The organism is Salinisphaera sp. LB1 (assembly GCF_003177035.1).
Lineage (GTDB): Bacteria > Pseudomonadota > Gammaproteobacteria > Nevskiales > Salinisphaeraceae > Salinisphaera.
Genome location: NZ_CP029488.1, coordinates 1,604,277 through 1,717,583, shown reverse-complemented (window position 1 = coordinate 1,717,583; position 113,307 = coordinate 1,604,277). Strand labels below are relative to the sequence as shown.

At 63.2% G+C, this 113,307-nt stretch carries 108 protein-coding genes and 3 pseudogenes (2 of these 111 running past the window's edge); 44 read left to right on the top strand and 67 right to left on the bottom strand.

The window, feature by feature from the left end:
- A protein-coding gene (locus SALB1_RS19865) for a helix-turn-helix domain-containing protein (protein WP_109993341.1) crosses the window boundary here: on the top strand, positions 1-183 show its 3' portion. The gene continues 189 nt to the left of window position 1, outside the view; the window shows 183 of its 372 coding nt (coding positions 190-372); its start codon lies off the left edge, out of view; its stop codon occupies positions 181-183.
- A gap of 52 nt (positions 184-235) precedes the next feature.
- Here SALB1_RS19865 and SALB1_RS19860 read toward each other — a convergent pair.
- Both SALB1_RS19860 and SALB1_RS07740 read right to left on the bottom strand, forming a co-directional pair.
- A pseudogene (locus SALB1_RS19860) lies at positions 236-295 on the bottom strand (hypothetical protein); the annotation flags it as partial.
- A gap of 628 nt (positions 296-923) precedes the next feature.
- A complete protein-coding gene (locus SALB1_RS07740) occupies positions 924-1,670 on the bottom strand; it encodes an SDR family NAD(P)-dependent oxidoreductase (RefSeq protein WP_109993340.1) in 747 nt (248 codons plus the stop codon).
- Between the two features lie 101 nt (positions 1,671-1,771).
- Here SALB1_RS07740 and SALB1_RS07735 point away from each other — a divergent pair, with 101 nt between their 5' ends.
- Complete coding sequence (locus SALB1_RS07735; RefSeq protein ID WP_109993339.1) at positions 1,772-2,155, top strand: helix-turn-helix domain-containing protein; 384 nt, start codon at positions 1,772-1,774, stop codon at positions 2,153-2,155.
- 75 nt (positions 2,156-2,230) lie between these two features.
- Here the strand turns inward: SALB1_RS07735 and SALB1_RS07730 are convergent, their stop codons facing one another.
- Entirely contained in the window at positions 2,231-3,100 is an 870-nt protein-coding gene (locus SALB1_RS07730) for an SDR family oxidoreductase (RefSeq protein ID WP_109995334.1), read from the bottom strand.
- 452 nt (positions 3,101-3,552) lie between these two features.
- On the bottom strand, positions 3,553-4,572 hold the full coding sequence (locus SALB1_RS07725; protein WP_109995333.1) for an NADP-dependent oxidoreductase: 1,020 nt from the start codon (positions 4,570-4,572) through the stop codon (positions 3,553-3,555).
- A gap of 88 nt (positions 4,573-4,660) precedes the next feature.
- Between SALB1_RS07725 and SALB1_RS07720 the strand changes: the two genes are divergently transcribed.
- Positions 4,661-5,266, top strand: coding sequence for a TetR/AcrR family transcriptional regulator (locus SALB1_RS07720; RefSeq protein WP_109993338.1), 606 nt, complete (start codon positions 4,661-4,663; stop codon positions 5,264-5,266).
- Between the two features lie 274 nt (positions 5,267-5,540).
- Here the strand turns inward: SALB1_RS07720 and SALB1_RS07710 are convergent, their stop codons facing one another.
- Positions 5,541-6,038 (bottom strand): hypothetical protein, encoded by a 498-nt coding sequence (locus tag SALB1_RS07710; RefSeq protein ID WP_179950718.1) that lies wholly within the window; start codon positions 6,036-6,038, stop codon positions 5,541-5,543.
- 124 nt (positions 6,039-6,162) lie between these two features.
- Here SALB1_RS07710 and SALB1_RS07705 point away from each other — a divergent pair, with 124 nt between their 5' ends.
- Positions 6,163-7,401: an ISL3 family transposase gene (locus SALB1_RS07705; protein ID WP_199678594.1), complete on the top strand. Its 1,239-nt coding sequence runs from the start codon at positions 6,163-6,165 to the stop codon at positions 7,399-7,401.
- Between the two features lie 15 nt (positions 7,402-7,416).
- Here SALB1_RS07705 and SALB1_RS07700 read toward each other — a convergent pair whose 3' ends face one another.
- From SALB1_RS07700 to SALB1_RS07640, 13 genes are all read right to left on the bottom strand, one after another.
- Positions 7,417-8,202: a hypothetical protein gene (locus SALB1_RS07700; RefSeq protein ID WP_179950717.1), complete on the bottom strand. Its 786-nt coding sequence runs from the start codon at positions 8,200-8,202 to the stop codon at positions 7,417-7,419.
- 79 nt (positions 8,203-8,281) lie between these two features.
- On the bottom strand, positions 8,282-8,830 hold the full coding sequence (locus SALB1_RS07695) for an HNH endonuclease (RefSeq protein ID WP_109993337.1): 549 nt from the start codon (positions 8,828-8,830) through the stop codon (positions 8,282-8,284).
- A gap of 84 nt (positions 8,831-8,914) precedes the next feature.
- Positions 8,915-9,973 (bottom strand): TIR domain-containing protein, encoded by a 1,059-nt coding sequence (locus SALB1_RS07690; RefSeq protein ID WP_109993336.1) that lies wholly within the window; start codon positions 9,971-9,973, stop codon positions 8,915-8,917.
- A 282-nt stretch (positions 9,974-10,255) separates the two neighbouring features.
- Positions 10,256-10,414: a hypothetical protein gene (locus SALB1_RS19015; RefSeq protein ID WP_158590670.1), complete on the bottom strand. Its 159-nt coding sequence runs from the start codon at positions 10,412-10,414 to the stop codon at positions 10,256-10,258.
- Positions 10,415-10,648: 234 nt separating this feature from the next.
- Positions 10,649-11,011, bottom strand: coding sequence for a gamma-butyrobetaine hydroxylase-like domain-containing protein (locus SALB1_RS07685; RefSeq protein ID WP_109993335.1), 363 nt, complete (start codon positions 11,009-11,011; stop codon positions 10,649-10,651).
- Positions 11,012-11,857: 846 nt separating this feature from the next.
- A complete protein-coding gene (hslU, locus tag SALB1_RS07675; protein WP_109995331.1) occupies positions 11,858-13,195 on the bottom strand; it encodes an ATP-dependent protease ATPase subunit HslU in 1,338 nt (445 codons plus the stop codon).
- Positions 13,196-13,253: 58 nt separating this feature from the next.
- Entirely contained in the window at positions 13,254-13,796 is a 543-nt protein-coding gene (gene hslV, locus SALB1_RS07670; RefSeq protein WP_109995332.1) for an ATP-dependent protease subunit HslV, read from the bottom strand.
- Between the two features lie 138 nt (positions 13,797-13,934).
- Positions 13,935-15,047, bottom strand: a complete 1,113-nt coding sequence (locus tag SALB1_RS07665; RefSeq protein ID WP_109993333.1) for an ABC transporter ATP-binding protein — start codon at positions 15,045-15,047, stop codon at positions 13,935-13,937.
- Between the two features lie 324 nt (positions 15,048-15,371).
- Positions 15,372-16,139, bottom strand: coding sequence for an SDR family NAD(P)-dependent oxidoreductase (locus SALB1_RS07660; protein ID WP_109993332.1), 768 nt, complete (start codon positions 16,137-16,139; stop codon positions 15,372-15,374).
- 333 nt (positions 16,140-16,472) lie between these two features.
- Positions 16,473-17,303, bottom strand: coding sequence for a carbohydrate ABC transporter permease (locus SALB1_RS07655; protein ID WP_109993331.1), 831 nt, complete (start codon positions 17,301-17,303; stop codon positions 16,473-16,475).
- The gene (locus SALB1_RS07650; RefSeq protein WP_199678725.1) at positions 17,300-18,187 is read right to left on the bottom strand and encodes a carbohydrate ABC transporter permease; all 888 of its coding nucleotides are present in this window, start codon (positions 18,185-18,187) and stop codon (positions 17,300-17,302) included. The genes SALB1_RS07655 and SALB1_RS07650 overlap by 4 nt, the downstream gene beginning before the upstream one ends.
- A 5-nt stretch (positions 18,188-18,192) precedes the next feature.
- Positions 18,193-19,629, bottom strand: a complete 1,437-nt coding sequence (locus tag SALB1_RS07645) for a substrate-binding domain-containing protein (RefSeq protein ID WP_109993330.1) — start codon at positions 19,627-19,629, stop codon at positions 18,193-18,195.
- A gap of 21 nt (positions 19,630-19,650) precedes the next feature.
- Positions 19,651-20,697 (bottom strand): NAD(P)-dependent alcohol dehydrogenase, encoded by a 1,047-nt coding sequence (locus SALB1_RS07640; protein WP_109993329.1) that lies wholly within the window; start codon positions 20,695-20,697, stop codon positions 19,651-19,653.
- A 297-nt stretch (positions 20,698-20,994) separates the two neighbouring features.
- On the opposite strand from SALB1_RS07640, the gene SALB1_RS07635 reads away from it, so the two are divergent.
- The gene (locus tag SALB1_RS07635; RefSeq protein ID WP_109993328.1) at positions 20,995-21,954 is read left to right on the top strand and encodes an AraC family transcriptional regulator; all 960 of its coding nucleotides are present in this window, start codon (positions 20,995-20,997) and stop codon (positions 21,952-21,954) included.
- A 142-nt stretch (positions 21,955-22,096) separates the two neighbouring features.
- Here the strand turns inward: SALB1_RS07635 and xerC are convergent, their stop codons facing one another.
- The 4 genes from xerC to SALB1_RS07615 all read right to left on the bottom strand — a co-directional run bounded on the left by xerC (position 22,097) and on the right by SALB1_RS07615 (position 25,292).
- Entirely contained in the window at positions 22,097-23,035 is a 939-nt protein-coding gene (gene xerC / locus SALB1_RS07630) for a tyrosine recombinase XerC (protein WP_109993327.1), read from the bottom strand.
- A 14-nt stretch (positions 23,036-23,049) separates the two neighbouring features.
- The gene (locus tag SALB1_RS07625) at positions 23,050-23,760 is read right to left on the bottom strand and encodes a DUF484 family protein (RefSeq protein ID WP_109993326.1); all 711 of its coding nucleotides are present in this window, start codon (positions 23,758-23,760) and stop codon (positions 23,050-23,052) included.
- 74 nt (positions 23,761-23,834) lie between these two features.
- Entirely contained in the window at positions 23,835-24,683 is an 849-nt protein-coding gene (gene dapF, locus SALB1_RS07620; protein ID WP_109995329.1) for a diaminopimelate epimerase, read from the bottom strand.
- Positions 24,684-24,701: 18 nt separating this feature from the next.
- Positions 24,702-25,292: a copper chaperone PCu(A)C gene (locus SALB1_RS07615; RefSeq protein ID WP_109993325.1), complete on the bottom strand. Its 591-nt coding sequence runs from the start codon at positions 25,290-25,292 to the stop codon at positions 24,702-24,704.
- Positions 25,293-25,763: 471 nt separating this feature from the next.
- On the opposite strand from SALB1_RS07615, the gene SALB1_RS07610 reads away from it, so the two are divergent.
- The gene (locus SALB1_RS07610) at positions 25,764-26,255 is read left to right on the top strand and encodes a Fur family transcriptional regulator (protein WP_109993324.1); all 492 of its coding nucleotides are present in this window, start codon (positions 25,764-25,766) and stop codon (positions 26,253-26,255) included.
- A gap of 122 nt (positions 26,256-26,377) precedes the next feature.
- Here SALB1_RS07610 and SALB1_RS07605 read toward each other — a convergent pair whose 3' ends face one another.
- The 4 genes from SALB1_RS07605 to SALB1_RS07590 all read right to left on the bottom strand — a co-directional run bounded on the left by SALB1_RS07605 (position 26,378) and on the right by SALB1_RS07590 (position 31,394).
- Positions 26,378-27,475 carry a HoxN/HupN/NixA family nickel/cobalt transporter gene (locus SALB1_RS07605; RefSeq protein ID WP_109993323.1) on the bottom strand — a complete coding sequence of 366 codons (1,098 nt, stop codon included), beginning with the start codon at positions 27,473-27,475 and terminating at the stop codon, positions 26,378-26,380.
- Positions 27,476-27,526: 51 nt separating this feature from the next.
- Entirely contained in the window at positions 27,527-28,888 is a 1,362-nt protein-coding gene (locus SALB1_RS07600) for an N-acetylmuramoyl-L-alanine amidase (protein ID WP_145961275.1), read from the bottom strand.
- A gap of 167 nt (positions 28,889-29,055) precedes the next feature.
- Positions 29,056-30,777, bottom strand: a complete 1,722-nt coding sequence (locus tag SALB1_RS07595; RefSeq protein WP_158590668.1) for a nickel/cobalt transporter — start codon at positions 30,775-30,777, stop codon at positions 29,056-29,058.
- Between the two features lie 26 nt (positions 30,778-30,803).
- On the bottom strand, positions 30,804-31,394 hold the full coding sequence (locus tag SALB1_RS07590; RefSeq protein ID WP_109993320.1) for a hypothetical protein: 591 nt from the start codon (positions 31,392-31,394) through the stop codon (positions 30,804-30,806).
- A 361-nt stretch (positions 31,395-31,755) separates the two neighbouring features.
- On the opposite strand from SALB1_RS07590, the gene SALB1_RS07585 reads away from it, so the two are divergent.
- From SALB1_RS07585 to SALB1_RS07575, 3 genes are read left to right on the top strand one after another with little or no spacing between them, the layout of a single operon-like run.
- Positions 31,756-32,661 carry a metal ABC transporter solute-binding protein, Zn/Mn family gene (locus SALB1_RS07585; RefSeq protein ID WP_109993319.1) on the top strand — a complete coding sequence of 302 codons (906 nt, stop codon included), beginning with the start codon at positions 31,756-31,758 and terminating at the stop codon, positions 32,659-32,661.
- Positions 32,658-33,518, top strand: a complete 861-nt coding sequence (locus SALB1_RS07580; RefSeq protein WP_109993318.1) for a metal ABC transporter ATP-binding protein — start codon at positions 32,658-32,660, stop codon at positions 33,516-33,518. The genes SALB1_RS07585 and SALB1_RS07580 overlap by 4 nt, the downstream gene beginning before the upstream one ends.
- On the top strand, positions 33,515-34,384 hold the full coding sequence (locus SALB1_RS07575; RefSeq protein ID WP_109993317.1) for a metal ABC transporter permease: 870 nt from the start codon (positions 33,515-33,517) through the stop codon (positions 34,382-34,384). Before SALB1_RS07580 ends, SALB1_RS07575 begins: the two co-directional genes overlap by 4 nt.
- Positions 34,385-34,461: 77 nt before the next feature.
- On the opposite strand, the gene SALB1_RS07570 is transcribed toward SALB1_RS07575, so the two are convergent.
- Positions 34,462-35,070: a TetR/AcrR family transcriptional regulator gene (locus SALB1_RS07570; RefSeq protein WP_145961274.1), complete on the bottom strand. Its 609-nt coding sequence runs from the start codon at positions 35,068-35,070 to the stop codon at positions 34,462-34,464.
- A 385-nt stretch (positions 35,071-35,455) separates the two neighbouring features.
- Here SALB1_RS07570 and SALB1_RS07565 point away from each other — a divergent pair, with 385 nt between their 5' ends.
- The 10 genes from SALB1_RS07565 to SALB1_RS07520 all read left to right on the top strand — a co-directional run bounded on the left by SALB1_RS07565 (position 35,456) and on the right by SALB1_RS07520 (position 43,284).
- On the top strand, positions 35,456-35,782 hold the full coding sequence (locus SALB1_RS07565) for a multidrug efflux SMR transporter (protein WP_109993315.1): 327 nt from the start codon (positions 35,456-35,458) through the stop codon (positions 35,780-35,782).
- 1 nt (position 35,783) lies between these two features.
- Complete coding sequence (locus SALB1_RS07560) at positions 35,784-36,098, top strand: multidrug efflux SMR transporter (RefSeq protein ID WP_109993314.1); 315 nt, start codon at positions 35,784-35,786, stop codon at positions 36,096-36,098.
- A gap of 84 nt (positions 36,099-36,182) precedes the next feature.
- Complete coding sequence (locus SALB1_RS07555) at positions 36,183-36,437, top strand: Trm112 family protein (RefSeq protein ID WP_109993313.1); 255 nt, start codon at positions 36,183-36,185, stop codon at positions 36,435-36,437.
- A complete protein-coding gene (locus SALB1_RS07550; RefSeq protein WP_109993312.1) occupies positions 36,434-37,300 on the top strand; it encodes a 6-carboxytetrahydropterin synthase in 867 nt (288 codons plus the stop codon). Before SALB1_RS07555 ends, SALB1_RS07550 begins: the two co-directional genes overlap by 4 nt.
- A 33-nt stretch (positions 37,301-37,333) precedes the next feature.
- Positions 37,334-38,671: a dihydroorotase gene (locus tag SALB1_RS07545; protein ID WP_109993311.1), complete on the top strand. Its 1,338-nt coding sequence runs from the start codon at positions 37,334-37,336 to the stop codon at positions 38,669-38,671.
- A gap of 79 nt (positions 38,672-38,750) precedes the next feature.
- Positions 38,751-39,191 (top strand): ferric iron uptake transcriptional regulator, encoded by a 441-nt coding sequence (fur, locus tag SALB1_RS07540; RefSeq protein ID WP_109993310.1) that lies wholly within the window; start codon positions 38,751-38,753, stop codon positions 39,189-39,191.
- Between the two features lie 187 nt (positions 39,192-39,378).
- Positions 39,379-40,569 (top strand): sulfate adenylyltransferase, encoded by a 1,191-nt coding sequence (sat, locus tag SALB1_RS07535; protein WP_109995328.1) that lies wholly within the window; start codon positions 39,379-39,381, stop codon positions 40,567-40,569.
- Between the two features lie 448 nt (positions 40,570-41,017).
- Entirely contained in the window at positions 41,018-41,947 is a 930-nt protein-coding gene (locus SALB1_RS07530) for an L-lactate dehydrogenase (RefSeq protein ID WP_370453249.1), read from the top strand.
- A 121-nt stretch (positions 41,948-42,068) separates the two neighbouring features.
- Positions 42,069-42,446 carry a nitronate monooxygenase gene (locus tag SALB1_RS19700; protein ID WP_109993308.1) on the top strand — a complete coding sequence of 126 codons (378 nt, stop codon included), beginning with the start codon at positions 42,069-42,071 and terminating at the stop codon, positions 42,444-42,446.
- A 220-nt stretch (positions 42,447-42,666) separates the two neighbouring features.
- On the top strand, positions 42,667-43,284 hold the full coding sequence (locus SALB1_RS07520) for a nitronate monooxygenase family protein (protein ID WP_199678724.1): 618 nt from the start codon (positions 42,667-42,669) through the stop codon (positions 43,282-43,284).
- Between the two features lie 186 nt (positions 43,285-43,470).
- On the opposite strand, the gene SALB1_RS07515 is transcribed toward SALB1_RS07520, so the two are convergent.
- A complete protein-coding gene (locus tag SALB1_RS07515) occupies positions 43,471-43,671 on the bottom strand; it encodes an acetyltransferase (protein WP_109993306.1) in 201 nt (66 codons plus the stop codon).
- On the bottom strand, positions 43,671-44,021 hold the full coding sequence (locus tag SALB1_RS07510; protein WP_109993305.1) for a DUF488 domain-containing protein: 351 nt from the start codon (positions 44,019-44,021) through the stop codon (positions 43,671-43,673). The genes SALB1_RS07515 and SALB1_RS07510 overlap by 1 nt, the downstream gene beginning before the upstream one ends.
- A gap of 453 nt (positions 44,022-44,474) precedes the next feature.
- On the opposite strand from SALB1_RS07510, the gene SALB1_RS07505 reads away from it, so the two are divergent.
- From SALB1_RS07505 to SALB1_RS07475, 7 genes are all read left to right on the top strand, one after another.
- Positions 44,475-45,824: a nitrate/nitrite transporter gene (locus tag SALB1_RS07505; protein ID WP_109993304.1), complete on the top strand. Its 1,350-nt coding sequence runs from the start codon at positions 44,475-44,477 to the stop codon at positions 45,822-45,824.
- A 61-nt stretch (positions 45,825-45,885) separates the two neighbouring features.
- On the top strand, positions 45,886-49,617 hold the full coding sequence (locus SALB1_RS07500; RefSeq protein ID WP_109993303.1) for a nitrate reductase subunit alpha: 3,732 nt from the start codon (positions 45,886-45,888) through the stop codon (positions 49,615-49,617).
- A gap of 70 nt (positions 49,618-49,687) precedes the next feature.
- The gene (gene narH / locus SALB1_RS07495) at positions 49,688-51,265 is read left to right on the top strand and encodes a nitrate reductase subunit beta (RefSeq protein WP_109993302.1); all 1,578 of its coding nucleotides are present in this window, start codon (positions 49,688-49,690) and stop codon (positions 51,263-51,265) included.
- The gene (narJ, locus tag SALB1_RS07490) at positions 51,262-51,993 is read left to right on the top strand and encodes a nitrate reductase molybdenum cofactor assembly chaperone (protein ID WP_109993301.1); all 732 of its coding nucleotides are present in this window, start codon (positions 51,262-51,264) and stop codon (positions 51,991-51,993) included. Before narH ends, narJ begins: the two co-directional genes overlap by 4 nt.
- 4 nt (positions 51,994-51,997) lie before the next feature.
- Positions 51,998-52,684: a respiratory nitrate reductase subunit gamma gene (narI, locus tag SALB1_RS07485; protein ID WP_109993300.1), complete on the top strand. Its 687-nt coding sequence runs from the start codon at positions 51,998-52,000 to the stop codon at positions 52,682-52,684.
- A 9-nt stretch (positions 52,685-52,693) separates the two neighbouring features.
- Positions 52,694-53,452 (top strand): peptidylprolyl isomerase, encoded by a 759-nt coding sequence (locus SALB1_RS07480; RefSeq protein ID WP_109993299.1) that lies wholly within the window; start codon positions 52,694-52,696, stop codon positions 53,450-53,452.
- Positions 53,449-53,892: a hypothetical protein gene (locus SALB1_RS07475; protein WP_109993298.1), complete on the top strand. Its 444-nt coding sequence runs from the start codon at positions 53,449-53,451 to the stop codon at positions 53,890-53,892. The genes SALB1_RS07480 and SALB1_RS07475 overlap by 4 nt, the downstream gene beginning before the upstream one ends.
- A gap of 17 nt (positions 53,893-53,909) precedes the next feature.
- Here the strand turns inward: SALB1_RS07475 and SALB1_RS07470 are convergent, their stop codons facing one another.
- Complete coding sequence (locus SALB1_RS07470) at positions 53,910-55,151, bottom strand: NnrS family protein (RefSeq protein ID WP_179950716.1); 1,242 nt, start codon at positions 55,149-55,151, stop codon at positions 53,910-53,912.
- 385 nt (positions 55,152-55,536) lie between these two features.
- On the opposite strand from SALB1_RS07470, the gene SALB1_RS07465 reads away from it, so the two are divergent.
- Both SALB1_RS07465 and SALB1_RS07460 read left to right on the top strand, forming a co-directional pair.
- Positions 55,537-56,229: a Crp/Fnr family transcriptional regulator gene (locus SALB1_RS07465; protein WP_109993296.1), complete on the top strand. Its 693-nt coding sequence runs from the start codon at positions 55,537-55,539 to the stop codon at positions 56,227-56,229.
- Positions 56,229-56,627 (top strand): SirB2 family protein, encoded by a 399-nt coding sequence (locus SALB1_RS07460; protein WP_109993295.1) that lies wholly within the window; start codon positions 56,229-56,231, stop codon positions 56,625-56,627. The genes SALB1_RS07465 and SALB1_RS07460 overlap by 1 nt, the downstream gene beginning before the upstream one ends.
- Before the next feature lie 236 nt (positions 56,628-56,863).
- Here the strand turns inward: SALB1_RS07460 and SALB1_RS07455 are convergent, their stop codons facing one another.
- Positions 56,864-57,067 (bottom strand): DUF3565 domain-containing protein, encoded by a 204-nt coding sequence (locus SALB1_RS07455; protein WP_109993294.1) that lies wholly within the window; start codon positions 57,065-57,067, stop codon positions 56,864-56,866.
- A 144-nt stretch (positions 57,068-57,211) separates the two neighbouring features.
- Here SALB1_RS07455 and fdxA point away from each other — a divergent pair, with 144 nt between their 5' ends.
- A complete protein-coding gene (gene fdxA / locus SALB1_RS07450; protein WP_109993293.1) occupies positions 57,212-57,586 on the top strand; it encodes a ferredoxin FdxA in 375 nt (124 codons plus the stop codon).
- Between the two features lie 192 nt (positions 57,587-57,778).
- Here the strand turns inward: fdxA and SALB1_RS07445 are convergent, their stop codons facing one another.
- From SALB1_RS07445 to SALB1_RS07430, 4 genes are all read right to left on the bottom strand, one after another.
- The gene (locus SALB1_RS07445; protein WP_109993292.1) at positions 57,779-58,750 is read right to left on the bottom strand and encodes a cation diffusion facilitator family transporter; all 972 of its coding nucleotides are present in this window, start codon (positions 58,748-58,750) and stop codon (positions 57,779-57,781) included.
- 9 nt (positions 58,751-58,759) lie between these two features.
- The gene (locus tag SALB1_RS07440; RefSeq protein ID WP_109993291.1) at positions 58,760-59,068 is read right to left on the bottom strand and encodes a helix-turn-helix transcriptional regulator; all 309 of its coding nucleotides are present in this window, start codon (positions 59,066-59,068) and stop codon (positions 58,760-58,762) included.
- Positions 59,069-59,218: 150 nt separating this feature from the next.
- Entirely contained in the window at positions 59,219-60,664 is a 1,446-nt protein-coding gene (gene gltX, locus SALB1_RS07435; protein ID WP_109993290.1) for a glutamate--tRNA ligase, read from the bottom strand.
- A gap of 146 nt (positions 60,665-60,810) precedes the next feature.
- Positions 60,811-62,277: an N-acetylmuramoyl-L-alanine amidase gene (locus SALB1_RS07430; protein WP_179950715.1), complete on the bottom strand. Its 1,467-nt coding sequence runs from the start codon at positions 62,275-62,277 to the stop codon at positions 60,811-60,813.
- Between the two features lie 202 nt (positions 62,278-62,479).
- On the opposite strand from SALB1_RS07430, the gene SALB1_RS07425 reads away from it, so the two are divergent.
- Both SALB1_RS07425 and SALB1_RS07420 read left to right on the top strand, forming a co-directional pair.
- Entirely contained in the window at positions 62,480-62,926 is a 447-nt protein-coding gene (locus SALB1_RS07425; RefSeq protein WP_109993288.1) for a MarR family winged helix-turn-helix transcriptional regulator, read from the top strand.
- Positions 62,923-63,699: a siderophore-interacting protein gene (locus SALB1_RS07420; RefSeq protein ID WP_109993287.1), complete on the top strand. Its 777-nt coding sequence runs from the start codon at positions 62,923-62,925 to the stop codon at positions 63,697-63,699. Before SALB1_RS07425 ends, SALB1_RS07420 begins: the two co-directional genes overlap by 4 nt.
- Here the strand turns inward: SALB1_RS07420 and SALB1_RS07415 are convergent.
- Positions 63,663-64,550, bottom strand: a complete 888-nt coding sequence (locus tag SALB1_RS07415; RefSeq protein ID WP_109993286.1) for a LysR family transcriptional regulator — start codon at positions 64,548-64,550, stop codon at positions 63,663-63,665. The two genes, SALB1_RS07420 and SALB1_RS07415, sit on opposite strands and share 37 nt — an antisense overlap.
- An 89-nt stretch (positions 64,551-64,639) precedes the next feature.
- Here SALB1_RS07415 and SALB1_RS07410 point away from each other — a divergent pair.
- A pseudogene (locus SALB1_RS07410) lies at positions 64,640-65,352 on the top strand (NAD(P)H-dependent oxidoreductase).
- 83 nt (positions 65,353-65,435) lie between these two features.
- Here the strand turns inward: SALB1_RS07410 and metE are convergent.
- On the bottom strand, positions 65,436-67,712 hold the full coding sequence (metE, locus tag SALB1_RS07405; protein WP_109993285.1) for a 5-methyltetrahydropteroyltriglutamate--homocysteine S-methyltransferase: 2,277 nt from the start codon (positions 67,710-67,712) through the stop codon (positions 65,436-65,438).
- Positions 67,713-67,840: 128 nt separating this feature from the next.
- On the opposite strand from metE, the gene SALB1_RS07400 reads away from it, so the two are divergent.
- Entirely contained in the window at positions 67,841-68,737 is an 897-nt protein-coding gene (locus tag SALB1_RS07400; protein ID WP_109993284.1) for a LysR family transcriptional regulator, read from the top strand.
- 124 nt (positions 68,738-68,861) lie between these two features.
- On the opposite strand, the gene SALB1_RS07395 is transcribed toward SALB1_RS07400, so the two are convergent.
- The 3 genes from SALB1_RS07395 to yidD all read right to left on the bottom strand — a co-directional run bounded on the left by SALB1_RS07395 (position 68,862) and on the right by yidD (position 72,856).
- On the bottom strand, positions 68,862-69,122 hold the full coding sequence (locus tag SALB1_RS07395; protein ID WP_109993283.1) for a type B 50S ribosomal protein L31: 261 nt from the start codon (positions 69,120-69,122) through the stop codon (positions 68,862-68,864).
- A gap of 54 nt (positions 69,123-69,176) precedes the next feature.
- The gene (gene ileS, locus SALB1_RS07390; RefSeq protein ID WP_109993282.1) at positions 69,177-72,368 is read right to left on the bottom strand and encodes an isoleucine--tRNA ligase; all 3,192 of its coding nucleotides are present in this window, start codon (positions 72,366-72,368) and stop codon (positions 69,177-69,179) included.
- A gap of 182 nt (positions 72,369-72,550) precedes the next feature.
- Positions 72,551-72,856: a membrane protein insertion efficiency factor YidD gene (gene yidD / locus SALB1_RS07385; RefSeq protein WP_109993281.1), complete on the bottom strand. Its 306-nt coding sequence runs from the start codon at positions 72,854-72,856 to the stop codon at positions 72,551-72,553.
- Between the two features lie 70 nt (positions 72,857-72,926).
- Here yidD and SALB1_RS07380 point away from each other — a divergent pair, with 70 nt between their 5' ends.
- Positions 72,927-73,343 carry a SufE family protein gene (locus SALB1_RS07380; protein WP_109993280.1) on the top strand — a complete coding sequence of 139 codons (417 nt, stop codon included), beginning with the start codon at positions 72,927-72,929 and terminating at the stop codon, positions 73,341-73,343.
- A 92-nt stretch (positions 73,344-73,435) separates the two neighbouring features.
- Here the strand turns inward: SALB1_RS07380 and SALB1_RS07375 are convergent, their stop codons facing one another.
- From SALB1_RS07375 to SALB1_RS07365, 3 genes are all read right to left on the bottom strand, one after another.
- Positions 73,436-74,134: a YhcB family protein gene (locus SALB1_RS07375; RefSeq protein WP_109993279.1), complete on the bottom strand. Its 699-nt coding sequence runs from the start codon at positions 74,132-74,134 to the stop codon at positions 73,436-73,438.
- 339 nt (positions 74,135-74,473) lie between these two features.
- Positions 74,474-74,887, bottom strand: a complete 414-nt coding sequence (locus SALB1_RS07370; RefSeq protein ID WP_255414524.1) for a CoA-binding protein — start codon at positions 74,885-74,887, stop codon at positions 74,474-74,476.
- A complete protein-coding gene (locus SALB1_RS07365; protein WP_145961272.1) occupies positions 74,888-75,730 on the bottom strand; it encodes a hypothetical protein in 843 nt (280 codons plus the stop codon).
- Positions 75,731-75,744: 14 nt separating this feature from the next.
- On the opposite strand from SALB1_RS07365, the gene SALB1_RS07360 reads away from it, so the two are divergent.
- The gene (locus tag SALB1_RS07360; RefSeq protein WP_199678722.1) at positions 75,745-76,281 is read left to right on the top strand and encodes a hypothetical protein; all 537 of its coding nucleotides are present in this window, start codon (positions 75,745-75,747) and stop codon (positions 76,279-76,281) included.
- A gap of 497 nt (positions 76,282-76,778) precedes the next feature.
- On the opposite strand, the gene gpmA is transcribed toward SALB1_RS07360, so the two are convergent.
- From gpmA to gor, 4 genes are all read right to left on the bottom strand, one after another.
- A complete protein-coding gene (gene gpmA / locus SALB1_RS07355; protein WP_109993277.1) occupies positions 76,779-77,528 on the bottom strand; it encodes a 2,3-diphosphoglycerate-dependent phosphoglycerate mutase in 750 nt (249 codons plus the stop codon).
- Positions 77,529-77,642: 114 nt separating this feature from the next.
- Positions 77,643-78,056, bottom strand: a complete 414-nt coding sequence (locus SALB1_RS07350) for a 3D domain-containing protein (protein ID WP_255414523.1) — start codon at positions 78,054-78,056, stop codon at positions 77,643-77,645.
- A 42-nt stretch (positions 78,057-78,098) separates the two neighbouring features.
- Positions 78,099-78,989: an alpha/beta hydrolase gene (locus SALB1_RS07345; RefSeq protein WP_255414522.1), complete on the bottom strand. Its 891-nt coding sequence runs from the start codon at positions 78,987-78,989 to the stop codon at positions 78,099-78,101.
- On the bottom strand, positions 78,986-80,335 hold the full coding sequence (gor, locus tag SALB1_RS07340; protein WP_109993276.1) for a glutathione-disulfide reductase: 1,350 nt from the start codon (positions 80,333-80,335) through the stop codon (positions 78,986-78,988). The genes SALB1_RS07345 and gor overlap by 4 nt, the downstream gene beginning before the upstream one ends.
- A gap of 141 nt (positions 80,336-80,476) precedes the next feature.
- Between gor and SALB1_RS07335 the strand changes: the two genes are divergently transcribed.
- Complete coding sequence (locus tag SALB1_RS07335) at positions 80,477-82,558, top strand: M3 family metallopeptidase (RefSeq protein WP_199678721.1); 2,082 nt, start codon at positions 80,477-80,479, stop codon at positions 82,556-82,558.
- A 38-nt stretch (positions 82,559-82,596) separates the two neighbouring features.
- On the opposite strand, the gene SALB1_RS07330 is transcribed toward SALB1_RS07335, so the two are convergent.
- Positions 82,597-83,076 (bottom strand): DUF1499 domain-containing protein, encoded by a 480-nt coding sequence (locus SALB1_RS07330; RefSeq protein ID WP_255414521.1) that lies wholly within the window; start codon positions 83,074-83,076, stop codon positions 82,597-82,599.
- Between the two features lie 86 nt (positions 83,077-83,162).
- Here SALB1_RS07330 and xth point away from each other — a divergent pair, with 86 nt between their 5' ends.
- Positions 83,163-83,942 carry an exodeoxyribonuclease III gene (gene xth / locus SALB1_RS07325; RefSeq protein WP_109993275.1) on the top strand — a complete coding sequence of 260 codons (780 nt, stop codon included), beginning with the start codon at positions 83,163-83,165 and terminating at the stop codon, positions 83,940-83,942.
- A gap of 118 nt (positions 83,943-84,060) precedes the next feature.
- On the opposite strand, the gene SALB1_RS07320 is transcribed toward xth, so the two are convergent.
- Positions 84,061-85,011, bottom strand: coding sequence for a Gfo/Idh/MocA family protein (locus SALB1_RS07320; protein WP_109993274.1), 951 nt, complete (start codon positions 85,009-85,011; stop codon positions 84,061-84,063).
- Between the two features lie 319 nt (positions 85,012-85,330).
- On the opposite strand from SALB1_RS07320, the gene SALB1_RS07315 reads away from it, so the two are divergent.
- Positions 85,331-87,127 carry a bifunctional diguanylate cyclase/phosphodiesterase gene (locus tag SALB1_RS07315; RefSeq protein ID WP_109993273.1) on the top strand — a complete coding sequence of 599 codons (1,797 nt, stop codon included), beginning with the start codon at positions 85,331-85,333 and terminating at the stop codon, positions 87,125-87,127.
- Between the two features lie 328 nt (positions 87,128-87,455).
- Here SALB1_RS07315 and SALB1_RS07310 read toward each other — a convergent pair whose 3' ends face one another.
- The 4 genes from SALB1_RS07310 to SALB1_RS07300 all read right to left on the bottom strand — a co-directional run bounded on the left by SALB1_RS07310 (position 87,456) and on the right by SALB1_RS07300 (position 91,839).
- A complete protein-coding gene (locus SALB1_RS07310; RefSeq protein ID WP_145961271.1) occupies positions 87,456-88,352 on the bottom strand; it encodes a CHAD domain-containing protein in 897 nt (298 codons plus the stop codon).
- Between the two features lie 30 nt (positions 88,353-88,382).
- Positions 88,383-88,577 (bottom strand): hypothetical protein, encoded by a 195-nt coding sequence (locus tag SALB1_RS18730; protein WP_145961270.1) that lies wholly within the window; start codon positions 88,575-88,577, stop codon positions 88,383-88,385.
- A 287-nt stretch (positions 88,578-88,864) separates the two neighbouring features.
- The gene (locus tag SALB1_RS07305) at positions 88,865-90,466 is read right to left on the bottom strand and encodes a multicopper oxidase family protein (protein WP_109993271.1); all 1,602 of its coding nucleotides are present in this window, start codon (positions 90,464-90,466) and stop codon (positions 88,865-88,867) included.
- Between the two features lie 200 nt (positions 90,467-90,666).
- Positions 90,667-91,839, bottom strand: coding sequence for a TauD/TfdA family dioxygenase (locus SALB1_RS07300; RefSeq protein WP_109995321.1), 1,173 nt, complete (start codon positions 91,837-91,839; stop codon positions 90,667-90,669).
- A 201-nt stretch (positions 91,840-92,040) separates the two neighbouring features.
- On the opposite strand from SALB1_RS07300, the gene SALB1_RS07295 reads away from it, so the two are divergent.
- Positions 92,041-92,901, top strand: a complete 861-nt coding sequence (locus SALB1_RS07295; RefSeq protein WP_109995320.1) for a LysR substrate-binding domain-containing protein — start codon at positions 92,041-92,043, stop codon at positions 92,899-92,901.
- Between the two features lie 265 nt (positions 92,902-93,166).
- Here the strand turns inward: SALB1_RS07295 and SALB1_RS07290 are convergent, their stop codons facing one another.
- Positions 93,167-94,087, bottom strand: coding sequence for a DMT family transporter (locus tag SALB1_RS07290; protein WP_109993270.1), 921 nt, complete (start codon positions 94,085-94,087; stop codon positions 93,167-93,169).
- A gap of 151 nt (positions 94,088-94,238) precedes the next feature.
- Positions 94,239-94,619, bottom strand: a complete 381-nt coding sequence (locus SALB1_RS07285; protein ID WP_109993269.1) for a tautomerase family protein — start codon at positions 94,617-94,619, stop codon at positions 94,239-94,241.
- 98 nt (positions 94,620-94,717) lie between these two features.
- On the opposite strand from SALB1_RS07285, the gene SALB1_RS07280 reads away from it, so the two are divergent.
- The gene (locus SALB1_RS07280; protein ID WP_109993268.1) at positions 94,718-95,569 is read left to right on the top strand and encodes a LysR family transcriptional regulator; all 852 of its coding nucleotides are present in this window, start codon (positions 94,718-94,720) and stop codon (positions 95,567-95,569) included.
- A 127-nt stretch (positions 95,570-95,696) separates the two neighbouring features.
- Here the strand turns inward: SALB1_RS07280 and SALB1_RS07275 are convergent, their stop codons facing one another.
- From SALB1_RS07275 to SALB1_RS18725, 6 genes are all read right to left on the bottom strand, one after another.
- Positions 95,697-96,557, bottom strand: a complete 861-nt coding sequence (locus SALB1_RS07275) for an amidohydrolase (RefSeq protein ID WP_109993267.1) — start codon at positions 96,555-96,557, stop codon at positions 95,697-95,699.
- An 84-nt stretch (positions 96,558-96,641) separates the two neighbouring features.
- Positions 96,642-97,904: a TRAP transporter large permease gene (locus SALB1_RS07270; protein ID WP_109993266.1), complete on the bottom strand. Its 1,263-nt coding sequence runs from the start codon at positions 97,902-97,904 to the stop codon at positions 96,642-96,644.
- A gap of 2 nt (positions 97,905-97,906) precedes the next feature.
- The gene (locus SALB1_RS07265; RefSeq protein ID WP_158590666.1) at positions 97,907-98,335 is read right to left on the bottom strand and encodes a TRAP transporter small permease; all 429 of its coding nucleotides are present in this window, start codon (positions 98,333-98,335) and stop codon (positions 97,907-97,909) included.
- Between the two features lie 33 nt (positions 98,336-98,368).
- Complete coding sequence (locus tag SALB1_RS07260; RefSeq protein ID WP_145961269.1) at positions 98,369-99,451, bottom strand: TRAP transporter substrate-binding protein; 1,083 nt, start codon at positions 99,449-99,451, stop codon at positions 98,369-98,371.
- Positions 99,369-100,103, bottom strand: coding sequence for a GntR family transcriptional regulator (locus SALB1_RS07255; protein WP_109993263.1), 735 nt, complete (start codon positions 100,101-100,103; stop codon positions 99,369-99,371). Before SALB1_RS07255 ends, SALB1_RS07260 begins: the two co-directional genes overlap by 83 nt.
- 496 nt (positions 100,104-100,599) lie before the next feature.
- Complete coding sequence (locus SALB1_RS18725; protein WP_145961268.1) at positions 100,600-100,794, bottom strand: hypothetical protein; 195 nt, start codon at positions 100,792-100,794, stop codon at positions 100,600-100,602.
- Positions 100,795-100,936: 142 nt separating this feature from the next.
- On the opposite strand from SALB1_RS18725, the gene SALB1_RS07245 reads away from it, so the two are divergent.
- The 4 genes from SALB1_RS07245 (at position 100,937) to SALB1_RS07230 (ending at position 104,236) form a co-directional block, all read left to right on the top strand.
- A complete protein-coding gene (locus SALB1_RS07245) occupies positions 100,937-101,272 on the top strand; it encodes a PepSY domain-containing protein (protein WP_109993261.1) in 336 nt (111 codons plus the stop codon).
- A gap of 147 nt (positions 101,273-101,419) precedes the next feature.
- Positions 101,420-102,199 (top strand): hypothetical protein, encoded by a 780-nt coding sequence (locus SALB1_RS07240; protein ID WP_199678719.1) that lies wholly within the window; start codon positions 101,420-101,422, stop codon positions 102,197-102,199.
- A gap of 46 nt (positions 102,200-102,245) precedes the next feature.
- Positions 102,246-102,911 carry a response regulator gene (locus SALB1_RS07235; protein ID WP_109993260.1) on the top strand — a complete coding sequence of 222 codons (666 nt, stop codon included), beginning with the start codon at positions 102,246-102,248 and terminating at the stop codon, positions 102,909-102,911.
- Complete coding sequence (locus SALB1_RS07230) at positions 102,887-104,236, top strand: HAMP domain-containing sensor histidine kinase (protein ID WP_109993259.1); 1,350 nt, start codon at positions 102,887-102,889, stop codon at positions 104,234-104,236. Before SALB1_RS07235 ends, SALB1_RS07230 begins: the two co-directional genes overlap by 25 nt.
- Here the strand turns inward: SALB1_RS07230 and SALB1_RS07225 are convergent.
- From SALB1_RS07225 to SALB1_RS07195, 6 genes and pseudogenes are all read right to left on the bottom strand, one after another.
- Positions 104,205-104,528 (bottom strand): hypothetical protein, encoded by a 324-nt coding sequence (locus SALB1_RS07225; protein ID WP_109993258.1) that lies wholly within the window; start codon positions 104,526-104,528, stop codon positions 104,205-104,207. The genes SALB1_RS07230 and SALB1_RS07225 overlap by 32 nt on opposite strands.
- Positions 104,529-104,614: 86 nt before the next feature.
- Positions 104,615-106,549: a hypothetical protein gene (locus tag SALB1_RS07220; RefSeq protein WP_145961267.1), complete on the bottom strand. Its 1,935-nt coding sequence runs from the start codon at positions 106,547-106,549 to the stop codon at positions 104,615-104,617.
- A gap of 168 nt (positions 106,550-106,717) precedes the next feature.
- Positions 106,718-107,683, bottom strand: a pseudogene (locus tag SALB1_RS19855) (IS630 family transposase); the annotation flags it as partial.
- A gap of 131 nt (positions 107,684-107,814) precedes the next feature.
- Complete coding sequence (locus SALB1_RS07205; RefSeq protein ID WP_109993254.1) at positions 107,815-109,449, bottom strand: ShlB/FhaC/HecB family hemolysin secretion/activation protein; 1,635 nt, start codon at positions 109,447-109,449, stop codon at positions 107,815-107,817.
- 36 nt (positions 109,450-109,485) lie between these two features.
- Entirely contained in the window at positions 109,486-110,742 is a 1,257-nt protein-coding gene (locus SALB1_RS07200) for a hypothetical protein (RefSeq protein ID WP_109993253.1), read from the bottom strand.
- Between the two features lie 219 nt (positions 110,743-110,961).
- Positions 110,962-113,307, bottom strand: the 3' portion of a protein-coding gene (locus SALB1_RS07195) for a hypothetical protein (RefSeq protein ID WP_109993252.1). 3,897 nt of this gene lie beyond the right edge of the window; the window shows 2,346 of its 6,243 coding nt (coding positions 3,898-6,243); the start codon falls outside the window, past its right edge — the gene reads right to left on this strand; the stop codon is at positions 110,962-110,964.

Genomic DNA, 113,307 nt, shown 5'->3' with positions numbered 1-113,307 from the left:
GAGCGTGACGGAATGGTGGAGCGAACGGTCCACACAAGTACGCCGCCGCGGGTCGAATATTCCCTGACGCCGCTCGGGCAGTCCTTAGCGGAAAACGTGCGACGATTGGCTGAGTGGGCGGCGACACAACGGGAGATAATCGAGGGGAACCGTCTTCAGTACGACACCCGCGGACGGCCATAAAACGGTAACCGCCCGCGTCGAAGTACAGACATTTCAGCTGGGTACGGCGGCGATTGATGAACACAAAGCCGTGACCGCTGAGTGGGTTCCCGCCGAGTTGGCGTCGCACCATCGCCGCCAGCCCGTCATACGACCGCCGCATGTCGGTGGGCTGGGTAACAGCCCTAGAACCGCTGGTGTTCTCACTCCCGGGACATTCAGGGGGTGGACTCAACTTCCAAGCGCACCACAGCCGATGGAATGAAGGACTTCAAGTGGCGAGCGATAAGCGAGGCACTTTCTTAGTCGATTGTTTAGCTTCTAGACTGCGGGGCATTCAGGGACAGACCCAATGCTGTTCACTTAACAAGGACATTCAGGGACAGACCACGGTTCCCGCCACTCTGGTCTACTTCGTTTCTTTCCTCGGCCTACCCGGCGCCCCGCGGCTCACACGTCGCCCCAGCATTGCCGCGACTTGCTGCTCGGGGCATTCAGGGACAGACCACGGTTCCCGCCACCTATAGTTTGTGGGCATTCAGGGACAGACCACGGTTCCCGCCACCTATAGTTTGCACCGGGCACGATCAGGTCGGGCACGGCCGAGGTTTCGCTGCACAGGACAAAGCCGGCCGCCATGACGACCGGCCGAACCGATGTCCGACGGTCGCGACGGACGATGATTTTTGTTTCGTAGGCCATATAACGCGCCAGGCTTGGATGGTGGACGGGGGCATCCGAGCGTACCCCGCCCACGAGTGTCACACCTGCGCCATGCCGCCATCCGCAAAGACTTCGCCTCCGGCCAGCGCCGAGCTTTCATCCGAGGCAAGAAAAAGCACCACGGCTGCAACCTCCGCGGGATCGGCGATCCGGCCCGCCGGCGTCTGGGCGATCAGGCTTTCATACAAGGCATCACCACCGCCGGCCTCGGCAACGCCGTGCAAACCGGGGGTTGCCGTCGCGCCCGGCGACAGCACGTTCACGCGAATGCCGGTGCCTTTCAGATCCAGCGTCCAGCTGCGCGCCAGGTTGCGGATAGCCGCCTTGGTGGCGCTGTAGATGCTGAACGCCGGCGTGCCCATCGTGCCGGTCGTCGAGCCGGTGAGAATGATGGAGCCGCCCGGGCCCATGAGTGGCAAAGCCTTCTGCACGGTAAAGACCGTGCCCTTCACGTTCACATCGAACATCAGACCGAAGGACGCCTCGGTGATCTGCCCCAGCGGCTCCAGCTCGCCGAGGCCCGCGTTGGCGAACAGCACATCGAGGCGCCCATGTTCGACACGCACGGTCTCGAACAGCCGGTCCAGATCCGCCAGCCGCGAGACATCACCCTGCACCGGCGTCACACGCTCGCCGATCTCGCGGGCCGCCTGGTCCAGCGCCTCCTGGCGACGGCCCGTGATATAGACATGCGCGCCCTCGGCCACGAAGCGCTTGGCAGCCGCCAGACCGATCCCGCTATTGGCCCCGGTAACGACCGCGACCTTCCCGTCCAACTGACCCATGACTCACTCCTGTTGTGGTGACGGAGTTGAGTTAGGGGTGCGCATCCCCAATTTCTAGTATGCACCTTTTGGTAAGTACCCAAAAAACCGGAGCTGGCGGTATGACGACGAGTCCGTTCAAGTGCGGCCTGGAGGCCGCCCTGTTCGTGTTGGGCGGCAAATGGAAGCCGCTGATCCTGTTTCACCTCATGCAGAGCACGCGCCGCTATGGCGAATTGCGCCGTGCCATCGGGAAGGTCAGCGACAAGGTCCTGATTCAGCAGCTGAAGGAATTGCAGGCGGACGGCGTCGTCAGTCGCGTCGATTACGGCGAAATCCCGCCCAAGGTGGAATATTCCCTCACTCCATTTGGCAGCAAACTCGCCCAGGCGCTCTTGCCGCTCTGCGAGTGGGGCACGGCGCATGCCGACGAATTAGCGGCCTTGGCGGCACGCCGGGGGTTGCTGGATGAAAATGCAACGGGCGAGGCGACTAAACCGACATGAGCTGCCGGCTTTAGGTCGGGTTGATTGAGTCCACCGCAGGCGTCGATTCGACGCCTGCGGCCGGTCGAACGAGGCTTACCAGTTCACGCAGGTTTCCGCCACGAAGTCCGCATAGCGGCGCGGTGTCTTTCCGAGCAGGCTCGTCATGATATCGACGTCCGCCGCCGATGCGCGCAAGCCGTCCTTCTGAAACCGGTCCAGCATGAGGCGCAGGTCCATGGCGTTCCAGTCAGGCACGTGCTTCGCAACCTGGCGCTCAAAGGCGAGGGTATCGTCGCCGCCGTAGGTGATCGGCCGCTTTAGGGCATTCGACCAGATCGCGGCGCTCGCTTTGCCCGTGAGCACGTCTGGGCCGACGAGGTTTATGATCTCCGTCGGCAGCGGCCCGGCGGATCGCTCGCGGCGCAGGATGGCCGTGGCGGCAACCTCCGCGATATCGCGTACGTCGATGCTCGAAACGCCCTTCGACCCAATTGGAAACGCATACAGGCCGGCCCGCTGGATAGCGCCCCTGATCATGAGGTCATTCTGCATGAAACTGTTGGGGCGCAGGATCGTGGCAGGGATTCCAAGCTGCTCGATCATCAACTCGGCCGCATGTTTCGCAGCGCAATGTGGCACGTTGGTGTATTCGCGTACACCGTACACAGACAAATACACCACACGCTCAATGCCGGCTTCCTTTGCCAGATTAAGCATCAGCAGCGTTTGCGTGAGTTCGTGCGGGGTAACCGGAACCAAGAGAAATAACGTACTGACAGGTTGAAGCGCGCGCCGCATCGCTTCAATGTTCAGCAGGTCCCCGGCTACGGCTGTCACACCCTCCGGAAGCTCAGCGTCGTCGGGTTTGCGGGTGAGCACATGAATATCGACGCCTTGGCCCGACAGGTGCCTGACCAGCGGCGTGCCCACCTTTCCAGTTCCGCCTGTAACGAGAATAGCCATACCGTACTCCTTGTTCGCGTGGGGGCGGACACGGATCGGCGGCATACATACAACAGCCACAACCGACCACACACAAGGTCAGCCCTTGTGGTGTCCGGCCATGGCCAAGAGCGGGCGCGCCCGCTCAAGCGTGACTGTCTCGAAAGAGACCGCAGGTTATCACCATACCTGCATCGCTGTCTTTTTAGGCAATTTCAATCCTAGTGGCGCCTGGCAGCAGCGTCAAGGTGCAATGGCGCGGGTCTCTCGCAGCCAGAAATATCGGCAGGTATCGAGAGCCCGATAAGAGACAGACATCGACCGCGCATTTTAAGGGACAGGGGGCATTAAGGGACAGACCCCGGCTTCTGTCACGGACCGGTTGCTGCCCGCCACACAACCGTGGTCTGTCCCCAAACTATGCGGTAGCGGATAGTGCTCGAGGACGTGTAGCAGCCTGGCCCTCCGTTTTTCTACTCGACGGTCAAGACGATCTTGCCCTGGATATGGCCTATGGCGGCTCGTTCGTGTGCCTTGCGGGCCTCGGCCAATGGGTAGGCGCTGTCCACGACGACGCGGATCGTCCCGTCGTCGAGCAAGCGCCCGACTTCTGACAGCTGTGCCCCGCTCGAACGGACCTGGGTTGCCGAGACCGTGACGCCCAGCTTCGCGGCTTCCTCGGCACCGTCGAAGCCCAGTGGGTAGATCGGGAACAGGGCGCCGCCGCGCTTCAGCGTACGCAAAAAACGACCGGTGGTCGCACCGCCGACAGCATCGACGACCAGGTCGATGTCGTGGGCAACGTCCTCGGGAGGCCTTTGGGTGTAATCGATGAATTCATCGGCGCCGAGTTCGCGCAGTAGTGACTCATGCCTGCCCGAAGCGACGGCGACGACGTGCGCGCCTTTCAGTTTCGCGAGCTGTACCGCGAAGTGACCTACCCCGCCCGCGGCGCCATTGATGAGTACGGTCTTGCCCTCGAGCGGCACCGGCGCGTGCCGGTTCGGCTGAAGCGGGTTCGGTTCATCGTGCCCCAGCGCGATCATGAACTGCCACGCGGTGAGCAACGACATCGACGCTCCGGCGGCATGCGCGTGGTCGATGCCGACCGGTTTGAGGTCGACTTCCGATGCCGGAACGCCGACGTACTCGGCGTAGGCCTGGCTGCCACCGAACATGCCGCCGGGGAAGCGGACCATCGAATACACGGCGTCGCCGACGGAGAAGTCTTCGACATCGTCGGCGACCGTCACAACGACACCCGAGATGTCCGTTCCCAGAATGAGCGGGAAATCCATCGGCGGCTGCCATTCGGGATGCAGGGACTTATAGCCCTCGCGCAGGTACCAGTCCGGCGGGTTGAGACCGACCGCGTGAACGCGAACGAGCACTTCCCCCGCCTGCAGGATCGGCATGGGCGCATCCTCGTATCGCAGCACATCGGGACCGCCGAATTCGTACTGTCGAATCGCTTTCATCGTCTGGGTCGGCATCGCTTTTTCCGTAGCCACAAATGGGCTATCGTCACCGGAACAGTGCTCCACATAATTGGAGCGCTGTTCCACTTTGTCAAGGTGAACCATGAGAGTTGATGCCAAGAAAAATTACGACCGCCTGCTAGCGGTTGCGGGCGAGGCCTTCGCCGACCAGGGTGCCGACGCCTCGCTGCGTGATATAGCGCGCAGAGCAGGTGTCGGCCTGGGCACGCTGTACCGACACTTCCCGACGCGAGAGGCTTTGCTCGAAGCGTTGCTGCGCGCCAGCTTCGAGGCACTGGTGGTGCGGGCAGGAGAACTTGAAACCTCGGATTCCGCCGACAACGCACTCGTGGTATGGATGAAGGAAACGACTGAATTCACCCACAGCCAGCATGGCATCATCGCGTTGATGATGGATGCCATCGAGGATCCAAACTCCGCACTTCATGCTTCGTGCGTCATGCTGCGAGCAGCGGGCACAGCACTCCTCACCCGTGCTCAAGCCGAGGGGAAGGCACGGGACGATCTCAATGGTGCGGAGCTATTCGATATAATCGCGGCGCTTGCCTGGCTTCGTGAGCAGCCTTCGCATGCGCCGCGCGCGGACCATCTCTTTGACGTCGTCGCCGGCTCGATCCTGACAGACCCATCCAACGCCTCCATGCCCCCGCGAGCGAACGATTCGCTTCACAAAGAGACCGAACAATGACGGTTACCAAACAGGCGGAACTGGATGGCCTCAAGGAGATCGGCCGCATCGTCGCCAACACCCTGCGCGCCATGGCGCAATCATGGCATTAAGCGACAGACCACGGTTCTGTCCCAACCCGCGGTGTACCACTTAATCGTGGTCTGTCCCCAATGTCCCCAATGTCCCTGATGTAAGGCCTAACGCCTAAGCTCAGTTGCCGCCGGAGTAGCCGCAGGCAGCGCAGGGAACCCAAAGCGCGGAAGCGCTTTGGGCGGTCAACTGCAGCGATTTGTTAGCTGCGGCCATGGTGACGCTCCTCTTTATCTTTGCTCACCGCGAACACGACAGCACGACCCGCCTCTAACGTTGACCGGATCAATACTTCCAATTGTTCAGACTGAGGAATAGTGGTGCCAACCCATGCGTCGGATGCGAGCGTCAGGAAGGCTGTATTGTCGAAATAACGCCGAACATTCGAATAAGCAATGCGCTTTCCTCCCTTAGGGCCATTCATGGACTCATGGTTCGAGATCGAATCCCAGTAATCCAGTGGCAGGTACATGCCCTTGATCAAGCCAACATCATCGGGGTTGAACATAATTCGCGGACAGAGCTTTAAGAAAAACGGGTTATCTGAGAACCGAAAACTATCTGCATCCGTACTTTGAGGGCACTTCCGAAGCTCGGCCAAGATACTTTTCATTCGGGCGACTTCGGCATCCAGCTGCTGATTCGGAAAGCGATAGACAGCCTCCAGCGCTTCCTGCTCCATGGCCTTGTACTGGATCATTAGAAACGATTTGAAAGTTTCGTTGTAAGGCTCTTCTGCACTGACATGCGCTAGAGAGGGATGACTGCCGCCGACAAATCCGTTTCAATACAAGCTCCTACACAAATACAGAAGGGGTTTGTAGATGGCGGCAACCATCCCAAGTTGGATTGTTGGTCTGCGCGGGCAGTGCGTCAAGGGCGTGGCGTGGGACGAAGCTCGTGGCACGCTGGTGTTTCACTGCGACCGCGATCGCCGCTTCGTGCCGGTGGATCACCGGAGCGGCGCACGAGGCACCGTCAATCGACGGCTGCGTCGCGAGGTTCAGGATCTGCCGATCTGGGGCCGCTCAGTGACGCTCTCGATCGCGTACTGTCAGCTCAAGATCGGGGCGACGGATCGCCGTATGGAACGGCTGTCGTTCGTCGAGCCCGGCCATGGCTTCACACGCCGCTATGCGCGGTTTGTCAGCCAACTGGCTCGGCATATCAGCATCGCCGCCGTCGCGGCTTACACCGGCCTGGCGTGGCGTACGGTCAAGGCTATGGACGAACGGGCGTTGACGCGTGATCTGCCGGCTCTGGATCCTGGCGCACTGACCGGCCTGCGGCATCTGGGCGTCGACGAGGTCGCCCGCGCCAAGGGCCATGATTATCTGACCATCGTCTACGACCTCGAGTCCGGCGATCTGGTATGGGTCACCGAGGGCCGTCGCAAGGCCGGCCTGACGGCGTTTTTCGATCAGCTCGATGAGCCCGTTGCCCAGGGCATCGAGGCCGTAGCCATGGATATGTGGAAGCCCTTTGAACAGGCGGTGGCCGAGGCGTTGCCGAACGCCGCCATCGTCTTCGATCGCTTCCATGTCATGCAGCAGTATTCGAAGGTGATCGATACCGTCCGCCGAACCGAGTTCAAGCGGGCAACCCACGCCGACAAGCAGGTCTTGGTTGGCAGCCGTTATCTGCTGCTCAAAAACGCCGAACGCTTGAGCGATAGCCAGGCCGCGCGACTCGATCGGTTGCTCGCCGTCAATGGCCCGCTCAACGCAGTCTATGCCTTGAAAGAACAGCTCCAGCAACTGTGGCACGCCCCAGCGAGCTTCACCGTCATGGGCCAGCGCCTGGATGCCTGGTGTGCCTTGGCCGAGGCCACCGGGCTGGCCCCCATGAAACGCTTCGTGGCGATGCTACAGCGGCATCGCACCGGGATCTGCAACTACGCGGCCCACCCCATCACCACCGCCCGACTCGAAGGCGGCCACGTCGCGATCGGGTTGATCCGTAAACGCGCTCGCGGACTGCTCGATACCGAATACTTCAAACTCAAAATCCGGCAAAGCGCAACGCCCGAACCACCCCTTGGCCTGTACGCTCTGACCGGATGATTGGCTCAAACCATGTCACAAGAGCCCGTTGTAATAGATCAGATCAACTCCAAGCTGCTCCTCAAGCGGCTGGCGGTTCGTGATCAAAACCGTGAGTTTCCTACGTTCATTCTCAAAGATGACAGAGCTGAATCGAGTGGTACGGATAGCATCAAACCCGGGCACAACTTGAGAGTCAGATATAACCATGGGGTCTTCTCTCTGCCGCACCTGACTCAGCCCGTCTAAGAACGAGCTTGGCTTTTCCGACTCATCAATATCCCAGTTCAACAGCTCCTTGCGATCTATCCCGGCGATATTCATTGCCGTTGCAACAGCTTCCTTCTGTTCCGCCAAGCTTTCTCTGACTTTTACACCAAGCCCTCTAATTCTTCGGCTCCGCGCCTCACTGAACCCCGCAAGAGTACTCCCGGCCTGGGGCGCGTATTCTGATAGCACCCTAAGGAACTCTTGAAAAGTTTTCGGCGGTAATAAGCCACCGCTGCTAAATCTTTCGGATAGTTTTGCTTTGAACCGCTTGGCGCTGCGCTCAATTAGCGCATTGATGTGAACGTTCTCGGTGAGGGTGTAAAAATCCTCAAGATTCAAGCGCCGCAGGTCGGTTCCTGCTCTCACGCCGCGCCTGCCTCGAGCTATCCAACGAAGAATTCCATTATCTGAAACAACGAAGCAGATAAGAGGAACGTTCCGGCTATGCTGAAATTCAGGCACCGGCTCGGCGAAACTCTCGTAGATCGAGGACGCAAGTAATTCCTCCCGTTCGTGAGAAAGGCGGACGATGTAGCCGGAGACTGAGGTCATTGCACTAAGAAGCTAACGTCTAAGCTCAGTTGCCGACCGAAGCGCGGCAGCGCTTTGGGCGGTCAACTGCAGCGATTCCTTAGCTTTCCGGAAACTCATCTTCACTATCGTGCAGCCGCTTGTGGCAAGAGTTACAAACCGCGACTAGCTGGAATAGCAACTCATCGCCAACATTTCGGTAGGTCAAATGATGAACCTCCGACGCTGCCGTTTCTCGACAGCCTTCACAAACCCCTTGGGCGCGTAGTAATACTTTTTCTCTTTTCTCTTTCCATTTCGACGATTTCAAGTACTTGTCGTACCAACGGAAGAACTCGGCGCGCTCGTAAGCAGACCGGGTTTTATAGCGTCCTATTATTTGCTGCGTTTCGGCGTTGTAACGCTCTTTCCAATTTCGAAGGAGGGCGTCGTCAAATGCTGGAGGCTCATTACCGCCATTCATCTCCTGCGCTTCTTGCTTCGAGAAGGCTCTAGACGTCGCTTCCCCGCAGGTCACGCACTGGAGGACTCGCTGAGTAGCGCCTCCGCGCACGGTTCGCAATCGAAGCTTCGTGGTCGGGTGCTCGCACCTATATTTTTCGTAAAGAGCTGTTAGTGCCTTAGTTTTTTGATCAACAGCTGATTCCATCCTACATTCTCTAGCTAACGCCCGGCTCACACGCCGGTTTGAAGCTGCAACGCGGCGGAAAATCGGTCGCTGTGCAGCCGATTGTTAAACATCATTCTCTAGTTCATCCAACATTTCATGTTGAAATTCAATATACTCTTTCCATGCATTCTTACTCAATAAATCAACATCAATTTCAATATACTCAGCTCTTATCACATCCAGAAGCTCATAAAATTTGGCTGCCATCAGCGATCTCGCATTGTTTATCTCATCCCAATCGAGCTCTTGCTCATTGTCTAACGCTGCATCTCCAGGATTAGCAAAAATATGGACCTTACCGCCTGGGGCCGAATGATATCTTCCAGGAAAAGAAAGACAGGTTTCCCATGCTTCACAGAGCGATACAAGTAATTCTTCGACTCGTTTGTCATAAACATGGAATAGCGGGTTTCTTACAATACCCTTAAAGCTTTCCCAGAAGTGGAAAATCCTGTCAGGCAGATAGCGCGGAAGGCCTTCAATTAATTCAGTCAACGACGGTATATGCAGGGAAGCAATAGCCCAGCTTATATTTTTCACATCCCTCTCTTTCTTGATTTCTTGCGGGGACTTAGCTTTAAGGTCTGACAGTTTTGGTGGGTTATTAGAAATAACCGAGCTCACTGCGTCAGAGATCAGGGTTTCCAATTTTTTAATATTGGCCTTATCTTTTGGATTTTCTGAATTTATCTCGTAAGGAGACGCTCTATGTCTGTCGATATCAAAAGGAAGGTCGCTTGGAAATTTACCAAATTCTTGGTTAAACAACATGACAACTCTAGACCACCCAACTTGACTAACAGCATAGCCAAGCTCGAAAAGAACATTAGGGTTAGGTGTACGCCTTAAGCTTTCATCACCACCTGAGTTAATCGTGGTCAAATCGCAAATAAACAAATCACATGCTTCAATCTTTGCAATTATTGATGCGGGAATATTAGGGCTACCGCTTAAATCCCGGGTAGCTTCGTCCATAACTACTCTAACATCTGATGTTTCCTCAGCCTTAGAGCTGGCGGCTCTAATAGCTGACCTTATTGCTCTTCGATTTGTCGAGTCTGGCAAGTCACTTTGCCACGAATAAAATATGACGAAATCTATATCTGTCTGTTCTTGGACCATCTATCTTTCCTAGATTGGACGCTTAACGCCAAGTAGACGAAATATATCTAGCATTAGATATATAGCCATCCATATCTATATATATCCGGCAATTATCGCTCGTTGCTGCAAACACCATCCCCAACTCGGAATCCTCCGCTCCGACAAAACAACCTTCCGCCCCGCCGCGTCATACCGGACATACTCCTGCCACCCACGCCGGCACCGCAGATACGCCCGGTTCAACGCCTGATGCGTCAGCGCCAGACATTCCGTCTTGGATCGCGGCGCCACGGTCACCCACTACGGCTGTGAATCGGCAATCGGCCGCATGGCGGCCTGGCCAACGCCGGCACCGAAACCGCCAACGACGCGACCGAGGTAATGACTAACGGATTCCGCATGAGCGGAGACGGCGGCCGTGCTCAGAACGAGCGCGGCGGCCAGGATGCGGGCACGCATGACATGATTCCCCCGGTTTCCATGAAACGCGGCCGGCCACTCATTTGGCCAGCCACGATCCCCCTTCGTGCTGATTGCATAGCACAACGGAAATGGGAGGCTCAATAAACCTTTCGCGCAGGTTGGCGTGGGGCTTTTCGTTTCAGTGAGTTAGACGAGGACTCACGCCGTCCGGATGACGGGCTATCACCGGATATGGGTGGTAAGTGCGTTTAACACACGTCTTTTCGGATTTCAGTGCCAGAGCTTTTCGCGGGTCGCCCCCGCCTCTTCGAGCCGCTTGATGTAGTCGGCCCAGTTGGCTTCGTAGTTCTCGCCCAGCTCGCGCAGGGTGTCCCAGGAGAAGATGCCGGTGTTGTGGCCGTCGTCGAAGTGCAGCTGGATGGCGTAGTTGCCCACCGGCTCGATCTGTTCGACGCCGACATCCTTCTTGCCGGTGACGAGTTGCATGGGGCCGCCGTGGCCCCGGACTTCGGCCGAGGGCGAATAGACGCGCAGGTATTCCAGCGGCAGGTTGTAGGTGGCGCCGTCTTCGAAGACGACTTCGAGCACCTTGGATTTCTGGTGGAGGGTGATGTCGGTGGGCGCTTCGGCCATGGTGGGCAGTCCGTTCGGTCGTGGGGCGATCATGATCCGCGTGTGGGGGTGTTGGAAGCAACCACGCTTTGCGATGTTTGCTGGGGTTTGCGTGCAGGGTTGGATGGGCTCGGTGCCGAGCCACGACTCTGGTGGTTCTCGGTGCTTGGGGTTTCGCACTGATGTGCGACTCCCTTTCGTTTGCTTGTCCAAACGAAAGGAAGCAAAGGAAAAGACACCCTACCTTGCGCCGATGCTACGCATCGGTGCCCTGCGCGGCTCCGGCCCGCAAGAGGGACAGCCGCGAAACTCGCGCTGCTACGCAGCATTCAGACACACGGCTGTCTTTTTCCTCTTGCGGCCTCCACTGCTCGGCGCTGCGCTCAAGGGACCCCGAATACAGACACGGCGCGCGAGGTAACGGAGTTGGTGTTTGTATTACGCCCCGTCTGAGGCGACGGAGACGCGCAGCGGCGACGGGTGTCCGGCGCACTGCGCCGGTGCGGCAAGCTGTCTGAGGACGGCCAAAGCCGCCCAAGTTTTTGCCGCATCCCGTCGACGCGAGCATCGGAGTGCACCGGCGCAGCCGGCGCCGATGCGGATGCTCTTTTCTTGATTCCTTCTTTTGAGCAAGCAAAAGAAGGGACTCGCACATCAGTGCGAAACCAAACTTCGACCAGCCTCGTGGCTCGAAGCATCCCGCCGGGCGTCGGACAAAACTGCTCGGGAAGATTCGTGCATCAGCGCGAAACGCCAAGCCGGTCGTACGACTGGCCCGCCCACGTATCGTGAGCCACAAAAAAGCCGGAGCAGGCATCCTGCTCCGGCTGGTTCGAGCCGCAAAGCGCCCGACCGCCGACCTGTCGACTACAGAATATAGCGCGACAGGTCTTCGTCTGCAGCAAGATCCTTCAACTTGCTGTCGACATAGGCGGCGTCGACGGTGAGTGTCTCGCCGGACTTGTCCGGCCCTTCGAAGGAGATTTCCTCCATCAGGCGTTCCATGATGGTGTGCAGACGCCGGGCGCCGATGTTCTCGGTGCCTTCGTTGACATTGAACGCCATCTCGGCGATGCGCTTCACGCCGTCGTCGGTGAAGGCGATGGTGACACCCTCGGTATTCATGAGCGCGATGTACTGCTCGGTGAGCGAGCAATGCGGCTCGGTGAGGATGCGCACGAAATCCTCGGCCTTGAGCGCATCGAGCTCGACGCGGATCGGCAGACGCCCCTGCAGCTCGGGGATCAGGTCCGACGGCTTGGCCACGTGGAACGCGCCCGAGGCGATGAACAGGATGTGATCGGTGCGGACCATGCCGTACTTGGTCGACACGGTGGAGCCTTCCACCAGCGGGAGCAGGTCGCGCTGTACGCCTTCGCGGGAGACATCGCCGCCCGAGCCGCCGCCGGCGTCCGAGCGCTTGCAGACCTTGTCGATCTCGTCGAGGAAGACGATGCCGTTGTTCTCGACTTCGTGGATGGCCTGGGTCTTGATCTGCTCTTCGTCGACCAGTTTGGCGGCTTCTTCGTCGACCAGCTGACGGTACGCATCCTTGATCCTGATCTTGGAGCGCTTGGTCTTGTTCTGCCCGCCCATGTTCTGGAACATCGACTGCAGCTGGCTGGTCATCTCTTCCATGCCGGGCGGCGCCATGATCTCGACGCTGGGCTGGCTCTGGCGCAATTCCAGCTCGATCTCCTTGTCGTCGATCTTGCCTTCGCGCAGACGCTTGCGGAACACCTCGCGGGTGGCCGTGGATTCGGTGGCCTTGGAGGAGTCGTCCCACTCGTTGTGCTTGGGCTGGGGCAGCAGTGCGTCGAGAATGCGCTCCTCGGCCGCGAGTTCGGCGTCGTTATGCACGCGCTTCTTGGCTTCCTCGCGCGACATTTTCATGCCGACTTCGACCAGATCCTTGATGATCGAATCGACTTCCTTGCCGACATAGCCCACCTCGGTGAACTTGGTGGCCTCGACCTTGGTGAACGGCGCCTTGGCCAACTTGGCCAGACGACGCGCGATCTCGGTCTTGCCGACGCCGGTCGGCCCGATCATGAGGATGTTCTTGGGCGTAATTTCGCCGCGGATGGCGTCGTCGAGCTGCATGCGCCGCCAGCGGTTGCGCAGGGCGATGGCGACCGAGCGCTTGGCATCGGCCTGGCCGATGATGTGCCGATCGAGTTCGGCGACGATCTCGCGCGGCGTCATCTGCGAACGCGGCAGTGCGCGCTGCGAGTCTTCGGCTTCGATGGCTTGGGGGGCGGTATCACTCATAGTCGAGCACCTCGACGGTGATGTGGTGGTTGGTATAAATGCAGGTATCCGCGGCGATATGCATCGCCTTTTCGGCAATCTCGGACGCGGGCATGTCGGTATTCTCGATCAGGGCGCGGGCCGCGGCCTGGGCATAGGAGCCGCCGGAGCCGATCGCCATGCAGCCGTATTCCGGCTCCATCACGTCGCCATTGCCGGAGAGCATGAGCGTGGCGGTCTTGTCGGCCACCAGCAGCAACGCCTCCAGCCGGCGCAGGGCACGGTCGGTGCGCCAGTCCTTGGCCATGTCGACGGCGGATTTCACGAGCTGGCCGTTGTGCTGCGACAGCTTGCCCTCGAAGCGCTCGAACAGCGTGAACGCATCGGCGGTACCGCCGGCGAAACCCGCCAGAACCTGCTCGTCGTAGAGGCGGCGCACCTTGCGGGCGTTGCCCTTGAACATGGTGTCGCCCATCGAGACCTGCCCATCGCCGGCGACGGCCACCTGGCCCTCGCGGCGCACGGAAAGAATCGTTGTGCCGTCGAATTGCTTCACCGGGTCACCCCGCATTGTGTCACGTGATCAACGTTGTGGGGCCAGGCGCGACCCGATTCAAGCACGGGCAGCAGCGCGCCGGTTCGGAAACGGTTCAGCCAGCAGCGAAACCGCGTTTATCGGCAATGAATGGCCAACCTACGCGGCGCGGTCGTGCTGGCTGTTGTCGATGCCGATGAGCGCGGTGCCGGATTCCGGGTCGAACAGGTACAGTTTGTCGGCCGCGCAGGTCAGCGTGACCTCGTCGCCCATGGCCACCTGCTGGTGCGGTTCGATCTGGGCGGTGAGCGTGCTCTCGCCCACCTTCACCTGGATCATGGTGAGCGAGCCCAGCGGCTCGACCACTTCCACGGCGCCGAACAGCCGGCAGGCACGATCGTCGCCGGTCGCCAGATGCAGATGCTCGGGCCGGATGCCGACGCGGACGCGGCCCCGCCCTTCCACGAGCCGGCGGCGTTCCTCGTCCAGCGCCAGACCGTAATCCTGGCCGCTGACGCGGTTGTCGCTGATGTTGGCATCGAGGAAATTCATCGACGGCGTGCCGATGAAGCCGGCCACGAACTCGTTCGACGGGTGCTGGTAGAGATTGTTGGGGCTATCGATCTGCTGGACGATGCCGTCCTTCATCACCGCGATCCGTTGACCCATGGTCATGGCTTCGGTTTGGTCGTGGGTGACATAGAAGGTGGTCACGCCGAGCTTGCGGTGCAGTTTGACGATCTCGGCGCGCATGTCGACGCGCAGCTTGGCGTCGAGATTGGACAACGGCTCGTCCATCAGGAACACCTGCGGCTGGCGCACGATGGCCCGGCCGAGGGCGACACGCTGGCGCTGGCCGCCGGACAGGGCCCGAGGTTTGCGATCCAGCAGGCTGGTGATGCCCAGTACCTCGGCCGCGTCGTCGACGCGTTTCTTGATGTCGGCCTTGTCGTATTTCTTGAGCTTGAGGGAGAATGCCATGTTGTCGCGCACGGTCATGTGCGGATACAGGGCATAGCTCTGGAACACCATGGCGATGTCGCGATCCTTGGGCGCCACGCCGGTGACATCGCGATCGCCGATCTTGATTTCGCCTTCGGTGTGCTCTTCCAGCCCGGCGATCATGCGCATGGTCGTGGTCTTGCCACAGCCCGACGGGCCCACAAGGACGACGAATTCGCCGTCTTCGGTGACGAGGTTGAAGTCCTTCACCGCCAGGTCGTCCGAGCCCGGGTAACGCTTGCCGACTTGGTTGAGTTCTACGACTGCCATGGGTCTTTCCTCTGAAACTATTTCTATCCGCAGATCAGCACAGACCGGCGAATGAATACAGACGTTTTATCCGCAGATTTCACAGATATACGCAGATTAAGCGCGGAAGGCGCTGCAGAACCAGAGGCATCGCTGCCGTCGCGATCACCGCAAGCCCTATCCGCAAACCAAAATCGAACCCTTCCAATCTTTTTGTCTTCAATCTGTGTCATCTGCGTAATCTGCGGATGAATGCCTTTCTATCTGTATTCGATCTGCGTGAATCTGCGTCGATCTGCGGACAAGCCTTCTTCTTCGCTCGCCCCGTGTCCTCGGTTTGGCGGCCTACCAAAGCGTATAGCCCCCATCGATCTTGAGGATCGAGCCGGTCATGAAGCTGGAGGCCTCGCTGGCGAGATACACGATGGATGGTCCCAGTTCTTCCGGCGTGGCGGCGCGCTGCATGGGCGCATCGTCGATCCAGTAGGGCTTGAACTTCGGATTGTCGACCTCGGCCATCTCGGTACGGACATAACCCGGCGCGATGGCATTCACACGGATGCCGCTCGGCGCCCATTCGGCCGCCAAAGACTTGGTGAGCTGGTGCACGGCGGCCTTGGAGGCGTTGTAGGCCGGCTGCATCTGCGGGCGGTTGACGATCTCGGCCGAGATCGAACCCACGTTGATGATGTTGCCCGAGCCACGCTCGGCCATGCGCCGGCCCACCGCCTGGCAACAGTTCCACAACCCGTGCACGTTCACATCGAAGATCTGGCGCCAGCCTTCGGGCGTGACCTCCAGCGCCGGCTTGTGCTCACAGGTGCCCGCGTTGTTGACGAAGATATCGATCGGGCCGAACGCGGACTCGATCGAATCGAGCATCGGCTCGATGGCGTCCACGTCGGTCACGTCGGCGCCCACGGACATGGCCTTGCCGCCGGCCTCGCGGATGGCCGCGGCCACATTCTCGGCCTTGTCCACCCGCCGGGCGACGATGGCCACCGCCGCCCCCGCCTCGGCCAGCGCATGGGCGAGCGCTTCGCCAATCCCGCCGTTGCCGCCGGTGACGACGGCAACCTTGCCGGTCAGATCGAATTTCGACATCACTGTCATGAATTGCTCCTCGTGCGGGCTTTTCCGCTTCTATTTTTCCAGTCCGCAAATAAACGCGCATGGGCGCAAATTAAAGCGAAGACCTTGTCCGCAGATCGACGCAGATGCAAGCAGATTGGCGCGGAAAGGACTGCTGCATGCGAGTCGTTGCCCCCAATCGCGGCCAGGATTGTTTTCAATGGCACATCCGAAATCCAAATAACAAAACTATCTGTCTTGAATCTGCGAAATCTGTGCAATCTGCGGATAGATGCCTTCTGTCTGTATTTACTGTCCTCATTTGCGTTAATTCGCGTTCATTTGCGGACTCTCGAACGAACACTACACAACAACCTACTTCACCGCGCCGAGCGTCAGCCCGGTAACGAGCCAGCGTTTGACCAGCAGGCCGAATACGGCCATTGGGCAGACAACGACGGTGCCGATGGCCAGCAGCTTGCCCCAGTCGATGCCGGTCTGCGTGAGCAGCTGGGCGGCGGCGATGGGAATGGTCTGCGTGCCCGGGCCGGCGAAGGTGGCGGCGAACGCATAATCGTTCCAGGCAAAGATGAAACACAGGATGGTGGTAGTGGCGATGCCGGGTTTCATCAGCGGCAGGGCGACGTGCCAGAACACCTGCCATTTGGTGGCGCCGTCGATGCGGGCGGCCTCTTCCAGGTCGCGCGGCAGGTCGTCGAAGAAGGCCGTCATCAACCAGATTGCGAACGGCAGGTTGAAGCTGAGATACGCCACGATCAGGCCGCTGTAGCTATCCAGCATGTGCAGATAACGGAACATCAGATACAACGGCACGATCACCGCCGCGATCGGCGCCATGCGTGTGCTGATGATCCAGAACGCCAGATGATCCTTGCCGCGAATCTGGATGCGCGACAGGCCATAGCCCGCGGTCGCGCCCAGCACCACCGCGATGAACGTGGACACGCCGGTGGCGATCAGGCTGTTGACGACGTTGTGCCAGAGATTGTTGCCGCCCGAGAACAGCGCCCCGTAGTGCGCCAGCGTGGGCGCAAAGAACAGCTCCGGCGGATAGGCCGTGATCGCGTTGTTGGGTTTGAACGACGACAGCACCATCCAGGCGATGGGCACCAGCGTCCAGACCAGCATGAGCGCAATCAATACCCAGCGGAAGAGCGTGCTGAGCGGATGGCCCCGGGTATTCATGCCACAGCCTCGTTGCGTTTGAGCACGCGCACGAACACGGTCGCGATGACGATCGAGAACACGAGCATGGTCAGGCCCACGGCCGAGGCATAGCCCAGATCGAAGAAACGAAAGGCGATGTCGTACAGCCGGATGGGGATGATCTTGGTCGAATCCGCCGGCCCGCCGTTGGTGGTGATGAAGATGATCGCGAAGAAACGGATCGCGTCCATCGCGCGGATCAGCAGGGCCACCAGCAGAATCGGCAGGATCGACGGCAGGATGATCGACACCAGCTTGTGCCGATAACTGGCGCCATCGACCTCAGCCGCCTCGATAATATCCGTCGGCACGGCCGTGAGCCCGGCCAGCACGATGAGCGCGACCAGCGGCGACCATTCCCAGATATCCAGCGCAATCACCGCCGCCAGAGCGGGCCCGACCGAGCCCAGGATATTGCCGTCGTACAGCCCGGTGGCGGACAGAAACCACGAGTACAGTCCGAAGCTCGGATCCAGCAGAAAACGCCCGAGCAGGCCGACGATGATCGGCGCGATGAACATCGGAATCAGCACCAGCGACAGCACGATGTTGCGGGCCTTGATCAGGCTGTGGATAAGCAGTGCCATCACCGTGCCGACGATCATCTCCGCGCCCACCGTAGCCGCGAAATAGATCACGCTCAGGATCCAGCTCGAGCCGATGTCCGGATCGCTGAACAGATGCTTCCAGTTGGCCAGCCCGATGAAGTCGAACGACAGCCCGCCGATGAGCCCGACCTTGCTCAGGCTCATCCAGATCATGGTGAACAACGGAATGAACGAGATCGCCGCGAGCAGGAGCAGAGCTGGCGACATCATCGCCAGCTCGAAGCCCTGCCCGCCGCGGCGCGCCTTAGCTGCCATGGTCGTTACGCGCCCGTCGCCGAGTCGACCTTGTGCTTGGCCGACTTCATGGTCTGCTCGGGCGACTGCTGACCAGCCAGCATCTTGGACAACTCGGTGAACACGGCCGTATCCGCCTGGTTCCACGACGGAATCTTGGGCCGCAGGCCAATATGGTCGCTGTCCCAGGCCACCTGCATGGTATCGGCCGTGAGCATGTTGGGCATGTCGGTCGGCGGATGGCTGGCCTTTTTCACCTCGGGCATGTTGTAGACCGAAGTGCGGGTCGGCGTGCCGCCGCCTTGCTTGCTCTTGAGGCCGGCCAGCTGGGTCTGCGGCGAGGTGGCCCAGACCACGAACAGCCAGGCCGCGGTCTTCTGCTTGCCGGTGGCGTTGCCGTTGATACCGATACCGGTGCCGCCATACAGGTTGGCGCTGCGCGCGGGGCCCGTGGGCAGCGGCGCATAACCGACCTTGCCCTTGAGCTTGCCGGATTCCAGCGAGCCGGCGAACTCGTGCCATTCCGGCATCATCGCGAAGCGATCGTTCTCGAAGGCATTGGCTACGCCGGTCCAGTCCCAGCTCGTGCTGCCCGGATCGGCGATCTTGAGCAACTTCTGGTAGAACTGGGCGGCCTGGATCGCGGCCGGCTGATCCAGCGTGCACGGGCCCGGCTTGGCCGTACCGAGCAGGCCGACCTGGTCACCATTGTGGAAATACTCGCCGCCGTAGGCCATCAGCACGTTGGAGAAATCGCACATCAGCGAGTCGTACTGCTTGGCCTGGTGGCCGGTGCCGTACTTCACTTCCTTGACGTGATCGCCATTGAACCACTTCGCGATCTGGTAGTACTGCTCCCAGGTGATCTTGTCGGACGGCGTCGGGTCGAAGCCGAGATCCTGTTGCATCTGGTCGTGGTACTTGTCGAACAAGTCCTTGCGATAGATCCAGATCATGGTCGGGCAATCGTAGGGCAGCGCATACAGCGCCTTGCGATTGCCGAAATAGCCCGCCGCGCCAAGCTGGGTCGGGATGAAGTCGCCGAGCCCCTTGGGCACGGCCGGCAGCCCATGCTTGCCGTTGAGCGTGTTCAGATCCATCAGGCCCTGGTGATAGGGCGCAACCACCTGATACGGGTCGGCATAGATCACGTCGTAGGCGCTGCGGCCGGAGCCGAAGTCCAGTGCCACCTTCTTGACCAGATCGCCAAGCTCAAGCTGGGTGATCTTGACGTCTATGCCAGTCAGTTTCTTGAACGGCTCCAGGTTGGCCGCGATCGCGGTGGTCGGCGGCGTGTTCTCGGAGATGAACTGAATGGTCGTGCCGCTGGCCTGTTTCCAGGTCTTGTCGTCGGCCATGGTCTGGGCCAGCGCAGTACGCAACGACCCCGCGCCCAGCGTGGTCAGGGCGGCCGCGCCGCCCAGGCCCTTGAGAATGTCGCGGCGTGAGTGATGAGTGGTCATGGTCCGGCCTCCTTGTGTGTTCTATTTATCCAGCAGGATCTGCAGCTTCACGTCGCTCGGCTCGCCGCGGGCGGCGCGCTCGAAGGCGGCGACGCTGTCGGCGAAGTCGAACGTTTCCGAAATCAATGGCTTAAGATCGATCTTGCCCGAGGCGATCAGGGCGATCGTGCGGTCGTAGACGTTGGCGTAGCGAAACACCGTCTCGATCGAGATTTCCTTGGCCTGGGCGGCGACGATGTCGAAGGTCACCGGCTCTACCGGCATGCCCACCAGTACCAGCGTGCCCGCCGGGCGCACTGATGCCAGCGCATCATCGTAGACCTTCGGGCTGCCGCTGGCCTCGAACACGACGTCGGCACCCCAGTCGGCGCCGCAGCGCGCGGCGACCTTGTCGGTCAGCGACTCGCGCGCGACGTTCACAGTCGTGATGCCGTCATAGCCGGCCGCGATCTCGAGCTTTTCGTCGACCAGATCGGAGACGATCACTTCACTGGCCCCGCCGGCCAACGCCGACAACGCGACCATCAGCCCGATCGGCCCGGCGCCGGTGACGACACAGACATCGCCCGGCGTCATGCGCGCCTTGACGGTGGCCTGCATACCGATCGCCAACGGCTCGACCATCGCGCCCTCGGCGAACGACACGTTGTCCGGCAACTTGTAGGTGAAGGCCGCAGGATGCACCACTTCCGGCGTCAGGCAGCCATGGATCGGCGGCGTGGCCCAGAAACGCACCGCCGGATCGACGTTGTAGACCCCGAGCTTGGCGGCGCGGGAGGTCATGTCCGGAATACCCGGCTCCATGCACACCCGGTCGCCCACCGCCAGGTCGGTGACCGCCGAGCCCACTTCGGTGATGGTGCCGGAGGCCTCGTGGCCCAGCACCATCGGCTCGTTGACCACGAACGGACCGATGCGGCCGTGGGTGTAATAGTGGACATCGCTGCCGCAGATACCGACGGTATGCACGTGCACGCGCACGTCATGCGCGCCGAGCTCCGCCGGCAGGTCAATCTCTCGCAGGGACAATTCGTGCTGTCGTTCCAGCACCAGCGCCTGGGCTTGCATTGCGCCTCCTCAATTCCTGGCCGCGTACGGCTTAAGTTACCGTCGACGCTACGGCTGCACCCGGCGAGCGGACTAGACCGGATTTTTCGCCCGATCTGTACTTTTTTTCACGACCTGAACCCCTGCTCGCTGATAATCCTGCAAGAATGCATAGTTACCGACATCGTCCGGGTTTGGAAAAATGCTTGATACAGCAATCAGTACGACTAAAGCAGGACGCGAAATCAGGCTCTGGTCGGCCGCACCGCCGGCCGCGGATCGACCAGCCGGCTTATTGCGCGGCGTAACAGGCGCGATATGAGCGGCCCCTACCCCCGGCCCGGCGAACTGGGCGAGCCGGTCTACGAGAACATTGCCCACGATCCGCGCCACAGCTTTTACTGGCATACCCACGGGTTTCCCTCGCCGCTGGCGAAATGGAATTTCCACCCCGAGTACGAGCTGCACCTGATCCGGCATTCCTACGGCCACTACATGGTGGGGGACTACGCCGGCCGGTTCGGGCCGGGCAACCTGGTGCTGGTGGGGCCCAACCTGCCGCACGCCTGGTTCAGCGACCTGCTGCAAGACGACGACGTCATCGAGCAGCGCGACGTGGTGTTGCAGTTTCGCGGCGAATGGTTGGAATCGTTGATGCGCCTGTGCCCGGAACTACGCCGGGTGGAACGGCTGATACAGGACACTGGCCGCGGCGTGCTGTTCACCGGCGCCGATGCCCAGGACGCCGCGAGCCGACTGGAAGCCATGGGCCACCAGGACGATGTGGCACGTGTCTCCACGCTGATCGAGCTGCTGGGCCGGCTGGCGCGCAACGACTATCGGCTGCTGACCAGCCCGGATTATCACCTGCGGCATGCCGGCGTGCGCTCGGAGCAGGTGGACGCAATCCTTCAGCACATCCATCGCCACTTCAATCGCCATATCAGCATGACAGCGGTGGCGCGCTGGCAGGGCATGACGCCCTCGACCTTCTCGCGCTTCTTCAAGCAGGCCACGGGCGATACGTTCGTTGCCTTCGTGCGCCGGCTCCGGATCGACCACGCCTGCCGATTGCTGCTGGATTCGCGCTATTCGGTGGCCGATGTCTGCTTCATGGCCGGCTACAGCAATCTGTCGAACTTCAATCGCCACTTCCGGCGCCTGACCGGCACCACGCCGCGTGAATACCGGCAATCGCTGGCCGAGGACGCCGCCGCCCATGCGGCCGAACCCGGGCGGCGCGCCGCCACGCGTCGAGCCGCGTCACACGGTCTGTAAACGGATTCTCCGCAGATGGACGCAGATCTACGCAGATGCGATGAACGCAGACTTTGTTGGAGAACGTGGCCCATAAGCAGGCTGCATCCAAAAGACACTGCGCGAGAGCGTGTCGTCAGGCAATACGCCTTCGCATCACGCCCTAATCCTCTGCTTCGCCATGCGCCCGCGGATGGGCGGCATCGTAGATGCGCGCCAGATGCGAGAAATCCAGATGGGTGTAGATCTGTGTGGTGGAGATATTGGCGTGGCCGAGCAGTTCCTGCACTGCGCGCAGATCGGCCGAGGATTCCAGCATGTGGGTGGCAAAGGAATGACGCAGTTTGTGCGGATGCAGATGCACCGGCAGGCCGTGGCTGATCGCCCAGCGCTCCATCCGCGCCGCCACGCTGGAACGCGACAGCCGGCTGCCGCGACGCGAGACGAACAACGCCGTTTCGCCGGGCGCGGCCAGATTGGCGCGCTCGCTGAGCCAGTGTTTCAGTGCCGCCGCAGCCCGTGAGCCGACCGGTACCGTGCGCTGGCGATTGCCCTTGCCGATCACGCGCGCCTCACCGGCCGCGAGATCGAGATCGGTCACGTCCAGCCCCACGGCCTCGGCCAAGCGAATGCCGGCGGTATAGAACAATTCCAGTAGAGCGTGATCGCGCACTTCGAGCGTATCGCCCGGCGTGGCATCGAGCATGGCCGCGAGATCGTCGACATCGATGGTTTCCGGCAGGCGCGCCGGTTTTTTCGGCGCCCGCACATCGGCCGCCGGGTTGGTCTCGGACAGTCCCTGGCGCATGCGCCAGACATAGAAGCTGCGCACGGCCGAGGCCAGCCGCGCCAGGCTGGTGGGCTTGGCGCCGCCACGATGGCGCGCGGCCAGCAGGTCGCGCATGTCGGCCGGCGTGACCCGGCGCCAGTCGTCGATGCCGCGGCCGGACAGAAAATCCCCGGCCGCCGCCAGATCGCGGGCATAACCGGCCACCGTATGCGCCGAGGCCCGGCGGATGTGTCGCAGGTGATCGAGATAATCCGCGATCGCGCGCTCCAACGCCTCGCGTTTCGATGTGCTCGTGTCGCCACTAGCGGCCATGGCGCGACGACCGATCAGGGCAACACGTCGGTGCCGAGCAGACGACGCAGCGTGGCCGTGAGCAGGTCGCCGAACAATTCCACGAACAGCGTGCCCATATCGGCGGTGAAGCGTTTCGGATCGGCACTGGCGAGCACGATCGCGCCGTGTATGCCGTGCTGGCCCAGCGGGATCATCGCAGCGCTGGTCATCAGCGCATCGTCGTCGCTGGCGAACAACGCCTTGGATTGAGTCGCGCTCAATTCGCCGCAGATCGGCTTGCCCCGACGAAATACATTGGTCAGCGCCCGGCTGGCGTCGGCGTCATCCTCCAGCGGCTGGATACTGTCGACGGTCGTCGGCAGCGTGCCCTGAATGCCGACATAAACGCGGTCCACGGCCAGATGATCGCCCAGGCAACGCGTGAGCGACTCGATCATGGGATCGACCTCGACCGCACCGGCCATGATCCGGGCCACGCGATTGAGCTGGACCACGCGCTCCTCGTTGCTCTGGGCGGCGGCCAGCAGCTCCTCGAAGCGCGACTGGATCCTGGCGTTGGTATCGCGCAGTACGCGCACCTGGCGCTCGATCAGCGAGACGGCGCTACCCGAGGCATGCGGCACATCCATGGCCTCGAAGGCCTCGGGATGCCGGCGCAGAAAATCCGGGTGCGCGGCGAGATAGGCCGCCACCTCGGATTCGTCGAGATCAATCGATACAGGCTGTTTTTCGGCTTCGTTCATGGCAGGCGATCTTTTCGGTGGCTGTCACCGGCGAGGCAACAAACGCGCCATGGACGGCGACAGCGGTTCAGGGCTCATCGCCCCTGATCAGACGATACCAGTTTCCCCTCGAAAACGCGTTCCGCCGGCCCGATGAGAACCGCCGGCGCATCGGCGCTTTCCCAGCGTATACGCGCACTGCCGCCCGGCAGATCCACTCGCACGTCGGCGTCAAGGTCGCCGGCGGCAATGCCCGTGACCACCGCCGCGGCCGCCCCGCTGCCACAGGCGAGCGTCTCACCGGCGCCGCGCTCGAATACGCGCAGACGGATGTGATCGCGCGCCACGATTTCACAGAAACCCACATTCACACGCTCGGGGAACGCGGGGTGGCGCTCCAGCGCCGGACCGATGCGCTCGACCTCGGCGCTCGCCACGTCGGGCACACGAAGAACCGCGTGCGGATTGCCCAGCGATACCGCGGCAAACGTCACCGATTGCCCGGCCACGTCGTCCAGCCGGTAACTCGGCGCGCGATCGAAACCGGTCAGTGGAATACGCGCGGGCTCGAACTCGGGCACACCGAGCGCGACCGCGAACAGGTCGTCGTCCAGTGCTTCCAGCGTCATCCGGCCGTCGCGGATATCGACCACGATGCGGCGCTTGTCGGTCAGCCCGGCCTCGCGCACGTAGCGCACGAAACAGCGCGCGCCGTTGCCGCACTGGCCGGATTCGCTGCCGTCCGAATTGAGAATGCGGTAGGCGAAATCCGCTTCCGCGCTGCGCGGCGGCTCGACGATCAGGATCTGATCGCAACCGATGCCGAAGCGGCGGTCGGCGATACGCCGGGCGGTCGCCTGGTCGAGCGCGATCGGCGCGGTCGTGGCGTCGAGCACCACGAAGTCGTTACCGAGCCCGTGCATCTTGGTGAAGGCCAATGCCATGGCTTGCATCCGTCGCGATCAGTTCGCAGTCTTGGAGTCGTCAGTCGCCCCGGCGCCGCCGCCGTCGCGCCCGTCCTTAATCACCTGCTGGCGATCGGCGGCATCCTCACTATCGCCCGCGGCCGGCAGATTGCCGTGCCGGTCGCGCACCGTCGCCGTGGTGGTCAGCTTGGCATGCTGGCTGCCGCATATCACGCTCAGCTTGATGTGGTCGCCCGCGCTATAGGCCCGGCTCGGCGAGTAGAGTGCGACCTCGCGCTCGCCCGGCCTGAATGCCATCTCGGCGCCGCCTTGCACCGTGAACGGCGCCAGCGGCTGGGCGCCGCCATTGGCATTGTTCGCGGACTGCGCGGCCGCCGCCTTGTTCTGGAAAATCGCCCGATCGAAGGCATTGCTGGCCGCGCCGTTCACGGTGACGGGCGCCGACCCGTCGTTACGCAGGGTGAAATAGCCGAGCATCTCGCGCGAACCGGCATGCGCGGGTGTGACCCAGGCATCGTGAATAGCGAGCTGGCCACAGTCCGACGCCGCGCCGGACTGCCCGCAGCCGGCCAGAGCGCCGGCCAGTCCGGCCGCCGCCAGCAGAGAAAGAATCGACGAATACCGCATGCGCTGCGCTCCCGTGTGGTGCTCGCGGTGCCGATGGCGCCAATCGACCCATGCTCTTGTCAAACGCGTATTTTACCGCCAAATATCTAGGGCCTGTTGCCGTTTCGTGCGAGCACCGCGTTGGAGACCGCAAATCGTGTCCGGCAAGGCGCGAGTCGCCGCGTCGTGGCGTGCCACGACCCAGACTCGCAACGCCGCAGGGCGCGATTTGCGGCCCAACCCTTCGGGACAAGCGCTGTTTTGCGGCAATCCAGCGTTGTAGCTCTCTCGCGTAGAACGACTACGCCACATTCGCTACGCCTCGTCTTGCCGCAAAACAGCGCTTGGCGCGGACTCGGACGAAACGGCAACAGGCCCTAGACGACGCAGAGTCGCTGTATCGGGCCGACGGACACCGCCGGGCCGCGCGGCGCTCGCCAGGGTCGCATGTTCGCGCGACAATGCTTGCCAACAATCTCGGTCGGATCATCCATGACCCAGACGGCACCAAACATAGCGTTCGGCCACCGCGGCCACGATCACGAAGCCTGCATCGCCGACGCCCTGAACCGGGCCGAGGCGGTCTGCGCCGAACGCGGGCTGCGCCTGACCGCGATCCGGCGCCGCGTGCTGGAACTGATCTGGGTCAATCACCAGCCGACCAAGGCCTACGACGTACTCGCCCAGATCAACACAGAACGCGGCAATGCCGCGCCGCCGACCGTGTATCGCGCCCTGGATTTCCTGCTCGACGCCGGCCTGATCCACAAGATCGAATCGCAGAACGCGTTCATCGGCTGTGGCATCGATCACGACCGCCATCCGCCGAAGTTCTTCATCTGCCGCGAATGCGGGCGCGCGGCCGAGATCCAGAGCACCGACATCGACGACGCCATTGCCAACGAGGCGAAGCGGAGCGGGTTCATCGTCGATCATCAGACCATCGAAGTCGATGGTCTCTGCGCGAACTGCGCGGGCCGCTAAAACTCGCTTGGGAGGCCCGGCAAGCACACCGGCCCATGGTTTCTCTCGGCACCCGACTTACGCTGCTGACGATCGACGCCGCGCGCCCATTCGTTATGGCGCACCCGGGCCATGACGCAGCCTCAGGGCTCCGAAAAGGAGCCGTCACCGGTCGATGGGGCGGTAGGGTAATCGCGCCCCGGCCGGCCGAATTTCCAGAGCGACAGAGACGCCAGCCAGGCCAGCATGAACAGGCCGACAATCACGAAGCCGGCATCGCCGAAATTCAGATCGGCAATCGTGCTGAAGATCCCACCCTTCAGACCCAGCGTGCCGACCAGCACCTGCGATAGCTCGATGGTGCCGATGACCAACGCCACGACCACCGACAGCAACGTGGTCGTCGCGTTGTAGAACACCTTGCGAACCGGGTTGATGAAAGCCCAGCGATAGGCCTTCGTCATCAGCACGCTGTCGGTGGTATCCAGCAGCGTCATGCCGGCCGCGAACAGGATCGGCAGCGAAAGCACCGCCGGCCAGGGTAACGAGCCGCTGGCAGCGCCAGCCGTCATGGCCAGCAAACTGACTTCGGTCGCGGTATCCAATCCCAGGCCGAACAGGAAACCGAGCGGATACATTTGCCAGCCGTACTTGATGCCCTGCAGATACCGCTGCCCAAGCAGTCGGTTGATCAGGCCTCGCCGGGCGAGCATGGCCTCGAGGTCGTCGTGGCTGTGGTTGCCATGCCGGGCCCGGCCCCAGATCTGGAGCAGTTCCAGCAGCACGAGCAGGTTGAGTATGCCGATGACCCAGAGAAAGATACCGGACACCGAGGCCCCGAATACCCCGCCGATATGCTCGATCCGCGGATACTGCGTGAACGCGGAGGCCGTGCAGGCCAGCAGGACAGCGACTCCGAAGACCACGGTCGAATGCCCGAGCGAAAAGAAGAACCCGATGCTGAGCGGGCTTCGTCGCCTGGCCAGCACCGAACGCACGGTATTGTCGATTGCTGCAATGTGGTCGGCATCGAAGGCATGGCGCAAGCCGAACAGATAGGCCGTCAGCCCAAGCCCGACCAGCGCCGGATATTGCCGCACATAGCCGAGATAGAGCCCCCATCCGACGACATGAAGCAGCCCGATGAAGCCGTACAGGCCGGATAGCCGCACCCACTCGGACGTCGTGAACGGCTGCGCGGCGGTCGAAGCGAATGATCGGCGGTCACTTGCAGTCGGCATGACCCAACACGTGCTCCCCGCTCGCCCTGGCCCGGCGAACGCTCAATCTAATTAATGGCTGTGCGGCAGTTGTAGTTTCTGCCCCGCCTGAAGCGTCTTCGAATGCAGATGGTTGATATCCATGATCGCGTTTTCGGACACGCCCTGGCGCGAGGCGATCTCGGACAGGGTATCCCCCGGCTTGACGGTGTACGTCGAGCCGCCGGTTGCCCGCATTTTCTCGGGCGGATGGTCGTGGAAATACTTCACGATGCCCTTGTACATGGCATCGGCCAGCTCGTTGCGGAAATGGCGGGTTGCCATGAGTTTGGCCTGATGCGGATTGGACAGGAACGCGGTTTCACACAGCACCGAAGGCACCATCGGGTCGCGCAACACCGCGAAATTGGCCCGCGGCGGCTTATGCCGATAGATCGGCTCGATCTGGGCAAACTGGTGAATGATATTCTGCGCCACATCGTCGGCATCCTCGATCGAGGCATTCTGGAACAGATCGGTCAGGACCGCATTGAGCGTCGGGTCCCCGGAAAAATGCACGCCCGCCAGACTGCGATCGCGCGTGTTTTCGAAATGCGCCAGCTGGGCCGTCTTGGCGTCGGTCGCGCCGTGCTCGGACAGCATGTAGCAAGTCCCGCCCTTGACCGATCGATCATTGGGATACGCATTGGCATGGATGGACACGAACAAGTTGGCGTGATGTTCCTGCGCGATGCGCACCCGTTGGCGGAGGGTGACGAACGTGTCGTTGTGGCGCGTGAGTATCGGATGTATGCGTTGCGTCTGCTTGAGCCGCTCATACAGCCGCTTGGCGATGGCCAGATTGACCGTCTTTTCCTTCAGACCGTTGCCGGCTCGCGTGCCCGGATCATGACCACCGTGGCCCGGATCGATCACGACCACGATGCTGTCGTTGCTGGCCTCGGCACGATAGACGGCGTTCGGGCGGCGCGACGCGGCATGGCTACGGTCGGGTTTCGATGTCGAGGATGCCGAGCCGTCCTGATCCGACGAAGACGAGGCGCCACGGGCGGCTGAAGCACCGCCGTGTATCGAGGCGATCACATCGTCGCCGCGCACATGGACGTTATCAAGCTGCGCCTTGCCGCCCAGATCGAGCACGGCGCGCAGGGTCCCGTCCGCATGGCGCGCCAGGCGCAGGCGGTGCACGGCACCGCCGGAAACGCTGTTGATGTCGCCGGCCCGTGTATCGTCGAAATCGATGACCGCACGTGCGGGATTCGCGAGCGAAAACCAGTGATATTTCGGCACGCTGTCGAAGTGGAAATGCACGCTGACGCCGCTGGCCTGCGAGTCGAGGCGCACCGATTCGAGCGTGGTACTGGCCGCGTATGCCGCGGCACTCGTGAGCATCAGGCCCAACGCCAATCCCCAACTGCACCATCGTGCCGCCATCAACCTGCCTTCATCCTGCGCTTTCAAGCCAAAGCACAGAGCTTAAACCAATCAACCGAGTGCACGACTAACTCCCCGGCGACCGAAGCCGTACCGAAACCCGCGCGCTGCCCGAGGCGCCATGCCACGGCGACCGGCATGCGATCTTTGCAACAACCCCAGGCGCTTCAGAAGCCCGCCTCGAGCGCGGCCAACACGGCATAGCACATGAAACAGCCGACCAATACGATCAAGCCGGCACTCAACACCGGCAAGATTCGCAGGAACCGGCCCTGACGCGATGATCGCCGGTCCAGAAACCGACGCGCGTAGAGAAACAGCAGCCCTACGGCCGTGAGCATCGCCGCCAGCCCGACGCTGAAGGCGAGCACGAGAACCATGCCATAGGCCGTGCGATGCACGGCGATGGCGGCCAGCAGTAACACCAGCGCCGACGGGCAGGGCACGAGTCCGCCGGAGATGCCGAGCGCCAGCAGGCTCTTCCAGGTGACCCGTTCGCCGTCGGCGCCGGGCGGCCGGTGCGAATGCCAGCCACCGCCGTGGCGATGCCAGAGTACGCCGCTCGCATCCACATGGTCGTGGCTGTGGCTGTGGCTGTGGCTGTGGCTGTGGTCGTGGTCGTGGTCGTGGTCGTGACGATGCGCCAGGCTCGTTGCGCCTGTCGGCTGGAAGCGATAGACCGCGCCCGGCGGGACGGCGTCCGGGACTTCGACGTTCCGGGCCTGTCGGCGCCAGTCGCGAATCCGTGCGATCAACAGCACGACGCCAATGATCACCACCATGAGGGCCGAGACGAGGCTCAGAACCGGAAAAAGCCGCTCCGGCACAATGTACTGCGATGCCACAAGCGTGGCCGCGCCCAACATGAACACGCCGGCCGTGTGGGTGACGGTCACCGTCAATCCGAGGAACGCGGCATGCCGCGGCGTACCGCGGGTCCCCACCAGATACGCACCGACCACCGTCTTGCCGTGGCCCGGCGACAGGGCATGTGCCGCCCCCAGCAGCGCCGCGAACAACAGCGCCAGCAAGGCCAGTCCGGGCCCGGCCTGACCCGCGGGCGAGATCAGGTGCGTCAGCTGGCGCGTCGCACGCTGAAACCAGCCCCCCGATGATCCGGCCGTGACGTCGGTCGAGGGCGACCAGGCGCCGAACATGACATGACGACCGAGCCAGCCCCACCAGCTCGCCCCATCGCCATGACGGGCCGACGGGTTCGCGTGATGTGCGTGATTGGGGCCGAGCGGCACCGAGCCGGCCGGCGGCGGGCCCTGGGTGAAGGCCAGATGTACGCTTCGCTGGTCCAGCGGGCCGCCGGGCGGCAAATGGCCCGGGTTTTCCCGCAGTGCATGGGTAAGCGATCGGCTGGCGGCATTGGTATCGAATATCGACACGCCGGCGCCGGATCGAACGACGATTTCCTTCCAGCCGTTGCGGCCGCCGTAATTGGTGTTGGCACAGCGCAGATGATGAATCCCCTGGCCCGTCGCCGCCGGCAGGGACGCCGTGTAATAGGCGTCGAAGCGCAGCGAGAATCCGCTGTCGTCGGACGGCAGGCCGGTGTGCCACGACACCAGATGCCACGGCAGCCGCCGGCCATCGACCTGCAGCCGCAGGTGGCGGGCGAACCGGGGCGACATTTTCTTCAGGTACGCGCTGCGCTCGCTCTCGGACGTCACCCCGTCGTGATTGGTATCGGCCCCGTGCAGCGCCTTGAGCGCCGGAATCTGGCCCATCACCACCACGTAATGCGCGGTCACCCGATGCTTGTCCACATGCAGCGCCACGAACTGATTGATCGTGTAATTCCCCAACAAACTCACGACCGTATCGGCGCGCGCCCGGTGCGCCGGACACAGTACCGCCAGCAGCACGAGGGGCAGACACACGGCGCACCGCGCCAACCGGCGCCACGTCATTCCGGCCCTCCCGACCCGGCCGGCAGATGCAGGCGGACCCGCTTGTTGGCGGCGGACAGAAGCGCGGTGTCGGTGCGGCCCCGGTCGTGGAACACCAACAGGCCGGTATGGCTCGGGTCCGAAGCGACAAACAACCGGTATTCCACCGACAGGATGTCCGGTTTTGCGGCACGACAGACCACCCGGAACAGCAGCACCATGTATTCCTCGGCGCCGCTTCGGTTGGCCTCCTCGACCTGCTCCGGCCGGATGGCGCAAGCGTTGTGCCCATCACTGAAGCGCAGGTGGGCATAAGCGTATTGCGCCAGCTTCGGAAAATGCGGTTTCAATTCGTCGAACGTGACGTCGCCGTCGCCATTGGCGTCCAAGTGGAACACGGAGTTCAGATCGCGCACGGAAATATCCCACTCGCCATGAAAGACATGCGCATCGCCGGGATCGGCGCGGATGCTGAGATAACTGGTGTCGAAATGGGGCGCACGCGCCGCCGTCAGCCAACGGATGCCGATCACGGCCAGGGGGCACAGGAACAAGGCAGCGAGCGCGATCCACAGCGCGAGTCGTGTTGTGCGGCGGAGCCGCCTCATCGCGGCGCGACCTCGGGGCAAAGTTCGCACCGGCCGGATAATCCGTACTTACCGGCGGCGCGCAGCCACGGGTCGCGCTCACGCCGGGGCGGCGCCTGGATCAGTGAAGCCAAAGTTGCCGGCACCCCATGAACGGCGGAACCCCTGCCACAGCATAACGGGCCGTGCACGATCGACGATTCGCGACGGCGGTTCGAGCCCACAGCGTATCGCAAACCCGCCCGCCCGATCGCAACGCGACGGCAGACGCCAGCGGCGTGCGGACGCGTCACGCCCACACGTCCTCAAAGCATGGCGAAGTGCTTGTTGCGATCATTTGATTGTTATAATATAACGTACTTATCATTATCCGGCGATAATCATGACTCACCCTGCAACCGCCCGGCCCGCATTGCGATGGCTCATCCTGCTCGCCTGCGCCCTGTCGGCGCCGGCCGCGTTCGCAGCCCCCGTCAACGTCGTGGCCGCGGAAAGCAGTTACGGCAGTATCGCCAAGACAGTCGGCGGCTCGCACGTGAAGGTGACCTCGCTGCTCGACAGCCCCAGCGTCAATCCGCACCAGTTCGAGGCGAATCCGCGCATCGGGCGTCAACTGAGCCAGGCCGATCTCGTGGTCATGAATGGTCTGGGTTTCGACGGCTGGATGGAGCCGCTGCTGTCCGGCACATCGAACCCGAAGCGTCAGGTCGTGCGCGCGGCCGATGCCGCCAGCGGCATTGTGAGCCCGGACAAGAACGAGCATCTGTTCTATTCGCCGCAGGCGGTGCTGGCCACCGCCAGCCAGGTCGCGGCGACGCTGGCGCGAATCGACCCGGATCACGCGGCGGATTATCGCCAGGGCCTCGATCGGTTCCAGGCGCAGATGCTGCCGGTCTACGACGCCGTCCAGACGCTGATCGCCGCGCACCCGAACCTCACCGTGACCGCGACTGTGCCGGTTTACAACTACATGCTGGCGTTGCTCGGTTATCACGAACTCTATCGCAAGATTCAGTACGCCTCGGAGGAAAACAGCCAGCCCAGCGCCCGGCAGGTCAAGACCTTCATCCAGGCGCTGCAGCAACACAAGGTCGATCTGCTGATCTATAACGAGCAAGTGCACAACCGGCTGACCGATCAGGAAGTCAAGACGGCTCGCGCCAGCGGTGTGCCCACCGTGGGCGTGAGCGCCATTCCGCTGCACGGCGAGGATTACGCCCGGTGGCAAATCGAACAGCTCAAGGCGATCAAGCAGGCGCTCGACCAGGCAGCGGCCCGATCCTCATGACCGACACGAGCCCCATCAATACCGCGGACAGCGTGGTTTCCGTGCAGGATCTGGCCGCCGGCAAGGCCGGCGAGCCGGCTTTTTCGGGCCTCGACTTCGATCTTGCCCCGGCCAGCTTCACGGCACTGGCCGGCCCCAACGGCTGTGGCAAGACCACGCTGTTCGAAACCCTGTTGGGGCTGGTGCCGCCGATCGCCGGCCATGTTCGGGTGCTGGGCCGCGCACCGCGGGAGGCACGGCGCGGCGTGGCCTATGTGCCACAAAGCACGCGCCTGACACACGACGGCCAGTTCAGTGGCCGGGAATTCGTGGCCGCGGCCTACGCCAGTCATCGCTGGGGCCCGACCTGGCGCTGGCGCGACGCCGCGCGCGCGGTCAATGCGGCGCTTGCGCTGGTCGACGGCCAGGCATTGGCCGATCGCCGCCTGAACAGCCTGTCCGGCGGACAGCGCCAGCGATTGATGATCGCGCAGGCTCTGGTCAATTCGCCGCGCCTGCTATTCATGGATGAGCCGCTGGCGCAACTCGATCCGGGCGCCCAGGCGCAGGTGGTGGCCCTGGCCGAGCGGCTGCGCCAGGAGCTGGGACTGGCCGTGCTGTTTTCGACCCACGACGTCAATCCGATTGCCGATGTGGCCGACCGGGTGCTCTATCTGGCCGGGGGCCGGGGCCATATCGGCGCCATCGACGAAGTCGTCACCGAGGCCGGGCTTAGCCGGCTCTACGGCGTGCCCATGCACGTCGTGCGCGATCGCGGCCGGTTGTTCGTGATGCGCGACGAAGCCCCGGGCGCCAACTGCGCAAGCCTCGACTGCGACTGCGCGCCGGTCGACGAGCGACAGCGCAAACAAGCATGAACTGGCCGGTTTTTCTCGACATGGCGTTCATGCGTCACGCGTTTGCCGCCGGCACCTGCGTGGCGATCGCGGGCTCGGCGATCGGTTACTTCGTGGTCCTGCGCCGGCAGGCATTCGCCGCCCATGCGCTGGCCAACGTCGGCTTCGCCGGCGCCGCAGGCGCCTCGTTGATCGGCGCCGATCCGATGCTGGGGCTGTTCGTGTTCGTCTTCGGTGCCGCCGCGGTCATGCATCTGGGCGGCACCGAACTGGGCGAGCGCGACGTGTCCGTCGGCATGATTCTCATGTTCTCGCTCGGGCTCGGCATTCTGTTCGTCAATCTATACAGCGCGAACGCGAACGCGGCGATCGGTATTCTCTTCGGCAGCCTGTACGGCGTAAACGCAACCCAGCTGGCGATCACCGCCGGCGTGTCGCTGGCCGTCGTGGGCGCGCTGGCGGTGCTGTTCCGCCCGTTGCGCTTTGCCAGCCTCAACCCCGACTCGGCGCGCGCCCGCGGCATCCCGGTCGCCCTGATCGGTCTGCTGTTTCTCCTGCTGCTGGCTGCCATGGCCGCCGTCACCGTGCCGGTGATCGGCGCGCTGCTCAGTTTTGCCATCTTCGTTGGCCCGGCCGCGGCGGCCCAGGCGTGGACGAAACGCGTGGCCAGCGGCCTCGCCCTGACCGTGGTGCTGTCCCTGGCCGAAACCTGGAGCGGTATCGTTGCGTCCTATTACATCAACCTGCCGGCCTCGTCGGCGATTGCAGGCAGCAGCTTCGCCGTTTACGCCCTGGCCTGGTTGACCACGCGCTCACCCCGGTTAGCGCGCGTCGCAGGCGGGCGAACCATAGGCGCAGCACGCTCCGCGGTTCCCGATCGGCATTAGGTCAGGTCGCCGCGATGGCGCCGGCGGCTGTGCGGCAGCACTCTGGAACCGATATTGTCCTGTTGCAGCCCAGCGATTCAGTCCTGGGGCGCGGTCAGTCCGGCCCAGAAGATCGGCCAGATCGAGGCGACGCGGCGGTCGTACTCATCCACGGAGTACATGAAGCGTTCGCTGAACAGGCCGTCCATCAGGCAATAGAACGCATCGAGGAAGCCTCGCTCGCTGAGTTCCGGCCACACGCCGTCGCGCACACCCTGGGCATAGATATCGTGCAGCGCGGCGTTGATACGCGCCTCGCCCCGCCCGGTCACGGCCCGCACCTCGGCGGCCAGCGGCTCGGGCGGGAACAGCAGATAGCGCTTGTAGAACACGCCCTGTGCCTCGACCAGGATGAAGCGCGACAGATCGCACACCAGTTCGAACAACCGCGTATGCACGTCGGCGCCGGCATGCCGGGTCAGGCTGTGGTCGAGCGCCGCGAACAGCGCCGCCTCGACCCGCTCGACCAGCGCCATGAACAACGCCTGCTTACTCTCGATGTGGTTGTACAGCGACGGCTTCTGGATACCGACTTCGCTGGCGAGCTGCGACAGACTCATGCCGTCGTAGCCGTGGCGGGCGAACAACGACAACGCAATGTCGTGGACGCGATCAACAGTAGCTCGGGAGGCAGACGAAGTGCTCATGGCAGGGCCTTGCGGGTTTTGGATGTCATGCGACGCCGCGACCACCGCACGCTGTGAACGGAACGAATGATTATTGATCGTCTCATTTTAGGGTCTGTTGCCGTTTCGTACACGTGCCGCGTTGGAGACCGCAAATCCGTCGAGACAAGGCGCGGGTCGCCGTATCGGCGCCCTGACTGGTTTTATGAGCGGCCCGAAATCCTGTCGGCCGAGGCGCGGCGCACGGTCATTCGGCGTTCAAGCCCTGCCGCCAGATAGCGCGATTTCAGGCTGCACTCGGCATGCCAACCACTGTGTTACCGATCCGGTCGCATGCCACTCGGAACACTGGCCACGGCGAATCATGGATTGTTAAACTACCGACCGTTCGTTAGCGGAGTAAGCAATGAGAGCCTGGTTCTGGCTGGCGCTGGGCGCTGGTACCGAAATCGGCTGGGTTGCCGGCCTGAAGCTGGCCGCATCGCCCCTGGCATGGGCCGCCACGGTGATTTGCGCCGTGGCCAGTGTGGCGCTGGCGCTGGGCGCGACGCGCGATCTGCCGGCGACTACCGTGTATGTATTGTTCGTCGGCCTTGGCGCCGTCGGCACGGTGCTCTTCGAAGCCGTGGTATTCGATACGCCACTGCATCCGGCGACTTACGGCTTCCTCGTGTTGTTGCTGGTCTGCATCGTCGGGCTGAAAAAGACCGGCGATCGCCGGCCGGAGGCATGACATGGCCTGGCTCTGGCTTATGGCCGCCGGCGCCTGCGAGATCGTGGGCGTGGTCGGTTTCGCCCGCATCAGTCATGGGCGCCGCGTCTCGGGCGCGCTCATCGCCGGCGTGGCTTTTTCCTGCGGGTTGGCGTGTCTGCATGTTGCGATGAACGATCTGCCGATGGCGGTGGCCTACGGCGTATTCACCGGCCTCGGCGCGCTCGGCAGCACGCTCATCGGCATCGTGTTCTGGGGCGAATCGGCGCGTCCGGCACGGCTGGCATGGGTCGCCGGGCTGGTGGTCGCCGTGATCGGCCTCAAGCTCAGCATGTAGCCAAACGCCGACGCCGGCCCGGTGTCGCGTGAAACGGCCACAGGCCCTAAACTAGGCACAAGTCTAGCCACGCCGGCCCTACCCATGGACAAGCAACTGCTCGAGATTCTGGTTTGCCCGGTGACAGGACTCTCGCTGTCGCTGGCGGAATCGGCCGAAATCGACGCGCTCAACGCCGCCATCGACAACGGCTCGGCGGTATACGCCGACGGCAGCGCGGTAAATGAACGCGTCGCCGCCCTGCTGGTCACCCGCGACCGTGCCACCGGTTATCGTATCGACGACGGCATCCCGATCATGCTGCCCGAGCGCGGCATTGCCCTGCCCGAGGTGTCGTGAACCCGAACGATCACTCGTTGCAACTGTTCGTCGAACACGTCACGCATATCGACTGCGGCGTGCTCGACGCCGAGGCCGGCCTGCGCGGCGCCACCTGGCTGGTCGATGCCACGCTCACCGGGCGGCGCGGCGAAGACGGCATGCTGTTCGACTTCGGCCCGGCCAAGCGGCTGCTCAAAGCCGAGATCGATGCCCTGGTCGATCATCGTCTGCTGGTGCCCGCGCGCGTACCGGGCGCCACGATAGACGGCTATCGCATCGATTTCACCACCAGGTCGGGGGATCGTTACCGCTATGTCGGGCCGGCGAGCGCGACCACTGTGTTCGACACGGCCGCGATCGAACCCCGGGCGCTGGCCCGCTGGCTGGAGGAACGCGTCGGCCCGAAACTGCCCGCCAACGTCGAAGCGCTGAAGATCGACCTGCGCGCCGAATCCATTAGCGACGCGGCCTACGACTACACGCACGGCCTGGCGGCCCACGATGGCAACTGCCAGCGGCTGGCGCACGGCCATCGCTGCCGGCTGGCGGTGACCATCGACGGCGTGGCCCGCGCCGACATCGCCCAGGCCTGGGCCAAAGCCTGGCAGGGCGTGTTCATCGGCCATCGGGCCGACCTGACCACGCCGGCCGATGCGGAACGCCTGGGCTTCGGCTATAGGGCGCCGCAGGGCGAATTCGCGCTGGACATCGCGGCCGCGCGCTGCGTGCTGCTGGAGGGGCCGCCCACCGTGGAGAACATCGCCGACCATATCGCCAGCGAGCTCGCGGCACGCCATCCCGGCCACCTGGTGGCGGTGCGCGCCTACGAGGGCGTGGGCAAGGGCGCGATCGCGACGCGCAGCCACGCGGCCCGTCCCTGATACGCTCAACCGACTCATCGTAACGGTGCGACCATGACCGACACCCTGATCACCAACGCGACCCTCGTTAACGAGGGCGAACGCTTCATCGCCGACCTGCTGATCTCCGACGGTCGCATCGCGCGCATCGACGGCGAGATCGCCGCGCCGCCGCATGCCCGGGTGATCGACGGCGCGGGCTGCTATCTGCTGCCCGGCATGATCGACGATCAGGTGCATTTCCGCGAGCCCGGCCTGACCGAAAAGGCCGACCTGGCCAGCGAATCGCGCGCGGCGGTTGCCGGCGGCATCACCAGTTTCATGGACATGCCGAACGTCCAGCCGCCGACGATCGACAACGAAGCCCTGCTGGCCAAGCTGGAAATGGCCCGGGGCCGCTGCGCGGCCAACTACGGTTTCTATCTCGGCGCGACCAACGACAACATCGAGGCGATCAAGTCGGTCGACGTGACCCGCGCGGCGGGCATCAAGATATTCATGGGGGCCTCCACCGGCAAGATGCTGGTCGACGACGAGGCCGCGCTGGAGGCGATATTCGAACACTCGCCGCTGACCATCCTCACGCACTGTGAGGACACGCCCATGATCGAGGCGAACGCGGAAAAAGCCCGTGCGCGCTTCGGCGAGGACGTACCGATGAGCCAGCATCCGGTCATCCGCTCCAGGGCCGCCTGCATGGCCTCGTCGAAAAAAGCCATCGACCTGGCCACGCGGCACGACGCCCGGCTGCATATCCTGCACATCACCACGGCCGAGGAACTGGACCTGTTCACGCCCGGCCCGATGACGGGGAAACAGATCACGGCCGAAGCCTGCGTGCACCACCTGTTCTTCAGCGACGCGGATTACGAACGCCTCGGCACGCTGATCAAGTGCAACCCGGCGATCAAGACCGCCGCAGACCGCGCCGCCCTGTTGAAAGCCGTTGCCAACGACACCATCGATATCTTGGCCACGGATCATGCGCCGCATGTGCGCGCCGACAAGGACAACCCCTATTTCTCGGCCCCGGCCGGGCTGCCGCTGGTTCAGCATGCGCTGATCTCGCTGGTGGATCAGGTCTCGGCCGGTCATTTCAGCATGGAGCAACTGGTCCAGAAGATGGCCCATAACGTGGCGGAGCGATTCGATATCGCCGAACGCGGTTATCTGCGCGAGGGCTACTGGGCCGACGTGGTCCTGGTCGACCCGAGCGCGCGCACCGTGGTCGACGACGAACCCGTGCTGGCCAAGTGCGGCTGGACGCCTTTCAACGGGCACACCTTCGATGCCCGGGTCATGGCGACTTTCGTATCTGGTCAAGCCGCGTATCATGACGGTAAACTTAGCCAAGGCTGTATCGGCGAGGCGTTGAGCTACGATCGGCGCTGACAGCCACCCGCGCCGCTGAATCGTCAGCCGCCGGCGCGGCCCTGCGCCACGCCACGTGAGCGTTTTCGAGGTGTCGAGTATGGAAACCAGCGATCTGCGCAAGGCGGGCCTCAAGGCTACGCTGCCGCGCCTGAAAATTCTGGAGGTTCTGCAACAGAACCGACAGGATCATCTGTCGGCCGAGGACGTCTACCGCAAGCTGCTCGACAACGAGGAAGACATCGGCCTGGCCACGATCTATCGCGTGCTGTCCCAGTTCGAGGACGCGGGGCTCGTCATCCGTCATCATTTCGAGGATGGCCATGCCCTGTTCGAGCTGGAGCAGGGCCCGCACGATCATCTGATCTGCGTGAAGTGCGGCAAGATCGAGGAATTCTTCGACGACGAAATGCAGCAGCGCCAGCGCGATCTCGCGCAGAAATCCGGCTTCGACCTGTCCAAGCACACGCTCGTGCTCTACGGCGAATGCCAGGCCGCCAACTGCGAGAACGACACCAGCGGGCGCAAGAAGGACTCGTAACCCGGCGCCGCCCAGCGCGCCTCCAAACCTTTCGGCATGACGTTAGACCCGACTTCCGGGTTGCCGCGCCTTTCGGCACGTCGTTAGACTCCTTTGCTTTAACACGAATCGCGGCCATAACGCACCGGCATAAAAAGCCGACGCGGGCGATCGGTCTTCGGCCGCGAAACACCCACGCGGAATGCTCATGATCAAACCCCACGGTTCGGAAACGCTCAATCCGCTGTTCGTGGCCAACGAGACAGCGCGCAACCAGCTCGTCCAGGAAGCGCGCGAGCTGCCGCAGCTTACGGTCAGTTCAGCCGCCGCGGCCAATGCGGTGATGCTGGGCGCGGGCTATTTCAATCCGCTGACCGGCTATATGGACAAAGCCAACGCGATGTCGGTGGCGCGGGATATGCGCACCGCCGACGGCCTGTTCTGGCCGATTCCGATCGTGAATATCGTGGCCGACCCGGAACCGATCCGGGGGGCGGCGCGCATCGCGCTGAACGACCCGAACGTCGAAGGCACCCCGGCGATCGCAGTGCAGGATGTCGACGGCATCGAGGAAATCTCGGACGCCGAGATGACCGAGATGGTCACGCACATCTTCGGCACCGATGACGACGCGCATCCCGGCGTGGCCACCTTCAAGGGCCTGGGCCGCTATATCGTGCACGGCCCGATCCAGGTGCTGAATTTCTCCTACTTCGAGCACGACTTCCCGGATACCTTCCGCACCGCACCCTCGATCCGCGACGAATTCGCCGAGCGCGGCTGGGACAAGGTCGTGGCCTTCCAGACCCGCAACCCGATGCACCGCGCGCACGAAGAACTGTGCAAGATGGCGCTGGAGGCCACCGGCGCCGACGGCGTGCTGGTGCATATGCTGCTCGGCAAGCTCAAACCCGGCGATGTGCCGGCGCGCGTGCGCGATGCCGCCATCCGCAAGATGGTCGAGCATTATTTCCCGGAAAACTCGGTGATGATCGCCGGCTACGGCTTCGACATGATGTATGCCGGGCCCCGCGAAGCCGTGCTGCATGCCGTGTTCCGCCAGAACGCCGGCTGCTCTTATCTCATCGTCGGCCGCGACCATGCCGGCGTGGGCGACTTTTACGGCGCCTTCGACGCCCAGGCTATCTTCGACGAGAAAGTGCCGGACGACGCGCTGGAAATCGAGATCTTCAAGGCCGATCACACGGCGTTCTCGAAGAAACTCGGCCGCGTTGTGATGATGTCCGACGCGCCCGACCACAGCAAGGAAGACTTCGTGATCCTGTCGGGCACAAAGGTGCGCGAGATGCTCGGTCAGGGCATCGCCCCGCCGCCGGAATTCTCGCGCCCGGAGGTGGCCGAAATTCTGATGGACTACTATCAGAGCAAGACCGCCTGATCCGTCAGCGGGCGATCACGCACGAAGCCCGGCCCCGGCCGGGCTTTTTCGTGGTTCATCGTAGATTTTCGGACGATGACGCCCGCGGATTCTGACGGCTCAGGCACGGCGCTGGACGAATGGACGGCTTACTGGTTCGGAAATGCCGAACGAGTCCTGATAAAAGTCTCGAGCCACCCGTCTTCGCCGACCTCCGGTTTCGCGCTGCAGCGCGAGTCACTTCTCTTGCTTGCTCAAGAGAAGCAACCAAGAGAAGAGCACCCGGCGCGGCGCCGGCGGGACGAAAATACAGACACGACACTTCAGGATTTAGCGTATTCCGGCACGCACGGCGCTGCATTCAAGACGCCAGCGACTCGCGAGCAACAAAGAGCCCGCGTTGGTTGATATGCATCAAGGCCCATCGGGCGCCATGGTTTAGTCTGCGGACACGATTCAACGCCCGCGAATTCCCATGACCGTTTCCCGCACACCCCGCATCGTCATCATCGGCGCCGGCGCGGTGGGCGCCGATACGGCGTATACGCTGTATCTGCGCGAACGGGCGCCCGATATCGTGCTGGTCGATATCGACGAACAACGCGCCCGCGGCGAAGCGCTCGACATGCAACATGGCCAGGCCCTGGCCGGCGGCGCCCGAGTGCGCGCCGGTGACTACGCCGACTGCGCCGGTGCCGCCATCGTGATCATTACCGCCGGCGCCGCCCAGAAACCCGGCCAGTCGCGCGAGGCGCTGCTCGAGCGCAACGGACAAATCATGGCCTCCATCGTTGCGGCCGCCGAGCAGCACATGGGCCCGGACACCGTGCTGCTGATCGCCACCAATCCGGTCGATACACTGGCCCAGATCGCGGCGCGCCACGCCTGCCGCCCGAATAGCCGGGTGATCGGCTCGGGCACCGTACTCGACAGCGCCCGCCTGCGCTGGGGGCTGGGCGAGGTGCTCGGCGTCGATGCCCGGCACGTCCATGCCCACGTCATCGGCGAGCACGGCGACAGCGAGCTCGTGGTCTGGAGCCATGCGCATGTAGCGGGCGCACCGTTGGCGCTGCCTGCCGCGCAACGCGAAGACATCGCCCGCGCCACGCGAGACGGGGCCTACGAGGTGATCCGTGCGAAGGGCCATACCAGCTATGCGATCGCGTTATCGCTGGATCGCATCTGCGCGGCCATCCTGAACGACGACCACGCCGTGCTCACGGTCTCCACCGCTCTCGACGGCGCCTACGGCGTGTCGGACCTCTATCTCAGCGTGCCCTGCGTGGTCGGGCGCGCCGGTGTCGAACGGGTGATCGAAATGGCGCTCGACGGCCCCGAACGCGCTGCCCTCGCGCAGTCAGCGGCGCTTCTCCGCGATCGGGTCGCGCCATTCGTCTGACCGCCCCGCGAAGCGGCCACAAGCCAGACAAACAGGAACTGTTTCATCCGGGCGCTTAACGCGTCTACGGTAACCGAGCGCGACCGTTACGGGCTTGTGCCATTCAACCCAGGAGGCGTTTATGCACACCGCGTTGACCCGCCAGTTCGATATTGAACATCCGATCCTGCTTGCCCCCATGGGCGGCGTTTCCGGCGGGGCGCTTGCCCGCGCGGTCAGCCTCGCGGGCGGACTTGGGTTGATCGGCGCCGGTTACGGCGATGCCGATTGGCTGGCGCAAGAAATGGCCTACTGCCGGCATTGTCGTTTCGGCGTCGGCTTCATCACCTGGGCTTTGCACGAGCAGCCGGCCCTGCTCGATCAGGCGCTTGCACAAGGCCCCGCGGCCATCATGTTCTCCTTTGGCGACTGCGCGAAATACGTCCCACGCGTACCAGGGCCTGTTGCCGTTTCGTACGAGTCCGCGCCAAGCGCTGTTTTGCGGCAAGACGAGGCGTAGCGAACGTAGCGTAATCATTCTACGTGAGAGAGCTACAACGCTGGATTGCCGCAAAACAGCGCTTGTCCCTAAGGGTTGGGCCGCAAATCGCGCCCGGCGGCGTTGCAAGCCTGGGTCGTGGCACGCCACGACGCGGCGGCTCGCGCCTTGCCGGACACGATTTGCGGACGCCAACGCGGCGCTCGCACGAAACGGCAACAGGCCCTAGGCCGGAGCTCTGGTGATATGCCAGATCCAGAACCTTGCCGATGCCCGACACGCCGCCGAAATCGGCGCCGATCTGATCGTCGCACAGGGCACTGAAGGCGGCGGCCACGGCGCAACGCGCAACACCTTCAGCCTGGTACCGGCGGTGGCCGACGCCGTGGCCCCGGTGCCCGTCGTCGCGGCCGGCGGGGTCGCCGACGGCCGCGGGCTGGCCGCCGCACTCATGCTCGGCGCGTGCGGCGTGCTCATGGGCACCCGGTTCTATGCCAGCACCGAAGCCCTGGGTCTGGAGGCCGCGAAACAGGCGATCACGCGCTCCGGCGGAGACCAGACCCTGCGCACGCGCGTATTCGATATCGTGCGCGGCTATGACTGGGGCGATTATACCGGCCGCGTGATCGACAATCGCTTCACCCAGGACTGGCACCACCGTGAATCGGCTCTGGCCGATCAGGTCACACGCGAACGCGAGCGCTACCGGAAGGCCGTAGCCGAAGGCGATGCCGACACCGCCGTGCTGTTCGCCGGCGAAGCCATCGACCTGATCGAACAGATCGCGCCGGCCGGCGAGATCATCGCTCGGCTTGTGGCGGAGGCAGAAGCTGCTCTAAGCCGGAATTTCAATTATTAATCCGGCATCAAAACAGCTGACTTCATCAGCTGTTTTCAACGCCTTCAAAAATAAAAGCCGGCGCCTGTCCGTCTTTTATTTTTGAAGGCTTCGCGGCCGATGGCCGCAGCGAGCATGCGGTCGCATACGCGCGCTATTAACCCGAAAAATCATCTATTTTTGTGCCGGGTTAATAAGCCGCGCACTTCAGCATTCCTTGTCTTGCGCGGTGTGCGGTGCCGGCAACAGTTCGCGCAGATCGAGCTTTTCAATCGCGCCGATCGCTGCCTCCAATGCACCCTCGCCGCACAGGCCCGACATCGCGGCATCTTCATAACCCAGCCGCGCCGCCTCGACGCACGCCGATCGGACGCGCTCGGCCAACACGAGATCGCCTTCGTCACCCATCAACGGCTCTCCAGATAATCCGCCAGCACCACCGCATTGTTGCACTCGGTATCGCGGGCGGCGAATAACAGGGTCAAGCCTTCGGTGTCGGCGCGGCGACGCAGCTCATCGATCGCCTGTGGATCGCATTCATCCAGTTCCGCCCGATAGGCCCGGCAAAACGCCTCCCAGCGCTCGCGATCATGGCCGAACCATCGCCGCAGCTCGTTCGACGGCGCCAGTTCCTTGGACCACGCATCGAGCCTGGCGTTTTTCTTGGCGACGCCGCGCGGCCATATCCGATCGACGAGAACCCGATAGCCGTCGTCATCGGCCACATCGTCGTATATCCGCTTCAGTCTGATGCGCATGCCCTGCTCCGGCAGAATCCTGCCTGGATCACGCCATTTCGCTGCACGCCGTGTCAATCAGCGGCGACGCGATCAGCAGAGTCCGGGCGCACCGCGGGCACCGCGCACTTGCATGGCCTGAACGCACAAGCCGGGCACGCCAATCGTCGCGTGACGGCCCCGGCTCTTGTGACGTGGACCGCCAGGCGGCGAGGTCGATGGCGCGCCGCAAGCTTGCCACTACTCCCGGCGCCAGACCCGGCCCCACGCCAAAAGCGCGATACAGCGAAAGATACCCGGATACCACGAGGCAGCGGAACTTCAGATCCTGACAACAGCGTCGAGGCCTACTTGATCTTCGTCAATTTCAAGTTCTCGCCAGCGAGGTAGCCTCTGATCCGAAACTACTGAATCCCATTCCTACACATATTCGGGCCATCAGAGCGGCCTGCGTATGGCTTCAGGATCCTGACTATGGCCATAGGCGATCAACTTTCCACTCGTGCGCAGTCGATCGCCGGCAGCCCGTCGAAGGCACTGTTCGGTGCCACCCTCGGGTTCTTCATCGGGTTCGGGGCCGTCTCGTTGTTCGGGCCGACGGCCCAGAATTTCATCGAAGTCATGAAGCTCAGCCCCGGCCAGGTCGGCTTCCTCGTCGCCATTCCGATGCTCACCGGTTCGCTGCTACGCATCCCGTTCGGTGCCTGGGTCGACAACAACGGGGGCAAGCTACCTTTCCTGATTCTGCTGGTGATGTCGGTGCTCGGCATCGCCGGCCTGTGGTGGATGTTGATCAGCCTGTATCCGGCCCATCTGACTCAATCGTATTACCCATTGCTGCTGTTCTTCGGCGCGCTGGGGGGCTGTGGGATTGCCACGTTCTCGGTAGGTATCGGGCAGGTCTCCTACTGGTTTCCCAAGCAGCGGCAAGGCTGGGCGCTGGGTACCTATGCCGGGCTCGGCAATACATCACCCGGGCTGGTGGCGCTGATACTGCCGCTGATCATTGCATTCTGGGGCTTGTGGGCGGCCTACATGCTGTCGATCGCCATCGTGGTCATCGGCGTCGCGCTTTACTTCGGGCTAAGCCACAACGCCGGCTATTTCCAGCTCCGCAAGCAGGGATTGTCGCGAGAGGACGCGCGTCAAGCCGCCACCGAGGCAGGTCAGGAACTATTCCCGCAGGACAATGCCTTCCGCACGCTCGTGGAAGCGGCCCGGCAATGGCGGACGTGGCCGCTGGTATTGCTTTATTTCACGACGTTCGGCGGCTTTCTGGCGCTCACGGCCTGGCTGGCGACCTACTGGCAGACGTATTTTCATACCACCCACTGGACCGCCGTGGAGCTGACCGCGGGCTTTTCCTTGCTGTCGTCGCTTATTCGCGTTCCCGGCGGCAGCTGGGCCGACCGACTGGGCGGGGAAAAAGTCGCGGTGGCATCGCTGACGCTGCTGCTCTTCGGCGCCCTGCTGATGACATTCTCGGGCACGTTCGTGTTATCGATCGCCGGCGAAATCTGCATCGCCATCGGGATGGGCGTCAACAATGCCGCGGTGTTCTGCATGCTGCCGCGCTACGTACCCGATGCCGTCGGCGGCGCCTCCGGCTGGGTCGGTGGGCTCGGCGCCCTGGGCGGCTTCGCCGTACCGCCGCTACTCGGGCAATTCGTGGAATGGTTCGGGCCAAGCGGTTATGCCTGGGGCTTTTCCGTCTACATCGGTCTGGCGCTCGCCAGCATCGCGCTGACCGGCGTGCTGATGGCCGCCATGAAACGCCAGCAGCGCAGGCAACCGGCTGCCACACCCAGCAAGGCGTCGGCATGAGGGCGAAACAGGCCCCAGCGCACGACACCGCTACCTGCGCGATCGCATCAGGAGCCCGTCCATGAGTCATTTCCTCGATCGACTGACCTATTTCCGGCGCCAGGGCGATGCATTCGCCGACGGCCACGGCGAGGTCAATCACGACGACCGGTCCTGGGAAGAAAGCTATCGCCAGCGTTGGCAGCACGACAAGATCGTGCGCTCGACCCACGGCGTGAACTGCACCGGCTCCTGCTCGTGGAAGATCTACGTCAAGGACGGGCTGGTGACCTGGGAGACCCAGCAGACCGATTACCCCCGTACCCGGCCCGATCTGCCCAACCACGAGCCCCGCGGCTGCCCGCGTGGCGCCAGTTATTCCTGGTATATCTACAGCGCCAATCGACTCAAGTATCCCTTGGTACGTGCGACCCTGATCAAGCTGTGGCGCGAGGCACGCGCCGCACACGCCGACCCGGTGGATGCCTGGGCGTCGATTGTCGACGACGAAGCCAAACGGCGCAGCTATCAGAAGCGCCGCGGACTTGGCGGCATGGTTCGGTCGAGCTGGGACGAGGTCAACGAGATCATCGCCGCTGCCAACGTGCACACCATCGAACGCTGGGGGCCGGACCGGGTGGTCGGTTTCTCGCCCATCCCGGCCATGTCGATGCTCTCTTACGCGGCCGGGGCGCGCTATCTGTCCTTGATCGGCGGGGTTTGCCTGTCGTTCTACGACTGGTACTGCGATCTACCGCCGTCCTCCCCCATGACCTGGGGCGAACAAACCGACGTGCCGGAGTCCGCCGACTGGTACAACAGCAAGTTCATCATGATGTGGGGCTCCAACGTGCCGCAGACGCGCACGCCCGACGCCCATTTCGTGACCGAGGCCCGCTACAACGGCACCGAGATCGTGGTCTGCTCCCCGGACTATGCCGAGGCCACCAAATTCGCGGATCTGTGGTTGTCGCCCAAGCAAGGCACCGATGCCGCGCTGGCGATGGCGCTCGGCCACGTGATCCTCAAGGAATTCCACGTCGACAATCCCGACCCGTATTTCCAGGATTATGCGCGGCGCTACACCGATATGCCGATGCTGGTCCGGCTCGACGCCCACGAAGACGGCCTGGTGCCGGGCCGATTCGTCCGCGCCAGCGATCTGAGCGGCGCGGCTCCTGTGCACGGTGACTGGAAGACCGTGATCTGGGATGAGACCACCGATGCCCCCGCCGTGCCGCAGGGCGCGGCCGGCTTTCGCTGGGATGGCAGCGGCCGCTGGAATCTCGAGGAGAAGACGGCCGACGACGCCGATATCCACCCGTGGCTGACGCTGCTCGATCATGCCGATGAGGTCGCCGCGGTCGCCTTCCCGTATTTCGGTGGCGTCGAGCACGAACAGTTCACGTCCAATACCCAGCGCGACATCCTGTGGCGACGGGTTCCCGTCAAGCGACTTGCTCAGGCCGACGGCACACACGTGCGGGTCGCCACGGTATTCGATCTGATGGTCGCCCACTACGGCGTCGGCCGCGGTTTCGACGACGATACGGCGGCTCGTACCTTCGCGGATGATGTCGCCTATACACCGGCCTGGCAGGAAACGATTACCAGCGTGCCCGCGGCGCACGTGATTCGGACCGCACGCCGCTTTGCCGAAACCGCCGCCAAGACCCGCGGCAAATCGATGGTGATTCTGGGCGCCGGCCTGAATCACTGGTATCACAATGACATGAGCTATCGCGGCATCATCAACATGTTGATGATGTGCGGTTGTGTGGGCGTATCCGGCGGGGGTTGGGCGCACTATGTCGGCCAGGAGAAACTCCGCCCGCAGACCGGCTGGCTGCCGGTTGCCTTTGCCTTGGACTGGATGCGTCCGCCGCGCCAAATGGCCGGCACGTCATTCTTCTATTCCCACTCCGATCAGTGGCGCTACGAACAGGTCGACGTTGGCGAGATCCTGTCGCCACTGGCCGATCCCGAGCAATGGCGCGGCAGCCTGATCGATTACAACGTTCGCGCCGAACGCATGGGCTGGCTGCCCTCGGCGCCGCAATTGAACCGCAACCCGCTCGAAATCGCGCGCGAAGCCGCGGCGGCCGGCCGCGATCCGGCCGAATACGTGGTCGAGCAGCTGCGCACCAAGAAACTCCGTATGGCCTGCGAGGACCCGGACGCGCCGGAAAACTGGCCGCGCAATATGTTCATCTGGCGCTCGAACCTGCTGGGCGCCTCGGGCAAGGGCCACGAGTATTTCCTCAAGCACCTGCTGGGTGCCGACGACAGCGTGCAGGGGCCGGACCTGGGCACCCAGGGCAGCCAGCGCGTCGAGGAAGTCGTGTGGCACGACGAAGCGCCCCGGGGCAAGCTCGATCTGCTGGTCACGCTGGACTTTCGCATGTCCTCGACCTGCCTGTACTCGGATATCGTGCTGCCCACCGCGACCTGGTACGAAAAGGACGATCTGAATACCTCGGACATGCATCCGTTCATCCATCCATTGTCCGAGGCGGTCGATCCGGCCTGGGAATCGCGTTCGGACTGGGACATCTTCAAAGGCATCGCCGGCGCGTTCTCGCAGGTCGTCCAGGGCCGGCTTGGCGTCGAACAGGATCTGGTCACGCTGCCGCTGCTGCACGACACGCCGGGCGAGCTGGGCCAGCCGTTCGACGCCGCCGAATGGTACCGCGGCGAATGCGACCCGCTACCGGGCAAGACCATGCCCGCGATCAAGCAGGTCGAGCGCGACTACCCGGCTACTTATGCACGATTCACCAGCGTGGGCCCGCTGCTGGAAGAACTCGGCAACGGCAGCAAGGGGATCAACTGGGACACGGCTGAGGAAGTCGCCGAGCTCGGCGCCCAGCACCGCCCGCAATTCGGCGACGACCGGCCGCGTCTGGACACCGCGATCCAGGCCTGCGACACGGTGATGTCGCTGGCGCCGGAAACCCACGGCAGCGTGGCCATCAAAGCCTGGGCGGCGCTAGAGAAAATCACCGGGCGCGAGCATCGCCACCTGGCAGCGGCCAAGGCGGGGGAACATATCCAGTTTCGCGACCTCGTCGCCCAGCCGCGCAAGATCATCAGCTCACCGACCTGGTCGGGGATCGAATCCGAGCATGTGTCGTATAACGCCGGCTGGACCAATGTGAACGAACTGATCCCCTGGCGCACGCTCACCGGACGCCAGCAGTTCTACCAGGATCATCAGTGGATGCGCGCCTTCGGCGAGGGCTTTGCGAGCTACCGGCCACCGGTCAATACCAAGACCTGGAAGGCGATGCTCGACGCCCGGCCCAACGGCAACAAGGAGCTGGTACTCAGCTGGATCACGCCGCACCAGAAATGGGGTATCCACAGCACCTATACCGACAACCTGATCATGCTCACGCTCTCGCGCGGCGGGCCGATCATCTGGATTTCGGAAATCGATGCCCAGCGCGCCGGCATCGAGGACAACGACTGGATCGAGGGCTACAACGTCAACGGCGCCGTCGTGGCCCGGGCGGTCGTCTCGCAGCGTGTGCGCGAAGGCATGGCGATGATGTACCACGCCCAGGATCGCACCGTGAACACGCCCGGCTCCGAGATCACGGGCAATCGCGGCGGTATCCACAACTCGGTGACGCGCACATTGGTCAAGCCCACACACATGATCGGTGGCTATGCCCAGCAGAGCTACGGCTTCAACTACTACGGCCCGGTGGGCGCCAATCGGGACGAATTCGTGATTATTCGCAAGATGGACCGGGTCGACTGGCTCGAGGGCGACGACGAGAGCATCGAGCAGCAGGACTACGTGCGATGAGTGCGCTTGTTGCCAGTAGGCTTACGGCCCCGGCGCGCACGAGGACTCGTGTTCATTTGGAGGTCTCGACATGAAGATCCGCGCCCAGATCGGCAAAGTTCTGAACCTCGACAAGTGCATCGGCTGTCATACCTGTTCGGTCACCTGCAAGAACGTGTGGACCTCGCGCGAGGGCATGGAATACGCGTGGTTCAACAATGTCGAGACCAAACCCGGCGTCGGCTACCCCAAGGACTGGGAGAATCAGGATCGCTGGAAAGGTGGCTGGGTACGCCGCGACGACGGCGACATCACGCCCCGACAGGGTGGCAAGTGGCGGCTGCTGGCCAAGATCTTTGCCAACCCGCATCTGCCCGAGATCGACGACTACTACGAGCCGTTCAACTTCGACTATCAGCGGCTGCAGAATGCCCCGGCGTCCAAGGCCCAGCCCACCGCCAAGCCCTACTCGGCGATCACCGGCAAGCCGATGGACAAGATCGAATGGGGGCCGAACTGGGAAGAGATCCTCGGCGGCGAATTCGCCAAGCGCAAGCGCGACTACAACTTCGCCAACATCCAGACCGAGATCTACGGGCAGTTCGAACACACCTTCATGATGTACCTGCCCCGGCTGTGCGAGCACTGCCTGAATCCTTCCTGCGTGGCCTCCTGTCCCAGCGGCGCCATCTACAAGCGTGAGGAAGACGGCATCGTGCTCATCGACCAGGACCGCTGCCGCGGCTGGCGCATGTGTATTTCCGGCTGTCCGTACAAGAAGATCTACTACAACTGGCAGTCCGGCAAATCCGAGAAATGCATCTTCTGCTACCCACGCATCGAGGCCGGCGAACCCACCGTGTGCTCGGAGACCTGTGTCGGGCGGATTCGTTATCTCGGCGTCATGCTCTACGACGCCGACCGGATCAAGGACGCGGCCAGCGTGCCGAACGAAGCCGACCTCTACGAAGCCCAGATGGATGTTTTCCTGGATCCGCACGATCCGGAAATACAGGCCCAGGCGCGGGCCGACGGCGTACCCGATAACTGGCTGGAAGCCGCCAAACGCTCTCCGGTCTGGAAGATGGCCAAGGAATGGCGGGTCGCCTTCCCGCTGCACCCGGAATACCGCACCTTGCCCATGGTCTGGTACGTGCCGCCGCTATCGCCGATACAGGCGGCGGCCGATGCCGGCAATATCGCCCGCGACGGCGAGATTCCGGACGTCGAATCGCTCAAGATTCCGGTCAAGTATCTGGCCAACCTGCTCACGGCCGGCGAGGAGGAACCGATCATCCATGCGCTGCGGCGACTGCTGGCGATGCGCGTGTTCCGCCGCTCGCTAACGGTCGACGGCACGCCCGACGAAACCGTGCTGGCGCAGGTGGGGCTGACGCGCGCGCGGGTCGACGACATGTATCAAACCATGGCCATCGCCAACTACGAGGATCGCTTCGTGATCCCGACCGGCCATCGCGAGCAGGCGACCGCCGATCCATGGGGCGAGCGCGCCGGCTGTGGTTTTTCCTTCGGCGACGGCTGCCATACCCAGGGCGTCACCCGCGGCAACCTGTTCGGCTCCAAAAGCCCGGAACAGCGCGAGCACGCGCCGTCGGCCCCCGAGCCCGCGTCCAGGCCAGCGCCGGCCGATTCGGAGACGAGTAAATGAGCGCCGTCGCCCCGAGTTGCGAACTCGCCCGCCCGCTGCAGGCACTCGCGCGGCTGCTCGACTATCCGAACGCCACACTCCAGCAGCATGCCGCCGAGTTAGTCGATATTCTGCAAGCGTCAGCAGGATTGAGCGCCTCCGAGCGCGCGGCCATTGCCGAGTTCGTCACGGAACTGGGCGAGCGGGATCTGCTCGACGCCCAGTCGGACTACCTCGAGACCTTCGATCGCGGTCGCAAGGTGTCGCTGTATGTATTCGAACACATCTACGGCGAATCGCGCGATCGCGGCCCGGCGATGATCGAGCTCAAGCGCGCCTACCATGAACATGGCCTGGCCATCGACAGCCGGGAATTACCGGATTTCCTGCCGGTCTTTCTCGAATTCTGCGCCCAGCTGCCGGACGCGGCCGCGCACGACTGGCTGGCCGAAACCACGCATATTCTGCAGCGCATACGCGTGCGCCTGGTCGAGCGTGGCAGCGGCTATGCCAGTGCGTTCACCGTATTGCTGCGCCTGATCGGCGCCGACCCGACCCCCGTCGACCTCACCCGGATGGCCAGCCGGGAAAGCCGCGACGACACCCCGGCCGCGATCGACGCCGTGTGGATGGAGGCCCCGGTGAGCTTTGGCGGTACGCAACCGCAAACCCGCTGTGGCGCCACCCGTCAGGGGGCGCCGGATTCCGACACGGCGGCTCCATCATCGCAACACGCCCCGGGAGGTTGAGGTCATGCACACGACCGATTTCATTCTGTTCCAGATCTACCCGTATCTGGCCGGCACCGTGTTCCTGTTCGGCAGCCTCGTGCGCTACGACATGAGTCAGTACACCTGGAAGACGAATTCCAGTCAGCTGCTGAATAATTCGATGCTGTTCCAGGTCGGCAGCGTCCTGTTTCATCTGGGGATCATCTTCCTGTTCTTCGGCCATCTGATCGGGCTGCTCATGCCGCATGCGCTGTACCCGTATTTCGGATTGACTCCCCACAGCAAGCAGTTGCTGGCGATGATCTCCGGCGGCGTGGCGGGAGCCGCGGCGTTGATCGGCGCGAGCATATTGCTCTATCGGCGGCTGTTTCATCGACTGGTCCGCGCGCAGTCGCTTCGCGGCGATATCTTCATCCTGGTGCTGCTGTACGTGCAGCTCGTGTTCGGCCTGGCCACGATCCCGATCTCGGCCCAGCACCTGGATGGGAGCGAAATGATCGCACTGGCCGAGTGGGCCCAGCATATCGTCACCTTCCGTCCCGGTGCTTCGGCTTATCTGGCCGGCGTGTACTGGGTGTTCAAGGTGCATCTGTTCCTGGGACTGACCGTGTTTCTGGCATTTCCATTTACCCGGCTGGTGCATATCTGGAGCGTGCCCTATCGCTATGTCGCCCGGCGCTATCAGGTCGTGCGCGGACACAAGGTTTAGGAGTTCTTCATGCTGGCATTGGTCAACCACGTACTGCTGCCCGAACATCAGATCAATGCCGAGTCCGGCCTGGTCGAATCCGGCACGATCGATGAAAAACGCGCCGAGGCCGCTCGCCGGCTGGCGATCCGCGAGCTGCTGCGTCAACGCGCCCGGGCCTTGAGCATCGCCACCGATGGGCGGCTGGACGCGGCCATCGATGAATTGCTGGCGGCCGAAATCGTCGTGCCCGAAGCGAGCGACGCCGATTGCCGGCGCTATTTCGACGCGAACCGCAAGCGCTTCGGTACGCCAGTGCACGTGCGGATGTCGCATATTCTGCTTGCAGCCGCGCCGGACGACGCCGCGGCCCGTATCGAAGCCCGCAAGCAGGCCGATGAACTGATCGCGATATTACAACGCGATCCCGACCGTCTTGCCGAACTGGCACGAACACATTCGCGATGCCCCTCGGCCGACAACGGGGGCGACCTCGGCTGGGTCGGGCGGGGGCAGACGGTCCCCGAGCTGGAAGACGTCGTGCTGCGACTGCCCCTGGGGCTGGCCCAGCGCGCGGTGGAAAGCCGCTATGGTTTTCATGTCGTCGTCGTGGCCGAGCGGCAGGGCGGCGTGCCGTTACCATATGATCATGTCCGCACCCTGATCGCCGATTATCTACGCGAGCGATCCTGGCGCCGGGCGGTGAGCCAGTATCTGAGAATTCTGATTGCCGAGGCCGATATCCAGGGTGTGGATATCGAAGCCGTCGACAGCCCGTTGCTGCAATGAATCGCACGGCTTGTTCCGCCCCACTGCCAACGCTTGAATCGTTCGACCAGCTGATCGCGCTGGCACGGACCGAACCCGATCCCGCCCGGCTTCTGACAGTACTGCTCAAGGCCGAAGTCGCTTATCGGCGCCATCGCGATACCGCGAAACCGATGGTCGACGAAGGTTGTCTGGTGCCCGTAATGGTGCGCGACTGGCCCGTGACCGCTTCGCTGTCGTTGGCAGAAATCACGAAAACCGCCGACGCGATCGAATCGAGTTGGCAATTCCTGATGACCGCCGTGATGCCGGGACGATTCGGCCAACCGCCGTCATCGTCAGCCTGCGAGCCGCACCTTGAGCGCATGGCCCGGGCGTTGATGATCGGTGAAGGCCTGCAGGATTTCGTATTCTTTGACCGCAGCGGTGAACCGGTCAGTATCCACAAGGCCAGCTCTTGAGGACTGGCGTGGCCCGCTCAGCCGGGCGCGCCGTCCACTCGCGGCCGACAATAGATGGCGCCGAAATGCAGCCCCCAGGGGATGAACGCCGCCAGCCAGAGCAGCGCCGCCGCCAGAACCAGGCCGAGATAGGCATAGCCATGGCCCGGCAACGGGAATTCGGCCAGCACGCGCACGAGGGCCGTGAGCTGGACCACGGCGAAGGCCCATAGCGTGGTCCGGTCGGCCGTCAACGGCCGGCCGGAGTGCCCCAGGCTGACCCGAGATGCCATCGCCACGAGCATGCTGGTGACGAAACCGATTGCCAGTGCATGCAACGGCGCCAGGCCCAGATCCAGCGGCATGCGGGTCCATTGCAACAGGCTCTGCATGACATACAGACCCATCGCCACGGTCAGCCAGGCGAAGCTGATATGGAGCATACCGAGCAACGGCACCCGCAGACTGCGCCACAGCCCCCAGCGATAGCTGTGCCAGGCGCCAATGAAAGCCAGCGGCAGATCGCACAGAAAAAGCCACTCGGACTGATCGAAAACGGTCAGCCCAAAGTGCGTGAGTACGCAAATCAGTGTGGCGGGCAGAGTCCATCGGGGTTTGATGGCAGCGTAGTCTGCCAGCGCACGAGCACTGAAGAACGGAATCATCCGATAGCTGATGGCGATGACCAAGGGAACGAGATAGAGCCAGAGCCCCACGGCCCCCGCAATCACCAGCAGTTCACCCTGCGATGTCCAGAGCCACAGCGCATGGCTGGCAGCCCCCATACCGCCCATGGCGACGCATCCGAGTGGAAACAGCGCAAAGCGCTTATCCTCACGGCTGGAGCGTTGCCATATGCTGAGCAGCGTCCAGAGGCCCAGCCCCCAACCGCCGACAAACAGCCCATTGCCGATGAGGGCCACATCGCGGCTGGTCAGCAGGCCGAGATAGTAAGTAACCATGCCGACGGTCAACAGCGCGGCTATTCCGGTATAGCGGGGCCGATCGATCTCCGCGGTGCCCAGCCAACGGGGAAACACGGTGAGCAGGAAACCGAACACAAAGAAGATAAACAACCCATAGAGCATGAGAAACAGATGCGCCGACGTGGCATTGACGGTGAGCGGCAATACAGGCAGCGCCGGCAGATAAAGGCCGGTCAAGACAACGAACCAGAACAGGATGCTCAGAATGAGTTGCCACGCGCCGATCAGAAAGAACAGCCGATGGGGTCTGGCGAAAAGAACGCGATTCAGGGGGTGACACGCCAAGGGCGACATCTGTGCCTCATGCCTTGTATTGGGTCCGTTCAACATCGTTTCGCCCACGCCCGCCCGGTTGAATAGACTCTCGTCGGCTTTCTTGGCAGCGTATGCGCTTCGGCCCGATGTCAGCCTTGATCCCGATCAAGCCGTTCTTTAATGAACTCTGGACCCGTTCCCGTGTCACGTGACGTCGCGTTATGGCCCAAATCGTATCAACCCGGGGACTGGGCGCGCCCGTCGCCGTCATTCTGCAGCCAGGCCCGGTAAAGCCGGATGGCGCGCGTGGGCTATCGATCGAGACGCCCGCGCCGAATGCGCACGGCGATTGACGCATGGAACGCCGAAAGCGGAATCAACCGACAGGTGCGTTGCGAGCCTCGTCTGACAGGAGTGTTGTTCGATGAAAGACACAGAGAGCGCAATCATCGAGTCGCTACGAACACATGACCTTTTCTCCGGCCTGAGCGACGCACAGCACGCGTGGTTACTGCCTGCGCTTCGCATCCGCGAGTTCTCGAGCGGCCAGATGCTGTTTCAGCAGGGCGATCAGGCGTCGGCTTTCTTCCTCTTGTATTCCGGCACCGTGAAGCTCTACCGCGTATCCCATAACGGCCATGAAAAGATCATGCGGCTGATCGAGCCGGGACAGAGTTTTGCCGAGAGCGTGATGTTCATGAACGCGCCGCGGTATTTGGTCAATGCCCAGGGCCTGAAGGCCGGTGTATGGGTGGCGATCGACACTGCAGCCTATCTGGAAATCCTCCAGGCCTCCTTTGCCACCTGCCGGACCGTGTTGGCCAACCTGACCCAACGGATCGAGACCCACTGGGACGAAATCGAGGCGCTGTCACTGCAAAACAGCCGTTATCGCGTGGTCCACTACCTGCTCAGCCTGGCATGCGGCCGGGACATGGGGCCGGCAACGGTCAGATTACCGGCCGCCAAGTCACTGATCGCCGCCAAACTCGCGGTGACACCGGAAACACTGTCGCGCATATTGCGTCTGCTGCAGGATGAGGATCTGATCGAAATGCAGGGCCATTGTCTTCATATCCCGAACATGGCCTCGCTGCGCGGGCAACTCATGGCGTGATGATCGACGCGTACTACGACGCAATCAAAACCGTCCATGTGACCTGTGTCGCACTCAGCGGCAGCCTGTTCGCGTCGCGCGCGCTATGGGTGTTGCTGTCGAAACGCGCGCTGTGGCGCTGGTTGCGCGTACTACCCCACCTGATCGATACGCTGCTGTTGGCCAGCGGACTGACACTCGCATTCTTGATTCACCAGTATCCATTTCTCAACAGCGACTGGCTGACCGCCAAGGTGATCGGCCTGATCGTCTATATTGCGCTCGGCGTCGCCGTCTTCCGCGGGCGGCAGACCGGCACGCGCGCAGTGACCGGGCTCATGGCGCTGATCGTCTTTGCCTATATCGTAAGCGTCGCATTCAGCAAGCAGCCTGCCGGGTTTCTTGCCCCATATCTGTAGGCGTCGCGTACGGGCCCGCGCCCGCCATGCCACATCCACAGCCAAGGCGCCGTGGCCGCGATGCATTCTTGCAGGTATGGCTTGTGCGCATGGAGTTTGCTCGGTTGTGCCGCACGTGCCGTATAGCGACCGATCTCGCCACCGCGAAGATATTTGCGCACCGTGTTCCGCGACACGCGAGCGCTCTTTCGCAGAGATCAAATCACCGGGCCCTACACCGGCCACCGCTTGCGTCGCTATAAATCCTTTGGCGCGCCCTGGTCGCATTTGACGCAATTCAACTCGAAACCGAGCATCGAGGCCCGGCCGGCCGCGGTCGTCACCCACAGCCGCTCTACCCACGGCGGGTCATGGCGTACGTGCTGACAATGGCCGCAGGCGAGTTCGGCCACCCAGTGTTGCTCTTCGTCGAGGTGGTAGCCGGTAATCGGGCGTCGCATGGGCAGATCACCAGGACAGGTTGCTGACACTCAGGATCAAGGGAACCACGACCGCATCTTGCAGCGCTCTGATTGACACAAATCAAGGCAAATCCGTCACCGCCTCGATAACGTCTTCGGCGCAAACCGCATGGAGTCGCAATCGTGACCCACGTCGTAACCGACAACTGTATCAAGTGTAAATACACCGATTGCGTCGAAGTATGCCCGGTTGACTGTTTTCACGAAGGGCCGAACTTCCTCGCCATTGACCCGGTGGAATGCATCGACTGCACGCTGTGCGTCGAGGAATGCCCGGCGCGCGCGATCTTCGAGGAAGATGAGTTACCCGCGGACCAGGGGCATTTCCTGGCCATCAACGCCGATCTGGCGGCGCGCTGGCCCGTCATAGACCGTATGATCGATGCGCCACCGGATGCGGATCACTGGAACGGCATACCCGACAAGCTCGAGTATCTGGATCGGGGCGAACCGGCGAACACAGAACGGACCGATACACAGACCACGCCCCAGCCCTGAGGTAGTGGGTGTTCAGGATCGCGGCCCGCCGCGATGGGCGAGTGGGCCGGCACAGGCGTCGCGTTTGGCCCGACTGCGCGGCCACAAACGATCATGGATACACGTGCAACGAATGCCCATAGCGGTTCCCGGCAGCAGGAGCGCGACACTCGCCCGCGCCGCTTTGCCGCGGGCGACCGCCGACGGGTGACTTTACGTGGCCACGCCGCAATCGATGTCCACGGCGCATGCGCGTGCCGTGTTGCGATCTTCGGGCTGCAACGTGGTGTGGGTGATCGAATAACGCTCGGCCAGCAATTGCTGCAGCCGCGGCAGAACCGCGTTCCAATCCGTCAGCCGGGCGATCTCGACGTGGGCGGCGAGCGCGCGCTGGCTGGAGGACAAGCTCCAGATATGCAGGTCGTGGACCGATCGCACGCCGTCCACGTCGGCCAGGGCACGACTCACGCCTGCGGCGTCCACGCCCTTGGGCACGCCTTCCATGAGTACGCGCACGACTTCGCGCAGCAGCGGAATCGCCGATAGACAGATCAGCACGCAGACGAAGAGCGACAACAACGGATCGATCGGCGTCCAGCCGGTGAACAGGATCACGAAACCCGCAACCAGCGCGGCGACCGAGCCCATTAGATCGCCCAGCACATGCAGCAAGGCCCCGCGCACATTCATGGTCTGCTCGCCGCGCAGCAGAATGTAGCCGATGAGAATGTTTACCAGCAGGCCGATGCCGGCGATGATCATCACCATGCCACCGGCGACGGGCTCCGGCTGGAACAGGCGATGAATCGCGGAGATCGCGATCGCGGCGACCACCCCGATCATCATCACGGCGTTGACCAGCGCGCCCAGCACTTCCGCGCGTTGCAAACCGAAGGAATGCGAATTGGATGCCGGTCGCCGCGACAGCCAGGCCGCGAAAGCACCGATCGCCAGCGAGGACGTATCGGTGAACATGTGACCGGCGTCGGACAGCAGAGCCAGCGAACCGGACAGCCAGCCACCAGCGACCTCCACGAGCGCAAAGGCGAACGTGAAGCAGAGCGAGAAAATCAACGTCTTGCCGCTGCCGTGATGGTGATGACCGCCGAGGCCATGCTCATGATCGTGGTCATGCCCGTGATCATGATGCGCGTGCTCGTGATCGTGCGTATGCGCGCTGCTCATCGCCCGCCCTCATTCATGGCTGTGTTCGATCATGTCGCGCAGCACGCGCTGAACATGATCGTCGGCGGCCACATAGAACACCTGCTTGCCACGCCGCTCGGCCGCCAGCAGCCGGGCCGAGCGCAACAGTCGCAGATGATGGCTGGCCAGCGACATCGAGATATCGATCTGCGCGGCCAGACTGGCCACGCTCTGCGGGCGCTCCAGGCAGGCATAGACCAACGACAGACGATTCGGCTCGCCCAGCAGGCGAAACATTTCGGCCATGCGCGTGGCGCGACCGTCGCCGAGAACCGTGATGTCGATGGTTGTGGCCATGTCGACCTCTACAATTGAATAAGTATTGTATCGATATGACCAACGTTATGGTATTGCGCGATCGAATAGCAAACCGCTATCGATTACACGGGTCATACCCGCCGGCGATACAGAACCGGCGGCAGCGCCTGTCGCCGGCCAACGGATCGGCTACCCGGCCTTCAGGGTCCGGAACGCGTCCACCGCCTGATCGAGCCGGGCCAGCGTGGCCTCGCGGCCGAGCAGCACCAGCGTGTCGTCGATCGACGGCGATACGGGCCCGCCGGTGAGCGCGATGCGGATGGGCTGGGCGACCTTGCCCATGCCGACTTCGTTGCCCTCGGCCACGCCCTTGACCGCGGCCGCCAGATCCTCGGCGTGCCAGCTTTCAAGGCGCGCGAGCGTATCCCGGACCTGGGCGAGCAGATCGGGCGTGGCGGTCTTGATGTGTTTCTTGACCGCCTTCGGCTCGTATTCGGCGACCTCGCGGAACAGAAACAGGCTCTGCTCGGCCATCTCCGCCATCGTCTTGCAACGCGCCTGCTGTACGCCGGCGATGGCGATCAGATCGTCCTGATCAACGCCCTCGATGCCGTGCCGAGCCAGATGCCAGGCCAGTTCGTCGATCAATGCCGCCGGTGCCGCTGCCTTGATGTGCTCCTGGTTCACCCACAGCAGCTTCTCGGGGTCGAAGGTCGAAGCCCCGCCCTGCACGTTGGCGATGTCGAAGTGTTCAATCATCTGTTCGCGGGTAAAGATTTCCTGATCGCCGTGCGCCCAGCCGAGACGCACGAGGTAATTAAGCAACGCGCTGGGCAGAAACCCCTGTTCGCGATAGCGCATCACGCCGACCGCACCGTGACGCTTGGACAGCCGCTTGCCATCCGGGCCGAGAATCATCGGCACATGCGCGTAATACGGCAGCTCGCTGTTGCCGCCGATCTGGCTGTCCACCAGTGCCTTGAAGATATTGATCTGGCGCGGGGTGTTGTTGACGTGGTCGTCGCCGCGGATGACATGGGTGATGCCCATGTCCATGTCGTCCACCACCACACAGAAGTTGTAGGTCGGCGTGCCGTCGGCGCGGGCGATGATGAGATCGTCGAGCTCGCTGTTGGCGATGGTGATGTCGCCCTTCACCAGATCGGGGATGACCGTCACGCCGTCCAGCGGCGTGGCGAAGCGGATCACCGGGTCGACACCCGCCGGCGGCTCCGGCAGCGTCTTGCCCGGCATCGGCCGCCAGGTGCCGTCGTATTTGGGCTTGTCGCCACGCGCACGCGCGGCCTCGCGCATGGCCTCGACCTTCTCGGCAGTCGAATAGCAGCGATAGGCCTTGCCCTCGGCCAGCAACTGCGCGATCACCTCGGCGTAGCGATCGAAACGCTTCGTCTGATAGTAGATCTCGCCGTCGTGCTCGAGATCGAGCCAGGCCATGGCATCGAGAATCGCGGCCACGGCATCGTCGGTGGAGCGTTCGCGATCGGTATCCTCGATGCGCAGCACGAAGCGACCATTGTTCTGGCGCGCGTGTAGCCAGGAATACAGCGCCGTGCGCGCACCGCCGATATGCAGATAACCGGTCGGGCTGGGGGCGAAGCGAGTGACGACGGACATAGGACTTGCAACCGATACGAGCGCGTAATCCGCCATTTTAGGGCCTGTTACCGTTTCATACGAGCCCGTGCCGGCATCGCGAAAACCCCATACAGGGCGCAAACCGGCAACCGGCGTGGCCCGCGCTGCCCGGACCGGATCGCGCCTCAGCTTTCCTGATGGCTTCCGCCGGCGGGCACGCGCAGCACCTGGCCTACGCGCAGGGTCGAGGAATCGAGCGAATTCGCAGCCTTCAGAGCCGCCACGCTCTCGTTGTGCGCGGTCGCGATCGAATACAGCGTGTCGCCCGATTGCACGCGATAATGCGCCGGGTGGGCCTTCGACGCCGTCTGGAGACCCGGCACGATCAGTCGCTGACCCGGCTCGATGTCGCGACTGGTCAAGTCGTTGATCGTCATCAGCAGCGCGCTCGTGACCCCGGCGCGTTCTGCCAGACCCGACAGGGTATCGCCGTTGCGCACGATATAAACCTCGGGCGACTGGGTCGACGGGTGCATGGGCGGGTTGTGTTTCAGGTAACCCACGATGCCGTGATAGATGGCGTCGGCCAGCTTGGCCCGGAACGCGTGCCCGTGCAGCTTCCGGGCCTGGGTCGGATTGGTGAGAAACGCGGTCTCGCACAGCACCGATGCCACCATCGGATCGCGCAGCACCTCGAAGTTCGCCCGCTGCGGTTTGCCGTGGTAGAGCGGCTCGATCTTGCCGAACTGGTGAATGATGCGCTGCGCCAGGCGATCGGCGGCATCGATCGACTGGCTCTGGAACATCTGTGTCAGCACCGTGTTCAGTGTCATGTCGTCGCTGGAAAACCGCACACCGGCCACTTCCCGGTCATGACCGTTCTCGAAACGCGCCAGTTGCGCGGCCTCGGCGTTACTCGCGCCGTGCTCCGACAACTCGTAGCAGGTGCCGCCAGCGACATTCGGATGCCCCGGCGAGGCATTGGCATGGATCGAGACGAATACGTCCGCATGCTTGCGCTGGGCAATGGCGACACGATCGGCCAGCGTCACGAAATGATCGCCGTGGCGCGTGAGCACCGGTTTGATGCCGGGCGTGGCGGCCAGCTTGGCATAGACCATGCGCCCGATCGCCAGCGTGACGGTTTTTTCATGCAGTCCGTGCGGGCCGGACGTGCCCGGATCCTTGCCGCCGTGGCCCGGGTCGATCACGACGACCAGCGGCTTTTTCCGGGGCGCCACGCTCGCCGGCCGGGCATGCGCCGCGCGGGTGTTGTCGAAACGCGCGATCAACTGGTGTCCGTGGCGCTCGACACCCGCGAAATGCGTGCCGGGTTTCAGGCCGAACACCGCGCGAAGCGTGCCGTGCTTGCGACGGCCCCAGCGGATATTGCGAATCGCGCCCGCGCTGTTGGCACTCGCCGCATGCGCCCGATGCGTGGCCTTCAGATCGATGACGGCGCGCACCGGCGAACTGAGCACGAAATCGTGGAACGACGGCACCCGGGAAAACGTGAGGACGACGCGGGTATGCCGGCCGGCGTGATGTACGCGCACCTGCTGCAACGTCGCTAGCGGAGCCGCGGATGCGGCGGCCGCCCAGCACAGCACCAGCCCGAGTAACGCATAGCGATAAAACAGAAACCGATTCACGATGCCCTTTGCCGCCCAGCGGGCCATCTGTTGACCGGGCCCGCCGGATCACGCCCTCCATGATCCCGTCTGCATTGCCGAGCCTTCGTCGGGCGCCCGGCGATCCCGGACGCTGACGCCGCGTCGACACCATACAACATCAGACTAGTTGACAACGTCAACCAAGACATAGAGCATTAGTTGACATCCTCAACTACCCATCATGGCCGAATATTCCCCCACCGGCGAAACACTGCACCGTCTGCTCCATGCCTATAAGCGCGCCATGCGCGACGGCTATGCCGCGGCCGATATCGATCTCACCGTCGGCGAGATACGCGTGCTCAAGGGCATCGCCCGCAGCCGGCACGGTACCGCCCAACACATCGCCGAGCGCATGCGCCAGGACAAGGGCCGCATCGCCCGGGTGATCAAGGGTCTTGTGACCGCAGGCCTGGTCGTACGCCAACCGCATCCCGACGACAACCGCAGTCAACAGCTCGAACTCACCGATGCCGGACGCGAACTCGCGGCCCGGATCGCAACCGTCGAGGCCCGTGCCGGCGCGCGCATGGCCGGCGGGTTGTCGGATGCCGATCTCGCCCGTTTCACCGATCTCGCCGAAGCCATGATCACCAATCTCGAACACGCCCAGGATCGCTCTTCATGAATCGCAGACCGTCACCCCGAACCTTCACCGTACTCGACAAGACTGAAATCACGCCGAACATGCTGCGCGTGACCCTCGGCGGCGAAGGCATGGCCGATTTCCCGGCCGACCAGCCCAGCGCCTACGTCAAACTGCGCTTTCCCCAAGCTCACAGCGAGCGCCCGCTGCTGCGTACCTACACCATCCGCTCCCAGCGCGACGATTCGGTCGACATCGATTTCGTACGCCACGGCGACGGCGGCCCGGCCGCGCGCTGGGCCGAGGACGTCCAGCCCGGCGAGACCATCGACATCGGCGGCCCGGGCCCGAAGAAGCGCGTCGACCCGGCCGCCGACTGGGTGCTGCTGATCGGCGACATGACCGCCCTGCCGGCGATTTCCGCCAACCTGGAAACACTGCCACGCACCACGTCCGGGCACGCCATCATTGAAGTACTGCACGAGAGCGACATCCAGAACCTGGACGCCCCCGACGGCGTTACCCTCCAGTGGGTGATCAACCCGCACCCCGGCCAGGACAGCGCGCCGCTCTACGACGCCGTGGCCGCACTCGACTGGCCGGCCGGCCAGCCGTCGGTGTGGTGTGCCTGCGAATTCGCGACCATGCGCCGCCTGCGCGAGCACCTGCGCGGCGATCGCGGCGTGCCACGCGCCGCACTCTATATCTCAAGCTACTGGCAAAACGGCCGCAACGAAGAAGCACACAAGGCCAACAAGCGCGCCGATAGCGAAGCCGATCAGGACGGATCGGACATTCCTGCGAAACGAGCCTGAATCGCCGGGCTGGCGAGCGCCTCGCTGATTGCCTCCCGCACCGCCCGGATACGCGCCACGCGACGCAGGTCCGGGTGCACCAGCAGCCACAGATCGGTGGCGAGTTCCGGCACGATCTCGCCCACGCGCACCAGCGCCGGATCGGCGGCGGCCAGATAACAGGGCAACAGCGCCACACCCGCCCCGCGACGCACCGCCGCGGCCAGCCCCAGCAGCGTATCGATGCGCCAGCCGGAGTCGTCCACATCGTGGCGACGCATCCAGGCCGCCAGCGCCGGAAAGAACACGCTGTCGTCCAGACCGAGCCAGCGTGAACGCGCCGCCGGGCTTGCCCCGCGTGCGACGTATGGCGCCATCGCAACGTGGCCCACGCGCTGGGCGACCAGGGCTTCCGGCGGAGAGGCCATCGGCCGTAGCGCCAGATCGGCCTGGCGCCGCGACAGGCTGTAGGTTTCGTTCGAGATCGCGACTTCCAGCGCGATCTGCGGATAACGCTCGCGTACATCCACCAGGATCGAGGCCAGCAGCCCGTCGAACAGCGTATCGGTGGTCGTGAACCGGACGCGACCGGCCGGCGCCGCCGCACCGTCGCCCAGCGCAAGCATGGCCGCCTGTACCCGATCTTCCATCGCAGCCGCTTCGACGATGAGCCGCTCACCTAGCGCCGTCGGGACGTAGCCGGCGCGCTGGCGCACGAATACCGGCTGGCCGAGATCACGCTCCACGGCACCCAGACGCCGGAAGATCGTGGCATGGCTCACCCCGAGCTGGCGCGCCGCGCCGGCCAGCGTGCCCGCCCGTGCGATCGCCAGAATCCAGCGTAGTGCGTTCCAGTCGAGCGAATCTTGCATTGTTGCAAATCTGCCTTTCGATTAATGCCGATTCTATTGCAGAAAGGAAAGACCCAGGGTAGCAATCCGGCTCATTCACGAGGCACGTTATGCCTACCCTCATCGTCCACGCCCATCCCGAAGCCCGCTCGTTCAACGCCGCGCTGACCGCCACGGCGCGTAATACGCTGGAAGCCCGCGGCCATACGGTCGAAATATCCGATCTTTATGCCGAAGGTTTCGACCCCGTCGAAGGGCCGCGGCACTATGCCGAGCGCGCCGATAGCGAGCGTTTCGCGCCGCTGACCGAACAGCGCCACGCCAGCGAGCGTGGGCAACTGCCGGCCGATGTGGCGCGCGAGATCGACCGACTGGAGCGCGCCGACCTCGTGATCCTGCAGTTTCCGCTTTGGTGGCATGCCCAGCCGGCGATCGTGAAAGGCTGGTTCGACCGGGTGTTCGTCTACGGCGGGCTGTACACCGGCAGTCGCCGCTACGACGCCGGCCATTTCCGCGGCAAGCGCGCCATGCTCTCGGTGACCACTGGCGGGCCGCGACGCTCTTTTCTGCCCTATGGACGTGGCGGCCCGATCGAGCGTCTGCTCTGGCCAATCAACTATTCTCTCTACTACATGGGTTTCGACGTGCTCGCGCCGCAACTCACCCACGGCGTACAAGGCGCCGGCATCTGGCCGAGGCCAAACACGCCTGGGCCGAACGCCTGCGCCATATCGATCGCGACCGGCCCATCCCGTTCACGGGCTGGGATGACTGGGACGACGGCGTGCTGGCGCCCAATCATCCGCAGCGTTGGCTGGGCTGATCGCCAGTTGGACACAAAAATGCCGCCCCGGCAGGCCGGGGCGGCCAAGGACGAGGCTTGCGCCCCGCCGGATGGATCACGAATCAGGCCGCGCGAGCCTGACGCATCCGCTTTGCGGCCTCGACCATGTTCTCCAACGCCGGCTTGACCTCGGCCCAGCCGCGGGTCTTGAGTCCGCAGTCCGGGTTCACCCAGAGTTTTTCGGCCGGCAACACGGCCACGGCCTTGTCGAGCAGGGCGACCATCTCGTCAGCACTCGGCACACGCGGGCTGTGGATATCGTAGACACCCGGGCCGATCTCGTTCGGATACTGGAACTTCACGAAGGCATCCAGCAGCTCCATCTGGGAGCGCGAGGTTTCGATGGAGATGCAGTCGGCATCCATGGCCGCGATCGACTCGATGATGTCGTTGAACTCCGAGTAGCACATGTGGGTGTGCACCTGGGTATCGTCGCGCACGCCGCCCGCTGCCAGCCGGAAGGCGGCCGCGGCCCAGTCCAGGTATTCATTCCAATCGGCACGGCGCAGTGGCAGGCCTTCGCGAAAGGCCGCCTCGTCGCACTGGATCGCGGCCAGGCCGGCCGCTTCCAGATCGACGATCTCGTCGCGGATGGCGAGTGCAACCTGCTTCACGGTTTCGGACCGGGGCTGGTCATCGCGCACGAAGGCCCACTGCACCATGGTCACCGGGCCGGTGAGCATGCCCTTCATCGGCTTTTTTGTCTGCGACTGGGCGTATTTCGACCATTTCACCGTCATCGGCTTCGGCCGCGAGACATCGCCGTAGATGATCGGTGGCTTCACATAGCGCGAGCCATAGCTCTGCACCCAGCCAAGCTTGGTGAAGGCATAGCCGGCCAGTTGCTCGCCGAAATACTCGACCATGTCGTTACGCTCGAATTCGCCGTGCACGAGCATGTCGAAGCCCATGTCTTCCTGCATGGCGATGGCGTCATCAGTCTGCTGCTTCAGGAATGCGTCGTAGTCGGCGTCGGACAGATCGCCCTTCTTGTGCGCGGCACGTGCGCGGCGCACGTCTTGCGTCTGCGGAAAGGAGCCGATAGTGGTGGTCGGGAACATCGGCAGCTTCAACTTGGCCTGTTGCTGACGCGCACGTTCAGGATAATCCGAGGTACGCCGGTAGTCCGCGGGCGTAAGCCCTGCCACGCGCTTGGCCACGAAGTCGTCGTGGATGAGTGTGGAGTTGCGGCGATCCGCCATTGCCCGGGCGTTGGCCTCGAACAGGGCCTCGTCGACATCGCCGTCGAGCGCACGGGCCAGTGCCACGATCTCGGCCAGCCTCTCTTCGGCAAAGGCCAGCCAGTCGGCCAGCCGCGAATCGAGTTGGGTTTCGTTGCGCAGCGCCACCGGGCTGTGCAGCAGCGAGCAGGCCGGGCCGATCATCAGGCGATCGCCACCCACGATCTCCCGCACCTGCGCCAGCGCCGCCCTGGCCTGGGCCAGATCGGTCTTCCAGACGTTGCGCCCGTCCACGATGCCGACGGAAAGACGCACGCCCGCCGGTAACCGCGCGGCCACGGTCTCGAGTTCGCCGGCGCCGCGTACGGCGTCAATATGCAAAGCTTCGACCGGCAGGCTCGTGAACAGGTCGAGGTTGTCACGCAGCTCACCAAAATAATTCGTGACCATGATCCTGAGATCGCCGACGCGCGACAGCGCGGCATAGGTCTGCTCGATGACCGCGCGCTGGGCCGCGCTCAGATCGAGCGAGAGGATCGGTTCGTCGATCTGGACCCACTCGGCGCCGGCCGCCGCCAGCCGGTCCAGAATCTCGACGTAGACCGGGATCAGCTGGTCGGCGAGCGCGAACTTGTCCAGCTCCGAGCCGTCGGTGACCTTGCCGAGGGTGAGATAGGTCGCCGGGCCGATGAGCACGGGCTTGGTGGTCATGCCCTGCCCCTTCGCCTCGACAAATTCGTCGAAGACCTTGGTGCCAGCCAGCTTGAAGGTCGTGTCCGCGGTGAACTCGGGCACCAGGTAGTGGTAGTTGGTATCGAACCACTTGGTCATCTCGCAGGCGATGGCGCTGTCCGTGCCACGGGCCATGTCGAAGGCCAGATCGAGATTGGCGTTCGCCCCGTCCCAGTCGAACCGCGCCGGCACGTTGCCGACCAGACAGGCCATGTCCAGAACCTGGTCGTAGAAGGAGAAATCGTTGGACGGAATCAGGTCGATACCGGCCTCGCGTTGTTTTTCCCAGTTCGCGCGCCGGATGGCGGCACCCGCCGCTTCCAGGCCGGCACGATCGAGATCGCCCGCCCAGTAGGCCTCGGTGGCTTTCTTCAACTCACGGCGTTCGCCGATGCGTGGGAAACCGAGATTATGGGATGTGGTCATGGATCGTCGCTCCTGTTCTGCGTTATCCGAGCCAGCACCGCTGGCGATCGGTCGAGATGTTAGAGCGACTCGATCATGACTAATATTGGTATATTTGCATCAATACATGACTGAAGCTCATACAACGAATGATCGAGCGCATCCACCTGCGCATCCTGCGCCAGATCGAACGCGACGGTTCGTTGACCGCCGCGGCCAAATCACTGCATCTGACCCAGTCGGCGTTGAGCCATGCCATCCGCAAACTGGAAGATCAGGCCGGCACGGCGATCTGGCGCCGGGAGGGGCGGCGCATCCGCCTGACGCCGGCCGGCGATTATCTGCTCGCCGCGGCCGAGCGCCTGCTGCCGCAGTTGGAGCGGCTGGATACGGTGCTGGCCGATTATGCCGCCGGGCAGTACGGCACGCTGCGCATCGGCATGGAATGCCACCCCTGCTATCGCTGGCTGCTCAAGATTGTGGCGCCCTATCTGGCGACCTGGCCGGGCGTGGACATCGACGTGATCCAGGCGTTTCGCTTCGGCGGCATGGCGGCATTGTTCAACCACGATATCGATATTCTGGTCACGCCCGATCCGCTGGCCAAGCGCGGTGTGGTCTTCGAGCCGGTGTTCGATTACGAGCAGGTACTGGTGGTGGCGACCGGCCATCGCCTGGCCGGGCGCGAATACGTCACCGCCGAGGCGCTGGCCGATGAGGTGCTGTTGTCCTACCCGGTGGACCCGGCCCGGCTGGATATCTTCACCGAGCTGCTCGGGCCGGCGCATGTCACACCACGGCGCCACAAGACGCTCGAATCCACCGATATCATGCTGCAGTTGGTGGCCGCCGGACGCGGCGTGTCGGCCCTGCCACGCTGGCTGGTCGATGAATACGCGGCCGAGCTGGCGATTACGCCAGTGCGGCTCGGTCCGGCCGGCATCGCGAAGCAGATCCATCTGGGCGCACGGCGCGCCAGCCTTGAGGAGCCGCCCATCGCCGGTTTCCTGGAGGCCGCTCGCGCCGGGCCGTCCAATACGGCGTAACGCGCCGGGCCGTATCGTCAGACGCAAACGTCAGACACACGAAGGCACCGGCCGCCGGTGCGGCCGATGCCTCGAACACGAAACGATCCGCATGCCGGCATGACCGGCACGAGAAAAAGCCGGTTTAGGCTTTTTTCTTCTTCATCATGCCGAACCGACGGTTGAAGCGTTCAACCTTGCCGGTGGTATCCATGATGTTCTGTTTGCCGGTGTAGAACGGATGCGTATCGCTGGTGACTTCCAGCTTGACCAGCGGATAGGTGTTGCCGTCTTCCCACTCGATGGTCTCGTTCGAGTCGATGGTCGAACGGGTCAGGAAAGCGAACTCGCTGCCCATGTCCTTGAAGACGACCGGGCGGTACTGGGGATGGATATCCTGTTTCATGATCTTTAGACCGTCGCGTTTGCGATTGGTGGAAGTTGTTCGTGTATCTCGTGACTAGCGTTCGCGCGTCAGCGCCATTGCCAGCTCGCTGTCGCCGACCTCGAAATCGGCCTGGACATCGCCGGCCGGCGTCTCGGCCATTGCCATCGTACGCGCCAGCGTTTCGCGCGCGATCCAGTCGCCGTGCGCGGCGATGGCCGCCGCCAATGCATCGTTTCCGGCGCGGTACTCCACCCGGATGCGATCGGCGACGTGAAATTCCGCCTGCTTGCGCAGCCGCTGGATACGGTTGACGACTTCGCGCGCCAGCCCACGCTGGATCAGCGAATCGGTAAGTGTACTATCAAGTGCCACCGTAACGCCATCCTCGCGGCCGACCAGCCAGCCTTCGACGCCTTCGGCGGAAACCAGCAGATCGCCCTCGCCCAGTTCCACGGCCTCGCCGTCGGCGGTCACGGTCAGCGCGTTGTCGCGCAGATAGGCTGCAATCGCGTCGTCGTCCAGCTCGGCCACGGCAGCGGCCACCGCCTTCATCTTCTTGCCCAGGCGCTTGCCGAGCTGCTTGAAGTTGGGCTTGGCCTGGCGCTTGACCAGATCGCCCTCGCCGGCGACATATTCGATGGCATCGACGTTGACCTCGTCGCGCACGATGGCAGCCACGGCTTCCACGTCGGCCCGTGCCACGCCGGGTTCCTCAACCACGAGAATCCGCGCCACCGGCTGGCGCACGTTCAGCCCGGCCTCGTTGCGCAGGGCCAGCGTATTGGCCACGATCGCCCGCGCCAGCGCCATGCGTCGTTCGAGATCGGTGTCGGTCATGGCCGGATCGGGGGTCGGGAAATCGGCCAGATGCACCGAGGCCCGCGCGTCTTCCTGCGCGGCCAGCTGGCTGTACAGCCAGTCGGCAAAGAACGGCGCGATCGGCGCCATCATCGCGGCCGTATCGCGCAGGCAGGTGAGCGTGGTGTGGTAGGCCGCGCGCTTGTCGGCCACGGCCTCGTCGCTGGCGTTGTCGTTCGCATCCGCGCGCGCGCCAGCCCAGAAACGGGCCCGGGAGCGGCGGATGTACCAGTTCGACAGCGCATCGATGAAACGCTCGACCGCACGCGCGGCCCGCGTCGGGTTGTAGTCGTCGAGTGCCGCCGCGGCTTCGGCGGCCGTGGACTGCAACCGCGACAGGATCCAGCGATCCAGCTCGGGACGCTCCGCCACGGCCGGGGCCGGCGTGCCCGCGGTGAAGCCGTCGATGTTGGCGTAGGTGGCGAAGAACGAATACACGTTCTCCAGCGTGCCGAACACCTTGGTGCGCGTCTCGCGCAGGCCGCGGTCGGCGTACTTGGTGTTGTCCCAGGGCGGGCTGTTGGACAGCATGTACCAGCGGATGACGTCCGCGCCGTGCGTCTCCAGGGCCTCGAACGGGTCGACCGTGTTGCCCTTGGACTTGGACATCTTCTCGCCGTTGGCGTCCAGCAGCAGGCCGTTGACGATGACGTTCTTGTAGGCGGGCGAGTCCTGGATCAGCGTGCCGATGGCGTGCAACGAGTAGAACCAGCCGCGGGTCTGGTCCACGCCCTCACAGATGAAGTCGGCCGGGAAGTTCGCCTCGAAGATTTCCTTGTTTTCGAACGGGTAGTGCCACTGCGCGAACGGCATGGCGCCCGAATCGAACCAGACGTCGATGATTTCAGGCACGCGCCGCATAGTGCCGCCATCGGCGGCCGACCAGGTGATGGCATCGACCTGCGGCTTGTGCAGATCGAGATCGGCATCATCAGCCACCTGGTCGCCAGCGTACTCGCGCAACTCGGCGATGGAGCCGATGACGACGATATCGTCCGGGTTCTGGTCGTTGACCCAGATCGGCAGCGGCGTGCCCCAGTAGCGATGCCGCGACAGCGCCCAGTCCACGTTGTTGGCCAGCCAGTCGCCGAAGCGGCCGGTGCCGACATGCGGCGGATGCCAGTGAATCCGGTTGTTGTATTCGACCAGCCGGTCCTTGTGCGCTTGCGTCGCCACGAACCAGGACTCGACCGGGTAGTTCATCAAGGGCGTGCCCTTGCGCCAGTCGTGCGGGTAGTTGTGGACCGTAACCTGTTGGCTGAACAGCAGGCCGCGTTCCTTCAGATCGCGTGCGATCGGCTTGTCGGCGTCCTTGAACCACAGCCCGCCAACCAGCGGAAAATCCTCGCGGAAACGCCCGTCGCGCTCGATCGGGTTGAACACCGGCATGCCGGCGGCCGCGGTAACCGTGAAGTCGTCCGCACCAAAGGCCGGCGCCTCGTGCGCGATGCCGGTGCCATCGTCGGTGGTGATGAAGTCGGCCGCGATCACGTGCCAGGCGTTGTGTGCCTCGGGGTGATCGGCGAAACAATCGTAGGGTGGGGTGTAGCGGCGGCCGATCAGCGCCTCGGCGCCGAAGGTCTCGAGGATTTCGGCGTTTTCGCCGAGCGTTGCGGCCACGCATTCCTTCGCCAGGATATAGACCGAGCCGTCCTCGGCACGCGCCCTCGCGTACTCGATGTCGGGGCCGACGGCCAGTGCCACATTGGACGGCATGGTCCAGGGCGTGGTGGTCCAGGCCAGGATCGCCACATCCGGCTCGTCCTCAAGGAAGAACTTCACCGTGATCGACGGATCCTGCACTTCCTTGTAGCCGAGGCTGACCTCGTGCGAGGACAGCACCGTGCCGGAGCCCGGCGAGTACCAGTGGATCTTGTGGCCCTTGTACAGCAGGCCCTTGTCGTGCAGCTGCTTGAGCAGCCACCAGACCGACTCGATGTATTCATTGGAGAAGGTGACATACGGCGCATCGAGATCCACCCAGTAGCCGATCCGGCGCGTGAGTTCGTCCCACTGGTTCTTGTAGCGCAGCACCGACTCGCGACAGGCCGCGTTGTACTTGTCGATGCCGTAGGCCTCGATGTCCTCGCGCGATTTCAGGCCCAGTTCCTTCTCGACCTCGATCTCCACCGGCAGGCCGTGCGTATCCCAGCCGGCCTTTCGATCCACGCGATAGCCGCGCATGGTCTTGTAGCGGCAGAACGCGTCCTTGATCGTGCGCCCGAGCACATGATGAATGCCGGGCCGGCCGTTGGCCGTGGGCGGGCCTTCGTAAAAGGTGAAGGTCGGGCCGTCGGCGCGCGCGGCCGTACTGGCCTCGAATACGCCGGCGTCCTCCCACCAGCGCCGGATCTCGGTCTCGACCGCCGGCAGGTTCAGGGGCTTGTGCTCGGAAAAACCGCTCATGGCTCAACGTACTGGTAGAAAACGAGAACAAAGACGGGCGCGGCGCACGAAGGCCCGCCCGCTTGATTTCAAATCGGACGCGCCGCTGGCCGTGCCGGCCAACATCGCTCGCCAAAACCTACAGAGCGCGACACTATAAACCCTGCCGCTCGCGCATGCATCGCCGGACGTCTTGCCGAGCCTCAACCGTCGCCGTGGTGATGCTCGTGGCCCGCGTGCCCGGCGCGCGGCGGAACCGGATCGAAACCGCCTTCGTTGAGCGGATGGCAACGCGTGATACGGCGGATCGCCAGCCAACTGCCGCGAATCGGGCCGTGGCGCGACAGCGCCGTCAGCGCGTATTCCGAGCAGGTCGGCGCAAACCGGCAGCGCGGGCCGAGCAACGGCGAAATCGCATAGCGATAGAACAGGATCGGCGCCCGCAGCAGGACCACCGTCAGCCGGGCGATCGCGGCCCTGAGTTGTCTAGCAATGCGGCGCGCGTACATGGCTCTTGCTTGACTGCACGATTTTCCGACCCAACCTTAAGCCGATAGTTCTCGTTAACGACACTACGCCATGGATGACCGCGTCGAACAGCTCAAGACCACTTTCGAGATGCTGCCGGACTGGGAAGAGCGTTACCGCTACATCATCGATCTGGGGCGCAAGCTCGAGCCGCTCGAGGACGCCGAACGCAACGAAGCGACCCGGGTGCGTGGCTGCATGAGCCAGGTCTGGCTGGTGGCCGACGAGGCCGATGACGACAAACTGCATTTCCGCGGTGACTCGGACGCCCATATCGTACGCGGCCTGATCGGCGTGCTGTTGATGATCTATTCCGACAAGACGCCGCGCGAGATCGCCGAAACCGATATCAACCAGATCTTCGCCGATCTCAACCTTGAGCAGCACATCACCATGAATCGCCGCAACGGCCTGTATTCCATGGTGGAGACGATCCAGCGTTCGGCCGCCCATCGGCTCTCGTCCTGAGGCCAGCCGATGGCGCCCAGCCGCGATCGATGCGCCATCGCGACGCCTGACCCGGCCGGACTCGCGTAGCCGCCCGGCCGTTTCGAGCCCGGCTATTTGCGCTTGTTCGCGCTGCCGATGGGCACATGCCGGGCCTGGCCCGACTTGGACTCGGCGGACGCGGAGGCCTGCCCTGCATTCGCCGGCGCGGGCCGAGCGCCGGCCCCACCGGTTTGGCTGGCCGAGGTCTTGCTATCGGCCGCGCTGGCGGCCGGCTTCTGCTCGCCGCCAGCAGCAGCGCTCGCGCCATTGGACTTTTTCGTGGCATTGCCGCCCGCGCCGCCCGACCGGGAGGGCGATGTAGCGGCCGGGTTGCTCGCCCCCGCGCCCGGTCTGGCGGCTGCCGTATTCTCCGCCGGCTTCGACTCGTTGGCGTGAGCGGCCGGCTTGTCGCCGCCGCGCGCCGGGGCGCTCGTGCTCTTTTCATCCGCGCCGGCCTGCGTGATCTGTTCCGGCGACGGCGGCGGTGCGACCATCTTCTCGTCGCTCAAATCCGCCAGTTTCTGCGCGCCCTCCGACATGTGCCGATACATGTCGCGGTAGTCATCAACCATGCGCGACATGATCGCCGAGGTCTGCTGGAAATGCTCGCGCACGTCGGCCTTGAGATCGTCGTGCTTCTGTTTTTCCTTGTCCGCGACCTCGTTGTAGTCATTGCCGGCGCGACTGCCGATGAAATAACCAATGACCAGCGCGATGACCACGCAGACGGCGAGAATGATGATCATGACTACCGGGCTCAGATTCGCCATGTTGCGCGTCTCCTGGGATTTCTAATTCGGACTATCCACACCATAGTGGTCGGTACGCTGAACGCCGACAAGGCGACAAGGCGATAACAGCCGCAAACCGGGCTCAGCCCGCCGCACCGCCACGGCATCCATCGACGCAAGATTCGTGCAACAAACCGCGAGGCCGGGCGAAAAAGCGCCGGCGGCCGGCCATCATGCCCTCACCCCTCGATTCCGCGCCCTCGTTGCAACCGAGGGCCTGGATTGCGCGTGATTTCCGGGCGGGCAAGGCGCATGGACCGTATCAGGAAATACGGCGCAGGGCCGCAACGCGGCGCTCGCACGAAACGGCAACAGGCCCTAGCCGAGCAGCCGGTTGAATTCCTTGTACATACACCGGTCCATGATCACGTGGATGCCGTGTGCCGCCGCTTCGCGCGCCGCCTCGTGATGCACCACGCCTTCCTGCAACCACAGGTTGGGTACGCCTTTTTCGATGCACAGCTCCACGATCGACGGCACATGCCGCGGATCGCGAAACACCGTGACCATATTGATGGTATCGGTGACGTACTTGAGATCGGCAAACGCTTTCAGCCCGAGAATGCGGTCAGCGTTCGGATTGACCGGGATGATCTCGTAACCGGCTTCCATCATGCCCTTGGCCACGGCGTACGAAGGACGGCTCGGATCGGGCGAGAGTCCGACGACGGCGATACGACGAGCCTGGGCCAAAATTTCTCGGATACTGACGTCGTCTGTGATTATCGGCACTTATAGATCCTTTGTCTTTGAAGCCTCCGGAATACTCCGGCCCGCCGCTTCGAGCGTCTTTCCGATACACTGCACGAGCGTCGCGTTGACCCAAACCATAGCGGATCGGTGCTGGAGAGCGGCGTAGCGCTCAAGCGTATCGGTGCCCACAGCGCGATAGACGTAGAGCAGCATCAGCGGCAGCTGCTGCTCCAACTTGCGGCGGAGCCCTTTCCTCGTATTCGATAGGATACGCTGAATTTGTGTTTCGTCGACCCGCCCAGACGGGCCGAGCGCGAGATTGCGCGCCCTGATCATGGCGCCCAGCAGGGTCACGTTAAAGCGCGTCTGAAGATCCGCCAGCCGCATGTCGCGAGCGAGTTGGTCGACGGTGCGCAACCGCCGCTTTCGCTGATGGCCGGCCGGCTTGTCCGTGAATTGCTTGAAACCCCGGGCGAATCCCGGCTGGCCTACCTCGCGCTGGAGCGCGATCATCCTTCGCGCCAGCGGTTTGTCCAGCCATCCGGCCGCCCGCGCCAGATCGCGCGCACGGCCCTGGTCGCGTGCCGACTTCGCCAGGCGGCGGATGGTCTGTTCGACCAATGGCGAGGGTGCAAAGGCCCGATTCACCCGACGATCCACTTGCTGGCGCCGGTCCAGCGCGACCGTCTGCGGCAGATTGCGATTGAGCGACCCCGACACCGCAGGCGCGGCCTGAGCCAGCAGGCCCGAGACCCGATACACCGATACCAGATGCCGCGCGGCCGCCCGATCCGTCCGCCCGGAATGCAACGCGCACCCTGCGACAACAAACGTCAACGCAAGCAATGGCACGATGAGATAGCATCGGCGCGCCCCTTTCATTTGCGACTCGTGCCGTGAACAATCCCGAGACTGTACGCGAAAGCCCGGCGCCGACCGCCCACATCACCCGTGTCGACGCGATCGGGACCGCCACGCTGCGCCAGCTGTTGGCCGATTTTCAGCTCAGCGTCACCGAGATCTCGCTCGACGCTCCAATCCCGGGCAGCTTCTGGGGCGAGGTCGAGGCCGGATTACAGGGCGATACGCTGCTGGTGCGTCCCGACACCCCGCTGCATTCGGCGTTGCACGAGGCCGGCCACTACGTCTGCATGGACCCGGCACGTCGGGCCGTACTGGATACCGATGCCGGCGGCGACTACGACGAAGAAAACGCCGTGTGCTACTGGCAGATCATGATCTGCGACCGTATCGACGGCATCGACCGGGCCACGATGTGCGCCGACATGGACGCCTGGGGCTATACCTTCCGGCTCGGCAGCGCGGCCGCCTGGTTTGCCGACGACGCCGAGGACGCGCGAGCCTGGCTGATCGCACAGGGCTTGCTGGATGATGCCGCCGATCGACTGCGCTCGGGCCGGCGCGAGACCTGAGCGCGACTCGGCGCTGGCACCTTAGCCTGGAAAACCGTCCGCCAATGCACGCAATCGCCGCAACAAGCGGCGAACGCAAATAATACACAAAAAACCAGTGATCCCGGCCGCAATGACGCGGCTATTGATCCGCGCTCTAGCCGCCATTTATTTGCGTCCATTCGCGTTCATTGGCGGACGATTTACGTCTTTCCGTGCAGCCTGTGGCTACTTTCCCCTTCCCTTGACCTAATCGGCCAAAGTTACGTAAGTCGAATTAGGTGCTTGCACCGTAATCCGACAGCCGAGCCTCAGAACCTGCGGACTGAACGTCGGATTGCGCGCTGCGCGCTAATCCGACCGACCGCCGGAAATCACCGTCCGCAAATAGTACAGACGGCAAAGCCAATGATCCCGGCCGCAATGGCACGGCTAGTGATGCGCGTTCTAGCCGTCGTTTATTTGCGTTAATTCGCGTTCATTTGCGGACGATTTACGTCCTGTCACACGATCCAGGGCTACTTGCCCTTGGCCTGATCGGCCACGGCCTTGGCGGCTTTCTCGGCCGCGTCGGCATCGCCGAGATAGCCCGATTCGATGACGTTCAGCTCGTCGTCGAGCTGGTAGCGCAGCGGGATGCCGGTGGGGATGTTCAAGCCGGTGATCTCATCGTCGGCAATGCCGTCGAGATACTTCACCAGCGCCCGCAGGCTGTTGCCGTGGGCGGCGACCAGCACGTTGTCGCCGGCCTTAAGGCGCGGCGCGATGGCGTCATGCCAGTACGGCAGCACGCGCTCAAGCGTCAGCTTGAGGGATTCGGTACCCGGCAGCACGCGGGCGTCGAGCCTGGCATAGCGCGGGTCGTTGCGCGGGTGTCCCGGATCGTCGGCGTCCATTTCGGGCGGCGGCGTGTCGTAGCTGCGACGCCAGATGTGCACCTGATCGTCGCCGTGCTTTTCAGCCGTCTCCGACTTGTCCAGACCCTGCAGGCCGCCGTAATGGCGCTCATTGAGCCGCCAGTGGCGCTCGACGTCCAACCAGGGCTGTTCCATTTCGCTGAGGGCGATCCACAGCGTCTTGATCGCACGGGTCAGCACGGAGGTGAAGGCGATGTCGAAGCGGATGTTTTCGTCCGCCAGCAGCCTGCCCGCCCGCCTTGCCTCGTCGCGCCCCGTCTCGGTCAGGTCGACATCGACCCATCCGGTGAAGCGATTTTCCAGATTCCACTGACTCTGTCCGTGGCGCAGGAGTACCAGCTGGCCGGCCATGACCTCTCCTTGGTTTGTCTTGTCATCGGAGAGCGCAGATTAACTTAACTGGCGCGATCACGGGTAATGCCGCACCCGAGCCGGCGCTCGCGACGCCGACACAACCGGGCCGAGTCAGCTGTTGTCGTTCTCGGCGTAGAGAATGTGAATATCGTGCTGAACACCCCAGTTGCGCGCCTTGGAGACGTTGTGCCCCATGTAGATATCGATCTTGTTGGTCCAGCGCGCAGCCATCTTGTCGCGCACGACGTAGATGCCCGGCAGCCCCTGGATTTTCACCTTGGTGCCATGGGTGAGACCTTTCTTGATCAGATCACGCGAGACCGCGATCGCGTGCATCCCCGGCTTGAGCACATCACCCCACGCCGCGACCGACGGGTCGTGACGGGTGGTCTGGGAGGGCACCGAGTTGTAGGCCGATGCCGCCACGCTCAACGTTTTCCACTCAACGGATTCTGCACTGGCCGCGCCACAACTCGTCAGCAGCAGCAAGCCCGCACAGGCAGCGGCGCATACCTTTCGGCGCATATCCGGCCCCTCGGCTGTTCGCGAGCGCAGGAGTCTACCCAGTCAAGCTGAACAGGGCCTGTCCGCGGCATGAAGATTGACGAAATCCGCGATGCGATCGAGCTCGTCACCCTTGAAGCGAAGCACCGATGCAAGGGGCGCGATCAGCATCACGTGGTTCACACCCGGATAAATTTTTACTTCGGCCGATCCGCCCGCTTGCTTGACTCGGGCGGCCATATTCGTCGTGTTTTTCGGCAACACCGTGGTGTCCGCTCCGCCGTGCAGCAACAGCATCGGCGGCTCGTCGCCATTGACGAAATGGATCGGCTGCGTATTCGGCCCATTATGTTTCGGCGCAAATATCTTCTGCAGAACAGGGTCGGTGATGGGCAGAAAATCGTACGGCCCGGACAGGCCGATGAAGCCCGATAGGTCGTGGATCGAGGCGCCGGCATCGGCCAGGTATCGTGCGTTCGTGGCCAGCATCGCCGCGATCTGCGCGCCGGCGGAATGGCCGGCCACGAACAGATGGCAGGCGTTGCCGCCATAAGCGCCGATGTGCCGTTTCGTCCAGGCTACGGCGGCGGCGCCGTCATCGATGAAGGCCGGAAATCTGACGTTCGGGTATAACCGATAATCGGGCAGGACAGCCGTAATGCCGCGCGAGGCCAGCGCCTCGCCGACGAAGCGGTAACCGTTCTTGTTGCCGGTCTGCCAGCTGCCACCGTAAAAAAACACCACTACGGGGCGGCCGGCGGCGGGCTGGTGCGGCGCGTAGACATCGAGCTTCTGGCGCGGCTGATCGCCATAGGCGATGTCCGAATGCCGGGCGTAGCCCCAGCGCGGCACCAGGGCATTGATCCAGAACTGGCCGGAACAGGCGGCGAGCAGCCCGGTCAGCAGGCCCATGGCCGCCAGGCGCTCGAACAGGGCAGCGCCGGGCCGACTCACGTCATGGTCACGAATTCTTCCGCACTGGTCGGATGAATGGCGACGGTATCGTCGAAATCGCGCTTGGTGGCGCCCATCTTCACGGCTACCGCAAAGCCCTGGGTCATTTCGTCGGCGCCATCACCGATGACATGCGCCCCCACGACTTTTTCGTCTTCGCCCACGCAGACCAGCTTCATGTCGGAAGGTGTCTTGTCGTCGAGCACGCCATGGTACAGCGCCACGTAGTGACTGGTATAGATCTTCACCGCGTCGTCGCCGTAGGCCGCGCGCGCCTCGGCTTCCGACAGGCCGACGGTGCCGATCGGCGGATGGGTGAACACCACGCTCGGAATGTTGTGATAGTCCAGCCGCCGCTCCGGCATGCCGCCAAACAGACGATCGGCGAGGCGCCGCCCGGCCGCGATGGCCACCGGCGTGAGTTCGACGGCGCCAGTCACGTCGCCCAGGGCATGTATGCCAGCGACCGGCGTATCCTGCCATCCGTCGACCGGCACCGTGCCGTCGGCGTGCAATTCCAGCCCGGTGTTTTCCAGCCCGAGGCCTTCGGTGTTAGGCACGCGCCCAATGGCCCAGATGAGTTCGTCGAAGCCGCTGATCGTGCTGCCGTCCTCGAAACGCGCGACGATACCGTCGTCGCCTTCGGCGAGCTCGGCCACCTGGCGCTTCATGTGGATCGCGATACCGGCCGCGCGCATGCGCTCGATCAGCGTCTCGCCTAGCATGGCGTCGAAGCCCGCCAGCACATGACCCTTGCGCAGCAACAGCGTGACCCGACTGCCGAGCGCGTTCAGCACGCCAGCCAGTTCGCAGGCGATATAACCGCTGCCGACGATGGCGACGCGCTCGGGGCGCTGCGTCCAGGTGAAGAATCCGTCGGAATCGGTGCCGAGCGCGGCGCCCGGAATCTCCGGCCAACGCGGCTTACCGCCGGTGGCGATCAGCACGTGCGTCGCGCTGATCCGCCGACCGTCGACCTCGACCGTGCGGGTATCGACGAAATGGGCCTCGCCGGCGACATATTCCACGCCGCTCTTGTCGAGATTGCGGTCGTAGATGCCGTTCAGGCGTTTGATGTAGGTTTCGCGGTTGGCCACCAGTGTCGACCAGTCGTGATCCTGCGGCACCGCGTTGAAGCCGTAGTCGTGGGCATGGGCCGCGTGGATGGCGAATTCAGCGGCATGCCACATTACTTTCTTGGGCACGCAGCCGACGTTGACGCAGGTGCCGCCCAGACGCCCACGCTCGACGAGCACGACTTTCGCACCGTGGGCAGCGGCGCGCCGCGCCGTGGCAATACCGCCGGAGCCGCCGCCGATAACGAGCAGGTCACAAGTCTCGAACATGATCCTTGATCCATCAATCAACCGAATATCGGCATTGTAGGCACGCCGCCGCGGCCCCGGCCAGCCGCGACCGCGCCCTTGATTGCAGCGGGTTGCACCGCATCATCATGCAACTACCGACAATGGCCCGCGAGGCGATAAATGAGTGCAGTGACCGAACCCGCCGACAACCCGCTTCTCGACATGCTGGCCACCGGCGAGCTGCCGGACTTCGAGCAACTGTCGCCAGAACACGCGGAGCCGGCGATCGATACCCTGATCGCCGAGGCGCAGGCGGCGATCGAGCGCTGCACGACCGATGCCACGGCCAGCGGCTGGGCCGGCCTCATCGCTCCGGTCGAGGACGCCGAAGACCGCCTCGAACGCGCCTTCTCCCCGGTCGCACACATGCACGCGGTGATGGACTCGCCGGAATGGCGCGAGGCCTACCAGACCTGTTTGCCCAAACTGACCGCCTTCTCCTCGGAGGTGGGCCAGAACACGGCGCTTTATGAAGCTATCAAGGCGCTTCGCGATGGCGACGAGTTCGCCAGGCTGGATGCGACCCGACAGCGCGTAATCACCGATCGCCTGCGCGACTTCGAACTGGCCGGCGTGGCCCTGTCCGAAGACGCCAAGGCGCGCTACAAGGAGATCGCGCAGCGCCTGTCGGCGCTCTCCACCACCTTTGAACAGAATGTGCTGGATGCCACCCAGATCTGGCAGCGGCACATCACCGACCATGCCGCGCTGGAGGGCCTGCCCCAATCCGCGCTCGATCTGCTGGCACAGAACGCGGCCCACAAGGACATGGACGGCTGGCTGATCACCCTCGACGCGCCCAGCTTCCTCGCCGTGCTCACCTATGCCGAGGATCGGGCGCTGCGGCATGCCGTGTACGAAGCCTTCGCCACCCGCGCTTCGGATGCCGGCCCGCATGCCGGCGAATACGACAACTCGCCGGTCATGGACGAGATGCTCGCGCTACGGCACGAAGCCGCCGGCCTGCTCGGATTCGACAACTACGCCGAGCGCTCACTGGCCCGCAAGATGGCCGAATCGCCAGCCCAGATCGAAGCCTTCCTGCTCGATCTGGCCGAGCGCAGCTTCGCGCCCGCCCGCGAGGAACTGGCCGCGCTGCGGGCCCTGGCCGCCGAGGACGGCATCGACGAACTGGCCGCCTGGGACATTGCCTACTATGCCGAAAAACTCAAGGAGGCCCGCTACGACTTCTCCGACGAGGATCTACGGCCCTACTTCCCCGCCCCGGCCGTGATCGACGGCCTGTTCAAGGTCACCCAGCGCCTGTACGACGTGAATATCCACGCCCGTGACGACGTGCCCGTCTATCACCCCGACGTGACCGTCTACGAGATCACCGATGCCGACGACACCTCGCGGGGGGTGTTCTATCTCGACCCGTATGCCCGCGAAGGCAAGCGCGGCGGCGCCTGGATGCATCCATTCCAGAACCGGTGCGTCATGGACGACGGCGGCGTGCAGAAACCGCTGGCGTTTCTCACCTGCAACTTCTCGCCGCCGGTCGGCGACAAGCCGGCGCTGCTCACCCACGACGAAGTCACCACCCTCTTCCACGAGTTCGGCCACGGCCTGCATCACATGCTCACGCGCGTGGCGCGGCCGTCGCTGGCCGGCATTTCCGGCGTGGAATGGGACGCGGTCGAACTGCCCAGCCAGTTCATGGAGAACTGGTGCTGGTACCGCGAATCACTCGACCTGTTCGCGGCTCACTACGAGACCGGCGAGCCCGTCCCGCAGGCGCTGTTCGACAAGCTCGCAGCGGCCCGCAACCACATGGCCGGCTGGCAGATGCTGCGCCAGGTGGAGATCTCGCTGTTCGACCTGCGCCTGCATCGCGATTTCGATCCCGAGCACGGCGCTGCCGTGATGGACACGCTCAACCAGGTGCGCAGTGAAGTCTCCCTGCTGCCCGCGCCCGAGTTCAACCGCTTCCCGCACAGCTTCATGCACATCTTCGCGGGCGGCTACGCAGCCGGCTACTACAGCTACAAATGGGCCGAAGTGCTGTCGGCCGACGCCTTCTCGGCGTTCGAGGAAACCGAGCTGTTCGATACCGAAACCGGCCGACGTTTTCTCACCGAAGTGCTGGAACGGGGCGCCACCCGCGACGCCATGGACAGCTTCGTCGCCTTCCGCGGCCGGGAGCCCTCGATCGACGCGCTGCTGCGCCACAGCGGGCTGAGCGGGCCGAAAGCGGCCTGATCGCAAGCACGCGGGCGCCAGACCGGTGGCGCCCGCTTTCACGTCACCGCACCGACACGCCGCTCGAATGCCCTGCGAGTCCGGGCCACCCGATCGCGGTTCACCCCGAAATCGTAATAGCCGATGCGCGAGGATGATTTGACGTCTATGATCGATTCGGTGGGCTGAACGATGAACGTGACATCGTCCACAAAGCCGAGCGTGGTAGTGAAGGTCGCATGGATGAAGCGGCTCTCAGCCGAGACGATCCTGGCGTTGTCCTGGCTGGCGAGCACCGCGAGCAGGGCCTGCCTTGCCCGCCCGGCCGACCCCCTGTAGGCAAGCGGCATGACGTAGTGCGAATCATCCGGCGCGGCCTGGGACGATACGCAATGCGGCGCGCGGGCACAGGGGGTGAAATGGCTGTTGTCCACCCTGAACCGCTTCGGCGGGCCGGTGGCACAGCCCGTCAGGCCCGCGGCCATTACAATGGCGACAACGGTCGGACTGTGGATCAGCTTGTCGAATACACCGGACATGGCGCTCGCTCGTCGCGTTCGGGAGTTTTGATGCTACACCCGCCGCCTTCATTCATCGCCATTCACTGCTGCCGACACGGACGCCCATGCAAATCGCCACCTGGAACGTGAACTCGCTCAACGTGCGCTTGCCGCATGTCACCGCCTGGCTGGAGAAAAATCCGGTCGATGCGCTCGCCCTGCAGGAAACCAAGCTCACCGACGACAAGTTTCCGGCCGAGGCGCTCGCCGAGGCCGGTTACCACAGCGTGTTCGCCGGCCAGAAGACGTACAACGGCGTGGCCCTGCTGTCGAAAACCCCGGCCACCGACGTCATCACGGCTTTGCCGGACTTCGAGGATGACCACAAGCGTGTGATCGCGGGCACCGTGGACGGCGTACGCGTGATCGGGGTGTACTGCCCGAACGGCAAGGATCTGGACAACCCGAGCTACGACTACAAGCTGGCCTGGTTCGAAGCCCTGCGCCTGTGGCTCGCGCGCGAACTCGAAAGCCACGACCAACTCGTGCTCACCGGCGACTTCAACGTCGCGCCCCGCCCCGAGGACACCTACGACGCCGACAAGTGGGAAGGCCGTATCCTGTGCTCACCGCCCGAGCGTGCGGCGTTGCAGGCCTTGCTCGACACCGGGCTCACTGATTGCTGGATGGCCTTCGAAGCCGACAAGGAAGGCCGGCATCGCTTTACCTGGTGGGATTATCGCAACGGCGGCTGGGCCCGCAACGCGGGGCTGCGTATCGATCACATTCTGGCTTCGCGGGCGTTGGCGCAAGCCTGTACCGATTGCCGCGCCCACGTCGGCGAGAGGGGGCGCAAGCGCCCGTCGGATCACGTGCCGGTCGTGGGCACTTTCGCTACCGTTTAAGCGCCTATTCCAACGGGCTCCAAGCCACGCTGCTCCAGGCCCGGCGGCCCGCGCCCTGTGCCGCCGGGTACAGCGCATAGGCTTGAACGGCGCGCTTGGAACCTATTCCAATAGGCTCTTAGTAACGACTCGATTGGGCGACCGCCGCGTTGATGCGCTCCAGTGTTTCGATCACCGTGACCGCGCTCGCACCATCCGACCGCGGACGCTGGCGCGTTTTCACGCAATCCAGGAAGTGCGCCAGTTCCAGCCGCAGCGGCTGTGCGTCGCCACGGTGCACGACTTCGCTGCCTTCGTCGTGGTTCTGCAGATCGGCGTCGATCCACTTGCGGTGATGCGTCACGGTCTGGGCCACTTCGTCGTAGACGAGCATGCCGCGTGAACCGCGCAGCAGGGTCCGCCGCGTAGTCTCGGGCCACAGCCACGAAGTATGGATATTGCCGCGCATACCACTGGGGAATTCCAGATGCACGTGGACCTCGTCCTCGACCGCCAGCCCGAGCATGCGATGGCCGGTGCCGCGCACGCGCTCGGGCGCCTCGCCGGTGAGATAGAGCATGATCGCCATATCGTGCACGCCGATATCCCAGATCACGTTCTCCGCGCTGCGGGCGCGTCCGAGATTGAGTCGCTCGTGCCGGATCGAAAACAACGTGCCCAGTTCTCCGCCCTCGACATAGGCCTTGATCCAGGCAATGGCCGGCTGGTACATCAACAGATGGCCGACCATGAGGACGCGCCCACCGGCCTCGGCCGCCTGGGCCAGTTCGCGCGCATCGTCCGAGCTATGGGTCATCGGCTTTTCGACGAACACATCCTTGCCGGCCCGGACCGCGGCGAGCGCGATCTCGTGATGCGTCGGCGTGGGCGTGGCGATTGCCACCGCGTCGCAGTCCGAGGCCAGGGCCGCCTGCCAGTCGGCATACAGGGCAAGCTCGGGATCCGCAGCGGCATAGGCATTGAGGCGCCGGTTATTGCCCTCGACGATACCCGACAACACACCCAGCGCCTCGAGGTTGTTGATGATGTTCTTGCCCCAGGCGCCGGCCCCGATCGCTACGATTTTCATACATGCCCTGACAAACGCGAAGGCCCTAGTGTAACGACAGCGTTCGCGATCGGCAGGCCGCCCCGCGCGCCAGGGCGCGGCCGGAATCGTCCGGCGCGCTTGCGCCGCCAGACGAGCCGCACCGTATGCCGTTGCCGCCGGCGACACGAAACTGCCATATTCGAGCCGTAGCTTGGATCGATGGTGCCGCTTACGGCCGGATTGGCGAAGATTAATCTTTTTTGACTTTTCGTGTATTGCCCTCTTTTTTGCCGCCAGGTGGCCGATAAGAAAGACCGTGAGCCCATGAACCAAGGATATCCGTGTGACCGTATTCCCCATGGCCTCTGAACTTAAGAACACGGCGCGCGCAGAGTCCAATCCGCCGAGCCCGGCCAACTTTATCGACCGGCTCACGCGTCACATCGATTACGCCTTCCAGCCGATCGTCAGCATCAACAGCGGACGCTGCTACGGCGTCGAAGCCCTCATGCGGGGCTGGCAGGACACCGGACTCAACAGCATCGACGCGGTGCTCGATTTCGCGCATGAACACGACCTGCTGATCGAGACCGACGCCCTGCTCAAGCGCGCCGCGTTCGAAAAATTCAGCAGACTGTCTTTCGGGCGCGATCTGCGCCTTTTCTTCAACATCGACAATCGGCTGTTCAGCAGCACGGCCTACAATCCCAAGCGAACGGTCTGGGCGCTCGAGCGCTACAAGCTCCAGCCCTCGTCTGTGGTACTGGAGGTGTCAGAACGCAATCACCTCAATCGCGAGGCCGGCTCCTACCAGGTTCTCGAAAAGTACCGAGACAGCACGGTGCAAATGGCGCTCGACGATTTCGGCACCGGTTTTTCGGGCCTGTCGCTGCTCTACGACACCAACCCCGAATATGTGAAAATCGACCGCTATTTCATTTCCAACATCGATAACGACCGCCGCAAGAAACTATTCGTCTCGCATGTGGTGAGCCTCGCCAAGACGCTCGGGATCCGCGTGGTCGCCGAGGGGGTGGAGACCGCGGCCGAGCTCTATACCTGTCGCGAGATCGGGTGCGACCTGGTTCAGGGTTATCTCATCCAGCGGCCCACCCGGCAATTGTCGGAGCTCAGGCCCGACTATCCGAGCGTACTCGACATGCACGCGGCCGACCGGCGCAAGAAACACGAAACCGCGACATCGGTGCACCAGCAGCTCGACCATGCGCCCGCGCTGGATGTGAGCATGGGCATGGTCGATATCCTGGATGCTTTCCGCCGCCACCCGGAACGCTCGTTCTTTCCGTTTCTCGGCGAGAACCGGCATCCCATCGGCATCATCCGGGAAACCGAACTCAAGGAATACATCTATTCGCCCTACGGTCGCGACCTGCTGGCGCGAAAACGGCGCGAGGAATATCTTGAACTGTTCGTGCGTCGCTGCCCGGTTGCCGACGTTCACACCGCCATCGACCTCATTCTCGAGCAATATTCGGTGGCCCCGAGCCGTGACGGCGTGGTGATTACCGACGACGGCGCCTATCTGGGGGTGCTCAGCGCCGAGGCGCTGGTCCTGGCGGTACAGGAACGCAATCTGGAACTGGCGCGCGACCAGAATCCGCTGACCAAGCTGCCCGGCAACCCCTCGATCGAGCGCTTCATCAACGAGCTCAAGATCAGCGACTGTCGCACCGCACTGCTGTATTTCGATCTCGATAATTTCAAGGTCTTCAACGACGCCTACGGCTTTCGCCTGGGCGATCGGGTGCTGCGCATGTTCGCCGAGATCCTGCAGAAGAATTTCGCGATGCTCGGCGCCTTCATCGGGCATATCGGCGGGGACGATTTCTTCGTGGCGGTACAGGACGAACCCTATCCGGCGATCGCCCAGACCGCGCGCCGCGTACTCGACGATTTCCGCTCCAGTGCCGAATCCCTGTATAGCGAAGGGGATCGCCAGGCCGGGTACCTGGTCGGGCTGGACCGGCGCGGCCGCCGAACCGAGTTCCCGTTGCTCTCGGCCAGCAGCGCGCTGCTGACTGTGGACCAACATACGCGCGACCGCTCGGAATACGCGTTTCTGTCCATCATCACGCTGCTCAAGGAGCAAGCCAAGCATTACGGCAACACCGTCAGCGCCGCCTCCGCACTCTGAGTCGGACGGGCGCGGCGCTGTCCGCACAACCCGAGACGTATCGAGGCGCGGCCGGGCCCAAGGCGTGGCGAAATACGACGATTCGGCCGGCATCCGACGAGACGCGGGCGGCCGGCCCCAAGGCCCTCACGCCGCCGGCGTGACAACCGCCCGGCACGGTTTGCGCCGCTCCGGCGGTTCGCACCAGTCGATGCGCACGACCGAAAAGCCTGCGCTTACCCCGATCCGGGCGCAGCGCACACGCAACACGGCGACTGGCCGCGAACGACGGCCGCGCACGAGACCGCAGCAAACGTCGACAGGCCGCAGGCGCGGCCCTGCCGCCGTTTCACGCGCGGCGCCGGGCTTTCCGGTACTGCACCATGCGCTTGCGGAAGGCGCGCTGTTTTTCGGCGAACAGACAACGACCGAGCGGTTCGCACGCGCGCTGGAGATCGCTTCGTCGGCGGTCGATGAGCGTCAGCACGGCCTGCTGGCTGCGGTTGTCGGGGTTCGCCTGTCGGCCCGCCTCGACTCGGGCGGCAAGAATCGCGAGGTCGTGCTCGTCGCCAAGCCAATCGGCCAGCCGCTGCAATTCGGATGCCCGAGCCTTCATCGGCCGGGTCCACAAATCACGTAGCAGATCGCAATGATGGCGATGGTATTTAACCTGTTTGCGCCAGTCGTGATACGCCTCCGCCGTGGGGTTGGCGCAGGCCTGCTTCATGGCGGTACGCGCCCGATCGTAGGTCCGGGCCAGGCCGTCGGCGATTACCTCGAAACCGTCGGCGGAAAACCGATATTCGGCCAACGCCGCCCTGGCTTGCGCCAATTCCGCGTCCAGTTCGTCGAATACAGCCTGCTCGGGGCGCGCTGGCGGCCCGGACTCGCCGCCGGCGGCAGACAGCCGCGGGCGCGCCGGCACATAGTGGCGACGATCGATTTCGTCGTCGTAGGCATCGAGCAGGCGGTCAAACGTCTCGCCCAGCACCTGGGCATCGCGGGCAGCTGCGACGCGGCGCGCCATGTCGCGGAATCGATCGTTCTCGACCCGGAACTGCTTGCCCAGGGCCGGACGCACCAGGCGGAGTAGAGCGCGTATCTTCTTGCAGCGCTTGCGGAACTGATGCACTGCCTCGACCGCGTCGTCCGCCGTCAAATCGCGGCGGGCCCGGTCGATCTGCTGCCCGAGTATGCGGCGCACATTCGCCGCTACCGGGGCATCGAGCTGCATCCGGTATGACATGATCACCTCAGGCCACGGGGCGATAGACGGTCAGGAAGCGGCCGATACGCCGGTTTCGGGCGCCGACTGAGGGTTGGCCCGGGCCGGCCGCCGGGCGTTGGCGTCGTAGCCGTCCTGCCATAATGCAACACGCTGGCTTTCTATCGCTTTCGACAGGTCGCAACCACAGGCCGGGCAGGCGCTCTGGCTGTCGCTTTGCAAAAGCCACCATGCCGAGCGTTCCATGGTGTGCCCGCAATTGCGATTCGGACAAGACACGGTGTATATATCGGTCAATCGGCGCATCACGGCCTCCGAAAATTTCGAAACACCCAACGCCCGCGACCGCGTGCGGCCCGAGCCCGGACCTGAAGACGTACAACGCATGTACGGATCAGTGATATTACGGAGGCTATTCCGTCGTGTCCACGATCTCTTGCGCACGGACCATCCGACCGGCGGCGCACCGAGGATGATTGGTCTACGCTTGAAGCGGCAAGCACCCTCCCCGGCCGCATCGTCTGACGGCACCGCTACGCAACGACGAATTGCCCCATCATGCCGTTGTCCTCGTGCTCGAGGATATGACAGTGATACATGTACGCATGTGCGGCATCGGCCGGGTGATCGAATGACGCGATCAGCGCTACCGTCTCGCCGCCGCGCACCAGCACCACATCCTTCCAGCTACGCTCGTGCGGCGCCGGCGAGCGGCCGTCGCGCGAGCGGATGAGAAACGACGTACCGTGCATGTGGAACGGATGCGCCATGAGGCTCACGTTGGTGACCTGCCAGACTTCGGTGGTGCCAAGCTTCACGCGGACATTGATCTTGTGCATGTCCATGGTTTCACCGTTGATGGCGAACAGGTCGCGGCCACCCACGCCCGCGCTCATGCCGCCCGGCCCGTTGGCCGCACGCGGGATATAGCCGTGGCCGGCCTGCATGCGCGCGAATGCGTCCGAGACGATCATGCCGTTCATGACGAAGCGCCGCGTGGGCCCGTCGGGTTCGAGGCGCGGTGGGTCGACGAGCTGCGCCGGCAGACGCGTGCCGAGTGCCAGCGACGGGCCGACCCGCAGCTCGAGCAGATCAAAGCCCCGGCGATCATGGGCGTCGACCGCCATTGGTGTGCGATACAAATCGGGCACGACCGCGCCGGAGTCGCTTGTGAGTACCACGTGCCGGCCGTCGTCGCCGCGCAGATCGACCAGAATCTGGGCCCGTTCGGCCGGCGCCAGCAGCAGTTGATCCATCGGCGCCGGCTCCGCCAACAGCCCCGCATCCCCGGCGATGACATGAAAACGCCGGCCATCGCGGAAGGCCAGATTGACGATGCGTGCATTCGAGGCGTTCAGCACCCGTAAGCGCAGCCACCCCGCGGCCACTTCGGCGTAGGGCTGCTCCACGCCGTTGACCAGGAACCGATCGCCCTTCATGCCCATGACGTCGCCTGCGGCGCTCATGTAGGCAAGCCGGCCGTCGGCGTCGATGCGCCGGTCCTGGATCGCGACCGGCAGATCGTCGATGCCGTAGGTGCGCGGCAACGCCAGCCGCGCGTCCGTATCGTCGTCGATCCAGAGCATGCCGGCCATGCCGGCATACACCTGCGGCCCGGTGTAGGCGTGCGGATGCGGGTGATACCAGAGGGTGGCGGCCGGCTGGGTGAGCGTGTAGGCAGCCGTCCAGGTCTGGCCCGGCGCGATCACGCTGTGCGGGCCGCCATCCATGCGCCCGGGCACTTGCGCCCCGTGCCAGTGCAAGGTCGTGGGCTGATCGAGCCCGTTGTGCACGTGCAACTTGACTGGGTGGTGGCGCGGAATACGCAGCGTCGGCCCCAGCCAAGAGCCGTTGTAGCTCCAGGTCCGCGTCTGCACACCGGCGACCAGTTCGCTCGCACCGGGTCGGGCGGCGAGTTGATAATGGCGGACACCGGCGGCATCGAGCTCGCCCGTGGCCTGCTTCGGCACCGGCAGCGGGCGTTGGAAAACCCCCGCGCCCGGCGGCGCCCCCCATGGCGCGCGCCAGCCGAGCGCACCCGCGCGGGCGGCGCCGGGCCACAGCCGGGCGCCGACCAAACCGGCCGCGAGGCCCTTGAGTATTCGGCGTCGGCCGTGGCGGTCAGTGTGCGTCATGATCCATCGATGCGTTGCGCTCAAGCGAGATCGCGCAATCACCTACGTCGATCGCGCTCATGCGGAGGCAGTACACCATGGATCATGGCGACGGCCAGCCACGAGGGCAAGACACGCATCCCGCGCATGGATGACTCGAAAGCCCTGGCCCCGAAGCCGTGGGGCCGGGCCGCGTCCGCGGTCATGGCGACGAACGCCGCTCAGCGCGCCAGAACGCGCAACTTGGACTCGACCATGTCGTAATCGAGATAGCAGCCCTGCAAATGACGCTTGCCGGTGTTGGGATTGAACTCGCCGCGGCCGTGCAGCACGCGCCGGTTGTCGAAGGCGACCATCTGGCCGGGGGCCAACTCGAAGTCGGCGCGATAGCGCGGTGCCCGCAGGCGGGCCCAGAAGTCGCAGTAGGCAGCGTACCAGGCCTCGATCCGGTCGGGGGCGATGTCGACGGCGTCGCGAATCCAGTTGTTGAAGCGGATCTCGCGCAGTTCACCATGGTCGTCGACGCGGATGATCGGCTCACGCACGGCGATGTCGTGCGCGTCGTCCTGGAAACGCAGATCGATGGGCGTCTCGGCCAGCATCGCGAAATGCCGCGGCGCTTCCTGGCGCATGGCCTCGGCCACCGCGAAGCCATCCGCAAAGGTCGAGGCACCGCCTTGCGCATCATTTTCCAGGCAATACAGCAACTGGATATCCGGCGGATGGCGCCAGTTCGGCAGATCGGTATGCAGTTCCAGCTCGATCGCAGTGTAGGCGGCATTGTTCGGGTTCGGCTTGGACTGCACGTCGAAGCGGGCGCCGAAGTTGGTCGCCCGCATCGGGCCGATGGATTCGGCGATGCGCACGACTTCGTCGAGCTCGGTCGGGCCATTGTCGAGCAGCACGAGCCCGTCGCGAATCAGCGCTTCGAGCCAGCGCCGTTGGCCCTCGCTGCCGGCGGTGAAATCGCCGTGCGCCACGCGCGCCGGCAGGAAGCCCTCACGCCAGGCGCGGGCCGCGGGGACGGCCGGCTGAAAGCGATGCTGGCCCGGCCGGCGCTGATGCAGCCAGACGCTGTCGAAACGGCTTTCGTGGCCGTCCGGCCAGTCGAGAACCAACACGCCGTGGTCGAGCGAGACGTTCGGCACGCCGACTTCGGCATCGATGATCTTGAACAAGCGCTCGCGCGAGGTGGCATGGCGGCAGGCGTCGCAGGGACAGTGATCGCGCAGCCAGATCGGCGGCAACGCGGTCTCGGCGCCGTCGTCCCAGGCCAGCGCGACACGCGGCGAGCCAGAGCCTTCGGTGAGCGCGGCCGAAACCAGCGCAGGGCCGTCGCTGTAATCGGCCAGCTCCTTCATGTCGACGCGTTCTCGATCGATCACGGACGCCATATCCATCCTCGTCTTGATTCGAGCGAGCACCGGGCTCGCGAAATGCTGGCACCCAGAATGAACCGGCGCCATGATCCCGACAAACGATGAATCCCGCCCCGAAGCCTTAGCTGAGCTAAGGCTTTTACGGCATCATGGCCGTATGAATCAGGGTAATCAATCGATGACGCCCGCACCGACGTGGCGACGAGGCGTGCGCTGATGGCCCGCCTGCCCCCGGTGGCCTGGCTGCAGGCCTTCGAGGCCGCTGGGCGTACGCTCAGCTTCACGCGGGCCGGCGAGGAACTGGCTGTCACCCAGTCGGCCATCAGCCAGCGCATCCGCATGCTGGAAGCGCGGCTCGGCCAGGACTTGTTCATCCGCCATGCTCGCTCGCTCACGCTGACCGAGGCCGGGCGGGCGTGGCTGCCGAGCGTGCAGGATGCGTTCGACCGACTCGCCCACGGCACGGCCGAGGTTTTCGGGCCCGAACCGGACGCGCCGGTCACTATCCGCGCCACACCGGCGATCCAGCAGTTCTGGTTGGCGCCGCGTCTGCAAAGCTTTCATCGCCAGCAACCCGAAACGCCGCTGCGCGTGGTCACCGGCGTGTGGGCAGACGATTTCATCGGCGAGGACGTGGATCTGGAAATCCGCTACGGTGCCGGCGACTGGCCGCATCTCGTACAACAATCGTTGGGCACCGATGCCTTGACGCCCGTGTGTGCGCCAGCACTCGCGGCGACGCTCACCGCCCCATCGGCACTGACCGGTCATACCCTGCTGCATACGGCGGGATTCACCGTCGGCTGGCCGGACTGGCTGGATGCCGCGGGCCTGTCGGAGATGCCGGCCCGGCATCTATGGTGCGACACGCAGAGCATGACCCTGCGACTCGCGGCCCAGGGCTGCGGTATTGCACTGGCCCACCGCGGCCTGGTCGGCGACCCGCAGATACTGGTGGCGCCTTTCGAGCTGGCCTGCCCAGCCCGTCAGCAATTCGTGTTGACCCGGCCCGAGCGGCGATCGCTGCGTCCCCCGGCCGAGCGGTTCTGGAATCATCTGTTGGCAACGATCGATTAGCGCCGGCCGACACGTGCTCCCGTGGCCGGGTGGAGCTCGACCGCGGCGCTTGTCGCTGTAACTGGAGACTGTGATCGCGGTATTGCTGCCGGCGCATACCGCTTCGCGGGCTGTCTCGTCGTCATGTTCCGAATGACTCATGCTCGCCGGGGCCGCTTACGCTAACCGTCCTTTGCGCCATGGCCCATGTAGCGTTGCCGAATCCGGATGGGTCGGGCCGGCCTTATCTCATCATCGGAAGCGTCTCTCGGCGAGATGCCGTCTGTTATAGCCTCGGCAAAGCCGCAATCAGAAAACGCCCATCGATGGTGAGTAGGCCGACTCCAATCAATGCCATCCCTGCGTAATCCGCTGCACCAAGCGCCTCGCCGAGCACAGCCACCCCCAGCCCCGTCGCTACGACCGGGATCAGCAAGGTCACGAGCAGGAGATTGGTCGCGCCAGCGCTTTCCAGCAGCCGGAAATACAGGATGTAAGCAACGGCCGTAGAAAAGAGACCCAGGCCGAGGAGCGCCAGCCAGACCGTCCATCCAATATTCGGCGATGGCAGGGCCACACCGAAAACGAGCACCAATAACGCAAGTACGAGGCTCGACATCGTGACCTGCCCGGTCGCAACCGCGATCGGGTTGATCCGCATTTGCTTGAATCGTCGGCCGTATACGCCAGCGCAGGCATAAGAAAGGGCTGCGCCAATGATCGCCAATTGCGCCATCAGATCTTGGCCAAGATCAATCACTCTATTGCCGCCGACAACCAGTGCCACGCCGAAAAAACCGACCATGACGCCGATCACCTTGTTCGGCGCCATCCGCTCGTCCGGCAGGCAGACGCCGGCCACTAATACGGTCAGGAACGGCGTGGTCGCGTTCAGGATAGAAGCCAATGCAGCGCCTACGTCTCGCTGCCCCCAGACGATCAGCGAGAAGGGGATCACGTTGTTCAGCACGGCCATGACCGCGAACGCCGACCAGATGGGGCGCTCGCGTGGGATAGACACGCCGGCACATGCCGAGAAGCACCAGAGTGCTATCGCCGCCAGCACCACCCGTAGAAATACGATCGCAAGCGGCGAAACCGAACCGATGGCGATTTCAACAAAGAAGAACGACCCGCCCCAGAGAAGCGCGAGCGCCAGAAGCATGGCCCACTCACGGCCCCCCATCTGTTGCTTGATTGACCCCATGGCCGAAAACCTCGCGCGATGCCGAACATGCAATCATTGTTAACGGCAGGGGCAGGCCGGCACAGTCTAATTCTTGCGTTTCCTTTCGACTGATTGGGCGGCGGCCCATTCGGGCCGCCTCGCACTGTGAATAAGACAGAACGATGCCACCTCAAGCGTACTGAGCGAGGCCGAGACCAAGAGACCAGTTTTCACTCGGTACCTCGATCAGGTTGATGAAGACATCTTCCGGTCTAACGCCTGGGTTTTCTCCCAGTAACGCCGTGATGCGCTCATACAACCGCTTCTTTTGCTGCAAAGACCGCGTATTGTTCGCGACAATCTGGATCACCACGAGCTCATCGCTTCGCTCGACACCGAGATAATCGGCGCTGTAATGAAAGTTCCCGGCCTCGTGCTCGTGGACCAGGACGAACTTATTGTTCTCTGGCACATCGAAGGTCGCCGATAATGCATCGCCCAAGCTGTCGCAGATCGCCTGACGATAAGCCCTGGACTTTCCTGCACTCAGTGAAATATGGGACAGCGGCATCGTTTCTCACCTTGTCGATTGCGGGGGGATTCAATACTAATTACCGCTAGCCCATATTGATATGATATGGCTAAATATATCTGCGATGATAATTTGAAATGACTAATCGACCGCTTGATCTGACTACCGTTCAAGCATTCGTGCGCATCGCCGAACTCGGGAGCTTTACGCGCGCGGCACAAGCCACGGGGACAACCCAGTCTGCGGTCAGCTTAAAGCTCAAGCGCCTTGAGACGCGGCTGGGCTACCGTCTTATCGAGCGCACCCCGAGATGGGTGACGCTGACGGCGCATGGCGCCGCTTTTTTGCAGCGCGCGCAGGAACTACTGGAGGCACACGATCGAGCCCGTGCTGCCATCACAAAGGCTCGGCAACGTCTCACGATCGGCATCAGCGACCATGTCGCGGGCCCCGGGCTCGCCGCACTGATTGCTCGCATGAACACACGAGACCCGGGATTGTTGATGGAGGTCCGGATCGGATCGTCGGCCGACCTGCTTCAAAAATTCGAACGCCGCGAACTCGATACGGTGCTCGTTCGCATGGATACCGGACGCAATGACGGCGAATTTCTGGGCGAGGAGACGTTCGGCTGGTTTGCCGCCCCCGATTGGCGACATCGGGCTGATGAACCCTTGCCGGTGGCCACCCTTGCAGAGCCCTGCAACGTCCGCATCATGGCCGGCCGGCTTCTGGACGAAGCGGGCATTGCCTGGAGGGAAGCCTTCGTCGGCGGCGGCGTCGCCGCCGTATCGGCGGCCGTCATGGCGAACATCGGAGTTGCCGCTCTGGCGCCGCGCATGCTGCCGCTTGGCGCAATCGATATTGGTCGCCAACTCGGGCTACCGGAGCTGCCGTCGTTACCTATCATGCTTCATTCAAATGTGAAGCTCGGGAGGCCGAGCGCTGCCGTCGACGAGCTCGCGGCGGCCTTTCGCAGCAGGCTGTGAACTGCGCCGTGCGTTTGGCATAGCGCCACACGTTTTCGTCGAAATTCAGGCCCGGAACGTAACCGGGCAGGAAAGCCCCAGACGACGAAGCGACCGCAACAACGCCTCCAAATGAGTAGTTACTGAGTTACCGCTCACGCGAGACCAAGCCGAACTGAGGAACGAGTGTACGCAGCCCTTGGAGTCCGAACCGTTCGGCCCACAAATAGCGCCAGCGCATGATTTGTTCCCAGCTCATGCCCTCTTCATATTGCGTCCACGGCCAGTCACTCCCCCACACCAGCGCATGCTCGCCTAACGAAGCGGCATAACCCTCTGCCAATTCCGCCGCGTGGCTTGCCGCTTCATCGCGGGGCAGGTGGGGGAAAACACGATAAGGCGCAGAGATCTTGACCCAAAGACGTTCCGATTGGTCACTGATGAGCGCTTTATATCCCGGGCATCGGGTCGGATTATCCGCAGCCGGCCTACCGAAGTGGTCCACGACCACGCGCCTACAAGCAGCGGTTAAGTGCGATAGAACCTGTGGCAATCGCTCACCTTCGATCTGAACCTCGACATGCCAGTTCAAATTGTCGATGCGTTCCAATAACGAACGCCATGCCCCCTCCTGGAACGGGGGCAGACTCTTTTGAAAAAGATTGAACCGCGCTCCCACCACCCCGGCAGTATCCAGCCGCTGCAGTTCGGCATGGCTGGTACCGGGAGACACACTCGCCACGCCTTTAAAGCACGAACCCGGAGCCTCATGGACCAACTTCTCCAAAGTCGCGAGTAGGAACGAATTATCATTACCCAGGAAGCTGGGTTGTACGAGGAGCCCCCCGGCAAGCCCGAACGCGCGCTGATATGCCAGATAATCTTCGACGGTAGCGTCGTACTGCGGGCGATGTCGCGGGTTTTTCACGAGGTCAAGAGACTGTAGAAAAATGTGAAAGTGGCCATCCAAAAGCGGGTCGCGATCTGTCGTGGAGCCGACGTCAACCATCGAAACGATGTCCTTTCGTTAGACGAAAACAACGATAGGAGCGGGTCAAGTCGGCTCCAATCAATCTCTTACCCGAGCGGCACGCTAGTGTTTAAACCACACGGTAACCTCAGGCACGTAAGTCACGACCAGCAGCACACAAAACATCGCAAGTAGAAACCACTTGGTGTAACGAAGTACGTTTTGGAGCTTGACTTCGTTGATCGAACACACGGTCAGAAGAACCGATGCCACCGGCGGGGTTTGCTGGCCGATGCCCAGATTAAGACATACCATGATGCCGAAATGGACCGGGTCCATGCCGATCTGCTGTGCCAGTGGTAGCAGCATCGGCACCACAATGATGATGGCCGCCGACGCGTGCAGCACCATGCCCAGAAACAGCAGAAAAATATTAATCAGCAGCAGAATCAGGATCGGATTCTGCGTGACCGCGGCCATCTGGGTCGCGATCTGTTGAGGCAGCTGCTCGTTGGCCAGCACCTGACCCAGCACCGCCGATCCCCCCACGAGCATCATCACGACCGAGGCCTGCCGTGCAGCGTTGGCGAATACCCGGCCGATCAGCCGCGGCGTCAGATCACGAGAAATGACCAGGCCGAAGAAAAACGCCAATGCCACACCGATACCCGACGCCTCGGTCGGCGTGAATATCCCAAACACCAGCCCACCGACGACGAGAATCGGAATCAGCAAAGGCACGAGCGCGCGCCGGAACGCAACACCAAGCCTAACAACGTCGAACCGGTGATCGACCGGATAGTCGTTTCGCCTGGCGAACAGATAGTTGGTGATCATGAACGCGAAGGCGAGGAGCAACCCAGGCACAATGCCGGCAATGAATAGATCCCGAATGGAGGTGTTGGTGGTCACGCCATACAACACGGCCGGAATCGACGGCGGAATAATGATGCCCAGCGTCGCAGCGGCCGAGGTGAGCGCTGCGGAGAAGTCTCGCGGGTAGCCAGCCTTCTCCATCTCCGGCACGAACACGCGGCTTAGCGCCGCCGCATCCGCCACGCCGGACCCGCTCATCTCGGCCATGAACATGTTGGTCAACACGTTGATTTGACTCAGGCCACCCCGCAGCCAACCGACCAATGCCCCGGCAAACTGGACCAGTCGCTCACTGATGCTCGTGGCGCTCATCAACTCGCCCATCAAAATGAACAGCGGGATCGCGAGCAGCGGAAAACTGTTCATGCCCGAGAACATCTGCACCGGCAGGGTAATGAGACTCATGCCGACCGCATACATGGACACGGCCGCCGTGATCATCAGCGCGAACGCGATGGGCACGCCCACCGCGATGAGCGCAAGGAGCACACCAAGGATGAACCACGCCATGGCTAGTGCTTCCAGCGGTCGATGATGTTGCCAACCAGCCCGAGAACCATGGCTACCGATCCGATCGGGATCGCGGCCATGAACAAGCCTCGCGGCAACGGCACCGTCTCTAACGGCGTGCCGCCGACCACGGCGATCATGTGGTACGCGAGATACGCAAGCATGAGCAGAAATCCCCCCACCCCAACATCGACGATCGTAAGCATCGTCTTGCGAACCGTTGCCGGTAGCGACTGGGCAAGCATGTCGAAGGCAATATGCCCCTGCCCACGCAGGGCCAGATAGGCGCCAGCGAAGCTGATGGGGATCAGCAGGTAGCCGGAGACCTCGACTGGCCACGACAGCGACGCGTTCAGCACCGATCGGAAAAAGACCGACAAGCAAGTGACGATCGCCGTTGTGGCGACGAGCGCCCCAGCGACCACCGCCATCAACAGATCAAGCGCGCGGAGCATGACCTTGCATCAATTCGTGGATTGGATCATGTCGACCCACTTCGAGCCGTACTTCTTCTCGTACTCCTGGTAAACGGGCTTGACCTTGGCCTGGAACGCCGACGAATCGACCTCGTTGACCTTCACGTCGTCTTTCATCTTCTTGAGATAACGCTGGTCTAGCGACTGCGCGTCCGCGTACGCCTTGTCGGTGATGTCCGCGGCAGCTTCCCGAAATGCCTTCTTCTGCTGGTCGCTCAGACTCGCCCAGAACGTCGGCGAAGCAATCAGGAACGACGGCGTATAGCTGTGTCGGGTCAGGCTGATGTACTTGTTGATCTCATAGAGCTTGGCGCCGTAAAACGCGTAGATCGATGCTTCCGCGCCATCGACGACGCCCTGCTGAATGGCGGTAAATGTCTCGGTCCAGGCGATCGGCTGCGGGTCTGCACCCAACTGCGAAAAGCCCTCCCGACGATATTTGCTACCCGTCACGCGGATTTTGAGCCCTTTCATATCCGCCGGATGAACAATGGGCCGCCTATTGTTGATCACTTGGCGGAAACCGCTGGCATACATCCCCAGCACGACGAGGTTCTGCTTATCCTCAATGCGTTTCTTGACCGCCTGCCCGAAACTGCCTTTCGACAGCTTCTCGACCTGATCGTAGTTCTTGAACAACCACGGCAGATCGAAGATACCCAGCTTACCGTCGAGTTTCAGGACGCCCGACGCAACGACGATCATTTCGATCGAGCCCAGTTTGGCGTTATTGATCAGGGCATCTTCCTTGCCAAGCTGACCGTTCGGGTAGATCTTGAAGTCGAATTCGCCAGGCAGCTTCTTGGATATTTCGTCGGCAAAAAGCTGCGCCTGGTCATACAACGGTGAGACTTTCGAAACATGCGTTGCAATGCGTATGGTTCTCGGCGCCGCCCAGGCGCTCGTGCAGCACATCAAGACCGCGGCCGCTGCGATGACTTTTGTAAGTATGTTCATATTTCTCTCCTCCTGATTATTATTAACTTGTTCAGCGAATTTCCGTTCGATAACGGAATTTTTCGGCACGGCCCAGCGTTCGCCGCCACTCCAGGGGTGTGCCGTCGTAGCCACCGGCGAGACGCTCAATGCTGATTGCGGGCGTTTTCGGTGCGACATTCAGCAGATCAGCGGTTTCCGGGTCACACCAACCGAAGGTCAGCGTTTCTTCGGCATGGGCGATGACCTGCCCGCACAGCTCTTGATAGAGCGGGTACAGCAACGGCCCCCAACCATCCGGCGCTACTTTCAACAGCGGTTTGAACAGGCTGTATGGCAACCAGATCGACTCGGCAAGAACGGGCGCCTCGCCGATTAAACGCAAGCGCGACAGATGGATCGCGCTCGCACGGCCAGAGATGCCAAGTTGCTCCGCGACAGCGGGGGGCGGCGGCACGCGAACGCAACTGAGGATGCGCGCCGACGGATACAGCGCTTCCCCACCAGCACTTTCGAAGCGGAAAAAGCGGAACATGGCCGAAGTAAAGTTCGGCTGTCGGACAAAAGTGCCTCGGCCTTGCCGTCGCTCCAGCACACCATCATGGACCAGATTCGAAATGGCTTGGCGCACCGTGCCTGGCGCGACGCCGTACTGCTCCGCCAAGCTTTGCTCGGATGGCAATCGGTCGCCCGGTTGCCAGCATCCTGCGACCACAGAGTCGAGCAGCGCATCGAAAACCCGACGATAGCGCGGTAACCGGTCGTCCCCCGGCAGCGTGTCGCTCATTCTCCCTCCTTATATTCTTATAGTCATATATAAGACCATAACTAACGTAGCTGTCAACAACGCTTGAGTACTCTTGGTTGGAGCCGCGATAGCCGGTACATTGGCCGCCCACCACCGTACTTGCCAGCACTACACACAGCTCCGATGATGCGCCCGGTCCAGTCTCTTGGGCATCTGTTGGCCCCGTAACCGCGCCAGCTACCCGACAAGACAGCGTTATTCGGCCCACTCAAGAAACATGCGTATACCGACCAGCGTTACGGGGGGCGGGATGAGGCACGAAACGCTCGTGCCGGGCCGGTACGGCTAGCCCGCGCGAAGTACGGGCGGTTGCGGACTGGACCACCTGGAACAGCGATATGTCGATCCCCCGGGTTCGCGCGAGACCAGAGCATAAAGTGCGATACGGCATGTGCCCTTTAGGGCCAGACCTAGAACTGCCACATGACGCACAAGACAAGACCTGCCCCGCAACGTGGACACAAGACATAGGCTATTAATGAGTCGCCACCGTCGACCAGCCATTGATGATCACCACACCGGCCAGGATCAGAAATATGCCGATACCGGCCGCCGCATCGATCGGTTGCTTGAGCACCATGCTTCCCATGAGCGTGGTCAGCACGATCCCGAGCCCACCCGAGAGCGCATGCGAGCGGATACAGCGAGGCGGCTGCACCGAACCTACCATGCAGCCGGCCTTGGCCCGACGCTACCCGATGCTCGCGAGCCGATCACAAGCGGGCTCGGGCGCCGGCTAAGTCTGTTCTAAGTCTGGAACCCTAGGCTTTGTCCCGGCGCCAATACCGGCGTCGCCACGACGGAGCAAGATCATGCCAAGAGTCCACACCCTGACCGCTCTGGCGGTCGCGCTTGCCACCACCGCCGCAACGGCGGCCTATGCCTCGACCGGCAACGAAAACGATGCCACGGCGATTGCCAACGCCAGGGTCTCGCTGTCCCAGGCCGTCCAGACCGCCGAGCAACACGTCCACGGCCGGGCATCGAAGGCGGAATACGAACATACGCGCGAGGGCTGGGCCTACGACGTGGAAGTCGTCAATGGCCAGAAAGTATTCGACGTGAAGGTCGATGCCCGGGATGGCTCGGTGCTCGCCTCGACCGCCGATCGCACGGATCGCGATGACCAGGGCGATGAAACCGACTGACGTTCGCAGCCTTTCGGAAACAGGGCCCGGACGGACGGGACCGGCGTCCGGGCCCGCCCATGATCGTCCTGCACAGGGGACGTCAAGCCGGGCCGGCCCGCTCGTCGGTCGGTTCGTGTGCACTCGACCACACAAGGAGGTTGGATCGTGAACGATTGGACAGCCACAACAAGCCGCGGTGCTGACATTGCCAGCAAAGTCGCCGAGGTCACCCTGCTGTTCTGGGTCCTGAAGATCATTGCGACCACCCTGGGCGAGACCGCCGGCGATGCCCTTTCAATGACCCTCGGGCTGGGATATGTCACGGCGTTGATGGTCACCGGCATATTCCTGATGGCCGTGCTGTCCGCCCAGATCAGCGCCCAACGCTATCGCGTTGCGCTGTTCTGGCTCGCCATCGTGGCCACCACGACCATGGGCACTGAAGTCTCGGACATGATGGACCGCACGCTCGGCCTGGGCTATGTGTGGGGCTCGATCCTTCTGATCGCGGCTCTTCTGGCCACGCTGGCGGTCTGGTACTACCGTAAACGCGATTTGAGTATTCACGGCATTGTCCGTACCGACACCGAAATCATGTTCTGGATCGCGGTCATCTTCTCCAACAGCCTGGGTACCGCGTTCGGCGATGCCTTGGTCGATGTCGTCGGCCTGAGCTATATTCAGGGGGCGCTGGTGACCGCTGGCGTGATCGGCGTGGTCCTGGCCTTGCACTACGCGACGCGGGTCAACGCGATCGTTCTGTTCTGGATCGCATTCATCTTTACACGTCCGTTTGGCGCCACGTTCGGCGACTTTCTCACCAAATCGGTCTCCCAGGGCGGGCTGGAACTGGGCCGGCTCCAGGCATCGGCGGTGGCCCTGGTGCTGATGTCGGCGCTGATGCTCGTAGCCAGCCGCCTATGGCGCCCAAGACGCCTGGCTTGACGCCGGCCGTGTCGGCACGGTGGGCATGGGTTGGGTCGAAGTCCTTATGCGCGTACTGCTGATTGAAGACGATGCCATGATCGGGGCGGCCGTCGAGGAGGCACTCAAGACGGCCGCCTACGCGGTGGACTGGGTCCGGGATGGTCACTGGGCCACCCTCGCCGCTGAATCCGAGCCCTACGCCCTGATCCTGCTCGATCTGGGGCTGCCGCGCCGCGACGGCCTGAAGGTGCTGGCCGATATTCGTCGCGCGGGCAACGCGACACCTGTCCTGATCCTGACGGCGCGGGATGACGTGGATGATCGCATCCGCGGTCTCGACCGGGGCGCCGATGACTATCTGACCAAACCGTTTGCCATGAGCGAACTGCTGGCGCGCATGCGCGCGGTGCTGCGCCGCCGGACCCCGCAGGCCGACCCCGTGCTGCGCAGTGCAACGCTGGCGCTGGACCCGACCACGCGCATTGCGAACGTGGCCGATGGGCCGGAGGTGCGGCTGTCGCGGCGGGAGTTTGCACTGCTGGAGGCGCTCATGGCGCATCCGGGCGCGATTCTGTCGCGCGCCCAGTTGGAAGAACGCATCTACGGCTGGGGCGAAGAAGTCGAAAGCAACGCGGTCGAGTTCCTTCTGCACGCGCTGCGCAAGAAACTCGGTGGTGGTCATATCAAGAACGTCCGAGGCGTGGGATGGATGGTTTCCAAACCCGATTGAAACACTCCCTGCGCCTGCGGCTATCGTTCTGGCTTTTACTCGCGATTATCGCGGTTGCCCTGGCCGGCAGCGCCGTATCGTTCGCGCTGATCTTCACGGAAGCGAACGAAATGCAGGACACCATGCTGCGTCAGACCGCCGCGCTGTTCGATACCGAGCACCCGCCGGCGCCGAACTCACGAGTCGCGTCTCGCCCCGATATCGACCCCGAGGCGCGATTGAGAGTCGCCGTGCTGCCCCCGCGCAATGAGCGCGGCCACCCTGGCGCCCGGTCGGCGGGTTTTCCGCCGGATCTGGTGGACGGGCTGCAGACGCGTACCATCCACGGCCAGACCTACCGCATATTCGTGACCGGACTGGGTTCTTCCAAACGGATTGCGGTCGCCCAACCGACGGCCATTCGCGACGAAACCGCCGGCTATAGCGCGCTGCTCGGACTGTTGCCCTTCCTGATTCTGGTGCCGGTGCTTTTGCTGGTCGTGGCCGGGCTGGTACGACGGATCTTCGCCCCGGTCATGGCCGCCGCCGCCGAAGTCGACCAGCGGCGCGAACGCGATCTGCAGCCACTGGCCACCACAGGCTTGCCGGAGGAAATCCGCCCGTTCGTGACCGCCATCAACCGGCTGCTGACACGCGTCGCCGATTCGATGGCGATGCAGCAACGATTCATCGCCGCGGCCGCCCACGAACTGCGCTCGCCGTTGACTGCATTGTCGCTGCAGGCCGAGCACCTCGACAGCGCCGGGATGGACGAAAACGCCCGGCAGCGCGTACGAACCCTGCGCCACGGCATCGACCGCAATCGCGCGCTGCTCGACCAACTGCTGACCTATGCACGCGCACAAAGCGCGCCGCCCATGCCGGAAAGCGTGGTCTCCGCACACGACCTGTTCCGTCGCCTACTCGCCGACCTGATGCCGCTCGCCGAAACCAAGGGCATCGATATCGGCGTCAATGGCGCCGATATCCAGGTGGTGACTGCCGAGATCGAACTGACCACCGCCTTGCGGAACCTCGTGGCGAACGCCATCCACTACACGCCGCCCCACGGGATCATCGATCTTCAGGCAGCGCCAACCCCGGACGGGGTGACGATTACGGTCGAGGACAGCGGCCCCGGCCTCGACCCCACCGAACGCGAGCGCGTATTCGAACCGTTTTATCGCGGCCTGGGTACCGATGTGGTGGGCTCGGGGCTCGGCCTCTCCATCGTCAAGACATTGATCGAACGGATCGGCGGTCGCATCGAGCTGAGCGAGGCCACACGTTTTGCCACCGGCCTGCGCGCCACGATCACATTGCGGCACAGGCCCGCACGGCAATAAGCGCACAAATCGGATGCGGCTGCGATGCAAGAATGGTAGATACCAAGGGGATGACGAAAAACAGCGTATCCCAAGCATCAGCAACAATCGTGGGATCAGTATCAGCAGGCGCTTTGCCTTGGATCGTGTCGATCGCCGCGCCCAGCGAAAATCGCATTCGATTGCGCTCATGCGACAGAAATGCGCGATGAAGACGTCGCACCTCGAAAAACGCCTGCGCACGCGCTTTGCGCCACGTCGGGTCAGACCAGTGGGCCGACAACTCTCGCTCGGTGGCATCTTCGAGCGCCATCCAGCGCTTGAAATCGGGAACACAGTCACCCCAGCGTTACCAGGCCTCAGCAATGGTTCGGCCAATAGTCGCGAGCTTACCCTCGGCTAATTTGACCCGAGCCGCAGGCGATCCTTCTGACGGACTGCGTCACCGTGCTTTCCGTCCCACTCTCGCCAGTAGCCTTTGGCTATTTTTTCGTCGGATAGGGCTGCGGTGTTGTTATCACTCAGAAGCTTGGCCTGCTCGCGCCATTCCCGAGTCCGGCGACGTAAAAATAGACGCTTGAAAAAGCTGGGTCTGGTCGCTTGATGTTGCGCCATCGCATCTCTGGCAGCTTTCGTAGCCTTCTGTCGCGCCTCGACTCTACCCGCGTGTTTGTCGACCTGAGCCGCTGCATGTTTTAGCTGAGCGTCAGCGTCTTTCAAGGCGTTGTTGGCGTCTTGCACACGGGCCACTTGCGCCGGCTCTTCGTGCAGCGCATTAGCCACGCGGACGCGTTCATCGCGTAGCCTTTGCTCGTGATCTACGGCAGCCTGGAATCGCTTGACCGAGTCCAACCAGGGTTCGGTGGGACGCACCTCGTATAGGTGCTGCCGGAAACTCGCCGGCGCTTCCGACGCAGTGCGATCACCCTGACTGGTCGCCCTCCACCAGAACCGGGTCGCGAACTCATCATTGTTGCTCTTGTTTCCGAGGCGCGCTGCGAGCAACCCCCAGCCCCTAAGTTGATCCTCGGGTGCCCTATGGGAGTCACGTAAGAGTTCCGTTGCCAGATCCGAGAAGTAGTCGAGGCCTTCGATGGCCTGAGCGTTGATACTAGACGCTTCCGGCAGCTCGAGAGAAATATTCTCTACGGCGCCGTTGTTGGCCGATGTGGCAACTAGGCCATGGCCACGTAGCGGGGCAATCCAACGCTGGATGAAAACGGTCTTGTCGCCAAAGCGCCATTCCGAGGAGGCGGCGAAAGCGTCGCCCGGCTTTTGACACTTGGCTAGGGCCTGAGCTCGTTCGACAACGACAGCCGCCACAAGGTCTCGCAACAACGTGGTCTTGCCGGTGCCCGGTGGGCCGTTGACCGATCGCAGACCAGGGGTTTGTCGAAGCTCTGACCAAATATCGTTGACTGCGACCTGCTGACTGAACGCAAGAGGATGGCCATTGGCTTCCGGCCATCGGCCGACCGGAAACTGGCTCGGATGAAGCCGTGCAACCTGTGCCCGTGAATCGCGAGCGATGTTGACAGTCTCCCGCGCGTCATAGGCTGCCGGGTCGCCCAGGTAGTCATCCAGGGCGTCGCCGGTAGGCGTGCGCGTCTGAGCCTCAGTCGCCATGCGCTTCAAGTCCCCGGCGAAGAAACTGTTCAGCAAACCGCCGGGTGGCATCTCGTTCGTGCGTCTGGCTGAAACTTGATACGACTGGATCCGCATCTCAACGCGATCGGCCAACGTCTTGTTGAAGAAAAACCGGCCCATGGCCTCAAGGCAGTCGTGGTCGATCGGTACTTGGGTGTAGGCCCGCTCGATGAAACTGGCATCGCTTTCGCCATCAAGGCGCGGCACACCCGCGAACTCTCGAGCGAACTTCACCTGCCATTCCGCTGCCCAAGCACCGAAATCCCCTGCCAGCCAGCGTGAATCATCCGGCCCCAGCTTCTGGGTCTGGCCCAGCGCCCAGATCGCCGCACTGACATCCAAACTTTGCAAATTCGGGTGTCCTTCCTGATCGACCACAAAGCAAAAGTGGCAACCCTCGGTCTCGCGTCTATCGAAGGCCTGCTCGTCACGCCCGATAATCTCTTCGATGTTCTGGCGGTATTTTTGGGTGCTGTAGATACCCGCGTAGACCCTATGCTGCCACTTTCTACCGTTTGGCAATGAGTCGCGGGCGAGTGCGTGGCCCGACTGCCAGGGCAAAGGGTCGTCTCGGCGATAGACGAAGACGGGCTTTCTTTGCTTTCGCGTGTAGCGTTGCTCTTTTGGCGGCGCATGCGGCTGAAATAACTCAAGCGTCCGCCAGTACGCCAAGACACGGTCTTGCATATCACCCCCAAGCGCTGGACAAGGCACGGTACCTGTAGTGGGCAGGAAGAATCCAGATGAGAACGCAAAGACCGGCGGCCGAGGCCCCCTGATTTGCACGCAACGCGATGATCGCTATGCTCCCGTGAACGCGGGCAAGACATGGCGTGCAGCGCGGTGCATCTTTTTGCGGTTGCTCAGATACGTTTGACGTAGGTGCTGCCAGACATTTTCGGTCGGATTCCGCTCCGGCGTTGCCGGGGGAATACAAATAATCAACAGGTTGCTCGGTATCTTGAGCTTGGCGGTCGTGTGCCCGCCTGTCTGGTCCATGAGCAAGCTGGCTTGGGCGCCCGGGGTGACGGTTGCGCTGATTTCGGCAAGATGGTGTTGCATGGCTTGGGTGTTGACGACGGGCAACACCAGCGGGGCCCCGGTATCCCGGGCCGGGCACAATGCGCCGAACAGATAGGCGTTTTGATAACGCTGATCGGCCGGCTGGCGCGGGCGCGTGCCCCGACGCGCCCACTGATAGACCGCGCGGTTCTTCTGGGCGACCCGCCTTTCGTCATCCTGGAGCTACAAAGCAATCGGTGTGCTGGGCGACCGGGTATCGGCGATCGCGGCGACTTGTTCCGGTAGCGTTTGATTTTTTGAAAACGTCGATCGCTTCACGGTCCTGGCGCGGGTGCCGCGCTCGGGCGCTGACATGGGCAAAGCCCAGTTCCTTGAGAAGACGGCCGGCTGAATTTTCGGCGAGATCAACGCCCTAGCGTCCCGAATGATCGGTTTGAGATCGACACAACGCCAGCGCACCACGCCGTCCTGTTCCGGATCCGGCCCGGCATCGACGAGCTGCGCAATCTCTTGTTTCTGCGCCGGACTGAGCTTGGACGGCCGGCCCGGCGGCGGGGTGTTGATCAAGCCGTCGGGGCCCTCGGCGTTGAATGCGATGGCCCAGCGGCGCAGGGCCTGGGCATCCATGGCGCGCAAACATGCGGCCTCGTTCCGGCGCCAGCCCTCGCGCGAGCCGGCCAACGCTAGCAAGCGCCGCGCTTGTTTGGCATCGTGCGTCCGACGGGCACGTTCGCGGAGCTCATCGGCACTGTAATCGTCTTGCAAAGGCACGGCCTTGGGCTTGGCGGCACCGGTCATCATCGTTGATTTGCGAGTGATCTCTTATTCTAACTTCTTGTTTTTGGGTGTTGGCATCATGGTCAACGGTTTTCGTCGATTGAGCATGTTTGACAAACCTCGAAGTGGCTTTTGAAAGGAGCGCGCCACGTTCACGGCGACCAGTAGCCGGTGATACGAAAGCCCAGGCGATAGTTGTCCTGACTGGGGGTGACGGTTTTTAGCGGATAGCCCGCGCTGAAGTCGATGCTCACCCAGTGGCGATACGTGGCCGACAACCCGACACCGGTGCTGTCGAGATATTGTGTCTGGGGAAACGACTGATAGACGCCACCACCGTCGACAAACACAAACGCACCGAGCCAACTCAACAGGCGCCGGTGGAATTCGAGCTGGCCGTAGAACCCACTGCTGCCCGCAATCACACCCTGTTCATAGCCGCGTACGCTGTTAATGCCGCCGATCTGGAACAGGTTCTGGCTGGGCAATTGCTTAGCCGGGGCATACTGACCGTCCACGTTCAGCGACAGCGAATAGGGGCTGGCACCGAACGTCTGCAGGTAGCTGGCCTGCATATCGTAAACAAAGAAGAGGTGTTGATTGTCGAGGGTTTCCTTGGAGTGTAGGCCGCCCACGGTCTGGGTCAGCGACCAGCGATGATGGCCGGTGGTCTGCTGCAGAGTGAGGCCGGTAGATAACTGCTCGGTAGTGCTGTCGGCAATCTTTTGATGGGCCGCATCGGTTTGGGACGTGGCAAAGGAGCCAGCGCTGGCCCAGGTGAGCAGCCAGCGCTGGGTGGCAATCAACGGCTGGGTGAAGTTGAGGGAGACGGTCGACGAATGCCCGGTGATGTCGAGTTGCTGGAACGGCCCGTGGACGATATTGATCGCGTTGCGAGAATAGCTGACGCCGAGTCGGCCGTTGGCATGATTGACCGGCAGCGAATAGGACGCAAAACCGGACAGGTCGCCCCGGGAGCCGACAAAGTAGCCATCGAAGCGATCGTCCATGCCGAGCGGGTCGAACCATCGGAACGACAGGCCGCCCCGATAGCGACCGGTGCTGTCGGCGCCGGCATTGTCGATAAACGGGTCGATGCTGATGCGATTGGGCTCCTCGCTCAACAGCAGGATCCGGGTCAGACCGGTCTCGGCCCCCGGTTGGAGCAGGGCGTGAAGCTGGATGTCACTGGTGCGATTGAAGAATATCAGGTTGCGTTTGAGCTGTGCGCCGTTGACCACCTGGCCGGGCGTCTGTCCCAGCCGGGATGTAATGAAGCCGGCGCGGGTATAGGTGTTGTGCTTGATCTCCAGTGCGCCGAGCTTGCCTTCGATGAGCTGGATATGCACCACGCCGTTGCGGATCTTCTGCGGCGGTAGCACAGCGCGTGCGGTATAGATGTCGCGCTGGATATAGCGCTTGTTGACGTCCGCCACGATCTTGCGCAAAGCGCCGACATGTACGCTGTGGCCGACGTAAGGGGCAACGATCGACTGTAGCGTCTTTGGGCTCAGAAAATGCGAGGCGCTGAACTTGACCGCCTTCAGTTCAAAGCGGGGGCCGGCGTTGACGTTCGCTTTTTTCGATCCGGCCTCCGGCGCGTTGATGATCGGGTTTTTCGCTGCCTGTGGCTGTTGCGTATTTTCCTGGCGCTGATAATACGCCTGTGTCTGCTCGGTCCGATTCTGCGCCGCGCCGGCGCCGAGGTTGGCCGGTGGAATGGTCGCGGACAGCGCCGGTCCGGCGAGCAGGCCGAGTAGCGAGGCGAGCGCGATTCGCTTGAGCATGGTCCCCCCAAGAGCCCGATCAAACCGGCTCGATGATTATTTTTGTGTGGACGGTTGGCCGAGGTTCAGGGCGACGCCGGATGTCGGGGCACCGAGCAGCATGCTGTCCGCCCAGATTCTCTGGTCGGCCAACGGCTCGTTGCTGTTGATGACTCCGCTAACGCCACTGCCCGGATAGTTGAGACTGCTCCGCAGCGTTCGGAACGTGTGCCGTACCGCGCTTTCGCCGCCGTAGGGCGTGCGCCCGTATCGATGTGGCGAGGTGTAGTTCGAGACCTGGTTCGTCTGGTAACCACGCCGATAATGGGTCACGAAGGCGTTGGTCATGATCTGCCGATGATCCTCGCGGAGATAAAAATTGTAGGTTGGCTGGGTCAGCTGGAAATCGACGTTGGACAGCTTCGGCGTGACGTTGTCCAGCAGCAGGCTTGTGCTCGGCGTATTCAGGCTCAGAATCTGCGATATGTTGCCGGCCTGGATGTTGACCTTGTTGGCAGTGGTGTCGACCTGCGCCCGCGCGGCGACCAGACGATTGAAGATCAGCCCGATCGGGGCGTCGATCGACAGACGCAGCTTCTGCGCCCGGCCGTTCTTGTAGCCGGTGACGATCATGGCAAACGGATCGGCCGGCGGGGTCGCGGTCTGCGTGACGTGGGCATCGATGTCGGCGGCAGCCAGATTCAGCCGGCTTGCAATTTCGGCGTCCTGCACCGTAATCGCCTTGTCGGCACTCAAGTTCGCATGCGGGGCGGTCAGACGGGTGCCGGTCACAGACCCGCCGGTGGACTGGACGGTAATGCCGTCGCCGGCAGCTAGGTCAATGAACTTGATGTCGCTGACGCCGATCAGACCGAGGTCCTTGCCGACGGTCACGGTGCCCAGGGTCAGGCTCGACCCGGCCTTCAGATCGACGGAACCGCCGGCGGTGATCTTCTGGATGGCGAGATCGGTACCGGCTGTGGCATTGATGTTGCCCTGGGTGGCCGTTAGCTTGGCGCCCGTCAAGGATGTGCCCGCCAATAGGTTGGCGTTCTGACCGGCCGTGATCGTATCGAAGACGATCTCCTTGAAGGCGTTCAACGTGACGTTGCCGGCCGCGTCGATGGAACCGCCGCGGATACCCCCGGCGGTCGATGTGCCGGTCACGTCGGCGCCGCTGGTGAGTTGCTTGAACTTTAGATCATTCACTGCGTCGAGCGTCTGATCGCCGCCCGAATCGGTGGTACCCAGGGTCATGGCGCTACCGGACACCAGGCCCAGGGTCGCTGCCGAGGTCACCTGTTTGAGCTGCATTGCGCCACCGGACTTCGCGTCAACACTGCCGCTTGTGGCGGTAAGCGTCGCCCCAGTTAGCGTCGCGCCGGCTGTAACGTCGGCGTCCTGTCCGGCAGTGACGCTGTCGAAACCCGTATCCGTGGCAGCTTTCAGCGTGGCGGTGCCCGCGGCATCGCTGGAGCCACCATGGATAGCCCCGGCCGTCGATGTGCCGGTAAGGTCGGCCCCGCTAGTCAGTTAGTTAAACGTGAGGTCTTTGACCGAGGTCAGGATCTGGTCGGCGCCGGAATCGGCCGTACCCAGGGTCATGGCGCCGCCGGCGTTCAGGTTCAGGCGCGTGCCGGTGCTAGCCGTGGTGAGATCCATGTTGTCGCCGGAGGTGAGCCGCGCAGAACCCTCGCTGGCGGTCAGTGTCGCGCCGTTTATGGCGCCGTCTGCCTCTCCTGTCACATTCTGGCCGGCCAGCAGATGGGTAAAGTTGAAATCGCCGTGAATGACGACGTTGTCTGAGCCCGTGTGGGCGTTGAAATCGGACGACTCCAGCCCTCTCAGGTCGATGATGTTGATATCGCCGCTGTCGCTCTGGGCCGTCATGTTGGCCGTATCCACGGTCAGCGGATCACCGATGCTGGTACCCGCGGCCAGATTGATCCCGGCCCCCACGCCAGTAGCGGTAATGTTGGCGGCATTGTTGCCGAGGCCATTGGCCAGAATGGATCCGCCCGCCTGAACATCCACTGCCAGGCCATTGGCGAGATCGCTTGTGGCCGACGTCAGCAGGAGGTCGCCAACGGCCGTCAGGGTGCTTTCGTCCGCGCTGTATAGCGTATCCAGCATCGCCTTGCCGCCGCTGGAGGCGTTCAGTGTGCCGTGATTCGCGTTCAGCGTTCCCGCGGTGAGGTCGCCCTGGGAGACGATATCCAGCGTATCGCCGTCCGCCGCGAAATGCCCGACCTGCAGGGAATGCGCTGAATCCGGGCTCTCAAGTCGCGCGGAGCCGCCGGCCGTGCCATCCAGCTCGCCGTCGGAGCCGAGCTGGACTTGCAGGTACTTGCTGTCGTCGTTGCGGAAGCCGACGCCGTCCCGCGCGGTCAGTTCGATGTTCTGACCATTCACCGAAAGCCCGTCCAGGAAACCGTAAATACCGCCGTCCGGGGCGTCCAGGAAAATATTGTTGCCTGCGCCTACACGCCCCAGAACCAGATCGTGGCCGATAGCCTTGAGCACCACATCCTGGCCGGCATCGGCGGCCTGGAGCGTGCCGTCGATACTATAGGTCAGCGGCGCGGCCTCAACCGGGGGCGAGCCCGCGGACTGGGCCGGCGTGCCAATGCTGCCGGCGCTACCGGCCAGCAGGGTGAGATCGCCACCCGCGGTGATTACCGGCTGAGTGAGATCAGGCAGGCCATTGATGATGCTGTCCACAGAGATCAAGCGCACATCCTTGCCCGCAGCGATACTCGCCAGCGTCAGGCCGCTGTTGTCCTGAAGGAATATGGAACCGTTGCCGGATGGTGCCGTGGCGTTCACGGTGCCCGAGGTGGTAAGGAATAGCGGCTCGGTTTGCTGCACGTCTATTTCCGTGACATCACCGTTGGCATCCCTGATCAGCGTGACGTCGCCCGGTGCTGAAGCGGCTGCCAGCGCAGCCGCCTTGTCGTCGCTGAGGGTGCCGTTTTTGAGATCCGTGGCATCAATAGCTGTCGTTTGTCCCAGCGCGCCAATACTTGCTTGGGTGGTCAAAGTCACGCTGCGACCGACTACATTGGGCGTTGCTGTGCCCACCGGGGTATTACCAGCGCTGTCCAGTGCCTGCTTGTTGATTGCCTGCACCAGCTGCCCGGGGGTATAGACGGCTCCGTTGGTGAGGCTATCGATCTGGCTGCTCGTCGCCTGATAGGCGAAATCGGGATCGTATGTATTAAAATTCGGCTGGGTCGTCGCGTTCGAATCTATGTTGTTCTGAAAGAACGTCAGTAGTGAGTGATACTGATCATTAACATAGCTTTGCACCTGCGCGGTCGTCGCTTCGTTCAAACCCAGCGCAGCGCTGACCAACGGCTTGTATAAAGCCACCTTGCTCGCGCCGAGCTGATACTCCCCGCTGTTGCTGACGCTGCCATTTTGCAACAACTGCCAGTACTGATTGTATTTGGCGTCGACTGTGTTCTCGAAAGGTGTCTTGGAGTTGCTCTCGGCAATCTGTGCGCCGTTTTCATCGCTGGTCAGGTGCAAATCCTGGCGCACCTTGGTTAACTGCGCCTGGGACAGGGCCTGTCCGGAGGTGGTGCCGCTGGCATCCACCATGGAGCCTCGAGTGGCGGCGAGGCTCACGTTTCCGGCAGTCGACTGGATCAGGCCGATACGTAGGTTGCCGTAATCCTCGACCAGGTTGATGTCCTGCAGGCCGGTCAGGTTGACCACCCCGCCGTCCGGGCTGCCGTTCGCATTGATTGCGGGATGGGCCGAAAGAGTCAGCGGCATGGAATCAGTGCCAATACCACCCGACGTGCTGACGAGCGCGATGTTATCGGCGGTTATGTTGTCACCGGCATCACCCGCGGTGATGGACTGGGCCGCCTG

Bases quoted from the DNA above. Each gene is read 5' to 3' on its own strand.
- SALB1_RS07350 (WP_255414523.1), bottom strand. From the start codon at position 78,056: ATGCGCCGAAAGGTATGCGCCGCTGCCTGTGCGGGCTTGCTGCTGCTG.
- SALB1_RS07400 (WP_109993284.1), top strand. From the start codon at position 67,841: ATGATCGAGCGCATCCACCTGCGCATCCTGCGCCAGATCGAACGCGAC.
- SALB1_RS07455 (WP_109993294.1), bottom strand. From the start codon at position 57,067: ATGCGACGCCCGATTACCGGCTACCACCTCGACGAAGAGCAACACTGG.
- SALB1_RS07725 (WP_109995333.1), bottom strand. From the start codon at position 4,572: ATGCCGACCCAGACGATGAAAGCGATTCGACAGTACGAATTCGGCGGT.
- SALB1_RS07570 (WP_145961274.1), bottom strand. From the start codon at position 35,070: ATGAGCACTTCGTCTGCCTCCCGAGCTACTGTTGATCGCGTCCACGAC.
- SALB1_RS07585 (WP_109993319.1), top strand. From the start codon at position 31,756: ATGACTCACCCTGCAACCGCCCGGCCCGCATTGCGATGGCTCATCCTG.
- SALB1_RS07660 (WP_109993332.1), bottom strand. From the start codon at position 16,139: ATGACAGTGATGTCGAAATTCGATCTGACCGGCAAGGTTGCCGTCGTC.
- SALB1_RS07505 (WP_109993304.1), top strand. From the start codon at position 44,475: ATGGCCATAGGCGATCAACTTTCCACTCGTGCGCAGTCGATCGCCGGC.
- SALB1_RS07465 (WP_109993296.1), top strand. From the start codon at position 55,537: ATGAAAGACACAGAGAGCGCAATCATCGAGTCGCTACGAACACATGAC.
- SALB1_RS07225 (WP_109993258.1), bottom strand. From the start codon at position 104,528: ATGGCGCTCGAAGATGCCACCGAGCGAGAGTTGTCGGCCCACTGGTCT.
- SALB1_RS07235 (WP_109993260.1), top strand. From the start codon at position 102,246: ATGCGCGTACTGCTGATTGAAGACGATGCCATGATCGGGGCGGCCGTC.
- SALB1_RS07720 (WP_109993338.1), top strand. From the start codon at position 4,661: ATGAGAGTTGATGCCAAGAAAAATTACGACCGCCTGCTAGCGGTTGCG.
- SALB1_RS07285 (WP_109993269.1), bottom strand. From the start codon at position 94,619: ATGCCGCTGTCCCATATTTCACTGAGTGCAGGAAAGTCCAGGGCTTAT.
- SALB1_RS07740 (WP_109993340.1), bottom strand. From the start codon at position 1,670: ATGGGTCAGTTGGACGGGAAGGTCGCGGTCGTTACCGGGGCCAATAGC.
- SALB1_RS07395 (WP_109993283.1), bottom strand. From the start codon at position 69,122: ATGAAACAGGATATCCATCCCCAGTACCGCCCGGTCGTCTTCAAGGAC.
- SALB1_RS07460 (WP_109993295.1), top strand. From the start codon at position 56,229: ATGATCGACGCGTACTACGACGCAATCAAAACCGTCCATGTGACCTGT.
- SALB1_RS07565 (WP_109993315.1), top strand. From the start codon at position 35,456: ATGAGAGCCTGGTTCTGGCTGGCGCTGGGCGCTGGTACCGAAATCGGC.
- SALB1_RS07205 (WP_109993254.1), bottom strand. From the start codon at position 109,449: ATGCTCAAGCGAATCGCGCTCGCCTCGCTACTCGGCCTGCTCGCCGGA.
- SALB1_RS07440 (WP_109993291.1), bottom strand. From the start codon at position 59,068: ATGGCCACAACCATCGACATCACGGTTCTCGGCGACGGTCGCGCCACG.
- SALB1_RS07480 (WP_109993299.1), top strand. From the start codon at position 52,694: ATGCTGGCATTGGTCAACCACGTACTGCTGCCCGAACATCAGATCAAT.
- SALB1_RS07735 (WP_109993339.1), top strand. From the start codon at position 1,772: ATGACGACGAGTCCGTTCAAGTGCGGCCTGGAGGCCGCCCTGTTCGTG.
- yidD (WP_109993281.1), bottom strand. From the start codon at position 72,856: ATGTACGCGCGCCGCATTGCTAGACAACTCAGGGCCGCGATCGCCCGG.
- SALB1_RS07615 (WP_109993325.1), bottom strand. From the start codon at position 25,292: ATGCGGTATTCGTCGATTCTTTCTCTGCTGGCGGCGGCCGGACTGGCC.
- narJ (WP_109993301.1), top strand. From the start codon at position 51,262: ATGAGCGCCGTCGCCCCGAGTTGCGAACTCGCCCGCCCGCTGCAGGCA.
- SALB1_RS07690 (WP_109993336.1), bottom strand. From the start codon at position 9,973: ATGGTCCAAGAACAGACAGATATAGATTTCGTCATATTTTATTCGTGG.
- SALB1_RS07265 (WP_158590666.1), bottom strand. From the start codon at position 98,335: ATGGCGGTGGTCGCTGGGGCGCTCGTCGCCACAACGGCGATCGTCACT.
- SALB1_RS07625 (WP_109993326.1), bottom strand. From the start codon at position 23,760: ATGAACGAAGCCGAAAAACAGCCTGTATCGATTGATCTCGACGAATCC.
- SALB1_RS07590 (WP_109993320.1), bottom strand. From the start codon at position 31,394: ATGAGGCGGCTCCGCCGCACAACACGACTCGCGCTGTGGATCGCGCTC.
- SALB1_RS07545 (WP_109993311.1), top strand. From the start codon at position 37,334: ATGACCGACACCCTGATCACCAACGCGACCCTCGTTAACGAGGGCGAA.
- SALB1_RS07245 (WP_109993261.1), top strand. From the start codon at position 100,937: ATGCCAAGAGTCCACACCCTGACCGCTCTGGCGGTCGCGCTTGCCACC.
- SALB1_RS07220 (WP_145961267.1), bottom strand. From the start codon at position 106,549: ATGCAAGACCGTGTCTTGGCGTACTGGCGGACGCTTGAGTTATTTCAG.
- SALB1_RS07635 (WP_109993328.1), top strand. From the start codon at position 20,995: ATGAGCGGCCCCTACCCCCGGCCCGGCGAACTGGGCGAGCCGGTCTAC.
- SALB1_RS07705 (WP_199678594.1), top strand. From the start codon at position 6,163: ATGGCGGCAACCATCCCAAGTTGGATTGTTGGTCTGCGCGGGCAGTGC.
- narH (WP_109993302.1), top strand. From the start codon at position 49,688: ATGAAGATCCGCGCCCAGATCGGCAAAGTTCTGAACCTCGACAAGTGC.
- SALB1_RS07445 (WP_109993292.1), bottom strand. From the start codon at position 58,750: ATGAGCAGCGCGCATACGCACGATCACGAGCACGCGCATCATGATCAC.
- hslU (WP_109995331.1), bottom strand. From the start codon at position 13,195: ATGACGCCGCGCGAGATCGTCGCCGAACTCGATCGGCACATCATCGGC.
- SALB1_RS07305 (WP_109993271.1), bottom strand. From the start codon at position 90,466: ATGACGCACACTGACCGCCACGGCCGACGCCGAATACTCAAGGGCCTC.
- SALB1_RS18725 (WP_145961268.1), bottom strand. From the start codon at position 100,794: ATGGTAGGTTCGGTGCAGCCGCCTCGCTGTATCCGCTCGCATGCGCTC.
- SALB1_RS07275 (WP_109993267.1), bottom strand. From the start codon at position 96,557: ATGGTTGACGTCGGCTCCACGACAGATCGCGACCCGCTTTTGGATGGC.
- SALB1_RS07470 (WP_179950716.1), bottom strand. From the start codon at position 55,151: ATGTCGCCCTTGGCGTGTCACCCCCTGAATCGCGTTCTTTTCGCCAGA.
- SALB1_RS07580 (WP_109993318.1), top strand. From the start codon at position 32,658: ATGACCGACACGAGCCCCATCAATACCGCGGACAGCGTGGTTTCCGTG.
- SALB1_RS07655 (WP_109993331.1), bottom strand. From the start codon at position 17,303: ATGAATACCCGGGGCCATCCGCTCAGCACGCTCTTCCGCTGGGTATTG.
- xth (WP_109993275.1), top strand. From the start codon at position 83,163: ATGCAAATCGCCACCTGGAACGTGAACTCGCTCAACGTGCGCTTGCCG.
- SALB1_RS07700 (WP_179950717.1), bottom strand. From the start codon at position 8,202: ATGACCTCAGTCTCCGGCTACATCGTCCGCCTTTCTCACGAACGGGAG.
- SALB1_RS07375 (WP_109993279.1), bottom strand. From the start codon at position 74,134: ATGGCGAATCTGAGCCCGGTAGTCATGATCATCATTCTCGCCGTCTGC.
- SALB1_RS19015 (WP_158590670.1), bottom strand. From the start codon at position 10,414: ATGCGTGCCCGCATCCTGGCCGCCGCGCTCGTTCTGAGCACGGCCGCC.
- SALB1_RS07645 (WP_109993330.1), bottom strand. From the start codon at position 19,629: ATGACCACTCATCACTCACGCCGCGACATTCTCAAGGGCCTGGGCGGC.
- SALB1_RS07335 (WP_199678721.1), top strand. From the start codon at position 80,477: ATGAGTGCAGTGACCGAACCCGCCGACAACCCGCTTCTCGACATGCTG.
- SALB1_RS07295 (WP_109995320.1), top strand. From the start codon at position 92,041: ATGGCCCGCCTGCCCCCGGTGGCCTGGCTGCAGGCCTTCGAGGCCGCT.
- SALB1_RS07300 (WP_109995321.1), bottom strand. From the start codon at position 91,839: ATGGCGTCCGTGATCGATCGAGAACGCGTCGACATGAAGGAGCTGGCC.
- SALB1_RS07650 (WP_199678725.1), bottom strand. From the start codon at position 18,187: ATGGCAGCTAAGGCGCGCCGCGGCGGGCAGGGCTTCGAGCTGGCGATG.
- SALB1_RS07560 (WP_109993314.1), top strand. From the start codon at position 35,784: ATGGCCTGGCTCTGGCTTATGGCCGCCGGCGCCTGCGAGATCGTGGGC.
- SALB1_RS07290 (WP_109993270.1), bottom strand. From the start codon at position 94,087: ATGGGGTCAATCAAGCAACAGATGGGGGGCCGTGAGTGGGCCATGCTT.
- xerC (WP_109993327.1), bottom strand. From the start codon at position 23,035: ATGGCCGCTAGTGGCGACACGAGCACATCGAAACGCGAGGCGTTGGAG.
- SALB1_RS07330 (WP_255414521.1), bottom strand. From the start codon at position 83,076: ATGTCCGGTGTATTCGACAAGCTGATCCACAGTCCGACCGTTGTCGCC.
- SALB1_RS07710 (WP_179950718.1), bottom strand. From the start codon at position 6,038: ATGATCCAGTACAAGGCCATGGAGCAGGAAGCGCTGGAGGCTGTCTAT.
- SALB1_RS18730 (WP_145961270.1), bottom strand. From the start codon at position 88,577: ATGGAACGCTCGGCATGGTGGCTTTTGCAAAGCGACAGCCAGAGCGCC.
- SALB1_RS07500 (WP_109993303.1), top strand. From the start codon at position 45,886: ATGAGTCATTTCCTCGATCGACTGACCTATTTCCGGCGCCAGGGCGAT.
- SALB1_RS07420 (WP_109993287.1), top strand. From the start codon at position 62,923: ATGAATCGCAGACCGTCACCCCGAACCTTCACCGTACTCGACAAGACT.
- SALB1_RS07665 (WP_109993333.1), bottom strand. From the start codon at position 15,047: ATGGCAGTCGTAGAACTCAACCAAGTCGGCAAGCGTTACCCGGGCTCG.
- gpmA (WP_109993277.1), bottom strand. From the start codon at position 77,528: ATGGCCGGCCAGCTGGTACTCCTGCGCCACGGACAGAGTCAGTGGAAT.
- SALB1_RS07320 (WP_109993274.1), bottom strand. From the start codon at position 85,011: ATGAAAATCGTAGCGATCGGGGCCGGCGCCTGGGGCAAGAACATCATC.
- SALB1_RS07365 (WP_145961272.1), bottom strand. From the start codon at position 75,730: ATGAAAGGGGCGCGCCGATGCTATCTCATCGTGCCATTGCTTGCGTTG.
- metE (WP_109993285.1), bottom strand. From the start codon at position 67,712: ATGACCACATCCCATAATCTCGGTTTCCCACGCATCGGCGAACGCCGT.
- SALB1_RS07685 (WP_109993335.1), bottom strand. From the start codon at position 11,011: ATGGCCGAAGCGCCCACCGACATCACCCTCCACCAGAAATCCAAGGTG.
- SALB1_RS19700 (WP_109993308.1), top strand. From the start codon at position 42,069: ATGCACACCGCGTTGACCCGCCAGTTCGATATTGAACATCCGATCCTG.
- SALB1_RS07555 (WP_109993313.1), top strand. From the start codon at position 36,183: ATGGACAAGCAACTGCTCGAGATTCTGGTTTGCCCGGTGACAGGACTC.
- dapF (WP_109995329.1), bottom strand. From the start codon at position 24,683: ATGGCATTGGCCTTCACCAAGATGCACGGGCTCGGTAACGACTTCGTG.
- SALB1_RS07415 (WP_109993286.1), bottom strand. From the start codon at position 64,550: ATGCAAGATTCGCTCGACTGGAACGCACTACGCTGGATTCTGGCGATC.
- SALB1_RS07230 (WP_109993259.1), top strand. From the start codon at position 102,887: ATGGATGGTTTCCAAACCCGATTGAAACACTCCCTGCGCCTGCGGCTA.
- sat (WP_109995328.1), top strand. From the start codon at position 39,379: ATGATCAAACCCCACGGTTCGGAAACGCTCAATCCGCTGTTCGTGGCC.
- SALB1_RS07380 (WP_109993280.1), top strand. From the start codon at position 72,927: ATGGATGACCGCGTCGAACAGCTCAAGACCACTTTCGAGATGCTGCCG.
- SALB1_RS07640 (WP_109993329.1), bottom strand. From the start codon at position 20,697: ATGCAAGCCCAGGCGCTGGTGCTGGAACGACAGCACGAATTGTCCCTG.
- SALB1_RS07315 (WP_109993273.1), top strand. From the start codon at position 85,331: ATGGCCTCTGAACTTAAGAACACGGCGCGCGCAGAGTCCAATCCGCCG.
- narI (WP_109993300.1), top strand. From the start codon at position 51,998: ATGCACACGACCGATTTCATTCTGTTCCAGATCTACCCGTATCTGGCC.
- SALB1_RS07600 (WP_145961275.1), bottom strand. From the start codon at position 28,888: ATGGCGGCACGATGGTGCAGTTGGGGATTGGCGTTGGGCCTGATGCTC.
- SALB1_RS07475 (WP_109993298.1), top strand. From the start codon at position 53,449: ATGAATCGCACGGCTTGTTCCGCCCCACTGCCAACGCTTGAATCGTTC.
- gltX (WP_109993290.1), bottom strand. From the start codon at position 60,664: ATGTCCGTCGTCACTCGCTTCGCCCCCAGCCCGACCGGTTATCTGCAT.
- SALB1_RS07255 (WP_109993263.1), bottom strand. From the start codon at position 100,103: ATGAGCGACACGCTGCCGGGGGACGACCGGTTACCGCGCTATCGTCGG.
- SALB1_RS07730 (WP_109995334.1), bottom strand. From the start codon at position 3,100: ATGGCTATTCTCGTTACAGGCGGAACTGGAAAGGTGGGCACGCCGCTG.
- SALB1_RS07425 (WP_109993288.1), top strand. From the start codon at position 62,480: ATGGCCGAATATTCCCCCACCGGCGAAACACTGCACCGTCTGCTCCAT.
- fur (WP_109993310.1), top strand. From the start codon at position 38,751: ATGGAAACCAGCGATCTGCGCAAGGCGGGCCTCAAGGCTACGCTGCCG.
- SALB1_RS07280 (WP_109993268.1), top strand. From the start codon at position 94,718: ATGACTAATCGACCGCTTGATCTGACTACCGTTCAAGCATTCGTGCGC.
- SALB1_RS07610 (WP_109993324.1), top strand. From the start codon at position 25,764: ATGACCCAGACGGCACCAAACATAGCGTTCGGCCACCGCGGCCACGAT.
- gor (WP_109993276.1), bottom strand. From the start codon at position 80,335: ATGTTCGAGACTTGTGACCTGCTCGTTATCGGCGGCGGCTCCGGCGGT.
- SALB1_RS07510 (WP_109993305.1), bottom strand. From the start codon at position 44,021: ATGCGCATCAGACTGAAGCGGATATACGACGATGTGGCCGATGACGAC.
- SALB1_RS07200 (WP_109993253.1), bottom strand. From the start codon at position 110,742: ATGCAGCTCAAACAGGTGACCTCGGCAGCGACCCTGGGCCTGGTGTCC.
- SALB1_RS07310 (WP_145961271.1), bottom strand. From the start codon at position 88,352: ATGTCATACCGGATGCAGCTCGATGCCCCGGTAGCGGCGAATGTGCGC.
- ileS (WP_109993282.1), bottom strand. From the start codon at position 72,368: ATGAGCGGTTTTTCCGAGCACAAGCCCCTGAACCTGCCGGCGGTCGAG.
- SALB1_RS07515 (WP_109993306.1), bottom strand. From the start codon at position 43,671: ATGGGTGACGAAGGCGATCTCGTGTTGGCCGAGCGCGTCCGATCGGCG.
- SALB1_RS07575 (WP_109993317.1), top strand. From the start codon at position 33,515: ATGAACTGGCCGGTTTTTCTCGACATGGCGTTCATGCGTCACGCGTTT.
- SALB1_RS07695 (WP_109993337.1), bottom strand. From the start codon at position 8,830: ATGGAATCAGCTGTTGATCAAAAAACTAAGGCACTAACAGCTCTTTAC.
- SALB1_RS07270 (WP_109993266.1), bottom strand. From the start codon at position 97,904: ATGGCGTGGTTCATCCTTGGTGTGCTCCTTGCGCTCATCGCGGTGGGC.
- SALB1_RS07605 (WP_109993323.1), bottom strand. From the start codon at position 27,475: ATGCCGACTGCAAGTGACCGCCGATCATTCGCTTCGACCGCCGCGCAG.